Origin of the sequence: Pectobacterium peruviense (assembly GCF_002847345.1) — a bacterium.
GTDB lineage: Bacteria > Pseudomonadota > Gammaproteobacteria > Enterobacterales > Enterobacteriaceae > Pectobacterium > Pectobacterium peruviense.
Genome location: NZ_LXFV01000058.1, coordinates 1 through 86,724, shown reverse-complemented (window position 1 = coordinate 86,724; position 86,724 = coordinate 1). Strand labels below are relative to the sequence as shown.

Annotated in this window: 82 protein-coding genes and 2 tRNA genes; 54 read left to right on the top strand and 30 right to left on the bottom strand. The window is 49.9% G+C overall.

Annotated features, from left to right (window positions below):
• On the bottom strand, positions 1-2,877 hold a 2,877-nt coding region (nifJ, locus tag A0G03_RS21055; protein ID WP_101749551.1), incomplete at its 3' end, for a pyruvate:ferredoxin (flavodoxin) oxidoreductase.
• A 489-nt stretch (positions 2,878-3,366) separates the two neighbouring features.
• Here nifJ and nifH point away from each other — a divergent pair.
• The 5 genes from nifH (at position 3,367) to A0G03_RS21030 (ending at position 8,350) form a co-directional block, all read left to right on the top strand.
• The gene (gene nifH, locus A0G03_RS21050) at positions 3,367-4,248 is read left to right on the top strand and encodes a nitrogenase iron protein (RefSeq protein ID WP_011094487.1); all 882 of its coding nucleotides are present in this window, start codon (positions 3,367-3,369) and stop codon (positions 4,246-4,248) included.
• Positions 4,249-4,307: 59 nt separating this feature from the next.
• Positions 4,308-5,756 (top strand): nitrogenase molybdenum-iron protein alpha chain, encoded by a 1,449-nt coding sequence (gene nifD, locus A0G03_RS21045; protein ID WP_048259545.1) that lies wholly within the window; start codon positions 4,308-4,310, stop codon positions 5,754-5,756.
• Positions 5,757-5,814: 58 nt separating this feature from the next.
• On the top strand, positions 5,815-7,383 hold the full coding sequence (nifK, locus tag A0G03_RS21040; protein WP_048259546.1) for a nitrogenase molybdenum-iron protein subunit beta: 1,569 nt from the start codon (positions 5,815-5,817) through the stop codon (positions 7,381-7,383).
• Between the two features lie 72 nt (positions 7,384-7,455).
• Positions 7,456-7,674 carry a putative nitrogen fixation protein NifT gene (nifT, locus tag A0G03_RS21035; RefSeq protein ID WP_039292650.1) on the top strand — a complete coding sequence of 73 codons (219 nt, stop codon included), beginning with the start codon at positions 7,456-7,458 and terminating at the stop codon, positions 7,672-7,674.
• 13 nt (positions 7,675-7,687) lie between these two features.
• On the top strand, positions 7,688-8,350 hold the full coding sequence (locus tag A0G03_RS21030; protein WP_048259547.1) for a NifB/NifX family molybdenum-iron cluster-binding protein: 663 nt from the start codon (positions 7,688-7,690) through the stop codon (positions 8,348-8,350).
• A gap of 306 nt (positions 8,351-8,656) precedes the next feature.
• Here A0G03_RS21030 and A0G03_RS21025 read toward each other — a convergent pair whose 3' ends face one another.
• Positions 8,657-9,847, bottom strand: a complete 1,191-nt coding sequence (locus A0G03_RS21025) for an MFS transporter (RefSeq protein WP_048259829.1) — start codon at positions 9,845-9,847, stop codon at positions 8,657-8,659.
• A gap of 159 nt (positions 9,848-10,006) precedes the next feature.
• Between A0G03_RS21025 and A0G03_RS21020 the strand changes: the two genes are divergently transcribed.
• The 10 genes from A0G03_RS21020 to nifM all read left to right on the top strand — a co-directional run bounded on the left by A0G03_RS21020 (position 10,007) and on the right by nifM (position 19,084).
• Positions 10,007-10,615 (top strand): TetR/AcrR family transcriptional regulator, encoded by a 609-nt coding sequence (locus A0G03_RS21020; protein WP_080965226.1) that lies wholly within the window; start codon positions 10,007-10,009, stop codon positions 10,613-10,615.
• A gap of 289 nt (positions 10,616-10,904) precedes the next feature.
• The gene (gene nifE, locus A0G03_RS21015) at positions 10,905-12,278 is read left to right on the top strand and encodes a nitrogenase iron-molybdenum cofactor biosynthesis protein NifE (RefSeq protein WP_048259549.1); all 1,374 of its coding nucleotides are present in this window, start codon (positions 10,905-10,907) and stop codon (positions 12,276-12,278) included.
• A gap of 9 nt (positions 12,279-12,287) precedes the next feature.
• Positions 12,288-13,673 (top strand): nitrogenase iron-molybdenum cofactor biosynthesis protein NifN, encoded by a 1,386-nt coding sequence (nifN, locus tag A0G03_RS21010; protein WP_048259550.1) that lies wholly within the window; start codon positions 12,288-12,290, stop codon positions 13,671-13,673.
• A complete protein-coding gene (locus A0G03_RS21005; protein ID WP_048259551.1) occupies positions 13,660-14,127 on the top strand; it encodes a NifB/NifX family molybdenum-iron cluster-binding protein in 468 nt (155 codons plus the stop codon). Before nifN ends, A0G03_RS21005 begins: the two co-directional genes overlap by 14 nt.
• A gap of 226 nt (positions 14,128-14,353) precedes the next feature.
• The gene (nifU, locus tag A0G03_RS21000) at positions 14,354-15,193 is read left to right on the top strand and encodes a Fe-S cluster assembly protein NifU (RefSeq protein ID WP_048259552.1); all 840 of its coding nucleotides are present in this window, start codon (positions 14,354-14,356) and stop codon (positions 15,191-15,193) included.
• Between the two features lie 30 nt (positions 15,194-15,223).
• Positions 15,224-16,432: a cysteine desulfurase NifS gene (gene nifS / locus A0G03_RS20995; protein ID WP_048259553.1), complete on the top strand. Its 1,209-nt coding sequence runs from the start codon at positions 15,224-15,226 to the stop codon at positions 16,430-16,432.
• A gap of 13 nt (positions 16,433-16,445) precedes the next feature.
• Positions 16,446-17,621 carry a homocitrate synthase gene (gene nifV / locus A0G03_RS20990; protein ID WP_048259554.1) on the top strand — a complete coding sequence of 392 codons (1,176 nt, stop codon included), beginning with the start codon at positions 16,446-16,448 and terminating at the stop codon, positions 17,619-17,621.
• Positions 17,590-17,847 carry a nitrogenase-stabilizing/protective protein NifW gene (locus tag A0G03_RS20985; protein WP_048259555.1) on the top strand — a complete coding sequence of 86 codons (258 nt, stop codon included), beginning with the start codon at positions 17,590-17,592 and terminating at the stop codon, positions 17,845-17,847. The genes nifV and A0G03_RS20985 overlap by 32 nt, the downstream gene beginning before the upstream one ends.
• Positions 17,844-18,287 (top strand): nitrogen fixation protein NifZ, encoded by a 444-nt coding sequence (locus tag A0G03_RS20980; RefSeq protein WP_048259556.1) that lies wholly within the window; start codon positions 17,844-17,846, stop codon positions 18,285-18,287. The genes A0G03_RS20985 and A0G03_RS20980 overlap by 4 nt, the downstream gene beginning before the upstream one ends.
• Entirely contained in the window at positions 18,287-19,084 is a 798-nt protein-coding gene (nifM, locus tag A0G03_RS20975; RefSeq protein WP_048259557.1) for a nitrogen fixation protein NifM, read from the top strand. The genes A0G03_RS20980 and nifM overlap by 1 nt, the downstream gene beginning before the upstream one ends.
• A 309-nt stretch (positions 19,085-19,393) precedes the next feature.
• Here nifM and A0G03_RS20970 read toward each other — a convergent pair whose 3' ends face one another.
• A complete protein-coding gene (locus tag A0G03_RS20970; RefSeq protein WP_048259558.1) occupies positions 19,394-19,924 on the bottom strand; it encodes a flavodoxin in 531 nt (176 codons plus the stop codon).
• A 384-nt stretch (positions 19,925-20,308) separates the two neighbouring features.
• On the opposite strand from A0G03_RS20970, the gene nifL reads away from it, so the two are divergent.
• From nifL to A0G03_RS20950, 4 genes are all read left to right on the top strand, one after another.
• Positions 20,309-21,796: a nitrogen fixation negative regulator NifL gene (nifL, locus tag A0G03_RS20965; RefSeq protein WP_048259559.1), complete on the top strand. Its 1,488-nt coding sequence runs from the start codon at positions 20,309-20,311 to the stop codon at positions 21,794-21,796.
• Complete coding sequence (nifA, locus tag A0G03_RS20960; RefSeq protein WP_048259560.1) at positions 21,793-23,367, top strand: nif-specific transcriptional activator NifA; 1,575 nt, start codon at positions 21,793-21,795, stop codon at positions 23,365-23,367. Before nifL ends, nifA begins: the two co-directional genes overlap by 4 nt.
• A gap of 177 nt (positions 23,368-23,544) precedes the next feature.
• Positions 23,545-24,951: a nitrogenase cofactor biosynthesis protein NifB gene (gene nifB / locus A0G03_RS20955; RefSeq protein ID WP_048259561.1), complete on the top strand. Its 1,407-nt coding sequence runs from the start codon at positions 23,545-23,547 to the stop codon at positions 24,949-24,951.
• A complete protein-coding gene (locus A0G03_RS20950) occupies positions 24,951-25,466 on the top strand; it encodes a nitrogen fixation protein NifQ (RefSeq protein WP_048259562.1) in 516 nt (171 codons plus the stop codon). The genes nifB and A0G03_RS20950 overlap by 1 nt, the downstream gene beginning before the upstream one ends.
• Before the next feature lie 18 nt (positions 25,467-25,484).
• Here A0G03_RS20950 and A0G03_RS20945 read toward each other — a convergent pair whose 3' ends face one another.
• Positions 25,485-26,225, bottom strand: coding sequence for an NADPH-dependent F420 reductase (locus A0G03_RS20945; protein WP_048259563.1), 741 nt, complete (start codon positions 26,223-26,225; stop codon positions 25,485-25,487).
• A gap of 111 nt (positions 26,226-26,336) precedes the next feature.
• Here A0G03_RS20945 and A0G03_RS20940 point away from each other — a divergent pair, with 111 nt between their 5' ends.
• A complete protein-coding gene (locus tag A0G03_RS20940) occupies positions 26,337-26,717 on the top strand; it encodes a winged helix-turn-helix transcriptional regulator (RefSeq protein ID WP_048259564.1) in 381 nt (126 codons plus the stop codon).
• Positions 26,718-26,849: 132 nt separating this feature from the next.
• On the opposite strand, the gene A0G03_RS20935 is transcribed toward A0G03_RS20940, so the two are convergent.
• The gene (locus A0G03_RS20935; RefSeq protein WP_048259565.1) at positions 26,850-27,635 is read right to left on the bottom strand and encodes an SDR family NAD(P)-dependent oxidoreductase; all 786 of its coding nucleotides are present in this window, start codon (positions 27,633-27,635) and stop codon (positions 26,850-26,852) included.
• A 77-nt stretch (positions 27,636-27,712) separates the two neighbouring features.
• Positions 27,713-29,215: an efflux transporter outer membrane subunit gene (locus tag A0G03_RS20930; protein WP_048259566.1), complete on the bottom strand. Its 1,503-nt coding sequence runs from the start codon at positions 29,213-29,215 to the stop codon at positions 27,713-27,715.
• Positions 29,216-29,302: 87 nt separating this feature from the next.
• On the opposite strand from A0G03_RS20930, the gene A0G03_RS20925 reads away from it, so the two are divergent.
• From A0G03_RS20925 to A0G03_RS20910, 4 genes are all read left to right on the top strand, one after another.
• Complete coding sequence (locus A0G03_RS20925) at positions 29,303-29,917, top strand: TetR/AcrR family transcriptional regulator (protein WP_048259567.1); 615 nt, start codon at positions 29,303-29,305, stop codon at positions 29,915-29,917.
• A 75-nt stretch (positions 29,918-29,992) separates the two neighbouring features.
• Positions 29,993-31,102, top strand: coding sequence for an efflux RND transporter periplasmic adaptor subunit (locus tag A0G03_RS20920; protein ID WP_048259568.1), 1,110 nt, complete (start codon positions 29,993-29,995; stop codon positions 31,100-31,102).
• Positions 31,099-34,188, top strand: a complete 3,090-nt coding sequence (locus A0G03_RS20915) for an efflux RND transporter permease subunit (RefSeq protein WP_048259569.1) — start codon at positions 31,099-31,101, stop codon at positions 34,186-34,188. The genes A0G03_RS20920 and A0G03_RS20915 overlap by 4 nt, the downstream gene beginning before the upstream one ends.
• A 119-nt stretch (positions 34,189-34,307) precedes the next feature.
• Positions 34,308-35,552 (top strand): multidrug effflux MFS transporter, encoded by a 1,245-nt coding sequence (locus tag A0G03_RS20910; protein ID WP_048259570.1) that lies wholly within the window; start codon positions 34,308-34,310, stop codon positions 35,550-35,552.
• 89 nt (positions 35,553-35,641) lie between these two features.
• Here A0G03_RS20910 and A0G03_RS20905 read toward each other — a convergent pair whose 3' ends face one another.
• The 3 genes from A0G03_RS20905 to mtfA all read right to left on the bottom strand — a co-directional run bounded on the left by A0G03_RS20905 (position 35,642) and on the right by mtfA (position 38,333).
• Positions 35,642-36,814, bottom strand: coding sequence for a dienelactone hydrolase family protein (locus tag A0G03_RS20905; RefSeq protein WP_048259571.1), 1,173 nt, complete (start codon positions 36,812-36,814; stop codon positions 35,642-35,644).
• A 534-nt stretch (positions 36,815-37,348) separates the two neighbouring features.
• A tRNA-Asn gene (locus A0G03_RS20900) sits at positions 37,349-37,424 on the bottom strand.
• Between the two features lie 111 nt (positions 37,425-37,535).
• Entirely contained in the window at positions 37,536-38,333 is a 798-nt protein-coding gene (mtfA, locus tag A0G03_RS20895; RefSeq protein WP_048259572.1) for a DgsA anti-repressor MtfA, read from the bottom strand.
• 94 nt (positions 38,334-38,427) lie between these two features.
• On the opposite strand from mtfA, the gene A0G03_RS20890 reads away from it, so the two are divergent.
• Positions 38,428-38,517: transfer RNA gene (locus tag A0G03_RS20890), tRNA-Ser, on the top strand.
• A 372-nt stretch (positions 38,518-38,889) separates the two neighbouring features.
• Here the strand turns inward: A0G03_RS20890 and A0G03_RS20885 are convergent.
• Positions 38,890-40,302, bottom strand: a complete 1,413-nt coding sequence (locus A0G03_RS20885) for a diguanylate cyclase (RefSeq protein WP_048259573.1) — start codon at positions 40,300-40,302, stop codon at positions 38,890-38,892.
• 209 nt (positions 40,303-40,511) lie between these two features.
• On the opposite strand from A0G03_RS20885, the gene dsrB reads away from it, so the two are divergent.
• On the top strand, positions 40,512-40,715 hold the full coding sequence (gene dsrB, locus A0G03_RS20880) for a protein DsrB (RefSeq protein WP_048259574.1): 204 nt from the start codon (positions 40,512-40,514) through the stop codon (positions 40,713-40,715).
• 68 nt (positions 40,716-40,783) lie between these two features.
• On the opposite strand, the gene A0G03_RS20875 is transcribed toward dsrB, so the two are convergent.
• Entirely contained in the window at positions 40,784-42,505 is a 1,722-nt protein-coding gene (locus A0G03_RS20875; protein ID WP_048259575.1) for a methyl-accepting chemotaxis protein, read from the bottom strand.
• A gap of 280 nt (positions 42,506-42,785) precedes the next feature.
• On the opposite strand from A0G03_RS20875, the gene A0G03_RS20870 reads away from it, so the two are divergent.
• The 15 genes from A0G03_RS20870 (at position 42,786) to A0G03_RS20800 (ending at position 59,395) form a co-directional block, all read left to right on the top strand.
• Entirely contained in the window at positions 42,786-43,742 is a 957-nt protein-coding gene (locus A0G03_RS20870) for a DMT family transporter (protein WP_189339526.1), read from the top strand.
• 841 nt (positions 43,743-44,583) lie between these two features.
• Positions 44,584-44,934 (top strand): flagellar transcriptional regulator FlhD, encoded by a 351-nt coding sequence (gene flhD / locus A0G03_RS20865; RefSeq protein ID WP_048259577.1) that lies wholly within the window; start codon positions 44,584-44,586, stop codon positions 44,932-44,934.
• Positions 44,935-44,937: 3 nt separating this feature from the next.
• A complete protein-coding gene (gene flhC / locus A0G03_RS20860) occupies positions 44,938-45,516 on the top strand; it encodes a flagellar transcriptional regulator FlhC (protein ID WP_048259578.1) in 579 nt (192 codons plus the stop codon).
• A 133-nt stretch (positions 45,517-45,649) separates the two neighbouring features.
• Positions 45,650-46,537 carry a flagellar motor stator protein MotA gene (gene motA, locus A0G03_RS20855; protein WP_048259579.1) on the top strand — a complete coding sequence of 296 codons (888 nt, stop codon included), beginning with the start codon at positions 45,650-45,652 and terminating at the stop codon, positions 46,535-46,537.
• Positions 46,534-47,589, top strand: a complete 1,056-nt coding sequence (motB, locus tag A0G03_RS20850; RefSeq protein ID WP_048259580.1) for a flagellar motor protein MotB — start codon at positions 46,534-46,536, stop codon at positions 47,587-47,589. The genes motA and motB overlap by 4 nt, the downstream gene beginning before the upstream one ends.
• Positions 47,590-47,628: 39 nt before the next feature.
• Positions 47,629-49,614, top strand: coding sequence for a chemotaxis protein CheA (gene cheA / locus A0G03_RS20845; protein WP_189315238.1), 1,986 nt, complete (start codon positions 47,629-47,631; stop codon positions 49,612-49,614).
• 31 nt (positions 49,615-49,645) lie between these two features.
• The gene (gene cheW, locus A0G03_RS20840; RefSeq protein ID WP_048259582.1) at positions 49,646-50,143 is read left to right on the top strand and encodes a chemotaxis protein CheW; all 498 of its coding nucleotides are present in this window, start codon (positions 49,646-49,648) and stop codon (positions 50,141-50,143) included.
• Positions 50,144-50,290: 147 nt separating this feature from the next.
• Positions 50,291-51,976, top strand: coding sequence for a methyl-accepting chemotaxis protein (locus tag A0G03_RS20835; protein WP_048259830.1), 1,686 nt, complete (start codon positions 50,291-50,293; stop codon positions 51,974-51,976).
• Positions 51,977-52,494: 518 nt separating this feature from the next.
• On the top strand, positions 52,495-53,367 hold the full coding sequence (gene cheR, locus A0G03_RS20830) for a protein-glutamate O-methyltransferase CheR (protein WP_048259583.1): 873 nt from the start codon (positions 52,495-52,497) through the stop codon (positions 53,365-53,367).
• Positions 53,367-54,419, top strand: coding sequence for a protein-glutamate methylesterase/protein-glutamine glutaminase (locus A0G03_RS20825; RefSeq protein WP_005970716.1), 1,053 nt, complete (start codon positions 53,367-53,369; stop codon positions 54,417-54,419). The genes cheR and A0G03_RS20825 overlap by 1 nt, the downstream gene beginning before the upstream one ends.
• 38 nt (positions 54,420-54,457) lie before the next feature.
• On the top strand, positions 54,458-54,847 hold the full coding sequence (gene cheY, locus A0G03_RS20820; RefSeq protein ID WP_010301639.1) for a chemotaxis response regulator CheY: 390 nt from the start codon (positions 54,458-54,460) through the stop codon (positions 54,845-54,847).
• A 9-nt stretch (positions 54,848-54,856) separates the two neighbouring features.
• A complete protein-coding gene (gene cheZ, locus A0G03_RS20815) occupies positions 54,857-55,501 on the top strand; it encodes a protein phosphatase CheZ (RefSeq protein WP_048259584.1) in 645 nt (214 codons plus the stop codon).
• A gap of 249 nt (positions 55,502-55,750) precedes the next feature.
• Entirely contained in the window at positions 55,751-56,902 is a 1,152-nt protein-coding gene (flhB, locus tag A0G03_RS20810) for a flagellar biosynthesis protein FlhB (RefSeq protein ID WP_048259585.1), read from the top strand.
• Complete coding sequence (gene flhA, locus A0G03_RS20805; protein WP_048259586.1) at positions 56,895-58,979, top strand: flagellar biosynthesis protein FlhA; 2,085 nt, start codon at positions 56,895-56,897, stop codon at positions 58,977-58,979. Before flhB ends, flhA begins: the two co-directional genes overlap by 8 nt.
• Positions 58,976-59,395 (top strand): flagellar protein FlhE, encoded by a 420-nt coding sequence (locus A0G03_RS20800; RefSeq protein WP_048259587.1) that lies wholly within the window; start codon positions 58,976-58,978, stop codon positions 59,393-59,395. Before flhA ends, A0G03_RS20800 begins: the two co-directional genes overlap by 4 nt.
• 73 nt (positions 59,396-59,468) lie before the next feature.
• Here A0G03_RS20800 and A0G03_RS20795 read toward each other — a convergent pair whose 3' ends face one another.
• The 3 genes from A0G03_RS20795 to flgA all read right to left on the bottom strand — a co-directional run bounded on the left by A0G03_RS20795 (position 59,469) and on the right by flgA (position 61,019).
• A complete protein-coding gene (locus A0G03_RS20795; RefSeq protein ID WP_048259588.1) occupies positions 59,469-59,906 on the bottom strand; it encodes a flagella synthesis protein FlgN in 438 nt (145 codons plus the stop codon).
• A 5-nt stretch (positions 59,907-59,911) separates the two neighbouring features.
• Positions 59,912-60,208: a flagellar biosynthesis anti-sigma factor FlgM gene (gene flgM / locus A0G03_RS20790; protein WP_048259589.1), complete on the bottom strand. Its 297-nt coding sequence runs from the start codon at positions 60,206-60,208 to the stop codon at positions 59,912-59,914.
• Between the two features lie 142 nt (positions 60,209-60,350).
• Positions 60,351-61,019, bottom strand: a complete 669-nt coding sequence (gene flgA / locus A0G03_RS20785; protein ID WP_048259590.1) for a flagellar basal body P-ring formation chaperone FlgA — start codon at positions 61,017-61,019, stop codon at positions 60,351-60,353.
• Between the two features lie 164 nt (positions 61,020-61,183).
• Here flgA and flgB point away from each other — a divergent pair, with 164 nt between their 5' ends.
• The 11 genes from flgB to flgL all read left to right on the top strand — a co-directional run bounded on the left by flgB (position 61,184) and on the right by flgL (position 71,438).
• Positions 61,184-61,600, top strand: coding sequence for a flagellar basal body rod protein FlgB (gene flgB, locus A0G03_RS20780; RefSeq protein WP_015840802.1), 417 nt, complete (start codon positions 61,184-61,186; stop codon positions 61,598-61,600).
• Positions 61,601-61,628: 28 nt separating this feature from the next.
• Positions 61,629-62,033, top strand: coding sequence for a flagellar basal body rod protein FlgC (gene flgC / locus A0G03_RS20775; protein ID WP_011093282.1), 405 nt, complete (start codon positions 61,629-61,631; stop codon positions 62,031-62,033).
• 15 nt (positions 62,034-62,048) lie between these two features.
• Complete coding sequence (gene flgD / locus A0G03_RS20770; RefSeq protein ID WP_048259591.1) at positions 62,049-62,723, top strand: flagellar hook assembly protein FlgD; 675 nt, start codon at positions 62,049-62,051, stop codon at positions 62,721-62,723.
• Between the two features lie 75 nt (positions 62,724-62,798).
• The gene (gene flgE / locus A0G03_RS20765) at positions 62,799-64,052 is read left to right on the top strand and encodes a flagellar hook protein FlgE (RefSeq protein WP_048259592.1); all 1,254 of its coding nucleotides are present in this window, start codon (positions 62,799-62,801) and stop codon (positions 64,050-64,052) included.
• 21 nt (positions 64,053-64,073) lie between these two features.
• Positions 64,074-64,829: a flagellar basal body rod protein FlgF gene (locus A0G03_RS20760; RefSeq protein WP_048259593.1), complete on the top strand. Its 756-nt coding sequence runs from the start codon at positions 64,074-64,076 to the stop codon at positions 64,827-64,829.
• Between the two features lie 27 nt (positions 64,830-64,856).
• Complete coding sequence (flgG, locus tag A0G03_RS20755; protein ID WP_010301659.1) at positions 64,857-65,639, top strand: flagellar basal-body rod protein FlgG; 783 nt, start codon at positions 64,857-64,859, stop codon at positions 65,637-65,639.
• Between the two features lie 179 nt (positions 65,640-65,818).
• Positions 65,819-66,532, top strand: a complete 714-nt coding sequence (locus A0G03_RS20750) for a flagellar basal body L-ring protein FlgH (RefSeq protein WP_048259831.1) — start codon at positions 65,819-65,821, stop codon at positions 66,530-66,532.
• Between the two features lie 16 nt (positions 66,533-66,548).
• On the top strand, positions 66,549-67,658 hold the full coding sequence (locus tag A0G03_RS20745) for a flagellar basal body P-ring protein FlgI (protein WP_048259594.1): 1,110 nt from the start codon (positions 66,549-66,551) through the stop codon (positions 67,656-67,658).
• Positions 67,658-68,620 (top strand): flagellar assembly peptidoglycan hydrolase FlgJ, encoded by a 963-nt coding sequence (gene flgJ, locus A0G03_RS20740; protein ID WP_048259595.1) that lies wholly within the window; start codon positions 67,658-67,660, stop codon positions 68,618-68,620. Before A0G03_RS20745 ends, flgJ begins: the two co-directional genes overlap by 1 nt.
• A 126-nt stretch (positions 68,621-68,746) precedes the next feature.
• Entirely contained in the window at positions 68,747-70,453 is a 1,707-nt protein-coding gene (gene flgK, locus A0G03_RS20735) for a flagellar hook-associated protein FlgK (RefSeq protein ID WP_048259596.1), read from the top strand.
• A gap of 31 nt (positions 70,454-70,484) precedes the next feature.
• Entirely contained in the window at positions 70,485-71,438 is a 954-nt protein-coding gene (gene flgL, locus A0G03_RS20730; RefSeq protein ID WP_048259597.1) for a flagellar hook-associated protein FlgL, read from the top strand.
• Between the two features lie 356 nt (positions 71,439-71,794).
• Here flgL and fliR read toward each other — a convergent pair whose 3' ends face one another.
• The 13 genes from fliR to fliF all read right to left on the bottom strand — a co-directional run bounded on the left by fliR (position 71,795) and on the right by fliF (position 82,668).
• Positions 71,795-72,580, bottom strand: a complete 786-nt coding sequence (gene fliR, locus A0G03_RS20725) for a flagellar biosynthetic protein FliR (protein ID WP_048259598.1) — start codon at positions 72,578-72,580, stop codon at positions 71,795-71,797.
• 2 nt (positions 72,581-72,582) lie between these two features.
• Positions 72,583-72,852: a flagellar biosynthesis protein FliQ gene (fliQ, locus tag A0G03_RS20720; protein ID WP_048259599.1), complete on the bottom strand. Its 270-nt coding sequence runs from the start codon at positions 72,850-72,852 to the stop codon at positions 72,583-72,585.
• A 12-nt stretch (positions 72,853-72,864) separates the two neighbouring features.
• On the bottom strand, positions 72,865-73,641 hold the full coding sequence (fliP, locus tag A0G03_RS20715) for a flagellar type III secretion system pore protein FliP (RefSeq protein WP_048259600.1): 777 nt from the start codon (positions 73,639-73,641) through the stop codon (positions 72,865-72,867).
• Positions 73,638-74,060 carry a flagellar biosynthetic protein FliO gene (fliO, locus tag A0G03_RS20710; RefSeq protein ID WP_048259601.1) on the bottom strand — a complete coding sequence of 141 codons (423 nt, stop codon included), beginning with the start codon at positions 74,058-74,060 and terminating at the stop codon, positions 73,638-73,640. The genes fliP and fliO overlap by 4 nt, the downstream gene beginning before the upstream one ends.
• The gene (gene fliN, locus A0G03_RS20705; protein WP_010279616.1) at positions 74,060-74,473 is read right to left on the bottom strand and encodes a flagellar motor switch protein FliN; all 414 of its coding nucleotides are present in this window, start codon (positions 74,471-74,473) and stop codon (positions 74,060-74,062) included. Before fliN ends, fliO begins: the two co-directional genes overlap by 1 nt.
• On the bottom strand, positions 74,466-75,479 hold the full coding sequence (fliM, locus tag A0G03_RS20700; RefSeq protein ID WP_011093296.1) for a flagellar motor switch protein FliM: 1,014 nt from the start codon (positions 75,477-75,479) through the stop codon (positions 74,466-74,468). The genes fliN and fliM overlap by 8 nt, the downstream gene beginning before the upstream one ends.
• A gap of 5 nt (positions 75,480-75,484) precedes the next feature.
• Positions 75,485-75,964, bottom strand: coding sequence for a flagellar basal body-associated protein FliL (fliL, locus tag A0G03_RS20695; protein ID WP_048259602.1), 480 nt, complete (start codon positions 75,962-75,964; stop codon positions 75,485-75,487).
• 155 nt (positions 75,965-76,119) lie between these two features.
• Positions 76,120-77,418 carry a flagellar hook-length control protein FliK gene (locus A0G03_RS20690; protein WP_048259603.1) on the bottom strand — a complete coding sequence of 433 codons (1,299 nt, stop codon included), beginning with the start codon at positions 77,416-77,418 and terminating at the stop codon, positions 76,120-76,122.
• Entirely contained in the window at positions 77,415-77,861 is a 447-nt protein-coding gene (fliJ, locus tag A0G03_RS20685) for a flagellar export protein FliJ (RefSeq protein WP_048259604.1), read from the bottom strand. The genes A0G03_RS20690 and fliJ overlap by 4 nt, the downstream gene beginning before the upstream one ends.
• A gap of 8 nt (positions 77,862-77,869) precedes the next feature.
• Positions 77,870-79,240 carry a flagellar protein export ATPase FliI gene (fliI, locus tag A0G03_RS20680; RefSeq protein WP_048259605.1) on the bottom strand — a complete coding sequence of 457 codons (1,371 nt, stop codon included), beginning with the start codon at positions 79,238-79,240 and terminating at the stop codon, positions 77,870-77,872.
• Positions 79,240-79,962, bottom strand: a complete 723-nt coding sequence (gene fliH, locus A0G03_RS20675; RefSeq protein WP_048259606.1) for a flagellar assembly protein FliH — start codon at positions 79,960-79,962, stop codon at positions 79,240-79,242. Before fliH ends, fliI begins: the two co-directional genes overlap by 1 nt.
• On the bottom strand, positions 79,955-80,947 hold the full coding sequence (fliG, locus tag A0G03_RS20670; protein ID WP_048259607.1) for a flagellar motor switch protein FliG: 993 nt from the start codon (positions 80,945-80,947) through the stop codon (positions 79,955-79,957). Before fliG ends, fliH begins: the two co-directional genes overlap by 8 nt.
• Entirely contained in the window at positions 80,944-82,668 is a 1,725-nt protein-coding gene (fliF, locus tag A0G03_RS20665) for a flagellar basal-body MS-ring/collar protein FliF (RefSeq protein WP_048259608.1), read from the bottom strand. Before fliF ends, fliG begins: the two co-directional genes overlap by 4 nt.
• A 258-nt stretch (positions 82,669-82,926) precedes the next feature.
• Here fliF and fliE point away from each other — a divergent pair, with 258 nt between their 5' ends.
• A complete protein-coding gene (fliE, locus tag A0G03_RS20660; RefSeq protein ID WP_048259609.1) occupies positions 82,927-83,241 on the top strand; it encodes a flagellar hook-basal body complex protein FliE in 315 nt (104 codons plus the stop codon).
• A gap of 241 nt (positions 83,242-83,482) precedes the next feature.
• Here the strand turns inward: fliE and fliT are convergent, their stop codons facing one another.
• Genes fliT through fliD form a run of 3 tightly spaced genes read right to left on the bottom strand, consistent with a single transcriptional unit; the run spans position 83,483 to position 85,692 of the window.
• On the bottom strand, positions 83,483-83,863 hold the full coding sequence (fliT, locus tag A0G03_RS20655; protein WP_048259610.1) for a flagella biosynthesis regulatory protein FliT: 381 nt from the start codon (positions 83,861-83,863) through the stop codon (positions 83,483-83,485).
• Positions 83,863-84,273: a flagellar export chaperone FliS gene (fliS, locus tag A0G03_RS20650; RefSeq protein ID WP_048259611.1), complete on the bottom strand. Its 411-nt coding sequence runs from the start codon at positions 84,271-84,273 to the stop codon at positions 83,863-83,865. The genes fliT and fliS overlap by 1 nt, the downstream gene beginning before the upstream one ends.
• Positions 84,274-84,303: 30 nt before the next feature.
• Positions 84,304-85,692: a flagellar filament capping protein FliD gene (gene fliD / locus A0G03_RS20645; RefSeq protein WP_048259612.1), complete on the bottom strand. Its 1,389-nt coding sequence runs from the start codon at positions 85,690-85,692 to the stop codon at positions 84,304-84,306.
• Positions 85,693-86,013: 321 nt separating this feature from the next.
• On the opposite strand from fliD, the gene A0G03_RS20640 reads away from it, so the two are divergent.
• A partial coding sequence (locus A0G03_RS20640) for a flagellin N-terminal helical domain-containing protein (protein ID WP_101749550.1) occupies positions 86,014-86,724 on the top strand: 711 nt, incomplete at its 3' end.

Here is an 86,724-nt window from a genome sequence, read left to right as displayed (position 1 = left end):
CCACTGCGAAGGCTTGGTCAGGTAATCACGGTTCTGATAAAGGTGAGTGAGTAGGGGATCCTTACCGCGCTCTTCTGCCAGCATATCGATCACCGCATCGGCACGCTCCCGTGAACCTTCTCCGCGATCCTTCAGTTCCAGCCAGTTGCTGAATGCCGTATTCAGTGCAGGAGTAATGGGTAAGGCCAGTGCAGTTTGCACATCCTTAGCAAGCTGATCGCGGATCGCTCGGCTTCCCAACAACATACCCAGACCAAATTCGGCGTTGTCTTCGAACAGTGAGTTAGCCCAGGCCGGTCCTTGCCCTTTATGGTTGGTGGTGTAGGGAATGGACGGTGCGCTGGCTCCCCAAATGGAGGAGCATCCGGTTGCGTTCGCGACCAACATGCGATCGCCGAATAGCTGGGTCAACAGCTTGGCATAGGGCGTTTCACCGCAGCCCGCGCATGCGCCGGAAAATTCCAACAGGGGCGTTTCAAACTGGCTGCCTTTTACCGAGATTTTGTTAAAGGGATTACTTTTAGGCGCAAGGGAGAGCACATGCTCCCATAGCGGAATCTGATGACGCTGGCTATCGAGCGGCTGCATTGCCAGTGCTTTGCCGCGTGATGGGCAAATATCGACACAGTTACCGCAGCCGGAGCAATCCAGCGGTGATACTGCCAGATGGTATTCGTAGGCCTTCGCCCCTTGAGCCACCTTACTTAACAGCGCCACTGGGGCATTGCTTCGATCTTCCTGACTCAGCAGAGCGGGGCGAATAGCGGCATGAGGACAGATAAAGGCACACTGGTTGCACTGAGTACAGCCCTCGGGTTGCCATGCGGGCACCTGAATTGCGATACCGCGTTTCTCATAGGCGGCAGTACCGAGAGGGAAAGTCCCATCCTCCATGCCAATAAAGGCGCTGACGGGTAAGTTGTCTCCCTCCTGGCGATTCATCGGTTCCAGAATATTGCGGATAAAATCGGGCAGGACGCGAACTTCTTTGACTTCCACCTCCGGCAGCGTCGCCCAGGCTTCGGGGATTATCACTTCGACCAACGCCTGCATCCCCTCGTCTATCGCCGCGCTATTCATGTCCACCACGTTTTGGCCTTTGCTGCCATAGGATTTGACTACTGCCGCTTTCAGATAGTCGGCGGCGGTTTCTGGCGCAATGATCGCGGCCAGCTTGAAGAAAGCCGCCTGCATAATCATATTAAAACGACCACCTAACCCGAGACGCTGCGCAATGTGTACCGCGTTGAGGGTATAGAAACGGATGGCGTGCTGCGCCAGATAGCGTTTCATGGCGTTAGGTAATTTCGCTGCCAGCTCTTCAGCCGTCCAGGAACAGTTAAGTAAAAAAGTGCCGCCCGGTTTTAACCCCACCAGCAGATCGTATTTCTCCACGTAGCTTTGTTGCGAGCAGGCAATGAAATCCGCATGGTGGATCAGATAAGGCGAGGTAATCGGGCTCTGTCCAAAGCGCAAATGGGAGACGGTAATGCCGCCCGACTTTTTCGAATCATAGGAAAAATAGGCCTGAGCGTAGAGTGGGGTGTGATCGCCAATAATCTTGATGGCGCTTTTGTTAGCCCCCACAGTACCGTCGGAACCCAGTCCCCAAAATTTACATGCGGTCGTTCCTGGTTTCGAGGCGTTGATCGGTGTCGTTGAAACCGGCAACGAGGTGTGGGTCACGTCATCAACAATCCCCACGGTAAAGCTATCTCGCGGCAATGGGCGCTTAAGATTCTCGAATACGGCAACGATGTGTGCTGGCAGAATATCTTTTCCTCCCAGCGCGTAGCGTCCACCGACAATCAGCGGCGGTTGTGCATGACGGTAATAGGCATTTCTCACATCGAGGCATAAGGGCTCAGCTTGAGATCCCGGCTCTTTGGTGCGGTCGAGTACCGCGATGCGTTGTACGGTTTCTGGGATGTGGGCAAAGAAATGCGGCAGAGAAAACGGGCGGTAGAGATGTACCGTCAGCAGCCCCACCTTTTCCCCTTGCTGATTCAGATAATCGACGGTTTCCTGAATGGTCTCGCACACCGACCCCATGGCGATGATCAACCGTTCGGCATCCAGCGCGCCGTGGTAGTTAAACAGATGGTATTCGCGCCCGGTGAGGTGGGTGATTTGCGCCATATAGCCTTCCACCATCTCAGGCAGCGCGTCATAAAAGCGGTTAACGGCTTCGCGTTCTTGAAAGTAAATATCCGGGTTTTGTGCCGTCCCTCGAATCACTGGGTGATCGGGATTCAGGGCGCGACGGCGAAAGGCATTCAGCGCGTCACGATCCAATAACGGTTCTAGTTCTTCATAGTCCAGCAGTTCGATTTTTTGGATTTCGTGCGAGGTGCGAAATCCATCGAAGAAATTGATAAAAGGCACACGGCCTTTGATGGCGGTAAGGTGCGCCACGGCGGAGAGATCCATCACCTGCTGCACGCTGCTTTCTGCCAGCATGGCGCAGCCCGTTTGACGTACCGCCATCACATCCTGATGGTCACCAAAGATGTTCAACGAATTGGTAGCCAGCGCGCGAGCACTGACATGAAACACGCCCGGCAGCAGCTCGCCGGCAATTTTGTATAAATTGGGGATCATCAGCAGCAGTCCCTGCGAGGCGGTGTACGTGGTGGTCAAGGCCCCGACTTGCAGAGCACCATGCACCGCGCCAGCAGCTCCGGCTTCGGACTGCATTTCTATCAGGCGTACCGGTTGACCAAACAGGTTCTTTTTACCCTGTGCGCTCCATTCATCTACGTTTTCTGCCATGGGGGTAGAAGGGGTGATGGGATAGATGGCTGCTACGTCGGTGAAGGCGTAAGAGATATACGCCGCAGCGGCATTCCCATCCATCGTTTTCATTTTTCGGGTCATGCGGGATTCCTCTTGGTTGGGAGCAGGTGACACGTTGGGCGCAGGTGAAAATGGGCAATGACAGGCCGCGCCCCTGATTCACCGTCTCAGCGAGTCAGTAGCACAGCCTGTGCCATGTCGAGTTATAGAAAAAATGACACTATTTTTTAATGGGTTAACTTGAGTGGTTGCCGCGAATGTCACAGGGATAGGGTGAGGAATTGCGTGGAATAAGACAGAAACAGCCACATCCTGTCGGGCTGCCAACAAACTGTCGTGGTGATGCGGGCTGAACAGGCACGCCGACACGCTCAGCCCCCTCTCTGGCCACAATTGTTCTCTTTACAACAATTGGTTCGCTGATTGTCTTGTGTTTGTCTCGCCTTTTACGCCTCTTCTTTTATTAATATCATGAAATTCAATGCATTAATGATATTGGCCCGGCTGGTATGTTCCCTGCAACGGTTAGGACGTGCATCACGCATTCAACCCGAAACAGGAGAAGACACCATGGCTATGCGTCAATGTGCCATTTATGGCAAAGGGGGGATTGGCAAATCCACCACGACTCAGAATTTGGTCGCCGCACTGGCGGAAATGGGTAAGAAGATCATGATCGTCGGTTGTGATCCGAAGGCGGATTCAACCCGTTTGATTCTGCACGCCAAAGCGCAGAACACCATTATGGAGATGGCTGCAGAGGTCGGTTCGGTTGAAGATCTCGAATTGGAAGATGTGCTGCAAATCGGTTACGGCAACGTACGTTGTGCAGAATCAGGTGGCCCAGAGCCGGGCGTTGGCTGTGCTGGGCGTGGTGTTATCACCGCCATCAACTTCCTTGAAGAGGAAGGTGCCTATGTCGACGACCTCGACTTCGTGTTCTATGACGTGCTGGGGGACGTGGTATGCGGCGGCTTCGCGATGCCGATCCGTGAAAACAAGGCGCAGGAAATCTACATCGTGTGCTCGGGAGAGATGATGGCGATGTACGCCGCCAACAATATCTGCAAAGGGATCGTGAAATACGCCAAAACCGGCAAGGTGCGTCTGGGTGGCCTGATCTGTAACTCACGTAACACCGATCGTGAAGATGAACTGATCATCGCTCTGGCAGAAAAAATCGGCACCCAAATGATCCATTTTGTCCCGCGCGACAACATCGTACAGCGCGCCGAAATTCGCCGTATGACCGTGATCGAGTATGACCCGAACTGTAGTCAGGCTAATGAATATCGCCAACTGGCACAGAAAATTGTCGCTAACACCATGAAGGTTATACCGGTGCCCTGCACCATGGATGAGCTGGAAGAGCTGCTGATGGAATTCGGCATCATGGAGGAAGAGGACACCACTATCATTGGTAAGACTGCCGCCGAAGAGAATGCTGCCTGATCGCTTAACCCCGTCATAGGCCGCCGTGAGGGGGCAGTTGACGCAGAAGGAACATTGGAATGGCAAATGCAACGAGTGAACGCAATCAGGCGATCATCCAGGAAGTGCTGGAGGTTTTCCCTGACAAAACGCGTAAAGAGCGTAAGAAACACATGATGGTGGCCGATCCGGCGCAGGAGGGCGTCGGAAAATGTCTGGTTTCCAACCGTAAATCCCAGCCGGGGGTGATGACGGTTCGCGGCTGCGCCTACGCCGGTTCCAAAGGTGTGGTATTTGGGCCGATCAAGGACATGGCCCATGTTTCCCACGGGCCGATTGGCTGCGGTCAATATTCCCGTGCGGGGCGTCGTAACTACTACAACGGCGTTAGCGGCGTTGACAGCTTCGGTACTCTCAATTTCTCCTCCGATTTTCAGGAGAAGGACATCGTGTTTGGTGGCGATAAAAAGCTCACCAAATTGATCGAGGAACTGGAACTTCTGTTTCCGTTGACCAAAGGCATCTCCATTCAGTCGGAATGTCCGGTGGGGCTGATTGGGGATGATATCGAAGCGGTCGCGAATGTTAGCCGTGAAGCTATCGGCAAACCTGTGGTTCCGGTGCGTTGTGAAGGCTTTCGCGGTGTGTCGCAGTCGCTAGGTCACCATATCGCCAACGACGTGATCCGCGATTGGGTGCTGGATAACCGTGAGGGTAAACCTTTTGAATCAACGGCCTATGACGTCGCGATTATCGGTGACTACAACATCGGCGGCGATGCCTGGGCTTCACGCATTCTGCTGGAAGACATGGGGCTGAGAGTCGTGGCGCAATGGTCCGGCGACGGCACGTTGGTGGAGATGGAAAACACCCCCTATGTGAAGCTGAATCTGGTTCACTGCTACCGCTCTATGAACTACATCTCACGCCATATGGAAGAAAAGCATGGCATTCCCTGGATGGAATACAACTTCTTCGGGCCGACCAAAATTGCCGAATCACTGCGCAAGATTGCCTTGCAGTTTGACGAGACGATTCAGAAAAACGCCGAAGCGGTAATTGCTCGCTATCAGGCGCAAACGGATGCGGTGATCGCCAAATACCGTCCGCGACTGGAAGGGCGCAAAGTCCTGCTCTATCTCGGCGGGTTGCGTCCACGCCACATTATCGGGGCGTACGAAGATCTCGGTATGGAGATTATCGGAACCGGCTATGAGTTTGGTCATAACGACGATTACGACCGGACGTTGCCTGATTTGAAAGAGGGCACGTTGCTGTTCGATGACGCCAGCAGCTATGAGCTGGAGGCGTTTGTCAAAGCCTTAAAACCGGATCTGGTCGGGTCGGGGATCAAGGAGAAGTATATCTTTCAGAAAATGGGGGTGCCGTTCCGCCAGATGCATTCCTGGGATTACTCCGGCCCTTATCACGGCTATGACGGTTTCGCCATTTTTGCCCGCGATATGGATATGACGCTCAATAACCCGAGTTGGCAAGCGTTGACAGCCCCGTGGCTGAAATCAGCCTGATTCTTATTATCCTGATATCCCGTTAGTTCACAGATGAGTGGCGCGGGAGGAGAGCACCATGAGCCAAACTGCAGAGAAAGCCCAGTCCTGCTACCCCTTGTTCGAGCAGGAGGAATACCAAACGCTGTTTCACAATAAACGCCCATTGGAAGAGGCGCATGATGAGCAGCGGGTACGCGAGGTCTTTGAGTGGACCACCACGCAAGCGTATCAGGAACTGAATTTTAAGCGCGAAGCGCTAACCATTGATCCCGCGAAAGCCTGCCAGCCTTTAGGCTCTGTGCTGTGTTCTCTCGGCTTTGCCAACACCTTGCCTTATGTTCATGGTTCGCAGGGGTGTGTTGCCTATTTTCGTACTTACTTCAACCGTCATTTTAAAGAGCCGATCGCTTGCGTTTCGGACTCAATGACGGAAGATGCCGCCGTATTCGGGGGGAATAACAACCTGAACGCGGGTCTGGAGAACGCCAGCGCGCTTTACAAACCGGAGGTCATTGCGGTTTCTACCACCTGTATGGCGGAAGTCATCGGTGACGATCTTCAGGCGTTTATCGCCAATGCCAAGAAAGATGGCTTTGTCGATGCCGACATGCCGATCCCTTATGCCCATACCCCCAGTTTTATCGGTAGCCACATCACCGGCTGGGACAATATGTTTGAGGGCTTCGCCCGTACCTTTACCGTGGGGGAAGATAAACATTATCAGCTGGGTAGCCTGCCGCGCCTTAATCTGGTGACGGGATTTGAAACCTATCTGGGGAACTATCGGGTATTGAAACGCATGATGGCTGACATGGGCGTCCCCTGTGCCATTCTGTCCGACCCTTCCGAAGTGCTGGATACGCCTGCCGACGGCCACTACCGCATGTATGCCGGGGGGACTACTCAGCAAGAGATGCGTGATGCGCCGAACGCCATTGATACGCTGTTATTGCAGCCGTGGCACCTGATCAAAACCAAGAAAATGGTTCAGGATGTCTGGAATCAGCCTGCCACCGAGGTGTCAGTCCCTATCGGATTAAGCGCAACGGATAAACTCCTGATGACCATCAGTGCGCTGACCGACGTGCCGATCGGTGAAGCATTGACGCTGGAACGTGGACGGCTGGTGGACATGATGCTTGATTCACATACCTGGCTGCACGGTAAACGTTTCGGTTTGTATGGCGACCCGGATTTTGTCATGGGGCTGACACAGTTCTTGTTAGAACTCGGATGCGAGCCAACGGTGATCCTGTGCCACAACGGCAACAAACGCTGGCAGAAAGCGATGAAAAAAATACTGGAAGCATCACCCTATGGGCAGGAAAGCGATGTGTACATCAATTGCGATCTGTGGCATTTCCGCTCGCTGATGTTCACCAAACAGCCCGATTTTATGATCGGCAACTCCTACGGAAAATTCATTCAGCGCGACACGTTGGCGAAGGGTGAGCGGTTTGAAGTACCGCTGATTCGCCTCGGTTTCCCGCTGTTTGATCGCCACCATCTGCACCGCCAAACAACCTGGGGTTATGAAGGCGCAATGTCGATTCTCACCTCTCTGGTCAATGCGGTATTGGAAAAGCTGGATCGCGACACCATGAAGCTGGGAAAAACGGACTACGGCTTTGATCTTGTTCGCTAATCGTGTGGTTATTTTGACCGCCATATCGGCCCGACGTTGTTCGGGCCGTCACATGCAGCAAAGGAGGACGCGATGCCGATGGTGATTTTTCGTGAACGCAATGCACAACTGTATTGCTATATCGCCAAACAAGATCTGGAAGCGAGAGTGACCGGGATTGAATTCGATAGCCACGAACGTTGGGGTGGTGAGGTTGAACTGGAAGGGGGCAAACGTTACTACGTTAATCCGCAAGCAGAGAAACCTGCTTTTCCGATCAGTTTACGTGCCACACGGCCTGATGTGGTATGAACAGGAGGGGAGCATGTCTGATGATGATCGTCTGTTCTGGCGGTTGTTTGCGCTGATTCAATGCTTGCCGGAACTCTCGCCACCGCAGTTATTACACTGGCTCAATCAGGGGGAGGATGTCTCTCTGGATGTGGCGTTTCTCATGTCCCTGAATCAGCCGCAACTGCTGGCCACGTTTCCTGGCGATCCCGCGATCCTGACGCGCAGCCGCTGGCGGGATGTGATGGCTTGCCTGCGGGGCGAACTGCCACCGCATCTGGCTGTGGTCTCGCCGAAGGGACGTCAGCCGCAGTTACTGGCTGCATTTTCGTCACAGGATGGCATGACCATCAACGGACATTTTGGTCAGTGTCGGCTGTTTTTTATCTATGCGTGTGACGAGGCGGGGTACTGGCTACATGGGCTACGCCGTTACCCTAGCGAGTCAGGGGAACAAGAGGGGAATGAAATCCGTGCGCAACTGTTGGAAGGGTGCCATTTGCTCTTTTGCGAAGCGATTGGTGGTCCAGCGGCAGCGCGCATTATTCGCCATAATGTGCACCCGATGAAAGTCCCACCGGGCACCTCTATTCTGTCACAGTGCGATGCCCTGCAAGCGCTGATGGCGGACCGTCTCCCACCCTGGTTGGCGAAACGGTTGGAAAAAGGCAATCCGCTGGAGGAACGGATATTTTAGCCCGCAAGTATTTAGCCCACAAGTAAGGGCTCCGTTTGGGAAACGGAAATTATCGTACGTTAAGGGTAAAATCTAACCTTCAACTGAAAATATCCAGGGATAAAAAACTACGCGAAAGCGTAGTTTTTGTGGAAAACAGAGGGGCTATTATTGGTCGTTAATAAATTTCACAACCAGTGGATTCAACGGTGCCGGACATTCCTCGGGTAGCCAGTGTACACACCCATGCCAACACATGCCCCTCGACCTTTTTTACGACCTCTTATAAGAAAGTAATGGCGCCCTGAAAAAATATAATCAAGCTGTTTACGATGAGCGCTCCCCCGCAGGGAATCCATGGTTCTTGGCACGAAAGGCAATAATCAGAGCAACGATTAATAGAGCAAGTAGGGCCCAGGGTAAAGAACTGGCTCCTTCATGTCTGAGCAGAAGCCCGCCTGTAAGGCCACCAAGAGCGATAGCGCTATTCCAGGTCACCACATTCATTGAAAGCGCAATATCAGCATGCTCACCCGCCGTATCTGCCAGGGCTGTTTGCAGTAATGTTGCAGCGCCTCCGAACGTCAGGCCCCAGACTGCTATTCCGGGATAAATCACGGCGGGGGACGTGGCAGAAATACCAAAAATGATCGAAACAAGGGCGAATACTGAAAGTGAAAGAAGCACGGCAATACGCAGGCCGGAGTCTATCACCCTACCGGTGATGAAAATCCCGACCATCGCAGCCAGGCCAAAAACCAGCAGGACAATATCCACGCTTGATGAAAGCCCTGCCTGGGACAGGAAAGGGGCGATATAGGTATACAAAATATTGTGCGCAAGCATCCAGGTCAAAACCACTCCCAGAATAGGACGGATACCGGGGATCAACAGGACAGAAGTGAGACGCATTTTTTGCCGGGTGGCCTGCCCTGGATAATCAGGCACAGCCAGAATGATCCAGGCCATCAGTGCCACGGATAATCCGGACATAACGGCGAAAGTCAGACGCCACCCCAGGAGATCCCCCAGCCAGGTTCCTGCAGGCACGCCGAGGGAAAGTGCGACAGGGGTACCAATCATTGCCAGCGTAAGAGCCCGTCCCTGAAGTGGAGGAGCAACCATTCTTCTTGCATAGCCCGCAATTAAACTCCATGCCAGCCCAGCAGCCGCACCGGCAAGAAACCGGGCGCACATAATGACAACAACGCTATCAGATAAAGCCGTCAGGCTGTTGAAGAGCAGAAAGCCGCCCACCGTGGTAAGCAAAACCAGGCGTCTGGACCATGCCTGGGTCATGATAGTCAGGGGAATGGCGGCCAGAAGTGAACCCGCTGCATAAGCGGTTACCATCTGCCCGGCAACGGATGGTGATATATTAAGGCCAGAACTTATGCCAGGCAAAAGACCCGCTGGGATTGTTTCGGTCAATATACAGATGAAACCCGTCATGGCCAGTGCCAGTAAAGCAAAAACAGGCAGGCTATCAGCCCCATCATTTTGCGTATGTTTTTTCATATAAAATAACTCTCCAGAAGGTTTCTCACCCTGCGTGGATTTCACAAGGCAGCTATAAATGATCATTAATGTATCGATCGGTATATATGTTGAGTGTCGGGAGGGAGAGTTGTCAATGAGTTTTGTATCGATTAGTATATATTTAAGGAGGGCAGGATCATGAAAACAGGCAGACCAAGGCAGTTTGACAGAGATGAAGCTGTCGTACAGGCAATGCATCTTTTCTGGGAACAGGGTTATGAGGCAACATCACTTGCCCATCTGAAGGCCTCGATAGGCAAAGGGATCAGTGCGCCCAGTTTTTATGCGGCGTTTGGTTCGAAAGCTTCTCTTTTTAACGAGGCGGTTGATTGTTATCTGAAAACACATGCACAGGTAACATCATCGCTTTGGGATCCCAACCTGCCTCCACGACAGGCGCTGGAGATGGCATTAACGAATTCGGCAAAAATGCAGTATGAACCCGGTCATCCCCGGGGATGTATGGTTGCGCTGAGCGTAATGCCCCTATGCTCTGATGAAAACGGGGATCTCCTGAAGCCCCTTGCTGAGTCAAGGCGTCACACCAGGGAGGGAATAAAGAATTGCTTACAGAGAGGCATAAACAGCGGTGAGCTTGTTAATGGTGAGGACACCCTTTCCCTGGCGGTCTGTTTTGACAGTTTTCTGGTGGGAATATCGACGCTCGCCCGGGATAATGTGCCGCTGAAAGAGACACTACGGGGCATCGCGCAAATAATGAAATTATGGGACACCGCACGTTTGTAGCGTGTAATCAAACCCGTATGCGGTTCTGTCTTCGATGTGTCTGACCCTAATCGTGTTGTTCTATCTGCTTGATCAATTGCTGTTAGTCAGTACAAAAAACAACCGTAACGTACAATATTTTCCATTTCCCAAATGGAGTCCAGTAACACCACTCCCCCTCAATATTCCGCTATTGTCGCCTTTGTTACAAAGGCGAAAAACCTATCTGATTGAAATTAATAAATTAATTTATGGCCTGTGAATTGCACAAAAAGAGTTGAGTAAGGTCAACCGACTCGACGAGGGCAAAATGAAGGGAAATGAAATTTTGGCGTTGCTCGATGAGCCCGCCTGCGAACATAACCATAAACAAAAATCGGGATGCAGTGCGCCTAAACCTGGCGCGACGGCAGGCGGCTGTGCGTTTGATGGGGCGCAAATTACGCTGCTGCCGCTGGCGGATGTTGCCCATCTGGTGCATGGCCCTATCGGTTGCGCGGGCAGTTCATGGGATAACCGTGGTAGCCAAAGTTCCGGGCCAGCGATCAATCGTTTGGGGTTTACCACCGACCTCAACGAGCAGGATGTGATCATGGGGCGTGGTGAACGGCGGCTGTTTCATGCCGTGCGCCATATCGTGGAGCGATACGACCCTGCCGCCGTTTTTATCTACAACACCTGTGTCCCGGCGATGGAGGGCGATGATATTGAGGCGGTGTGCCGGGCAGCGTCAGTCGCAGTAGGGGTTCCGGTGATTGCGGTGGATGCCGCCGGATTCTACGGCAGCAAGAATCTGGGTAACCGTCTGGCAGGAGAAGTGATGGTAAAACAGGTGATTGGGACGCGTGAGCCTGCGCCGTGGCGGGATGACACACCGTTTTCCCCTGCACAGCGTCACGATATTGGCTTGATTGGTGAGTTCAACATTGCTGGCGAATTTTGGCATGTGCAGCCGCTGCTGGATGAGCTGGGTATCCGCGTGTTGGGCAATTTATCCGGCGATGGGCGCTTTGCCGAAATCCAGACGATGCATCGCGCTCAGGTCAACATGCTGGTGTGTTCGCGTGCGTTGATCAACGTGGCGCGCACGCTGGAACAACGTTATGGCACGCCGTGGTTTGAAGGCAGCTTCTATGGTGTGCGTGCCATGTCCGATGCGCTGCGCCAGCTCGCGGGCATGTTAGACGATCCCGACCTGATGCAGCGTACGGAAACCGTGATTGCGCGAGAAGAAGCGACGGCGCAACAGGCGTTGGCTCCGTATCGTGAACGCCTGCAAGGGCGCAAGGTACTGCTCTATACCGGAGGCGTAAAATCCTGGTCGGTGGTCTCGGCTTTGCAGGATCTCGGTATGATCGTGGTGGCGACTGGGACACGTAAATCTACCGAGGAAGACAAACAGCGTATCCGCGAACTGATGGGGGATGATGCCATCATGCTGGATGAGGGGAATGCGCGCACCTTGCTGGATGTGGCGTATCGCTATGGCGCTGACCTGATGATCGCCGGGGGACGCAACATGTACACCGCCTATAAGGCTCGGTTGCCATTTCTCGATATCAATCAGGAGCGCGAGCACGCCTACGCAGGGTATCGCGGTATTGTGACGCTGGCGGAACAGCTATGCCTGACGCTGGAAAGCCCGATTTGGGCGCAGACTCATCAACGTGCCCCCTGGCATTAGGAGCAAACTATGGCTCAGGTTATTCGTAACAAAAAGCCGCTGGCGACCAGTCCAATTAAAAGCGGGCAGCCTCTGGGGGCGATTCTGGCCAGTCAGGGCATCGAACACTGCATTCCTCTGGTTCATGGCGCTCAGGGTTGCAGCGCCTTTGCCAAGGTGTTTTTTATTCAGCATTTTCACGATCCCATTCCGCTACAGTCCACCGCCATGGATCCAACCACGACGGTGATGGGGTCAGACAGCAATATTTTGACGGCCTTGACCACGTTGTGTCAGCGCAATGCACCTAAGGCGATTGTGATCATCAGTACTGGCTTGTCGGAAGCACAAGGCAGCGATATGACGCGAGCGGTAAGCGAATTCCGCGCTGATAATCCGCGTTTTAAATCGATAGCGTTGCTCACGGTCAATACGCCAGATTTCTATGGGTCGCTAGAAAATGGCTACAGCGCAGTGCTGGAAGGGGTGATTGCACAATGGATCCCAGAAAAACCGCCCGCAGGTATGCGCAACCGCCGCGTTAACTTGCTACTCAGCCATGTGTTTACGCCGGGGGATGTGGAGCTTATCCGCAGCTATGTCGAGGCGTTTGGCCTGCAACCGATACTGCTACCGGATCTGTCACAGTCGTTGGATGGTCATCTCGCGAGTGGCGATTACCAATCTGTTACCCAAGGCGGGGCGGTGTTACGCAATATTGAACAGATGGGGCAAAGCCTGAGCACCATCACGCTGGGTGTGTCGCTCCAGCGTGCGGCGGGTTTACTGGCGCAACGCAGTCGTGGCGTGGCATTAAATTTACCGCACCTGATGACGCTTGCGACTATGGATGCTTTTATCCATCACCTGCAACAGCTTTCTGGGCGTGACGTACCGGCCTGGATTGACCGTCAGCGAGGTCAGTTGCAGGATGCGATGATCGATTGTCATATGGCATTACAGGATAAAGCCATCGCGTTGGCCGCAGAGGGGGATGTGCTGGCGGCCTGGAGCGACTTCGCCCTTAGCCAAGGCATGGTGCCGGGACCTGTGGTCGCGCCCGTGAGCCAACCTGGGTTACTGAATCTGCCGGTTGAGCAGGTTCTGATCGGCGATCTGGAGGATATGCAGGATCTGCTGATTAAAACCCCCGCGCATCTGCTGGTCGCCAATTCTCATGCTGCAGGGTTGGCTGAGCAATCTGGTATTCCGCTGATTCGTGCTGGGTTTCCCATATATGACCGTCTTGGCGAATTTCGTCGTGTGCGCCAAGGATATGCAGGCATGCGCGATACGCTGTTCGAATTGGCGAATCGGTTGCTGAATGAACATCATCCGGTGCCTGCTTATCACTCGCCACTGCGTCAGCAATTTCCGGCAGTGAGGCGTCAGGGGGTGGAACATGCAGCATGTTAACCGCAATCTCAGCACCATCAGTTCAGCGGTGTGGTCGATGCAAGTCGCTTTCGCCAGCTCAGATTACCACCATGTGGACCAGCATTTTGGCGCGACGCCACGTCTGGTGGTTTATGGCGTCAAACAACATGAGGTCAAGCTGCTGAAGGTGGTGGATTTTAACGTGGAATACGGGCATGGCGAAGACAAACTCGCCAGCCGTATCAGTGCATTGGAAGAGTGTGTCACCCTTTATTGTGTGGCGATTGGCGAGACGGTATTCCGTCAATTGTTGCAGGTCGGCGTTCGCGCCATCCGCGTGCCAGAAGCGACCTCCATTGCACAGCTATTGCAGCAAATCCAACAATGCTGGGTGGATAGTGAACAAGCTACCCGACGTCGCCAACGGGATCCGGATCGCTTCCAACAACTGATGGTGGAAACCGAATGGCGTGAGGAAGATGACGCCTCCTGAATCATTACGGCATAACCCGCAACAATGTCGTCTGTACGACAAAACCGACATAAACCGCGACATTCATCGCGGTTTTTTTTATAGCGAATTCCCCCATCACATTGATTGTAATGTGTTTTTGTGAATGGCATCACATTTGCTTGTTTTGAGCTAACCCGTCCATAACGCCTATGCGGGGGCCGGAGCCTTAGGGTTCTGCTTATCTGCATCGTAGGGAGCTGAGAGCATGTGGAACTATTCCGAGAAAGTGAAAGACCATTTTTTTAACCCGCGTAACGCCCGCGTGGTGGAGCAGGCGAATGCCGTGGGTGATGTCGGCTCGCTCAGTTGCGGCGATGCCTTACGGTTGATGCTGCGTGTGGATCCGGGCACGGAAACCATTCAGGAGGCCGGTTTTCAAACCTTCGGCTGCGGGAGCGCGATTGCTTCCTCCTCGGCGCTGACTGAGTTGATTATTGGCCGCACTCTGCATGAGGCGGAGCAGGTCACCAATCAGCAAATCGCAGATTATCTCGATGGGCTGCCGCCAGAAAAAATGCACTGTTCTGTGATGGGGCAGGAAGCGCTACGTGCGGCTATCGCCAATTACCGGGGTGAGACGCTGGAGGATGACCATGAGGAAGGGGCGCTGATTTGCAAATGCTTCGCCGTGGATGAAGGCCAGATTCGTCGTGCGGTGGTGACGAATGGCTTGACCACCTTGGAAGAGGTAATCAACTACACCAAAGCGGGCGGCGGTTGCACGGCGTGCCATGAAAAGATCGAGCTGGCATTGGCGGCAATTATCGAAGAACAGGCGGCGCTGCCTGAAAAATTCAAGGTGCCGGAGGCAGAGACTTCCGCGTGGCGGCTGGTCGCTGACGTGGTGGCGGAACTGCGTCCGTATATTCAGGCTGATGGCGGTGACATGGCGCTACTCAACGTCAGCGACCATCAGGTGACGGTCAGCCTGTCTGGCAGTTGCCAGGGATGCATGATGACCGACATGACGCTGGCCTGGCTGCAACAAAAGCTGGTGGAGCGCACGGGGCGCTATATGGAAGTGGTTGCGGCACAGGCCGCGTGAGCTTATTGACTGTTCAGCGAGGCAGCGCACATGAAAAACATTTATCTCGATAACAATGCCACCACTCGTCTCGATCCGATGGTGCTGGAAGCCATGATGCCATTCCTGACTGATTATTACGGTAATCCGTCGTCGATTCATGATTTCGGCACGCCCTGTCGCGGGGCGCTGGAGAAAGCGCGGCAGCAGGTTGCCAGCCTGCTAGGCGCACGTTATGACAGCGAAATCATCTTCACATCGTGTGCCACTGAAGCAACGTCCACCGCCATCCATTCCGCCGTGGCGTTGGCACCGGAACGGCGTGAGATCATCACTAGCGCGGTGGAACATCCCGCCACTCTGGAAGTCTGTGAACACCTTGCCAGACAAGGCTATACCATTCATCAGGTTGGTGTTTCTGCGCAGGGCGAACTGGATATGGCGCAATACCGCGCCCTGCTGAGTGACCGTGTCGCGCTGGTGACGATGATGTGGGCGAATAACGAAACCGGCGTATTGTTTCCTGTGCGTGAAATGGCATCGCTGGCACATGCACAGGGGGCGTTATTTCACTGTGACGCGGTACAGGCGGTCGGGAAAATCCCTATCGTGTTGTCGAGCTGTGACATCGACATGTTGTCTTGTTCGGCGCACAAAATTCATGGCCCGAAAGGGGTTGGATGCCTCTACCTACGCCGCTCTACTCGGTTTCGCCCGCTGCTGCGCGGTGGGCATCAAGAGCGTGGACGCCGTGCCGGCACTGAGAATATTGCGGGTATTGTCGGCATGGGCAGTGCCTGTGAATTGGCGGACGTGCATTTACCGATGATGAGTGCGGCGGTGGAACCCCTGCGTGACCGTTTACAAAAGGGGCTGGCGCAGGTGATTCCCAGCGTAATCGTGATGGGCGAGGGGCAACCACGCACGCCCAATACGCTCAATATTGCCTTCGAGTTTATTGAGGGAGAAGCCATTCTGCTGCTGCTCAATCATGTCGGTATTGCCGCCTCCAGCGGCAGCGCCTGCACGTCCGGCTCACTCGAACCCTCCCATGTGATGCGCGCTATGAATATTCCTTATACGGCCGCTCACGGCAGCATTCGTTTTTCGCTGTCGCGCTACACACGCGAGAAAGAGATCGATCAGGTGATTACGGCACTACCGCCGATTATTGAACGGCTGCGCACCCTGTCACCTTATTGGCAGCAAGGTAAGCCTCAGACGGTATCCGGCGGCGAGTTTATGCCGACCTATGGCTGATAAGGGGAACGGCATGGCGGATATCATTATCAATGACACTACGCTGCGTGATGGTGAGCAGAGCCCCGGCGTAGCGTTTCGCGCCAGCGAAAAACTGGCGATTGCCGAGGCATTAGTTGATGCCGGGTTGACCGCGTTGGAAGTCGGCACCCCCGCGATGGGAGGCGATGAACGCGCGCGTATTGCAGTTATTCGCCGCCGCCTGCCGGACACCGTGCTGATGACTTGGTGCCGGATGAATGCGCTGGAAATTCGGCAAAGTGCCGATCTGGGCATGAATTGGGTGGATATCTCTGTTCCCGCATCGGACCGGTTGCGCGAACAGAAGCTGCGTCAACCGCTCAACCCATTGTTGGTACAGCTTTCCTCGCTGATTGCTCAGGCTCGTCAGCAAGGGCTACATGTTTGCGTCGGCTGTGAAGATGCATCGCGCGCTAGCGATGACACTCTGCGTCAGATAGCGATCGCTGCTAGCGCGGCAGGGGCTGAACGGCTGCGCTTTGCGGATACGCTGGGCGTGCTTGATCCGTTCTCTACCTTTGCTCGTATCAGTACCTTGCGGCAAAACTGGGGAGGTGAGATTGAAATGCATGCGCATAACGATCTTGGGCTGGCCACGGCCAATACGCTGGCGGCGGTAGAGGCTGGCGTTTCCCATGTTAATACCACGGTGTTGGGTTTGGGGGAACGGGCAGGCAATGCTGCGCTGGAAACCGTGGCGTTAGCGCTGGAACGCTGTCTCGATCGTGACAGTGGCATCCGCTTCGCCCGCTTGCCCGCGCTGTGCCAACTGGTGGCAAGCGCGGCACAGCGCACCATCGACAAACAGCAGCCGCTGGTAGGGGAGCAGGTATTTACCCACGAATCAGGTGTGCATGTTGCAGCCTTGCTAAACGACAGTAGCAGTTATCAGGGCATCGATCCGGCGCTCATGGGGCGTGAGTTCCGTTTGGTTCTGGGTAAACATTCGGGACGGCAAGCGGTAGAGGGGATTTTTGCCCGTTTAGGTTTTCAACCGCAGGCGAGTGAGACGGAAGCGTTGCTGCGCAGCGTCCGCGCTTTTGCGGAAAACTGGAAGCGCAATCCTCTGGATTATGAATTGCTGGAGATGTATCGCGAACTGTGTGGCAGTGATGCGGTGATGGGGAGGGCAAACGATGGAATGGTTCTACCAGTTACCCGGCGTTAATGAGCTGGAGAGTGCCGAGGCCTTTTTTGATTTTTTTTCCGTGCCGTACGATCCCCATGCCCTGCAAATTTGTAGTTTATCGGTGCTGAGTGATTTCCACCGTCGTTTGCGTGCGGCGGTGCCACTGCGTAACACACTGGAGGCGGTGCAAGATGCTGACTGGCAGTTGGCACGTCGGCTATTGGCAGAAAGTTATCACTGCTACCAACCGGAGGTCACACCATGATACCGCGCTTTGCATTTGGCGATGCGGTGCGCGTCGTGCGTTCGTTGCGTAACGACGGCACCATGGCAGGCATGAAACGAGGTGAACTGCTGGTACGGCGCGGCACAGTAGGATATGTGCGTGAATGGGGCGTTTTTCTTCAGGACCAACTGATCTATCAGGTGCATTTCCTTGATAGCGATCGCGTTGTGGGGTGCCGCGAACAGGAGCTGATCGTGGCGGAAATACCGTGGAACGCCGGCATCTTTCAGTACGGTGATGGCGTTCACTGCAGGCAAACGCTTTCCATCAACGGCGAACAGGTGGTGGACGTTGGTCAGCGTGGGCAAATTTTCGCTACTGGTCAAGGAGAGCTGGGGGATTGCTACACGGTGATGTTTGGGGAACGCTGGTTTCAGGTCCCTGCCAGTGTTTTGGAACTGGCGGAGGAGGATCGCTGATGTTGGCCTGGCAGCGTTTTAGTGAATGGCGCCTGGCGCAAAAAATGTGGAACACCACACCGACGCAATTGCCGGTAGATCGCCAGCGGCTTCTCCAGCAGCAATTGGCTCGCCAGTTGCTGCTGGAACAAGCTGTGGTGGACGCGGCACAAAATAGCGTATCGACAGTGACGCCAGACCTCGTGCAGGCAGTAACACAGGAGCTGGAACCTGATTTACGGCAGTCTGGATTCTCTGCCGCCGAACGTACGGCGGTGATCCAGCACCATGTGCTGATGGCGGGACAGTTAGCGAGTATTTCCGAACAGGTGCCGTTGCCGACCTCCGCGGAGGTTGAGCAGTGGTATCGGCGTCATGCTGCTCGCTTTTGTCGTCCAGAACAGCGTTTGACTCGGCATCTTCTGCTGACCACGGGGGAAGACGATTCTGAGGCTATCAACAGGCAGCTTCTTGCGCTGCATCGCCAGCTACAATCGGACACCGCCGCGTTTGCGACGTTGGCCGAACGTCATTCCCAGTGTCCGACGGCGTTGGAAGGCGGATTGCTGGGGTGGGTCAGCCGCGGGTTGTTGTTTACGTCACTGGATCAGGCGCTATTTGCGCTACACGAAGGGGAATTAAGTGCCCCCATCGCGACCGATATAGGATGGCACCTGCTGTTATGTGAAGCGATCCGCCCAGAAACGCCGATGGCGCAGGAAGACGCGTTGGCAAAAGCCTACGATCACCTGTTGCTGCAACGTCAGAAAGAACAACAGCGCCAATGGTTAGCCCAGTTGGTGCCGAGTCGTGAGTAGAAATAAAAAGATAGAGAGCCTTAGGCTTCTACCTCAGACCGTTGACAAAACTGTTTACGGAACGAGAACGGGGGTAATGGGATAGAAGAGTAAAGCGTTTGCGCCATGGACAAAAGCGTCAGGAACGCTTTTGAACGTCGCTTGCGACGGCCCTGAAAGGGTGAATCTCAGGGATGAGATTCATATCTGCGCAATCCGAGCGTACAGGGATGTATTCACAGCGTCTTTACGATCTACCCATTATCACCGCTCAGCGTACTTTGTCAGCAAACCCAGGTGGAGTGCCTGAGGCCTCCACCTTTTAGCGGATCAGCCGATAGCGGGCTTGAGTGTTTCCAACCAGCTATCGAGCCGCTCATCCGTGAGATCGTACTGATTATCCTGATCTAGTACCAATCCGACAAACTGGTCGTCCACCAAGGCGGCTGAAGTGTTGAAATCATAACCAGCATTCGGCCAGGCACCGATTACCTTGGCACCGCAGGCGGTAACCACGTCATATAAGGTTTTCATCCCGCTGACAAAATTATCAGGATAGCCTTGCTGATCGCCTAATCCGAACAAGGCGACCGTCTTGTCAGCCAGCGCTTCATCAGGCAATTCAGCGATAAACTCTTGCCATGACTCGTTCTCACATCCCGCATTCATCCCCGGTAACTGGCCTTCACCCAGCGTCGGCGTGCCGAGCAGCAGAACCGAATAAGAGAGAAAACTGTCCAGAGAAGTGCGGTTGATATTGACCGGCGAATCCGCCGTGCCGCCCAATTTTTGATGAATCATTTTGGCGATCTTGCGGGTTTTCCCCGTATCGGTGCCAAAGAAAATACCAATGTTCGCCATAGTTCACTCCTGACTGATATTGAGAAGGATCGCCGCCGGAGGCGGCAGGTATCTGTACAGTGAAGTGCGAATATCATGCCAAATTTGGCATTGAGCGTTCTGGCGATATTTTGCACTTTTTTAGCGCGACGCTGCACTATTTCTGTACTGATTGAGGAGGCTAGTCAGGCCAGAAGATAGGGTTTTTACCTGATGCAGTAAGGATTCTACGTGGTTTAACGTTAAAACAGGGGGGGGCGATCAATCTTTAGGTTAGTTAATGAATAAAGGGCGCAGTGTTTGCATGGTTATTGGTGCCGGTAGTCGACCGGAGAAGGGTGTCGGTTCGTAGCACAAATTGTTGCGAACCTGACATGACGGCATCTGATGTTGTAAGGGTAGGCCATGACCATAAACCTGATAATGGAGTCTCTTCCGCAGGGGGAGATTGTCAGTCATTTATCGCGCCAGCATCCGGCGCTGTTCTCTACTGTTGTGGAGCAATCGTCAGTGGCGATCTCTGTGACCGATCCACAGGCGCGTATTGTGTACACCAATCCGGCATTTTGCCGTCTGACGGGTTTTCCTCTGTCTCAATTACTCGGGCAAAACCACCGTATTCTCGCCAGTCAGCAAACGCCCGGAGAAGTCTACAGCGATATGTGGCAGACCTTATTACAGGGTGCGGCCTGGCGAGGACAGTTGATTAATCGCCGACGGGATGGCTCCCTCTATCTGGCTGATATTGATATCACGCCGATCGTTAATGCACAGGGGGAGCTGGAACATTATCTGGCGATGCATAAAGACATTAGCGCCAGTTATGCCCTTGAACAGCGGTTGCGTAACCATATGACGCTTATGACTGCTGTGCTGAATAACATTCCTGCGGCGGTGGTGGTGGTTGATGATAACGACCGCGTCATTATGGATAACCTGGCCTATAAAACGCTGTGCGCCGATTGCGGTGGCAAAGAACTCTTGTCAGTACTGGAATATGGCAAAAATAAGAACGTGCTGCGTGAGGGAAAACCGTTGCCCGTGATGGTTCGCGGCTCGGTTCGTTGGCTGATGCTGGGAATGTGGGCATTACCTGGCGTCAATGAAGAAGCCAGCCGTTACTTCACGGACAGTGCGTTGCCGCGCACCTTGGTTGTGATTACCGATTGTACGGAGCAACAACAGCAGCAACAGCAAGGGCGACTCGATCGCCTGAAGCAGCAAATTGCTAATGGCATATTGCTGGCAGCAATCCGTGAATCACTGGGTGCTGCGATGGTGCAACTGAACTGTCCGCTCAACATGCTGGCTGCTGCACGGCGTTTAAACGGTGAAGATCATAGTAATGTCGCATTGGAGTCTGCATGGCGTGAGGGGGAAGAAGCCATGGCGCGGTTACAGGCGTGCCGACCTTCTCTGGCATTCGAACCCGAGGATGAGTGGTCGATAAAATCCCTGCTGGACGATCTGACGTCGTTATACCAGTCGCGCCTGAATCGTGACGATCGCTTGCAATATGAATTGCAGTCGCCGCAGTTGACTGTTTTCGGCCAACGAACGCAGGTGCTGGCGTGCCTTAGCCTATGGCTGGACCGCACGCTGGCGCTGGCGGCAGAAATTGCACCTTTTCAACTATCAATCCAGATTTATGCTCGCGAAGAGCGCGGTTGGCTGTCGATCTATCTGGAAGACAACGTACCGATGACGCAGGTCCGTTTTGCTCCCGCGCCAGCAACGCTGAGTTCACCGGGCAAGGGAATGGAACTTCGCCTGATTCAGACGCTGGTGGCCGATCATCAGGGTGCCATCGATCTGTCGGCGCACGCACAAGGCGGTACCTGCCTTATCCTGCGCTTTCCTCTCTCACCCTCTCTGGCTGGAGGTGCAAAATGACGCAGGCTCCTGAAACAAGCAACCTGACTTGGCGGTTCGATCTTTCTCAGCAGTTTACCGCCATACAGCGTATTAGCGCGGCATTGAGCCGGGCGACAGAGGTTCGCGAAGCACTACAGGCGGTGTTACGCGTGCTGCACGATGATGCATTCATGCAGCACGGCATGGTTTGTCTGTATGACAAACAGAATGGGGGGCTGTCGGTGGAGGCGCTGCATGAAGCCGATGAAAAACTGATCGCCAGCGGGACTCATGTTCGCTACCGCCCCGGTGAAGGACTAGTAGGGACGGTATTAGCACAGCATCAACCGCTGGTTTTGCCTCGGGTGGCTGACGATCAACGCTTTCTTGATAAACTGGGCCTGTACGATTACAACCTGCCGTTTATCGCAGTGCCGCTGTTTGGCATTGAATCTCAGCCGATTGGCGTGCTGGCTGCACAACCGATGGCACGCTACGAAGAGCGCTTGCCAGCGTGTACGCGCTTTCTGGAAACCGTGGCCAATCTGGTGGCGCAAACGGTGCGCCTGATGCAACCCGCCCGCCCGAGGTCGGTGCCAGAACCGGCGGTGACCACCGTACGGGCGAGAACCTGCGTCACGCCGCCGCGTTCCTACAGTTTCGACAACATGGTGGGAAAGAGTCAGGCAATGCGGCAAACCATGGAGGTTATTCGTCAGGTTTCACGCTGGGATACCACGGTGCTGGTTCAGGGTGAAAGCGGCACGGGTAAGGAGCTGGTGGCCAATGCTATCCATTACCATTCACCGCGTGCTGCCGCCCCATTCGTCAAATTCAACTGCGCTGCGCTGCCGGATAATCTGCTAGAAAGCGAATTGTTCGGTCATGAAAAAGGGGCCTTTACCGGTGCCGTGCGGCAGCGTAAAGGACGCTTCGAGTTAGCCGATGGCGGCACGCTGTTTCTTGATGAGATCGGTGAAAGTAGCGCCTCGTTTCAGGCCAAGTTACTGAGAATTTTGCAAGAAGGGGAGATGGAACGCGTTGGCGGCGATGAAACCATTCGGGTGGATGTCCGTATTATTGCGGCGACTAACCGTAATCTGGAAGAAGAGGTGAGGGCTGGCCATTTTCGTGAGGATCTCTATTACCGGCTGAATGTTATGCCGCTTGCGCTGCCTCCGCTGCGTGAACGGCAAGAGGACATTGCTGAACTCGCCGATTTTCTGGTGCAGAAAATCGGCCAACATCAGGGACGCCCTTTGCGGATAAGCGATGGAGCCATCCGCTTACTCATGGGCTATAGCTGGCCGGGCAACGTGCGTGAGCTGGAGAATTGTCTGGAACGTTCCGCCGTGATGTCAGAAAGCGGATTGATTGATCGTGATGTGATTATGTTTAACCATCGTGAGGTCGCGCCAAAAGCGACCAACATTTTACCTGCGCCGGATGAAGGCTGGTGCGATCCGTCTCTTGATGAACGGCAGCGGGTGATTGCCGCACTGGAGAAAACCGGTTGGGTACAGGCCAAGGCAGCGCGCTTGTTAGGTATGACACCGCGCCAGGTGGCTTATCGCATTCAGACGATGGATATCAATATGCATCGCCTGTGATTCCGATGAGACAGGATTGTGGCATATGCCACATTGTCGGCCTACTGCTGCAATCCTGACAAATTCGATGACGTGGAAATTTCGTATCTTCATGTTTTACATTGATTTTAATAGTCACGCTAAACGGTACGGCCTTTGCACCTCTCTGCCTATGACTTCGCAACCGTAGGCACTATTATGGCATCTTGTTCCTCCGCATCCGGCACGGTAGGCTGCCGATCAACGCTGGTTGATGGAATTACCCCGTTGCAGGCCAGCAAAGCTGCACACCATCCCTGCTATTCGGTGAGCGGTCATCACCGTTTTGCCCGTATGCATCTCGCAGTCGCGCCTGCATGTAATGTGCAATGTAATTACTGCAACCGTAAATACGATTGCAGTAATGAATCTCGTCCCGGCGTGGTATCGACGTTGTTAACGCCAGAGCAGGCGGTGGCGCAAGCACGGCAGGTTGCCGCCGCTATTCCTCAGCTTTCCGTCGTGGGGATCGCTGGGCCGGGCGATCCGCTGGCAAATATGAAACGGACTTTTAGCACATTACGGTTGCTGCGTGAGCAAATGCCGGATGTGAAGCTATGCCTTTCCACCAATGGACTGATGTTGCCTGAGGCCGTGGTGCCATTGCTGGATATCGGTGTGGATCACGTTACCGTGACGCTTAATACGTTAGACCCTACGGTAGCTGCTCGTATTTATGCCTGGCTGTGGCTGGAGGGAGAACGTTATACCGGGTTGGAGGCGGGCAGAATCCTGCTTGCGAAGCAAGAAGAGGGCATTCGCCGCCTGACGGAACATGGCGTGCTGGTCAAGATCAATTCCGTGTTGATCCCGGACATTAACGAGGCATCGATGCGGGCAGTGAGTGAAAAAGCACACAGCTGGGGCGCTTTTTTGCACAATATTATGCCGCTGATCGCCCGACCAGAACACGGCACGGTATTTGGCCTTGAAGGGCAAAGGGAACCGGATGCCGAATGCATGACGCGCGTACGGGCAGAGTGCGGTCAGGTGATGCCGCAAATGTCGCATTGTCAACAATGTCGCGCGGATGCTATCGGCATGCTAGGCGATGATCGCAGCCAGCAATTTCCTCTATCTGCACTACCAGAAAAACCACAGCCGTATTTACCCCTGCTCCATCAGCGTGCTCAATTGCACGCCAGCATTGCATCACAAGGAGAATCTGAAGAGCCGGAAGCCTGTCTGGTCGCCGTAGCGTCCTCGCATGGCGAGGTGATCGACCTGCACTTTGGCCACGCCGAACGTTTCCAGATCTACAGCCTGTCACCCGCTGGTGTGGTACTGGTGAACGAGCGTTTTACCCCTAAATACTGCCACGGAGAAGGGGCGTGCCCGCCGGAGGAAAATACGGAGCGCTTGAGCGCACTGCTGGCACTTTTGGCGGATGTTGATGCGGTGTTTTGTGCCCGTATTGGCTTTGAACCATGGAATAAGTTGGAACAACAGGGAATCCAACCCTGCATTGAGGGCGCCTGGCAAAATGTTACTGAAGTGCTGACAGCCTGGTGGCAACAGCGACAGGGAGAACGGCTGAATGAGCAAAAGGATAAGGGAGCGGCGTGATGCCACAGGCTCAATGCTGGCTACGGCGCTTATGGGCGCAATATGAGAGAGGTTCTGGCTGTTTTGCGCAACACATGGGATTGTCACTGTCGGAGTGGCAGCGTCTCCTTGAATGTATGGACGCCGTACCGTCGGTAAATTGCCCTGAACGTGAGCAGCGCTATGCGCTGCTGAACGAATTGCAGTCGCCTCGCACCGAGGAACGTGAACAACTGGCGGACTGGCTGTACGAGCATATGTCCCGTGATGCGGCACCGATGCACCGCATTATTGCCAGCGCCTCGTTGGGATTTAATCATCTGTGGCAGGATTTAGGGTTAGATTCACGCAATGAACTGCGCGAATTGATGACAGACTGTTTTCCCTCTTTAGTGGTGATGAACGCCACTAACATGCGTTGGAAGAAATTCTTTTACCGCCAACGTTGTCTGCACAGTAAGGGGGAGCTGATCTGCCGTTCCCCAAGCTGCGATGACTGCTGCGAGTGGGCACACTGCTTTGCGCCCGAGGTGTGAACGTGTCGGCAGCAGCCGTTAGGGGTTGAGCGAACGATTCATCGCCACGATATCTTCATGAGTAGGATTTGCACCCAATTTGCCAAACAACTCTGGTAGGCGATCTCGCTTCGATGCCGCCTCCCCCCTAACGGCTGCTGCCAGGCCTTTCTTCATCGTTTCCGCATCGTAATCGCAGCAGTACGCTGGTGTTGACGGCTGTTGCCTCCATGATTCTTCCAGGGAGCCTGCATCGATAGCATCGAAGCCCGTGTTATCCACCAAATTCATGACAATCTGTTTTAACGTGGCGTTATCGCCCGCTACGGCAATAGCCAAACGTGATGCCGAACCTTTTGGCGTCCCAAGCTCTGCAAGCGACCAGGCGAGAATGTTGTTGAAAGCTTTGATTACGGGATGTGAGAGTTGTTGCGACACCCATACGCTCTCAGTCATACCGTCATCAATTTCAGGAATAAGCGGGTCGCGTAAGCCAGGGTAATAGTTGCTGGTATCGATTAGCGGTACCGCTTCGGGAAGGTCATCAAAAAAACCGTTTGGCAGCGATGCCAGTGCCGGTAGTGGGATTGACAAAATGATAGCGTCGGCTCCCTTAACTGCACCATAGACGTCCACTGCCGTAGCCCCGATTTCATCGGCAAAGCTCTGAACGCCATGAATGCCTTTGGAATTCGCAACGCGTACCTGATGGCCCGCGGCTATAAGCTTGCGAGCAAGGGTTCCGCCAATATTGCCTGTCCCGATAATGCCTATTTCCATGTTTTTTGCCTCGTGTTATTAAGGTAAGCTGATTGTTCTGGTTATATTAGGGTGTACGGATTAATGTAACAAGAACACACCAATAAGCGAGTAACACCCAAAAAGGTAAGTATGAAGAAAGAACGTGTCTGGAACTGTGAGGATCCCCAGCAGCGGCTGGTATGGGCGGCGGCGACCACCGAGGCGCTTCGGGTACTGGAGGGAAAGTGGAAAATCATCATCATCTGTCAACTCTTTGCGGCCAAGGGCCCGATACGCTTTTCTGACCTGGAGCGCTTGGTTGAAGGGGTTAACCAGAAGATGCTGATTCAGCAGCTTCGGCAACTGGAGAGCGATGGCATAGTCATACGTACAATTTATCCTCAAGTGCCACCCAGAGTTGAATATACGCTGAGCGACATGGGCATTGCCTTGGGGCCAGCGATGGAAGCATTGATCGACTGGGCTGAAGAGAGGCGCCGTATTATGGATATAAAATCTGAGGCAAGATAATCCATGAGGATATGTTGCCTTACGATGACTTTACATGCGGGTTTCCATACCCGATCTTGACCTTTTGATTTCATACTAAGCGCGTCATTGCTTTCATTCTTCTTAGACCCACACGAGCATTAAGACCGCGTTTTATACGCCCATCACACGAGCCATGATGGCCTGATGTAACCAGCGTGGCGTGGCCCAGGTCAGCAATGTAATTGCTTTATTTCCCATACCCGGAACAACGCTCATTCGCCCAGCCTGAAGCGCACGGATGCCAGCCTGAACAACCGGTTTAGGCTGCATCATTACCCCTTTTAATAGAGGCGTTATTTTCTGGTTGGCGACGGTAGCAAAGCCGGTATCAGACATACCTGGGCAAAGCGCGGTGACAATGATGCCATCGTTTTTAAGCTCACGATGCAGAGCATCGGAGAACCTGAGCACATACGCTTTCGCTGCTGAGTAAACGGCAAAATTCTTTACGCCCTGATACGACAGCAGGCTGGCGACCATCAAAATATGTCCTTTCCGCCTGACGCGCATATCTTCCGCAAAGAGCCGAGTCATTGCTGTCAAACTTGCGATATCCAGATTGATCATATCCAGTGCGTCATCCAGCGGTTGATCCAAAAAGCTGCCCTGCAAACCATGGCCAGCATTGTTAATTAATATATCAACCACAATATTTTGTTCCCGCAGTCGACTGTGCAAATCGCTGATTGCGGTAATTACGGAAAGATCGGCCTGTTCAACCATCACATTAATCTTAAAACGCTCCCGCAATTCCGCTGCCAGCAATTCAAGCTTATTGAGCCGTCGTGCCACCAGGATGAGTGATTTTCCCTGTGCGGCATATTGACGGGCGAACTCTTCACCAAATCCGCTTGAAGCCCCAGTGATGAGCACCCATGCATTGCTTTTTGCTGTCATGTTAATCACTCCGGTTGTTTATTGTGAACGGTGCAGGTACTCGTCGATGGCTGTCTATGCACCGGTACATGGGGATCTTAGGGTGTCTGCGCCATGGCTTCTGGAGGCTGCCAGCCGCCGCCGAGCGCTTTGAATGCGGCGACCGCTGCGCGTGCAGATTCTGCCTGAGCCTGCGCTCTGGCGTCGGAAGTCTGCAACAGGGTTTCATCGTTGTGCAGGACGTCAATCAGGCTTGCTGTCCCTTTCTGGTAAGCGATGAAAGATGACTGGCGTGCGCTAGCCAACGCGGTTTCGCCTGCGGTTAATGTTGCTGTCTGTGTCTCGCGATTGAGCAGTGCCGATAGCGCGTTCTCAACGTCTTCGGTCGCGCTTAAGACTGACAGACGGTAAGCTGCCAATGCTTCGGCTTCTTGTCCCTTAGCCTGATCGATCTGAGCGTTAATGCGGCCGAAATCGAAGAGTCGCCAGCGCAGCCCCAATACACCCGTCGATTGGCTGGCACCGTTGGAGAACAGATTGCCGCTCGACACCGATGTTGCGCTGCCGATCAAGGCATTGAGTGAGAATTTAGGATAATACTCGCTGATGGCGACCCCGATGCGCGCGTTGGATGCCGCGAGATGGCGTTCGGCTACGATAATATCGGGTCTGCGACGCAGCAGGTCGGCAGGTGTCCCTGTTGATATGCGCTGTGGGGGCTGTGGAATGGCGCTCGAAGAAGCCAACTGAGTGCGATGGGTTCCAGGAGGCGTGCCGAGCATGACGTCCAGCGCGTTCATCGCGGTATCTATCCCGGTTTGGAGAACGGGCACGGTTGCCTGAACCTGTGAAAGCGTGCCTTCGGTCTGGCGGACTTGATACTCTGCGGCGAGCCCTTTGCTGTGGAGTAGCTGTACCTTGTCTAGCAATTCTTGCTGCGTATTAACCTGCCGATTGGCGATCTCCAGGCGAGTTTGTAATCCGCGCAGGGTGATATAAATATCGGCAGTCTGCGCGGCGACGGCCAACCGTGTGGCTGCGACGCCAGCCTCTGAAGCTTGATAGTCAGCCAGTGCTGCCTGACGATCGCGCCTCAGACCACCGAATATATCAAGCTCCCAGCTTGCGTTAAGATCGGTTTCATAAGCATTCCCATAACGATTATAGCCAGGCGTAGCGCTGAGTAACCGACCTTGTGGCGTTTCAATCGACTGATAAGCGCGAGCCGCTTGTCCGCTGATATTGCCCGATGGCAGTAGAGCGGCTGTTGCCGTACTAAGCCCGGCGCGTGTCTGAATCATTCGCGCGGACGCCTGAGCTAAATCAAGATTCTGTGCAAGTGCGCTTGAAACTAACGTATTCAGTAAGGGATCATTGAAGCTTTCCCACCAGACCGAAAAGGTAGCAGCCTGAGTCGCGTTCCCTAGTTTTGGTATGGATTGATTGGATATGGATTGATTTGCGACAGATTGCTGGACGGCGGATTGAGTCTGATAACGATCCGGTAGCGGAGCATCTGGGCGATGATAATCCGGTCCAACCGCGCAGCCCGCCATTACGCTAGCGGCCACAACCAAGGCAAGGGGATGGAGGGATGACATAGTAATTCCTTGAGCCAAAAATAATGTGACCATATTACGTATTGGTCACTCGTTGTCAATCAAGACCCGATGAGCTAAGCTTGAAACATGACTACACATATGAATACACATCCCCCACGTGGCCCGTCGGACCATAGCGTCCGCGATCAGATTGTGGACGCTGCCACTGAGCACTTCGGGCATTTTGGATATGAAAAGACTGCCGTGTCCGATCTGGCCAAAGCGATTGGCTTTTCTAAGGCATACATCTACAAATTTTTTGATTCCAAACAGGCTATCGGCGAGGTGATCTGCGCTAACCGGCTGGCGATGATTATGGATATTGTCAATTCAGCGATCGTAGATGCGCCAACGGCTTCAGAAAAACTGAGACGCTTGTTCAGAGCCTTGACAGAAGCGTGTAGCGACTTATTTTTTCATGACCGCAAGATTTATGACATTGCCGCTGTGTCCTCTCGCGACCGGTGGCCTTCAGCTGCGATATATGAAGAAAATCTACGCCAGCTTATTCAGCAAATTCTTCTTGAGGGACGACAATCCGGCGAATTTGAACGCAAGACGCCGTTGGATGAGGCGGCGAATGCGATCTATCTGGTTATGCACCCTTATATCAGTCCTGTTCAATTGCAATACAATCTGGATACGGCAGCGTCAGCGGCGGTGTTACTGTCGTCGTTGATATTACGTAGCCTGGCACCTTAAAAATGTGACCATTGACAATATTGGTCACTAGTTGGAGAATGCGGTTTCTGTCCTGTTCATGTAATAAGGGAACCCATGCTTCGTCTCAAATCTGCCACTATCGCTGTTTGCCTGTTGCCTCTCGCCCTGGTGGCGTGCGGCGACGCTTCCAACGTTGACGATCCACGCAATCAGCCTCCTTTAGTAAGAACGGCTACCGTGGTGAGCGCAGCTGAGATTTCCCGCTCGTTTACTGGCGTTGTCGTCGCCCGAATTCAAAGTGACCTTGGTTTTCGGGTGCAAGGAAAAATCCTTGAACGTCTGGTCGATACCGGTGAAAGCGTCAAACGTGGTCAACCGTTGATGCGTTTGGACCCTATCGATCTCAGTTTGCAGGCACAGGCCCAGCAGCAGGCTGTGACCGCTGCCCGGGCTCGTGCCAGACAGGCTACCGATGACGAAGCACGCTATCGAGGTTTGGTTGCCGCAGGTGCCATATCTGCTTCAGCTTACGATCAGATAAAGGCGGCTGCTGAGACCGCGAAAGCGGAGCTGAGTGCGGCGCAGGCTCAGGCAGATGTGGCGCGTAATGCGACGGGGTATGCCGTTTTGATGGCCGACGCCGATGGCGTGGTGGTAGACACGCTGGCTGAGCCAGGGCAGGTGGTCAGCGCGGGGCAGCCTGTCGTCCGACTGGCGCGTGCAGGGCAACGCGAGGCTGTCGTTCATTTGCCTGAGACGCTGCGCCCTGTGGTCGGTAGCGAGGCGATGGCAATATTATACGGTTCCGCTAAGCCATTAATTCCCGCGAAACTGCGGCTGCTGTCCGATGCGGCCGACCCTCAGACGCGCACGTTTGAAGCAAGATATGTGCTTGAAGGCACGCTGGCGAATGCACCGCTTGGCTCCACCGTCACGCTCAATATTGCTGAAGGTAAGTTACCTGAGCAGGTTCTTCAGGTGCCTATCGCCGCGATTTATGATGCGGGGAAAGGGCCGGGTGTGTGGGGGATTTCAGGCAAAACCGCCAAAGTGTCCTGGCATCCTGTTCAGGTGATTGGGTTGGGGGATGACACGGCGAGAGTGACTAGCGGCCTACAGCCCGGTGAACAGATTGTGGCTTTAGGTGCCCATCTGTTGCATGACGGTGAGGCCATCCGAACGGTTGCACAAGGTGATGTCAGCGTCGCTGGGAGTCAACCATGAGTGAGGGGCGATTCAATCTTTCGGCACTCGCCGTCCGCGAGCGCTCAATCACCTTATTTCTTATCATCCTGATTACGGTAGCCGGTATTCTTTCGTTCTTCGAACTGGGTCGAGCGGAAGATCCACCGTTTACGGTCAAGCAGATGACGATTATTTCTGCCTGGCCGGGTGCCACCGCGCAGGAAATGCAGGATCAGGTCGCCGAACCGCTTGAGAAACGTATGCAGGAGCTCAAGTGGTATGACCGCAGTGAGACGTACACGCGCCCTGGACTGGCTTTTACCATGCTGTCATTGCAGGACGGTACACCGCCTTCACAGGTGCAGGAAGAATTTTATCAGGCGCGTAAGAAGCTCGGCGATGAGGCGAAGAATCTGCCAGCAGGCGTGATCGGACCAATGGTTAACGATGAATTCTCCGATGTTACTTTTGCGCTCTTTGCGCTGAAGGCGAAAGGGGAGCCGCAGCGTCTGCTCGTTCGCGATGCGGAGTCGTTGCGGCAGCGTCTGCTTCATGTCCCTGGTGTGAAAAAGGTCAATATCATTGGAGAGCAGGCTGAACGCATCTTCGTCTCGTTTTCGCATGACCGACTGGCAACGCTGGGCATTTCCCCTCAGGATATTTTCTCCGCGCTGAATAGCCAGAACGTACTGACGCCTGCCGGTTCGATTAATACCAGCGGGCCGCAGGTCTTTATCCGTCTGGATGGCGCTTTTGACACACTGGAGAAGATCCGCGAAACGCCGATTGTCGCGCAGGGAAGGGCACTGAAACTCTCGGATGTCGCGACGGTTGAACGTGGCTACGAAAACCCTGCAACCTTTTTGGTTCGTAATCAGGGTGAGCCAGCGCTGTTAATGGGCGTCGTGATGCGTGATGGCTGGAATGGCCTGGATTTGGGTCAGGCATTGGATACCGAGACGACCAAAATCAATGAAGGCATGCCACTTGGCATGACGTTTACGAAAGTCACCGATCAGTCCGTGAATATCAGTTCGTCCGTCGACGAGTTCATGATCAAATTTTTCGTCGCGCTGCTTGTGGTGATGGTGGTCTGTTTCATCAGTATGGGATGGCGAGTCGGCGTTGTTGTTGCGGCAGCGGTGCCGTTGACGCTGGCTATTGTATTTGTGGTGATGGAGGCTTCAGGCAAAAACTTCGACCGTATTACACTGGGTTCCTTGATCCTGGCGCTGGGATTGCTGGTGGATGATGCCATCATCGCCATCGAAATGATGGTCGTGAAAATGGAAGAGGGATACGACCGCGTTAAAGCCTCGGCCTATGCCTGGAGTCATACGGCGGCACCGATGCTGGCTGGTACGCTGGTGACGGCTGTCGGTTTTATGCCCAACGGTTTCGCGCAATCCACCGCCGGTGAGTACACCAGCAATATGTTCTGGATTGTGGGTATCGCTCTGATTGCTTCATGGGTTGTGGCGGTGGTGTTTACGCCTTATCTGGGCGTGAAGATGTTGCCGAACATCAAAATGGTTGAGGGGGGGCACGCCGCCATCTACAACACGCGTCATTACAACCGCTTTCGCCAGTTGCTGGCGCACGTCATTGCCCGTAAATGGGTAGTGGCGGGCGCAGTGATCGCCGTCTTTACTGTCGCGATCTTAGGCATGGGACTGGTGAAAAAACAATTTTTCCCGACCTCCGATCGCCCTGAGGTCTTGGTAGAAGTGCAGATGCCTTATGGCACCTCCATTGAACAGACTAGTGCGGCGGCGGCGAAGATAGAAGATTGGCTGAGCAAGCAGGAAGAGGCAAAAATCGTTACGTCTTACATTGGGCAAGGTTCACCACGTTTCTTCCTTGCTATGGCGCCAGAACTGCCCGATCCGTCGTTTGCGAAGATTGTTGTGCGGACGGATAACCCAGAAGCACGCGAGGCGCTGAAGTTTCGACTTCGTGAAGTTGCTGCTGAGGGGCTGGTACCTGAAGCGCGTGTCCGCGTGACGCAACTGGTGTTTGGTCCGTATTCTCCCTATCCGGTGGCCTACCGTGTCATGGGGCCGGATCCAGCTCAGCTACGCGAGATTGCAGGCAAGGTAGAAAAGGTGATGCTGGAAAGCCCGATGATGAGAACCGTCAACACCGACTGGGGCACGAAGGTACCGACGCTGCATTTTACGCTCAATCAGGATCGCCTACAGGCGGTGGGATTGACATCGAATGCCGTTGCTCAGCAGCTTCAGTTCCTGCTCTCGGGCGTTCCAATCACGTCTGTGCGTGAAGATATCCGTTCGGTGCAAGTGATGGCACGCGCGGCGGGGAATATCCGACTCGATCCTGAAAAGATAGCAGGCTTTACTTTGGTGGGTTCTGCCGGTCAGCGTATTCCTTTGTCACAGATAGGGGATGTCGGTGTGCAGATGGAAGACCCTATTCTGCGCCGTCGCGATCGTACCCCGACGCTCACCGTGCGCGGTGATATCGCTGAAAACCTGCAACCACCGGATGTCTCGACGGCGATCCTGAAACAGTTACAGCCGGTCATCAATACACTACCGGCCGGATACCGTATTGAGCAGGCTGGGCCAATTGAGGAGTCGGCAAAAGCCACTGGGGCGATGGCACCGCTGTTCCCTATCATGATTGCCATGACGCTGTTGATAATCATTCTACAGGTGCGCTCGATGTCGGCGATGGTGATGGTTTTCCTCACCGCGCCACTGGGGCTGATTGGGGTGGTGCCAACGCTGCTGATCTTCAACCAGCCGTTTGGCATCAATACGCTTGTGGGACTGATTGCGCTGTCGGGCATCCTGATGCGTAACACCTTGATCCTGATAGGGCAGATCCATCACAACGAGCAGGAAGGATTGGCGCCGTTCCACGCGGTGGTGGAAGCGACAGTGCAGCGAGCTCGGCCAGTGTTGCTCACGGCGATGGCCGCCATACTGGCGTTTATCCCGCTGACGCATTCTGTCTTCTGGGGAACGCTGGCTTATACCCTGATTGGTGGGACGTTTGGTGGGACTATCATCACACTGGTATTCCTGCCTGCGATGTATGCCATCTGGTTCAAAATACGTCCTGATCATCAAGCGTATACCGATAAACCAGTCTCGGTATAAACGGTGCTGATACAGAAAATGATCGGTAATAACAATACATTGTAGCGATCCCTCTCTACATTTTTGTGCCTGCTGGCGTGGAACCTATTTTCACGCCAGTCATTGCTGTTGAGGTAACCATGAGCACTGAAAGTAAACCCACTAAAATGATGGCAAAGCCTCACACCCCAGAAGGCCCACGATTAACCGGAAAAATTGTCGCATTATTGGCAGGTCTTTCGGCTATTAGCATCTTGTCCACAAACATCATCCTTCCAGCATTTCCAGAGATTGGGGAGCAGCTCGGGGCGTCCGCACGCGAACTTGGCCTGACGCTTTCCAGTTTTTTCATTACCTTCGCGCTAGCTCAGCTGGTGGTTGGTCCGCTGTCGGATCGCTACGGACGCAAGACGCTCGTCTTGGGGGGACTATCACTATTCATCGTTGGCACGGTAGTTGGCGGCCTTGCCGGTTCACTTGACACGCTGATCGTAGGAAGAGTCATCCAGGCGCTGGGTATATGCGCTGCTGCGGTGTTAGCGCGCGCGATTGCACGTGATTTGTTTGAAGGTGAAACACTGGCGCGTGCGCTGTCTCTGACGATGATCGCGACGGCTGCTGCCCCCGGATTCTCACCGTTGATGGGGAGTGTACTGACCACCACATTAGGGTGGCGAGCGATCTTTATACTGGTGGGGCTTGCCGCCTTTATCATCGCGGTGTTTTATGCTCACGGGCTGGGGGAAACACACCCCGCTGAACGCCGTGCCCCGCATTCCATTTCAGGCGTACTACTTGCCTATGGACGGTTGGGATTGGACGGGAAATTTATCCTTCCGGCACTGTCGATGAGTCTGTTGATGAGCGGATTATTTGCTTCTTTCGGTGCGGCACCAGCGATTCTGATGAGTGGGATTGGCCTATCATCGCTCCAGGCTGGACTGTACTTTGCTTCCACCGTATTTGTTGTCTTTGGGGCAGGCATGGCTGCACCGCGACTGGCTCGCCGTTATGGTCCACGAAGGATTGCTTCGGTGGGGCTCACTACCGCGTTAGTCGGTGGAAGCTTGCTACTGGTTGGGCCGGAAGCACCGAGTTTGAGCTGGTACACCTTGTCCATGGTCGTGTTCCTCTGGGGAATGGGCTTAGCCAACCCACTGGGAACGGCGATTACAATGGGCCCCTTTGGGAAAGAAGCTGGCTTGGCATCTGCTCTGCTTGGTTTTTTGACGATGGGAATGGCTGCGATGACAACCTGGCTCGGCTCGGTACTGACGTTTCCCGCTGTCACCACGCTGGGCGGTATACAGGCAACGGCGTGTCTGGTTGCACTGGTATTGTTTCGCTGTCGCTCACAGGCAAGTGTGAATAAAGTGGGCGTTTAACTATCCGGCCTAAGTATAAGTTTCTCAGGCTTTAAGCCCGTATTCACCGCATCGGAAACCCCGAAGGGGTTCCCGATTTCATGGCCGATTTACTCTGCTACAACCTCATCATTGATGGCATATGCCGTGCAACTGGTGGCATCTTTAGGCTGGAATTTTTCGCAGTTCTTAACCGCTATGTTAGCCGCCTCACTACCGGTTCGCGCCCAGTATGCTGTTCCCCATGCCCCATCTTTACCCGTCGCAAACGCTTTCTCATAAAGCCGTGCTGTTTCATAGTTTCTGAACGCCTTTTTGCCTGCGAGGTTATTAAGGGTTGCGGGGGAAACGAGATGTGTTAACGGCAACGTTACGACTTCCTCGAATGGCAAGTGTTGCTCTGCAAGGAAGTCAGCTACGCGTTTCCACCAGAAATTCTCTGGAGCCGTATCCATAAAAACGTGCCCATTTTTTCCAAAAGCTGGCATTTCAATAAATTCAGCGTTACCTCCACCACTCCGGTAGGCTTCATAAAATGCTCTGCCCATTTTGGGCGTGAAAGATTGATCATTGCTGGAATAGAGCCACAGGGAAGGGATGCGCGCGGTTACGCCATAAGTGGTGAAGGCATTAATCAGACCGGCTCTATCACAAAGTGATTTGCCGTCGATGGAACCTCTGCCGCCGTCAAAATTGATTATAGCCTGAACGCCAGGAGGGTTTGCCGCGCTGGTTGCCAGAACGGCAAAACCGCCTGCTGACATCCCTGCTAGGATCGCTTGATCCGCAGAGGCCCAAGGCTGGCGTCTTATTGCCTCAAGCGCAGCCAGCATATCTCTGGTGTCTTTTTCACCTGCCAGTTTATGCAGCGGCTGCTTGCAGGAACCGCCTAAATATTCAGCCCCACCACTTGAATAGCCGTATCCTTCGCGCAATACGCTAACGGCAGCATAACCGTGGCGTGCAAAGGCAAGCGTAGTTGACGATTCGCGGTTTGGATTCAGTTCCCAGCGATCAAACTCGGCAGTGCCAACGGTACCGTTAGTGATCACCACCACAGGGAGTTTTGTTTGGCCAACTGGCCGGGTAACAAATGCATCCAATATCGCTGGAGTACCATTATCCAGTGTTACCTGCAACGTAAGCGGTTCTCTGATCAGACCCTCGAATTGCTGATTTTTTAGGGAAACATTCTGTGGTGCGGCGATGGAAGAAAAGGCGGTACAAAACAATGCAGTGGTGACGATTACTCTGGTAAGGCTGGCCATAGAGTGGTGTCGCATTTTTGTTAACCTTGGTTGGTGTTTGATGATGTATTTTCATGCAAAGCCGCTCGATAAATATCAGGTATTCATTCCGGCTTCAACGGTAACTGAAGGCCCGTTTAGCTGCGGTTTAAAGGCGTGTCGATCTCTTTGATCTCTCCTTTTGTTCAGTAACGCTGTTCAGTAAGTTTGCCCTCAATTCTGTCTTCTAAAATCGGTGCTGATTGGATACCTAAAGAGCAGCAAAAACCTCAGTATAGGCACCAGAGGTGTTAACCGCCTAGATTAACCAGCAGGTACAGACCGTGAGAATCGGAAATGTTGAAGGGTTTTGCGGGTGGTTTTACGTTGTGGATTTTTGAGTCGTTAAGAGACATGTGGGGGTCACTCCGTCATCGAACCAACCTGACCCCAAATCTGACCACCTCATTCTTCTAATGTGGGGACGAAAACGGAATGCGCGTTTAGGACGCTTTGCACATGAATTTATTAAACAAAGTGCTGAAAAGCAAAAATCCCGCTTAAGTTTCCTTAAGCGGGATTTCCTAAATTTGGCTCCTCTGACTGGACTCGAACCAGTGACATACGGATTAACAGTCCGCCGTTCTACCGACTGAACTACAGAGGAATCGTGTGAACGGGGCGGATGATATCCGGCACCCGCGGTACTGTCAACGGCAAAATCAGCTTTCTCGTCTGACTGTTTAGGCTATGTACAATTTATTGTTTTTTTTATGAGTTAGTAAATGGATGGTGCACGGTAGTCGATGCTACTTTGCCAGCTTTTTAGTCGGGCGAGCGGATCTTGTCGATAGAATTTTTGGAAGCAGCGATACAGATCGGGGAAGCGCTCTTCGAGAAGCTCAGGGGCGCTGAAGAAATATTCCGACAGCACCGCAAAGCATTCTGCTGGATCGTGGACGGCGTAAGGATCCATGCTAGCGGCATCTTCTCCTACCAAATCGATTTCTTCCTGTAAGGCATCCATTGCGGCGTGCAGGTGCTGTTCCCAGACAGTAATATCGCGTAGTGGAATCAAGGGAACGCCGGTTGCTTCACCGCTACTGCGAATATCCAGCTTGTGTGCGACTTCATGAATGACGAGGTTGAAACCGGAGAGGTCGAAAGAGTCCTGCACTTCCTGCCAGTTGAGGACAATTGGTCCCTGATCCCAGCTTTGCCCTGATTGCACCATCTTCCCCTTATGCACGAGTCCGATGTCGTCTTGCCACTCTTCCTCGACAATGAACGGGCCGGGATAAATCAGAACCTCATGGAAGCCATCCAGCGCATCCATTCCCAGCGACAACACTGGCAGAGAAAACAGCAGAGCGATGCGCTGCTGCATGATGTCTGTCAATAGCAGTTCCTGTAACGGAATCAAGCGCTTTTGTTTCAGAAACTGATCGGCAAGGGCGACGAGTTTCTGGTGTTCCTCGTCGCTTAAGGGCGCGAGAAGCGGGATCGAAATTGCAGCTTGCCAATGTTCAAGCGTCTGCACCTGAGGTTGAGTGTTATTCCACGGCCATTTAATCATTGCTATTGCTCGTTAAGTCGTCACTTGAATTTAAAGGCGAGGGCGGGTGCTGTTAACATGCCGCAAAAACGGGCATCATGGCAACAGCTTAAACGGAGAGATGCCGGAGCGGCTGAACGGACCAGTCTCGAAAACTGGAGTGGGGGTAACTCCACCGGGGGTTCAAATCCCCCTCTCTCCGCCAATTATGTAATAAAATAAGTAAGTTAATGGTTGTTTCGATTTTTTCCTGCATAAAGCTATATATGAAAGCCACGTGTTAAAAATGGCTTTTTTCTAACTCACTATTTTTATCATGTTGTATTTTTCCGAGCATTCACTTTTACCTTCTCTAGCTCACACTCTCAAAACAAACTCGCTTTATGTCCTTGCTGGCGTGTGCAAATCTCTCTGGCCGACGGATTGAGATCGGTGTGCGAGAAAAAAAGAATTTGTCTAATAATGAGGAAGATTCATCCGTTGGGTTAGGGACACGATGCAAACCTGCGATGATGAATAGGGCGCTATTCTTTTTCTGATGTGGGCTGAATGCAGGTTTGCCATTAAGACGGGATAGCTATTCCGGCGCGTATTCGATCCTGTTTCTGCCGTTGGCTTTGGCCTGATAGAGTGCATCGTCCGCAGCCTTTATTAGGCACTCATAATCTGGATGACCGCTATACACGGCGATGCCTGCGCTGATGGTCATCTTGACGCTTTCACCGTTTTGAAGATGGATAGAGTGATTCTCGATTTTCTTTCTCAGCCGTTCGATGATGGTGTGAGCGGCAACTTTAGGTGTCTCAATGAGTACGATCAGGAATTCTTCCCCGCCATAACGGAACACATAGTCGCTGTTTCGCGTGCTCTCATACAGAATCTCTGCAATCCTTTTCAGGATGTTGTCGCCAGCGGCATGACCATAGGTGTCATTGACGGATTTAAAGTGGTCAATATCAATCATAGCGATGCTGAGCGGCGTATTTGAATGCATTGTCAGCGATATTTCGTGTCGAAGAATCGTTGGCAGGAAGCGGCGGTTTAGCAGAAGGGTCAATGTATCCTTGCCACTCTCCAGTTTTTGAACTTCGTCAAATAGCGATCCCAACAGCATATTTATTTTATAGATTTTACTTCTGACCGCTTTAAGTAGCGGTGCGTAATCCTGCTGCGTCAATAGTGCTGTATGACTATAGTTGCGGATGTACTCATCGGTTTCAGTCATGATTGTCGCGATGGTACGTATCCCCTGAATGTTACTGAAGCTGGATTTCCCCTTATGGTTAAACCACAGGCCAAAATCAGAATCGCTTAAATCCTGGATGCTGGAAAGTGGCGTACCGGTAGCAACGCTAAAAATAAAGGCATTTTCCCAATTTAGCAGCGATGCATTCTGCCGTTCTCTCTCCATACTGGCATTTTCCAGAATAGAAAATAGCCGATAGGATTCTTCATTCTTGGCTGCCAGATCGTGCGATTGAGAATACGTTTTACTCATTATCTCTATGGCGATGTCCATCGAAATGGAAGCGAAACGCATGGCATCGAAGCATAGCGCTTTATCATCTGCCACCTGTGCGATGTCTTCATAAAGGTGCCATTTGAGACGCCGAGCGCCGCGTTCAACCAGATCGACAGGAATACCAATACGTGCATGAATCTGACCAATTTTCTTTTGATGGCTAATCAGATCTGCCAGATGGTCCCCTGTATTCGTTAAAATGGCGGCTATCCATTTGCTCATCGAACCATGGAGTCGATCATGGACTTGCTGGCTGGAAAGAAAAAGCGACGCTTCTTGGTCTTTGAGCATGTAAGTGTAGAACTCATCGGCAAAATCGGATGCTTTCTGATCGGCGAGGGTGCGTAGTAGATTAAAAGATTGCTGTGAGGTTGTAGCTATCAATTGCGTCCATTCTGATGTTATGACTTGATTGTAGCCCGACTCACCGTGATCTCTCTGTTCATTAACGTTCAGTAGTTCGTTCAACTTTTAATCTCTTTTGCGAATATATCGGATGTACTAGGATAGAAACGATCAATTTTTGCCTGAATAATCGATATTTAATGACAGAGAGGGTCAACATGGCGTTGTTAAAAATAAATAAAATTAATCATTTCATACAGGTACTATTATTACCGTAGTTGTCAATGATAATGCTGTTTTTTTGATGTTAGAAGCTATTTTGAGATAAATTTATGAAAGTTAATGATCTGGTTACTGTTAAAACCGATGGGAAGACGCGCCGGGAAGGGACGATTCTGGCTGTGGATACATTTCAAGAAGGGGTTATGTATTTAGTGGCATTAAAGGATTACCCAGCGGGCATCTGGTTTTTCAATGAAGTTGATAGTAAGGATGGCACGTTTGTTGAGCCAAAGACGTTGCCGATAAAAGAGTAAAAGCGAATATATCAATATGCGAGCATTGTTCGAGTGAACAATGCTCGCAGTGTTTTTAATATCCAGTATTAGAACGTTTCCCAGTTACCATTTTCCGTATTGGCTTGACGGGGAAGGGCGAGCGATGAACGGCCCTTAGCGGCCAGCGCGTTCGGTCTGGCAGGTGCTGAATGACCGCTTGATAAATGGCTGGATAATTTAAATGTCGCAACTGCACGGGTAAGCAATGCTGCTTGCTCTTCCAGCGATGCTGCTGCAGCGCTAGCTTCCTGAACGAGCGACGCATTCTGCTGTGTCACGCTGTCCATTTCCGATATTGCCTGACCGACCTGAGTAATTCCTCGGCTTTGTTCGTCAGACGCAGAGGCAATCTCGCCCATGATGTCGGTGACGTTAGTGACGGCATCGACAATCTCTTTCATGGTTTGGCCGGCGTTATCAACCAGAACAGAACCACTGTTGACCAGGTTGACTGATTCGGAAATTAGCGTTTCGATCTCTTTTGCCGCTTGCGCACTACGCTGTGCGAGACTACGAACTTCGCTCGCGACAACGGCAAAACCACGACCTTGTTCTCCCGCTCTGGCTGCCTCAACTGCGGCATTAAGTGCGAGAATATTAGTTTGGAAAGCAATGCTGTTAATGACGCTGGTAATTTCAGAGATTTTCTTTGAACTACCCGAAATGCTGTTCATCGTGTTGACCACGTTTGCCACGATGTCTCCACCCTGCTTGGCTTTCCCAGAAGCATTCGCCGCGAGTTGGCTTGCGTGGTGCGCATTTTCTGAGTTCTGCTTCACGGTTGCGGTTAATTGCTCCATGCTTGCCGCGGTTTGTTCAAGCGCTGCGGCTTGTTGTTCGGTGCGAGAGGAGAGGTCGGTGTTACCGGATGAGATCTCGGTTGAACCTTGATAAATAGAGTCCGCGCTTTCCCGAACGGTAGTGACGGTAGTAACCAGTGAAGACTGCATTTGTTGAACATTGCTAGCGAGTGTACCAATTTCATTCTTGCCATAACGGTCTGACATTTGAGTCAGATCGCCCTGCGCAATACGCTGAATTCTCATGACCAACTGATTTATTGGTTTGATGAGGATCCCTCTCAGAAGGAAAAATGTCATAAGCGTTAAAATGGTGGCAAGAGCAAAGCTACCTCCCATCAACGAATAGCCGAGCAGCGCGTTTTTATGCGCCGTTTCGTTTAATTCTTTCGCTCTTTGCGTACGGTAAGAGACGGCCTCTAGCAAAAATTTGTTATAGGCCAAATCTAAAACACGGGTTTCTTCAGATTCGAGCGTGATGACCTCCTCAAACAGTCCTTGCTTCGCTGCAGTAAGCATCAGCATAAGACCTTGATTGACATAAGCATCATAGGATTTGCGTAAATCGCCGTCCAACGCCATATCTTGAGGTGTTTTAACTGAACGTTCTTCATACACAAGGAAGGCTTTCTTGGACTGTTCCAGACGTTGTTCAGCTTGCTTCAGGTTGTCATTGAAGACCTGAGAGTCACCAATACGTGCCGCTGCCGCTGCCTGAATTAGCAATAAACGTGCAGTGCGAAGGTGGTTGGAACTGTTTGAAATCCCCATTCGGGTATCGATTTCTTGTGTAACGTCATCTAATGACTGATTGCTGCTTTGTAAAAAGTAGCTGGATGTGCCGATAGATGCTGCAAATAACAGCATGATACCACCCAGAATAATGATGAATAAGGGAACTAGCCGTAAATTGCTCAGCATGCCAGCCTCGACGTGCTGCTCAGACCTTGAAGTTATTTTCATATCCATTCGCTCATTCTCAGGAAATTATGATTTACCATGCCACTAGCGGCGGCATTGGCGTTTAGGCTTTACTGTCTACATTAATGACAATCCATTAGCTAAACAACCAATGTAAAAGATAATCGGCATATATTGAGAAACCTTAATCAAATTCGATGCGATCCCGATCACGTTTTTAACTCTTTAAAAAGAAAAGAAAATTACGTGGTGTGAAATCATACAGATTGATAATGAAAAATAAAGTGTCTGATGCCCTAACTTTATTTGTCTGGGGTTCAACGCTATTATGTGGGCTCTATCTTTGGAGGGATTTTTCTTGGAAAAACGCACGCATTTTTTTTCTGATAAAAAAGTTGTTTTTTTTATCGCCACATTATGCTGTTTACTGTGGGGGAGTGCCTATCCGGCAATTAAAAATGGCTATGAGCTGTTTCACATTGCGGATAATGATATTCCTGGAAAACTCGTTTTCGCGGGTTATCGCTTCACGTTCGCAGGACTGTTGTTGCTGGCGCTTGCCGTGCTAAGCGGGCGATCTATCGGGCGTTTCCAGCGTGGGCAGTTAGCCCAACTGACAATATTGGGAACATTTCAGACATCATTACAGTATGTTTTTTTCTATATCGGTCTGGCTTATACTACTGGTGTTAAAGGCTCGATCATGAATGCAACCAGCACGTTTTTCAGTGTTCTGCTTGCTCACTATTTATACCAAAATGATAAATTAAATATCAATAAGATAATGGGGTGTATATTAGGTTTCGCTGGTGTGATGGCAGTTAATATCAATAGTAATGGAATGAATAGTAGTTTTACACTATTAGGTGATGGATTTGTCGTTATTGCCGCATTTATTTTATCTGCATCGACTATATATGGTAAGCGGATATCACAAACGATGGATCCAACCGTCATGACCGGCTATCAACTCGCTATTGGTGGGATCATTTTAACAATATCAGGATATTGTACAGGCGGGTCACTTATCCTACCTGATTGGAAGGCTGTATTGATGTTAGGCTACCTTATTTTGCTCTCTTCCGTCGCTTTTTCATTATGGAGTCAATTGCTGAAATATAATCGAGTCGGTATGGTTGCACCATTTAATTTCCTCATCCCAGTGTCTGGCACACTGCTGTCAGCACTGTTTCTTAATGAGAGCATTCTTGAGTGGAAATATTTCTTTGCGCTTATTCTGGTATGTTCAGGTATTTGGCTGGTTAACCGGATCGTGAAGACGTGATCGGACAAATGCTTCTATATACAGTGCACCTATCGTTTTGCTGACGCATCCTGCCGCGTGACTCTTGAGCGCGTTAAAACCATACGGTTGTTTCGTATGACTTCATACTGTCAGCGACTGCAATTCATTGCCACGGCTAGATCATCCCTTTTTATATCAATAAATTAATTACTTATCTGATTTTTCACTGCTATGCCTATATACTTTGTTATTGCTGCAACAGCATGTTGGCAGGAGATAGATAAATTTTGCTTCAGAACATGCTGTTAAGTGTTTTTGGGGTAAAAAGTGTAAGTTTTTAGTGAAAGGTATAAACTTACATAATGGTGTATGTTTTTGGTGCAGTGGGTTTTTTGTATAGGTATCATTTACATAGCAAGCAAATTGTTTCTTTTTTATTATTTCGAATGCTTTTTTTTGTAACGTTTGATGTGCGATTTTGACGTAAAAATAAGCATAAAAGTGATCTGACCAGACAGGGTTAGGCTCATAATGCTTTCATTTGTGTGATCTGTGTCACATAATGGCTAAAATCATTCTTCAGCCGCGTTGTATGTGCTATGGATTAGGCGGTACAGTTGCGCTGTTTTAGGATTAATCCTATGCTTTAGCTGGAGAGGGTCTTCAGAGTAGGACTAGAAAGCAACGGATGAACGGATTCGTAGCGTGATGCGTAAAGTTGGCAGGTAACGATTGCCCGAATAATAAATGATAAAGTAGTAGCTCGCAGTATCTGGCACCGATAGTTTTTTATGCCATCAATGGAGAGTGATTTTCGAACTGGGCGATATGGTCTATCACCTAACTTATGTTTTAAACATAGCCTGTCGGGATGGGAAATATGGGTACCTCTGAATTACTCAAACACATTTATGACATTAATCTGTCTTATTTGTTACTAGCGCAACGCTTAATTAATGATGAAAAAGCCTCTGCAATGTTTCGTCTGGGAATCAATGACGAGATGGCAAATATCTTGATGCAACTGACTTTACCGCAAATGGTGAAATTGGCAGAAACTAACCAACTGATATGTCATTTCCGCTTTAACGATCACAATACAATCAAAGTCTTGACTCAGGAATCACGCGTGGATGATTTACAGCAAATCCATACGGGGATTTTGTTGTCGAGTAGCTTATTACAACAGTTAACTTCGAAAGAAGAGAACCAGCCTAAGAAAAGGGCATAAGTAATGGCGGAGAAAAGTATTGTTCAGGAAGCGAAAGACATCCAATTAGCGATGGAGCTCATTTCGCTCGGTGCTCGTTTACAGATGTTGGAAAGTGAAACTCAGTTAAGTCGCGGACGATTGATTAAACTGTACAAAGAACTTAGAGGAAGTCCGCCGCCAAAGGGAATGTTACCATTTTCAACGGATTGGTTTATGACCTGGGAACAGAATATTCATTCATCAATGTTCTACAACGCCTACAACTTTTTAATCAAGAATGGGCAGTGCAGCGGTGTTGAAGCAGTTATTAAATCTTATCGACTCTACCTGGAACAGTGTGCGCCGCAGAGCGATTCCCCACTGTTAGCATTGACGCGAGCCTGGACATTAGTCCGGTTTGTTGACAGCGGTATGCTGCAACTGTCGTCATGTAATTGCTGTAAAGGGATGTTCATTACTCATGCTCATCAACCTAAAAACAGTTTTGTTTGTAGTTTGTGCCAACCCCCTTCCAGAGCGGTAAAAAGGCGTAAACTTTCGCAAAATCTTGCCGATATAATACCTCAACTGCTGGATGAACAGGTAAAACACGCAGTCTGAGCCTGTAGCATTTGTGAATCTATCACTGTTGGTTATGAAGACGGTGGTAGATTTCTTCCTCAAGAACGTCCTGGCTACGGCTCCGCAGTTTTATCTCACGTTCCGCCCACCTTTTTTATTATAAGGATTTCTTGTGCTGGTTATATTGGGTTATATCGTAATTGTGGCCTCGATACTCGGCGGTTATCTCATGGTCGGTGGGGCCTTGGGTGCGCTTTATCAACCTTCGGAGCTGCTGATTATCGGCGGTGCTGCGGTAGGTGCTTTCATTGTTGGTAACAACGGAAAGGCGATAAAAGCAACAATACGTGCGTTACCTCTTTTGGTCAAAGGCTCCAAGTACAATAAAGCATTGTATATGGACCTCATGGCTTTGCTCTTTCGTGTGATGGCCAAATCCCGCCAACAAGGCATGCTTTCCCTGGAATTTGATATTGATAATCCTCGTGAAAGTGAAATCTTCTCAAGCTATCCTAATATCCTTTCCGACAACAATATTGTTGAGTTTATCACCGATTATTTGCGTTTGATGGTCAGCGGTAACATGAATGCGTTTGAGATTGAAACGCTGATGGATGAAGAGATCGAAACGGTTGAACACGAAAGTGAAGTGCCTGCGTCTAGTTTGACGATGATGGGGGACGGTCTCCCTGCGTTTGGTATCGTCGCTGCAGTTATGGGTGTTGTTCACTCACTAGCCTATGTTGACCGGCCTGCCGCTGAATTAGGGATGATGATCGCCCACGCGATGGTGGGAACCTTCCTTGGTATTCTACTGGCTTACGGCTTTGTCTCTCCATTGGCTGCTTTACTGCGCCAGAAAAATGCAGAAAAAATCAAAGTATTGCAGTGCATTAAAGTCACGCTACTGTCGAGCCTTAATGGCTATGCTCCGCAAATTGCCGTTGAGTTTGGGCGCAAAACGTTGTACTCGACGGAGCGTCCTTCCTTTACCGAATTGGAAGAGCACATTCGTCGAGTGAAATCACCGACTCAGCAAGCGTCGGACAGTAACGCATGAAACATCAGCATCCCATTATTCGCAAAAAGCGTAAGTCTGGACATGGGGGCCACCATGGTGGCTCCTGGAAGATTGCCTACGCTGACTTTATGACAGCAATGATGGCATTGTTTCTGGTAATGTGGCTTATCGCAATTTCTACGCCAATGCAGTTGGCGCAAATCGCAGAGTATTTTCGTACTCCGCTAAAGGTTGCGTTAACGTCAGGCTCTAAATCAAGCGACAGTTCCAGCCCGATTCCCGGTGGAGGGAATGATCCGACTCAGCAAGATGGTGAAGTGAAAAAGTCCATCAAAACGGATAACGTAGAAAAGAAGTTGGATGAAGTCCGGCTCAATAGGCTGCGTGAACGCTTGGATCAGTTAATTGAGGCCGATCCACGATTACGTGCACTCCGTCCGCATCTATTAATTGAAATGATTGAGGAAGGATTACGCATCCAAATCATCGATAGCCAAAACCGTCCAATGTTTAAAACCGGTAGTGCGCAGGTTGAGCCTTATATGCGAGATATCCTGCGCGCGATAGCCCCTATTCTGAATGACTTCCCTAATAAGCTGAGTATTTCCGGTCATACCGATGATGTTCAGTATACGACAGGGGAGCGTGGTTATAGTAACTGGGAATTGTCTGCAGATCGTGCCAATGCATCACGCCGAGAGCTTATTTGGGGTGGTTTGTCTGATGGAAAGGTTTTGCGAGTTGTTGGTATGGCTGCGACAATGAGCCTCAAACAGGCGGCAAGTGGAAATGATGCGATTAACCGACGCATTAGTTTGTTGGTATTGAGCAGACAAGCGCAAAAAGACATTGAAGAAGAAAATGCAGAAAGCTCTGCTGTAAATATAGACAAGGTGGAAAATTTACAAAATATGGGGTTGGATAAGCCTAAACCTACCACTCCGGCTGCCGAAAATAGTGATAACAACAATACGAGTGGAAGTGGTGGAGCATCGCCACAACCAACTAATGGAGTTCCTGCTCCAGAGCGTCAACAGCCAACCACCGCGTTGCCTGCTGCGCCCGATAGCCAGGCGACGCCTTCTCAATAAGCCGCGATTCACAGCAGAGGTGACCACGTGAGCATGGACATGAGTGCTTTCTATCAAACATTCTTTGATGAAGCAGATGAATTACTGGCAGATATGGAACAACACTTATTATTGTTGGATCCATCAGAGCCCGATACCGAGCAATTGAATGCGATTTTCCGTGCGGCTCACTCTATAAAAGGAGGTGCTGGTACATTCGGTTTTAAAGCATTGCAGGAAACTACGCACCTTTTAGAAAACCTACTCGATGGGGCAAGACGTGGCGAAATGCGTCTTAGCACTGATATCATCAACCTGTTTCTGGAAACAAAAGACATTATGCAGGATCAGTTGGACGCTTATAAAACCGCACAGGAACCCAACGCTGAAAGCTTTGAGTACATCTGTCAGGCTCTGCGCCAGCTTGCTCTGGAGTCTAAAGCTGATGATGATGCAGCCCAGCATGACACCTCGACTGCAACGCACTCTACCAGTCCGTCATCTAATGGCGCGGGTAAGGGCGAAATGCGTATCGCACTAAGCGGCCTGAAATCTCAGGAAATACCTCAGATGCTGGAAGAACTCGGCAATTTGGGAACCGTTAAAGATCCTCACCAGACTGACACTAGCGTAGAAGTGACATTGGTCACGTCTGAAAGTGAAGACGATATTAGTGCAGTGCTGTGTTTTGTTCTCGAACCTGAGCAAATCAGTTTTAAACCTGCCGTAACCAGCCAACCTGCCGTCGCTGAAGTCGTGGAGACATTAGCGGTGGTTGAAGCAGCGCCGGTAACGCCTGCACCAGTTGCTGCAAAACCGCAATCTGCACCGGAAAATGGAAGAAATAAAGCAAAGACCGGTGATACCAGTATTCGTGTAGCGGTAGAGAAGGTCGATCAACTGATCAACCTCGTTGGTGAGTTAGTCATTACGCAATCGATGTTGGCACAGCGCTCAAGTGAACTCGATCCTGTGGCGCATGGCGACCTACTCAACAGTATGGGTCAGTTGGAACGTAACGCTCGCGATCTGCAAGAGTCCGTTATGTCGATCCGTATGATGCCGATGGAATATGTATTCAGCCGTTTCCCTCGTTTGGTCCGTGACTTGGCTGCCAAATTGGATAAGCAGGTCGAGCTAACGCTGATGGGGAGTTCGACTGAGTTGGATAAGAGTTTGATCGAACGTATTATCGATCCTCTAACACACTTGGTGCGTAACAGCCTCGATCACGGTATCGAATCTCCAGATAAGCGCGTTGCTGCCGGTAAGGCTGCAGTGGGTAATCTGACGCTTTCTGCGGAACATCAGGGCGGTAACATCTGTATTGAAGTTATCGACGATGGGGCAGGGCTCAACCGTGAGAGAATTCTGGCTAAAGCTTTGTCCCAAGGGTTGGCAGTAAACGACTCGATGTCTGATGAAGAAGTGGGCATGTTGATCTTTGCTCCAGGTTTCTCCACCGCTGAGAAGGTCACGGATGTTTCTGGCCGTGGTGTGGGCATGGACGTGGTGAAGCGAAATATTCAGGAAATGGGTGGCCATGTCGAAATCCACTTCCAGGCTGGAAAAGGCACGACTATCAGAATTTTGTTGCCATTAACGCTAGCCATTCTCGATGGCATGTCCGTTAAAGTTAACAAAGAAGTCTTTATTCTGCCGCTTAATGCCGTGATGGAATCCTTGCAGCCGCAGTCGGAAGATTTGTATCCGTTAGCTGGCGGAGAGCGCGTATTGCAGGTCCGTGGTGAATATTTGCCTCTCGTTGAACTGTTCCATATCTTTGATGTGGATGGCGCTAAAACGGATGCTACTCAGGGTATTGTTGTTATTCTGCAAAGTGCAGGTCGACGCTATGCCTTGTTGGTCGATCAGTTGATTGGGCAACATCAGGTCGTCGTGAAAAACCTGGAAAGTAATTATCGCAAGGTACCAGGCGTTTCAGCCGCTACCATTCTCGGTGATGGTAGCGTTGCGCTGATTGTGGATGTTTCAGCGTTACAAGCGCTTAATCGTGAAAAGCGTGTGGTTGAAACCGCTGCTTAATAAAACAGATCGTTAATAAAGGGTGGAAAACATGACTGGACTTGCAAGCGTCACCAAATTAACCGGCGAAACAGTAGGACAGGAATTCCTGATTTTTACGCTGGGTGACGAAGAGTACGGCGTTGATATTTTAAAAGTACAAGAGATTCGCGGTTATGACCAGGTAACGCGTATCGCCAACACACCTTCCTTCATTAAAGGTGTCACTAACCTACGCGGTGTCATTGTACCGATTGTTGACTTGCGCGTTAAATTCGCCAAGCAAGATGTTGAATATGACGACAACACAGTTGTTATTGTTTTGAATCTTGGTCAGCGTGTTGTTGGTATCGTCGTGGATGGCGTGTCTGATGTGCTGTCATTGACTGCGGACCAAATTCGACCGGCACCTGAATTTGCTGTAACGCTGTCTACAGAGTACCTGACTGGTTTGGGTTCTCTGGGCGAGAGAATGCTGATTCTGGTTGATATCGAGAAACTGTTGAGTAGCGAAGAAATGGCGCTGGTCGATGGCGTATTGAAAGTCTGATCCATCGGCTTTCAGGGGCTACGAAAGTGGCCCCGAAAACCTCCCTTATTCATATCCTTATCCATATCCTTGTCAGTTCAAAAATTCGTAAAGATATCCAGAATAATGCCGATATTATCGGTGGTTGGTTTACTCAAAAGGCGTTATATGTTTAACCGTATAAAAGTTGTTACCGGTTTGATGCTTGTACTGGTGTTGTTTGGGGCACTTCAGCTTATTTCTGGTGGTTTATTCTTTAGTGCATTAAAAAATGATAAGGATATCTTCAGCTCAACGCAGGTTATTAACCAGAAGCGTTCCGAGTTGGATTCAGCATGGTCATATTTATTACAGACTCGTAATACACTTAACCGTGCGGGCACGCGCTTTGCCCTTGACGTAAGCGGGACGGGTGCGGGAGCTGGCGGTAAAGAACTTCTCACCTCTGCTGAAAAGCAACTTGCGGTGGCAAATGATTATTTCATTCGATATGAGAAAATGCCTCAGGATGCACGGCAGGACGACAGTATTTCTCGTGGCGTAAAAGAAAATTATGTCGCTCTGAATGCTGCATTGACCGAACTCATTCAGTTTTTGAACGCAGGGGAGTTTAAGAAATTTATTGAGCAACCGACCCAGCGCTTTCAGGATAACTTTGAAAAAGCGTATTACGCCTATAAAGCAGAAAACGATAAACTTTATCAGGCTGGTATAGCTAAAAATGATGCAGCGTATGACTCAGCGCTTTGGATTCTTGGTTCTATTATTATTCTGGTTTTTGCCCTAGCCTTGTTTTCCTGGTTCGGAATTCAGCAATTATTAATTAGGCCGCTAAATAGTATTGTTGAACATATTCGCCATATTGCGAAAGGTGATCTGACAAAAACGACAGACTTTCACAGTAGTAATGAAATGGGGATTCTGGCTGACAGTATTCGCCATATGCAAAGTGAATTTGTTTCGACGGTGAGCGCGGTTCGACAAGGCGCTGATGCCATTTATACTGGCGCTACAGAGATTAGTGCAGGTAATAACGATCTTTCCTCACGTACCGAACAGCAGGCTGCCTCGTTGGAAGAAACGGCGGCAAGCATGGAACAGCTGACGGCAACAGTTAAACAGAATGCGGAAAATGCTCGACAGGCTAGCCAGTTGGCACTGAGTGCCTCAGAGACGGCGCAGAAGGGAGGCAAGGTCGTCGATAATGTCGTCAGAACCATGCACAATATTGCTGGAAGTTCCCAAAAAATTGCCGATATTACTAGTGTGATTGATGGTATTGCTTTCCAAACTAACATTCTTGCTCTGAATGCGGCGGTTGAAGCAGCAAGAGCGGGAGAGCAGGGCCGTGGATTCGCGGTTGTTGCAGGGGAAGTTCGTAATTTGGCGCAACGTAGTGCTCAGGCTGCGAAAGAAATTAAAAGTCTGATTGAAGATTCTGTCAGCCGGGTCGATGAAGGTTCTGTCTTGGTTGAAAGTGCTGGTGAGACGATGGGAGAGATCGTCAGTGCCGTCACTCGTGTAACGGATATTATGGGCGAAATTGCCTCTGCTTCTGATGAGCAAAGTAAAGGTATTGATCAGGTTGGTCAGGCCGTAACTGAGATGGATCGGGTTACGCAACAAAACGCCTCCTTGGTTGAAGAGTCTGCAGCCGCAGCGGTTGCATTGGAAGAACAAGTGAAAGTGCTAAATCAGGCTGTTGCTGTATTCCGCCTGTCTGAAGATACGGGATCGTTCAGAAGGACGACGCAAGCAACAATGGGTCAGAAACCTGTATTGTTGTCTCCATCGGTGAATGGCGGCAAAAAAGCGAAACAAGGTTCATCAACTGACAATTGGGAAACCTTCTGATAGAAACCGTGGTATAGGCTATAAATAAGCCAAGATGCATTAACGCTGTGACTGAATACATCCCCAGCCGCTTACATGTAGGTGGCTGGGTGATTGTTTACTCGCCATAATTTAAAAAATGAATATGCGAGTCATTTATCGGTGTGCACTTGGATTATCGTAAGGTGGTGCTTGGTACTTTGCGGTATGGTAATTCATGGTATTGTTCAATCTGTAACTTGTGTTATGGATGTGATGGGGTGAGGTCGGCTTTGGTATTAAGGCCAAAAAGCAAAGCAAGCAGGTAGCACAGCTGTGATGAGAGGGACAACGCCACCCGACAGCATGTGGCTTTGGTAGAACAAGCACGCTGAGCGGTTCAGCTTTCAGAACTTGCGGGGTGTATTACCAATACAGTGTCAGTTTTAATCGCAATGCGATAAATAATTGACGAATGACAATAAAAACCTGCGTTAGCTGTAAAGGAAAGTTCAGATTGAAAAACACCATAGCAAAAAACAAGATTAGAGCGGTTTGATATGAAAACTACACCATCGCAAAATCGCCCTGAATCTGCTTCTATTCTGACGCAGATGGTTGACAGGTTGCCGTTGTCGGACACACATTTTCGCCGAATCAGCCAATTAATATATCAGCGTGCTGGCATTGTGCTCGCCGATCACAAACGAGAAATGGTTTATAACCGTTTGGTCAGACGTCTTCGTTTATTGGGTATCAATGACTTTGGCCAGTATTTAGCCTTACTGGAGTCAGATCCTAACAGCGCGGAATGGCAAGCCTTTGTTAATGCATTAACGACTAACCTGACAGCATTTTTCCGCGAAGCCCACCATTTCCCTATATTAGCTGAGCATGCCAAAAAACGTCCCAATGGCTACACCATCTGGAGTACGGCAGCATCTACAGGGGAAGAACCTTATTCATTGGCGATGACACTTGCCGAGGTCTTAGGTAATAAAGCGAGTGGATGTCAGGTATGGGCCAGTGACATTGATACCCAAGTGTTAGAAAAAGCAACGGCGGGAATCTATCGTCAGGAAGAGCTGCGCTCTCTTTCTCCACAGCAACTACAGCGGTTTTTTTTACGTGGTACTGGGCCGCATAGCGGTTTGGTTCGCGTTCGCCCTGAGCTTGCGTCCATGGTGCATTTCCAACAACTAAATCTGCTCGCACCCGATTGGTCAGTCCCCGCGCCATTCGATGCTATTTTTTGTCGCAATGTGATGATTTATTTCGATAAAGAGACTCAAGAGCGTATTCTCCGTCGATTCGTCCCGATGCTTAAACCGGGTGGGTTGTTATTTGCTGGGCATTCAGAGAATTTCAGCCAGATCAGTCGCGAATTCTATTTGCGTGGGCAAACTGTATATGGGCTGGCTAAGGAAAGATAATGAGCAAGATAAGAGTATTATGCGTTGATGATTCTGCCCTAATGCGTCAGATCATGACTGAAATAATTAATAGCCATCCTGATATGGAAGTTGTAGCGACTGCGCCAGATCCATTAGTTGCTCGTGATTTGATTAAAAAATTCAATCCTCAGGTATTAACGCTAGACGTTGAAATGCCGCGCATGGACGGGCTGGATTTTCTTGAAAAGCTTATGCGTTTGCGCCCGATGCCTGTTGTAATGGTGTCATCCTTAACGGGGAAAGGTTCTGAAATTACGCTTCGCGCTCTAGAACTTGGTGCTATTGATTTTGTCACCAAACCGCAGCTAGGTATCCGCGAGGGGATGCTTGCGTACAGCGAATTGATTGCGGAAAAGATTCGCATGGCAGCGAAGGCGCGCCTGCCTCAACGGAGTACAGCGGCAGAGCCGACAAAAATTATTCAGCATATGCCATTGCTCAGTAGTGAAAAACTTATCGCGATTGGTGCATCGACGGGGGGAACGGAAGCGATACGGCATGTATTACAACCTCTGCCGCCGACAAGCCCCGCATTATTGATTACACAGCATATGCCACCTGGCTTTACGAAGTCTTTCGCCGAGCGTTTGAACAAGTTATGCCAGATTACGGTGAAAGAGGCAGAAGATGGAGAACGTGTCCTTCCTGGACATGCGTATATTGCGCCGGGCGCGCGCCATCTTGAGTTGGCGCGTAGTGGAGCAAACTACCAAGTACGTTTAAATGATGGACCGCCAGTCAATCGGCATCGTCCATCAGTTGATGTGTTATTCCGTTCGGTTGCACAATACGCTGGGCGAAATGCCGTAGGGGTAATCCTTACGGGAATGGGGAATGATGGGGCAGCTGGCATGTTGGAACTCCACCAAGCTGGTGCTTATACCCTAGCCCAAAACGAAGCAAGTTGTGTGGTTTTCGGGATGCCACGTGAAGCGATTGCGATGGGTGGCGTCGATGAAGTGGTGGATTTGCACCAGGTGAGCCAGCGAATGTTGGCACAAATCTCTGCCGGACAGGCATTACGTATATAAGCAGCTCTCGGTGAGCAATAAATATTTTAGGAGTAGGTATGGCCGATAAAGAACTCAGATTTCTGGTAGTGGATGATTTTTCGACAATGCGCCGAATTGTCCGTAACCTGCTGAAGGAACTGGGCTTTAACAACGTAGAAGAGGCAGAAGATGGCGCAGATGCGCTGAATAAACTTCGCTCCGGTGCTTTTGATTTCGTCATTTCCGACTGGAATATGCCCAACATGGATGGATTGGAGCTATTGCAGACTATTCGTGCAGACGGCGCGCTTTCTAGCCTTCCCGTACTGATGGTAACGGCAGAAGCGAAGAAAGAGAATATTATTGCTGCGGCACAAGCGGGTGCTAGCGGCTATGTAGTTAAACCATTTACTGCAGCTACCCTTGAAGAAAAACTAAGTAAGATTTTCGAAAAACTGGGTATGTAAGGGGATCTTATGACGCCACATATGCCGTCCGTGAACGACACAGCTTCAGCAACCGAGATCATTTCGCGCATCGGCCAATTGACTCGTATGCTACGCGACAGTTTGAAAGAGCTGGGTCTGGATAATGCGATTGCAGAAGCTGCAGAGGCTATTCCTGATGCACGCGATCGTCTTGACTACGTTGTCCAGATGACTGCGCAAGCGGCAGAACGTGCTCTGAATTGCGTAGAGGCTGCTCAACCACGTCAGAACCAGCTAGAAGCTGATGCTAAATCTCTGAAGGTTCGTTGGGATGAATGGTTTGAAAATCCTATCGAGCTGGCTGATGCGCGCGAATTAGTGACGGATACGCGTAGCTATCTTGAAGATGTACCACAGCATACCTCGTTTACCAACGCCCAGTTGTTGGAAATTATGATGGCGCAGGATTTCCAGGACCTTACCGGTCAGGTAATCAAGCGCATGATGGATGTTGTTCAGGAGATTGAAAAACAACTGCTGATGGTGCTGCTGGAAAATATTCCAGAAAAACCAGATGCGCCTAAGCGTGCAAATGATGGTCTTTTGAACGGGCCTCAGATGGATAAAGGTGCTGCTGGTATCGTAGCCAATCAGGATCAGGTTGATGACCTTCTGGATAGCCTCGGGTTCTGATGAATCTTGCTTCAAGAAAAGCAGTTATCTTCTTTTTTGAAAAAGCGACGAGCACCATCGCCTTAGCTATTTATGGCCAGTATTTATGGCCATAAATAGCTAAACTTTATTTTCCTTTCCCTCCCTTTCTTTTTTACTATTCGTTAAAGAAGCGTCGGTTTTTCTCGTTGTTCCAGCCATAAAACTTTCTCGTATTTGTCATGCTAGGCAGCAAATTCCTATCCCAAAAGTCGTAACAGGAACGCCAACGTGGCTGAAGATAGCGATCTAGAGAAAACAGAAGCCCCCACTCCCCAAAAGGAGGAAAAGGCGCGAGAAGAAGGCCAGATCCCGCGATCTCGAGAGCTGACTTCTGTTCTGATGATGGTCGCAGGATTGGCTATTTTGTGGATGGGGGGCGATGCCATGGCTGGAAAATTGGCCAGAATTGTCTCACAGTCGTTAAATTTTGATTACGCGACGATTGGTGATGATACCCAGATGCTCCGTCATGCAGGATCATTACTGCGACAAGCTGTGTCTGCGTTGACACCGATTATTATAGGATCCGTGTTAGTGGCTCTGTCCGCGCCGATGCTACTGGGTGGAGTATTATTTAGTGGCAAGTCATTAAAAGTTGACTTCAAAAAATTAGATCCTATTTCCGGACTGAAACGATTATTTTCTTCCCAAGCACTGGCGGAGCTTTTCAAGGCGATATTGAAGTCAGTTATGGTCGGGGTCGTCAGTACCTTGTTCTTGATACATAACTGGCCGAAAATATTACATTTAGTCACCGAACCGCTGGTTTCCGCGTTAGGTGATGCGCTGGTGCTGGCTGTCATGTGTGGCTTTCTCATTATTATGGGCCTCGTTCCGATGGTCGCTTTTGATGTGTTTTGGCAAATCTGGAGCAATATTAAGAAGTTGCGGATGAGTAAGCAGGAAATCCGTGATGAACATAAGCAGAGCGAAGGCGATCCTCATGTTAAAAGTCGTATTCGTCAACAGCAAAGAGCAATGGCACAACGTAGAATGATGGCCGATGTTCCTACAGCTGATGTGATAGTCACTAACCCGACGCATTATGCGGTAGCATTACGCTATGATGAGAAAAAAATGAATGCGCCGAAAGTGTTGGCTAAAGGGGCTGGCGACATCGCTTTGCGTATTCGTGAACTGGGGACAGAACACCGCGTTCCTATTTTAGAAGCACCACCGTTGGCGCGAGCACTATTTCGTCATTCAGAGGTCGGGCAGCACATTCCGGCCGCGCTGTATGCTGCCGTTGCAGAAGTCTTAGCCTGGGTTTATCAACTGAAACGCTGGAAGCGGGAAGGTGGATTAATTCCTAGAAAACCGAAACATCTACCAGTGCCGGATGCACTGGATTTTGCTAAAGAGAATACTACTGATGGCTAATTTGGCCTCTTTGCTTCGTTTACCGAGTAATATGAAAGGTGGCCAATGGCAAATATTAGCCGGACCAATACTGATCCTGCTGATACTTTCCATGATGGTATTGCCGTTACCGCCATTCATTCTGGATCTGCTATTTACCTTTAATATCGCACTATCAATCATGGTATTGCTGGTTGCGATGTTTACGCAACGGACGCTGGAATTCGCTGCATTTCCTACGATCCTGCTGTTTTCTACGCTATTGCGTTTGTCACTCAACGTTGCATCTACCCGTATTATTTTGTTGGACGGGCATACGGGTACCGCTGCAGCTGGGAAGGTCGTTGAAGCATTCGGGCACTTTCTCGTCGGTGGGAATTTTGCCATCGGTATTGTGGTCTTTATCATTCTCGTTTTAATCAACTTTATGGTTATCACCAAAGGTGCCGGGCGTATCGCTGAAGTTGGCGCCCGCTTTGTGTTGGATGGTATGCCAGGCAAACAGATGGCGATCGATGCCGATCTTAATGCAGGGATAATCGGTGAGGAAGAGGCGAAAAAGCGCCGCTCTGAGGTAACTCAGGAGTCAGATTTCTATGGCTCAATGGATGGTGCCAGTAAGTTCGTGCGTGGTGACGCTGTCGCTGGATTGATTATCATGGTCATCAACATTGTTGGTGGATTGATCGTCGGTGTTGTGCAGCACGGAATGCCGGTAGGTCAGGCGGCGGAAAGCTATACGCTGCTTACTATCGGTGATGGCCTGGTTGCTCAGATCCCTGCACTGATTATTTCTACCGCTGCGGGTGTCATTGTTACTCGTGTGAGTACCGATCAAGACGTTGGCCAGCAGATGGTCACCCAGCTATTCAATAATCCGCGAGTTATGGTACTGAGTGCGGCGGTGATTGGGCTCATTGGGTTGGTCCCCGGAATGCCTAATTTGGTCTTTTTGTTATTCACCGCAGCTTTGTTAGGGCTTGCCTGGTGGATACGTGGGGATCAGACAAAAGAACCTGCGATGCAACCTATTCCAGCATCGATGGAGAAGCATCAGATTATTGAAGCAAGCTGGTCCGATGTACAGCTTGAAGATCCGCTGGGTATGGAGGTTGGCTATCGGTTGATCCCAATGGTTGACGCGCAGCAAGATGGCGAACTGCTGGGCAGGATTCGTAGTATCAGGAAGAAGTTTGCTCAGGAAATGGGATATTTACCGCCCGTGGTTCATATCCGGGATAATCTAGAACTTCAGCCTGCCAGTTATCGCATATTGATGAAAGGTGTTGAGGTGGGCAGCGGTGAAGCTCACCCTGGCCGTTGGATGGCGATCAATCCGGGTAACGCGGTTGGCTCTTTGTCTGGAGACATCACACAGGATCCTGCGTTTGGGCTGCCGGCAGTCTGGATTGATAATGCTCTGAAAGATCAGGCTCAAGCTCAAGGATTCACGGTAGTAGAAGCAAGTACAGTGGTTGCAACACACTTGAACCACTTAATTGCATTACACGCCAGTGAACTGTTTGGACGGCAAGAAGCTCAGCAATTGATGGATCGCGTTGCGCAGGAAATGCCTAAACTGACAGAAGATTTCATTCCTGGTGTGGTAACGCTAACTACGTTGCACAAGGTCTTGCAAAATCTGCTCAGCGAGAGGGTTTCGATTAGGGATATGCGTACCATCATGGAAACATTGGCCGAACATGCGCCAGTGCAGCCAGACCCTTATGAGCTCACGACGATGGTTAGGGTTGCTCTGGGACGGGCTATCACTCAGCAGTGGTTTCCGGGAGATAGTGAACTTCAGGTTATTGGTCTGGAAGGGTCGTTGGAACGTCTTCTGCTACAGGCGCTTCAAGGTGGTGGTGGCCTTGAACCGGGTCTTGCCGATCGTCTGCTTGAACAGGCGAAACAAGCGCTACAGCGGCAGGAAATGTTGGGTGCTCCGCCAGTTTTGCTTGTGAACCATGCTTTACGCGCTTTGCTTGCTCGGTTCTTACATCGTAGTCTGCCAAACATGGCCGTACTTTCTAATTTGGAAATCAGCGATCATCGACAGATTCGCATGACATCAGTTATCGGGGAAGCGCATAAATGAGGAGGGTGATTCGTTCTCTTGTAGCAATAGCGTTCGCACTCCCACTTTGTGCTATCGCGACGCCAGGTAGCTGGAACGGAAGCATGCCTGGAATAAAACTTGATCATCGTGGCGAAATGATTACGACGTCAGCTTTTGTTCCTAATATGGCTGTTAAACCAGATGAAACTATTACGACAATATATTGGCGGCATGTAATTGATTCAGCGATACCCGTAGGACTTGTTGTGAAACTGTGTTCACAATCGCCGCAGCGTTGTGTTGACTTAGATGGTAGTGGAGACGGACAAACTCAGGCATTTGATGGGTTAGCGGCAAATAATGAGTTTCGTTTTGTATACTACATTGAAGGAAACGGACGTATTAATCATACGTTCAGCGTTCGTACGATCGATATTGCGGTAAACTACAAGTGATTTTTGGAAAGGGTTATTTTAAATAACTGACTGTCTTAAATGATGAAAAGTCTCTGCTAAAATGCAGAGACTTTTAGAATGTGATTTTTCTACCGCCAACGGTCACACCTTTCGACTGACCATCAGGACCATACAATCCCTGACCATGACGAGGCTTCAATATATTGATGGCTTCATTCGTGTACGCGATATGTCGACTAAGCAGAAGGCCATTATGCTTATTCTGATTATTTAGACGTCGGGTTAACTCTTGGACTTGCTGCCAGTATGCCGACAACAGTTCAATGCCGTCATAAGGCGCTTGTAACTTAAGAGCGGATTCGACTTCGTGGCGTCGCGTTTCCAAATGCTGCATCGTTGCCAGCAAGGACGTTTTCCTCTCAGTAACCAGTTGCAGAGCAATGTTATTAATATGCCCAGCACAAAGTAACGTTTGCTCTTCAGACAGAACAGCATCAAGCTCACGCAGATTACTCAGTAGTTGATCCAGAGTCGATTGCAGATTTTCCATAAATATTAATTACCTGCTAAAAAATCCTGTGTTTCTTTAAGCAACGCATCCGCAATTTTTCCAGCATCAATTTTAAGTGAGCCATCACGAATCGCTTGCTTTAAGGTTTCCACGCGGTTCATATCAATGTCCTGCGTACCTGGCTGCATCAATTTTGCCTGCGCATCGCTCAGTTTTACCTGTGTTGCGCTGACTTCAGACTGAGCTTCAGTCGGTTTACGCTTGGCTTTAGCGACATCGCCAGATTCACGTTGCTGAACCTGACTGACCGGCTTCAGTGACTGTGTGCGATCAATACTCATAATACATCCCTCTGTTTTGAGGATAAATAGTTAATCATCAATGTGTTACTGAATATTCATCACATTGGTGTTCAATTTTAAAACGTCGTCAGTAAATGACTATGTAACTATCATCGGCAAACATGAGTAAATCTTTAATTAATTACTGTGAGATCAGAATAATCCCATCTTCATTTGTGATTCCGCTGATTATTTGTCCATTTGCCGTTCTGACCCTGACTGCTTGTCCGGCTGCTGCATTGTTCATGGCTTTCCCTCCGCCATTGATCGTAAAGCCTTCACCTTGGGCGATAATCTGCACCGACTGACCCGCTTTTACTACCCAAGCGCGCCTGATCATGGACGCAGTAATAACCTGTCCGGGTGTTAGATCGCGTAAAAGAACCGCACCTTGTGCAGCTTGTAACGTCAGTATAGGGCGCAGTGGTAATAAATCGAGTCTGCCTTTTGTCAAACTAATATCTTTTTCCGTCAGTGTTGTCCCGCGATTTATAGGCCGTGAACTGATGACATAGTTCCCTGTTACCTGCACTTCGGTTTGAATGAAGCGACGCTGTTGCCCACAACGTACAGACAGACTCACATTGCCCCACATTTTCGTATTCCCAGGCAACGTGATTTGGGGCGCTTCACACTGTGGCCATTGCGACTCTGGTGATTTTACCACAACGTTAACGGCATTCGTGCTTCCCTGAAAGCGTAAGGCAAAAAATTGATTGATCTGTGCCGGAAGGTCGTTCGCATTAACGGGGGCACATAGGACGAAAAAACAGGACGCCGTCAGGTAGAGATAATAATGTATTGTTTTCATTCTAGTTCGGCTCTCCTGCTTCTGATTATATCGGGCATAAGTGTAACGGTGTCAGCGTAAGGTTAAGGCAATAAATAGCGCTGCATTTGGTGCCTATTCGTTCGATGGCATAGCCATCATGAGAATTATCCTACTCACTCCAAATTCTAACTTGCGGAGGGAGCATGCTTGATAAATTAGACGCCTCGTTGCGGTTTCAGCAGGAAGCGTTGAACTTGCGTGCCCAGCGGCAGGAAATTCTGGCCGCGAATATTGCCAATGCTGATACGCCAGGCTATCAGGCCAGGGATATCGATTTTGCCAGCCAGCTCAGTAAAACCATGGAGCAGGGGCGGGTGAACGGTACAGGCATCGCGCTGAAAACCACATCTGTGCGACATATACCGGCGCAGAATTTTCAGCCGCCGGAACTTGATTTGTTATACCGCGTACCCGATCAACCTGCGTTGGATGGCAATACGGTCGATATGGACCGTGAACGCACTAATTTTGCCGATAATAGCCTGAAATATCAAACCAGCCTGACCGTTTTGGGCGGACAAATTAAAGGCATGATGTCGGTCCTGCAGTCAGGTTCGTGATCGTAGCGCGATGGGAAGGTAAATATTCATGTCGTTATTAAATATATTCGAAATTTCAGGCTCAGCGCTTTCTGCGCAGTCTCAGCGTTTGAATGTGAGCGCCAGTAACCTGGCTAACGCAGACAGCGTGACGGGCCCTGATGGCCAACCTTATCGTGCCAAGCAGGTTGTATTCGAAGTGAATGCAGCCCCAGGGCAATCAACTGGCGGCGTGCGAGTTGCTAATGTTATCGAAGACCCATCGCCTGCTCGCCTGGTTTACGAACCGGGTAACCCGCTGGCTGATGGACAGGGATACGTTCGCATGCCGAATGTTGACCCAGTAGCTGAGATGGTGAACACCATTTCAGCATCACGCAGTTATCAGGCAAACGTCGAAGTCTTGAATACGACAAAATCGATGATGCTGAAGACGTTAACGATTGGGCAATAATCGGGAGACGAAATAATGTCTGTAACAATTAATGATACTTCCTCGGCGACTCAAACACAGAGTACCTCGTCGACAACGGCGATAGAGAAGAACAGCGCCGCCGACCTACAGAATCAGTTTCTGACGCTTTTGGTTGCGCAGTTGAAGAATCAGGATCCGACGAATCCGATGAGTAATGATCAGTTGGTAAGCCAACTTGCTCAGCTTAATACGGTTAGCGGTATTGAGAAGTTGAATACCACATTGGGATCTATCTCCGGCCAGATCAATAACAACCAGTCTATGCAAGCATCAACGCTGATTGGTCACAGTGTCATGATCCCTGGAAAAGACATTCTGGTTGGTAAAGAGACTAGTACTCCGTTTGGTGTTGAACTGGAAAAAGCAGCAGAAGTTGTCACTGTCACCGTTAACGATTCGACAGGTAAAGCCGTTCGTACGATCGAACTAGGGACGCTTTCTGCTGGGGTTCACTCGTTTAACTGGGATAGTAAGCTTGCTGATGGCACGGTTGCACCAGATGGCGCTTATACCTTTACGGTTGCTGCTAGCACGGGCGGCGCGCAACAAGTTGTGCAGCCATTGAGTTATGCGGTTGTAAATAGTGTTGTTCGTGGTGATAGCGGCGCATTGCTGGATTTAGGACTGCGCGGTAAAGCCACTCTGGACGATGTTAGGCAGATTCTGTAACGATATAAATTTCATATTATTCCAGCAAAACTCACTATCTGGAATATGACTTAATCAATTCATCTGGAGAACAACATGGGTTTTTCTCAGGCGGTCAGTGGTTTAAACGCGGCATCTAATAACCTGGATGTTATCGGTAATAACATCGCTAACTCAGCGACAGTGGGTTTTAAATCCGGGACCGTCACATTTGCTGATATGTTTGCGGGTTCTAAAGTCGGTATGGGTGTGAAGGTCGCATCGGTATTGCAGGATTTCGGTAACGGTACTGTGACGTCGTCCTCACGAGACTTGGATATCGCGATTAGCGGCGGCGGTTTTTATCGTCTGCAAGATACCAATGGTTCTACTTATTACAGCCGTAATGGTCAGTTTATGCTGAACGGCCGTAATATCGTCAACGCACAAGGTATGCAATTGACGGGTTACCCAGTTGCGGGTACGCCGCCAACGGTTCAGACAGGTGCCGACCCAGTACCGTTGACTGTTCCTGATGGGGACATGCTGGCGAGCCCAACGACAGTTGCGTCAATTAAGGCTAACCTGAAATCTTCAGACTCGGTTCCAACAAGCTCTTGGGCTACAACGCCTGGTGCAGAAGGTACCTATAACAGTAAGACTGCACTCACAACCTATGATAGCCAAGGTAACGTGCATAACTTCACGCTGTATTTTGTTAAAACAGCGAATAATACGTGGCAGACATATGCTAAGGATGATTCAATCACTCCGGCCACATATCAAAATGCAGGGACGATGGGCTTTGGTGCGAACGGCGCTTTGACTTCTCAGACTGCTACGCCTATTCCTGCTACTCCTCCAGCTACTGGTACTGTTACGCCTGCGAATTTTACGATCAATCTTGTCGGTACCAATGGTGCGGCGACAGGTACGTTTACTCTCGATTTTACTGGTAGCGTGCAGCAAAACTCGGAATATAGCTATAAGAGCCCAACTCAGAACGGTTTTGGTCCTGGAACCTTGACGGGTTTTGCTATTAACGATGACGGTACGATCGAAGGTAGCTACAGCAATGGTCAGAAGCAAGCGCTGGGCCAAATTCTGTTGGCTAGTTTTGCCAACCCGGAAGGTTTGTCACCTGAAGGTGATAACGCGTGGTCTGAAACCGCAAGTTCTGGTCAGGCTGTTGTTGGTCTGGCGGGTACAGGAAGTTTGGGTAAGCTGATTGGCAAATCTACCGAAAGTTCGAACGTTGATCTGAGTAAAGAGCTGGTCAACATGATCGTTGCGCAGCGTAACTACCAGTCAAACGCGCAAACTATCAAAACGCAGGATTCCATTCTGCAAACGCTGGTTAGCCTGCGTTAATTATCCTAACGGGGACGTTGCATGGATCACGCGATTTATACAGCAATGGGTGGCGCAAGTCAGTCATTGGAAAAGCAGGCGATTACTGCGAACAACTTGGCTAATGCCTCAACGCCGGGTTTTCGGGCACAACTGTCTGCATTACGCGCTGTGCCGGTGAATGGGTTGACACTGCCCACCCGAACGCTGGTTGTCGCTTCAACGCCTGGCGCTGATATGACCGAAGGCGTGATGAATTATACTGGCCGTGCAATGGATGTCGCTTTACCGAAAGAGAGTTGGTTGGCAGTGCAAACTGCTAATGGCGGTGAAGCGTACACCCGTAATGGTAATATGGAGATCAACGCTGATGGGCAGTTGACTATCCAAGGGCGTGTAGTCATGGGCGACGGTGGACCGATTGATATTCCTCCACAGGCTCAGATCAGCATCTCTGCGGATGGTACGATTTCTGCTCTTAATGCTGGAGATCCGCCGAATACGATTGCCCAGTTGGGACGTTTGAAACTCGTCAAGGCTACTGGACAAGAAGTTGAGCGGTCTGATGACGGGCTATTCCGTTTGACGCAACAGGCTCAGCAACAACGTGGTAATGTGCTGCAAAACGATCCTACCGTGCGTATTATGCCGGGTGTGATCGAGGGTAGTAATGTGAACACGGTCGATACTATGGTCGATATGATTGCCAATGCTCGTCGCTTTGAAATGCAGATGAAAATCATTAGCAGCGTCGACGATAATGCACAACGCGCTAATCAGATATTAGCAATGGGTTAAGCGCCGAGTGCGCACAGGAGTGAATAAATGATCCGTTCTTTGTGGATTGCAAAAACCGGCTTAAATGCTCAGCAAACCAATATGGACGTTATTTCCAATAACTTGGCAAACGTCAGTACTAATGGTTTCAAGCGTCAACGTGCGGTATTTGAAGACTTGATGTATCAAACAGTTCGTCAACCCGGTGCTCAGTCTTCAGAGCAAACCATGCTACCGTCTGGTTTGCAGTTAGGTACCGGTGTTCGTCCGGTATCAACAGAGCGTATCCACACTCAAGGAACGTTTTCTGAAACGGGTAATTCGAAGGACGTTGCCATTAAAGGTCAGGGGTTCTTTCAGGTTCAGTTACCTGATGGGACAACGGCTTACACGCGCGATGGTGCCTTTCAGCTTGATGGTAATGGGCAGTTAGTGACGTCCAGCGGTTATCAGGTTCAGCCTGCTATTACTGTTCCTGCGAATGCGACTGAATTGAATATCGGTCGTGATGGTATTGTCAGCGTTAAAGTGCAGGGACAGGCAGCAACAAACCAGATTGGTCAGCTGACGCTGACGACCTTTATTAATGACAGCGGCCTTGAGAGCATGGGTGAAAACCTGTATCTGGAAACCGCAAGCTCAGGCGCGCCGAATGAAACAAACCCAGGTTTGAATGGCGCGGGGCTGCTGTATCAGAAGTATGTCGAGACCTCCAACGTCAATGTGGCTGAGGAATTGGTATCGATGATTCAGACTCAACGTGCCTATGAAATCAACAGTAAAGCAATTTCTTCTTCTGACCAAATGTTGCAGAAATTGACCCAGCTGTAATGGGTAACCGCTAATGTCAGGGTGAGAGCTGGTGCTCTGGTGGCTTGATGTTGGCAAAATAGACAGTGTTTAACGGGGTAATGATGGCCATAACCACCAAATGAGTGGAGTAAATATGGTTTTGATTTACCCCGTGAATATGTGAAATAGATTAATTTAAGGCGATATCCGCAGTGATGATGAATGCAAAGTCGGTTATCAAACCACTCCTCCGACCCCGTCTGTTGGCATTGATCGCGATGTTAGCACTTAACGGTTGCGCCTATATCCCGCATGATAAAGTTGTCACTGGGCCTACAACCGCCCAGCCGGGATCGCCGGTATTAGCGGGTCCTAATGGTTCTATTTTCCAAACCGTGCAGCCAATGAATTATGGCTATCAACCGATGTTTGAAGATCGTCGCCCACGTAATATTGGCGATACATTGACGATCGTATTACAGGAAAATGTTAGCGCCAGTAAAAGCTCATCAGCTAATGCTGCTCGTAATGGGTCGTCAACGTTTGGCGTAGCGACAACACCGCGCTATCTCGAAGGACCACTGGGTAATAACCGTGCTGCATTGGATGCCACAGGCACGAATGATTTTTCAGGGAAAGGTGGTGCCAACGCCAATAACACGTTCAGTGGCACGATTACTGTCACGGTCGGTCAAGTGTTGGCTAATGGCAACTTGAACGTCGTTGGCGAAAAACAAATTGCAATTAATCAGGGAACAGAGTTTATCCGTTTCTCTGGCGTGGTAAATCCGAGAACCATTAGTGGTAATAACTCGGTGCCATCAACCCAGGTAGCGGATGCGCGCATTGAATATGTCGGTAATGGCTATATTAATGAAGCGCAAAACATGGGCTGGTTACAGCGGTTCTTCCTCAATGTTTCTCCGTTCTAAGCTTAAGAGGCCTGCCATGCGGATTGCATCATTTTTCACTGTACTGCTGACGTTACTGACGCTGAATATTACGCCTGCGTCGGCAGAGAGAATTCGCGATCTGGTTAATATCCAGGGCGTACGTGGTAATGCGTTGATTGGTTACGGTTTAGTGGTCGGCCTAGATGGTTCCGGTGACCAGACCATGCAGACACCGTTTACCACGCAAAGCTTAACTAACATGCTTTCGCAATTAGGTATTACTGTCCCTGCCGGAACTAACATGCAGTTGAAGAATGTGGCGGCAGTGATGGTAACGGCAGAGCTTCCACCGTTTGGCAGAACAGGCCAAAATATTGATATTGTTGTGTCTTCACTTGGTAACGCGAAGAGCTTGCGAGGCGGGACTTTGCTAATGACCCCATTAAAAGGGGTGGATAACCAAGTATACGCTTTGGCTCAAGGGAACGTTTTGGTCGGTGGTGCCGGTGCCTCTGCTGGCGGAAGCAGTGTTCAGGTTAACCAACTAGCCGGTGGACGAATTAGCAACGGTGCAGTTATTGAACGTGAGTTACCTAGCACGTTTGGCACGTCAAATACGATTATGCTGCAACTGAAGAATGACGACTTCTCGATGGCGCAGAAAGTCAGTGATGCGATCAATCGCTCGGGATACGGCGGCACAGCGTCTCCACTGGATTCCCGCACTATTCAGGTTCTTGCCCCACATGGCAACAGTTCTCAGGTCCGTTTTTTGGCCGATGTCCAGAATATTGAAGTCAACGTCGGTATTCAGGATGCTAAAGTGGTGATCAATTCCCGCACTGGTTCTGTCGTGATGAATCGTGATGTCACTCTGGATAGTTGTGCTATCGCTCAGGGCAACCTTTCTGTGACGATTAATCAGCAGGCCAATGTCAGTCAGCCGAATACCCCATTTGGCGGCGGTCAGACGGTTGTGACTCCGCAAACAGAGATTTCAGTTCAGCAAGCAGGTGGCGCTTTACAGCGAATCAATTCCAGCGCCAACCTCAACAACGTCGTGCGTGCACTGAATTCCCTGGGTGCGACACCGATGGAGCTGATGTCTATTCTGCAGGCGATGCAAAGCGCTGGCTGCTTGCGCGCCAAACTGGAAATTATCTGATGAGTGATATGCAGACGCTGAATAACGCGGCCTATGATGCGCAGTCCCTGAATACGCTGAAGCGTGAAGTTTCAGGTAATCCTCAAAGTAAAGAGGGCATCAGAGCGGTTGCGCAACAGATGGAAGGTGTGTTTGTACAATTGATGATGAAAAGCATGCGTTCTGCGATTCCGCAGGATGGGCTCTTCAGCAGCGATCAGACGCGTCTGTATACCTCAATGTATGACCAGCAAATTGCTCAAGAGATTTCAACTAAAGGAAAGGGGCTTGGACTCGCAGATGTCATGGTTGAGCAATTGACCCGACAATCTCCAGATGCCGCAGCGGCTAAAGTTGCCGTTCCCTCGGTTCCATTAACATTCGATGGTGATGTGCTTAAAAGCATGCCAACTGCGGCAGTGGAGCAGATGGTACGCAAAGCGTTGCCTAAATTGCCAACGACCGGTTCAGCTCTGCCATTATCCAATAGTAATTTTGTGTCCCAGATTTCCTTGCCTGCGCAGATTGCCAGCCAGCATAGCGGCATACCTCATCACCTCATCATCGCCCAGGCGGCACTTGAATCTGGCTGGGGGCAGCGTGAGATTACTACTGAAGATGGACGCCCAAGCCACAATTTGTTCGGTATCAAAGCTGGCGGTAGCTGGAATGGGCCAACAACAGAGATAACCACGACAGAGTATGAGCAAGGCGTGGCCAAAAAAGTAAAAGCCAGCTTCAGAGTTTACGATTCCTACATTGAAGCTATTGGCGATTATGTGAAATTGTTGACCAATAACCCACGTTATTCTGCTGTAATGAGTGCCGGAACGGCCGAACAAGCGGCTCATGCGTTGCAAAAAGCAGGGTATGCAACGGACCCGCAATATGCTCAGAAGCTGGTTAGTATGATCCAACAAATGAAGAATTCAGGTGAGAAAGTAGCGAAAGCCTACACTCACGATTTGAGTCGGCTATTTTGATTTTTTTATTCAAGGTTTGCGCGTCCTGACCGATAAAGTAATTAACTTATGTAGCGTATTTGCTGCTTTCAGCATTTTGTTAATCGCGCAGGGCGAAGAGAGCCTGTGTAAAAGGAACAACACCCTATGTCCAATTTAATTAACACCGCGATGAGTGGCTTAAAAGGTGCACAGGTTGCGCTGAGTACAGTGAGTAACAACATTAGTAATCAAGCTGTTACTGGCTATAGTCGGCAAAATGCGATTCTTGAGCAAGCAACGAGCAGCAGCACATCTGCTGGGTATATTGGTAATGGTGTGAATGTAGTTAGTATCAATCGCCAATATAATGAATTTATTACCAATCAGCTACGTTCTGCACAAACGACAAGCAGCTCGGTTTCTGCTTACTACGAGCAAATTTCCAAAATTGATAACCTGCTCGCTAGTAGTTCCACCAGTCTTTCATCGACGATTCAAAGCTTCTTTTCCAACTTGCAGAACCTCACCAGTAATGCTGGTGATTCATCTACTCGTCAAACTGTACTGGGTAAAGCGGAAGGGCTGGTAAACCAATTTAAAGTTACAGATAAATATTTGCGTGACATGGACAGTGGTCTAAATACACAAATTCAAAGCACTGTTGGTCAAATTAATACTTATAGCAATCAGATTGCATCTTTAAATAACGAAATCACGAAGCTGATGGGAGCAAACAGCGGCACGATGCCTAATGATTTGCTCGATCAGCGCGATCTCTTGGTCGATCAGCTTAATAAATTGGTGGGCGTTGATGTTACCGTTCAGGATGGCATCGTTTACAACGTCGCCTTGAAGAATGGCACCAACCTGGTTCAGGCTGGCACCAGCAACCAGTTGGTTGCAACGAGTTCCAGCAGCGATCCTGCTCGTCTTACCATCGGATATAAAGATCAGACAAACGATGTCGTGGCGCTTACTGAAAGCTCGTTAACCGGTGGTTCATTAGGTGGTTTGCTTTCTTTCCGTTCAGAGACTCTTGATGAGGCGCGTAATCAACTAGGGCAGTTAGCACTGGCATTCGCTGATGCATTTAATACTCAACATCAGCAAGGTTATGACCGTGATGGTGTTAAAGGCGGCGACTTCTTCTCTTTTGGTAAAGCGGTTGTCCTGAATGATAGCAAAAATGGCGGCACTGCTGCGCTAACGCCATCTTACACTGATACCAAAGACGTACAGGCAACCAACTATGCGATTAAATATGATGGCGCTAATTGGCAAGTAACCCGCCTGTCTGACAATTCAAAATTTACGGCGGCAGTGACGACCGCAGGCACTCCTCCTGAGAACAGCCTGAATTTTGATGGCATCAAGATGACAATCACTGGAACGCCGGCGACAAACGACAGTTTCGTGCTCAAGCCAGTTAATGACGTGATTATCGATATGTCAGTGGCTGTTTCCGATCCTAATAAAATTGCTGCAGCATCCGTTAAGCTTGATGATAGTGGAGCTCCCGTTTTAGATGGAAGCGGCAATCCTGTATTTGGCGGTGTTAGTGATAATACGAATGCTAAGGCATTGCTTGCTTTACAAAATGAAAAAATCGTAGGCGGAAAGGCCAGCGTTTCTGGAGCATACGCCAGTTTGGTTGGTACGATTGGTAACCAGACCAGTACTTTGAAGATAAATAATACATCGCAGCAAAACGTTGTTAAGCAACTGACAGCAGAACAGCAGTCTGTATCTGGTGTTAACCTGGATGAAGAATACGGCGATCTGATGCGTTATCAGCAATATTATATGGCGAATGCTCAGGTCATCAAAACAGCACAATCAATATTTGACGCTTTGTTAGCAGCCCGTAGCTAGTTTGACCATTTAATAGAGAGGAATTGATACCATGCGTTTAAGTACGAGCATGATATACCAGCAAAACATGCAGGGCATTATTAATGGTCAGGCAGCGTGGCAAAAGACGGGTGAGCAACTTTCAACTGGAAAGCGAGTTGTCAATCCATCAGATGATCCTATCGCGGCTGCAGGTGCCATTATGCTTGGCCAGGCACAATCGGAGAACGGTCAGTACACGCTAGCACGTACATTTGCCAAACAAAGCATGTCTCTGGAAGAGTCTATCTTAGATAAGAGCGTGACTACGGTTACCAGCGCATTGACTGAAGTAATCAAAGGCGGCGGTGTTCTGAGTGATGACGATCGCAAATCGGTTGCAGCTTCTCTGCGTGGCATGAAAGCTGAGTTGCTGAATATGGCTAACAGCACTGACGGTAACGGCAATTACATTTTTGCTGGTTACGAAACGGACGATGCTCCTTTTGTTGAAGGGGCAGCAGGTGTTGAGTATTTGGGCGGAAACAAAGCTATCTCACAGCGGGTAGATTCGGCTCGAGATATGGCGGTCAGCCATGTAGGCTCTGCGGTGTTCAATGGGATAACCGGTGATGCCCAAAAAGAGCCTGATGGTAGCATTCAATCGGATTTATTTGAGACGCTGGATATTGCAATTAAAGCACTTGAAACGCCTATCGCAGATGCTGATGATGCAACAAAAGCTGGTGTGGCGGCAGCGTTAGAGACTGCAAACCGTGGTTTAAAAAATTCATTGAATAATATTTCTGCCGTCCGAGCAGAGTTAGGTATTCAGCTCAATGAAATTGATAACCTTGATGCAATTGGTAAAGATCGCGATGTGGCAAATAAAACAACGTTATCACAATTGCAGGATACCGACTGGTATGAGGCGATCTCGTCTTATATTATGCAGCAGTCTTCCTTGCAAGCTTCTTATACTTCTTTCCAGAACATGCAGGGAATGTCATTGTTCCAAATGAAATAGTAGTAATGGACGATATTCATCTATTCTACTCTACGATTTGAATACGCTTAAACCGGGCGTGTTTTTTAGGCGTGTCACTCATTATATTGAATGGATGACATGCCATTTTTTATTCCCGGCCATTCTGAATTCCTCTCCGTCTGTTTTATACAATACCTACTGTTATATACGCAGCCGCTTCATTGCATCGATATCTGATGCAGCATTTATAAATGCTATTTACCACCGTCATTTATTTTATAAATATATGCCGAATCTGACAGAGAGTCCGTAGTAGTATGCTGAAATGATAGGCAAGTTTACGGATGCGAAATTAGCATTGCTTTATCTTTTTTGCCTAATAGGTTTATAGGTAACTAGGATGCTGATAATTGGCTAAGAATATCCGCGAGTAAATCGAAAACCTCGCTGAATAAATGTTCCGCGAATGATGGGAGCAGCGGGAGTAATAAGCCTAGCGTCATGATTCCGACGGTGAGTGTAATCGGAAAGCCAATAACAAATATTGAGAGTTGAGGTGCCATACGGTTAAGTATGCCTAACGCTAGGTTGATTGTTAGCAAGAGGGTTATGATAGGGAGTGCCAACATTAATCCGTTAATAAAAATCAATCCAGCAGCGCGCGCAAGCGAGAGGAAGGCATGGCTATTAATTGGATTGGTACTGATTGGCAAGATATAGAAACTATCTGCCAACAAAGAAATAAGCCAGAGATGCCCATCAAAGGTTAAGAACAGCAGGATTGCGAGAATGTTCATGAAACGGGCTATTACCTGCATGTTCGGGCCGCCCGTTGGATCGAAGAAGGTCGCAAAAGCGAGTCCCATCTGTAAGCCAATAAGCTCTCCCGCGTAGCGAATAGCGGCAAATGCCAACTGCATTGACAAGCCTAGTGCCACGCCGATAAGTATTTGTTGTATTAGCAGCCAGACGCCTGCAACAGAAAAGATAGGCGTGGTGTTTAATGGCAAATAAGGCGCAACGAGCAGGGTAATTAGTACACCTAGGCCAATTTTTACCCGATTGCCGATCGCTCTTTCATTAAAGACTGGTGCGGTACTGAGCAATGCAAGAATTCTGACAAACGGCCAGAAAAACTGGCTAACCCAATTCACCATATCCCAACTGTTAAACGTCAGCATGCTTACCCAATAATATTAGGTAACTGGCCGAATAGCGTACGCATATAGTCCAGCATGAGGTTTAACATCCAGGGCCCTGCGATCACTAACGTGAAGAATACTGTTAGGATTTTAGGGATAAATGACAATGTCATTTCGTTTATTTGGGTGGCTGCTTGCAAAAGGCTAATAACCAGCCCGCTGACCAGAGCAGCCATTAGGGGAGGGGCTGCCAGCGCCAACGCGACTTTCATTGCTTCATAGCCCAGTGCCATCACCGATTCTGGTGTCATAGTCGCATTCCTCTAACTATAAAAACTTTGGGCTAATGAACCGAGTAGCAGTTGCCAGCCATCGACTAGTACGAAAAGCATGAGTTTAAAAGGCAAGGAAATTGTCGCCGGAGGAACCATCATCATCCCCAGAGCCATCAATACGCTTGCAACAACGAGGTCGATGATGAGGAAAGGGATAAATACGGTAAAACCAATCTGGAAAGCGGTTTTTAGTTCACTTGTCACAAACGCAGGAAGAAGTACACGCATGGGTACCGCTTCAGGTCCCTGAATTTCTGGGATTTCTGCCAGCCTGGTAAACAATGCCAAATCGGTTTCCCGGGTTTGCCGCAACATGAATTCGCGTACAGGTTCCGCGCCACGTTCGATGGCGACTTCCATGCTGATTTGATCCTGACTAAATGGAAGATAGGCTTCGTCATAAACGCGGTTTAATACCGGTGACATGACAAAGAATGTCAAGAACAGTGTCAATCCGAGCAATACCTGATTCGGTGGCGCGGTTGGCGTGCCCATCGCATTACGTAACAAGCTAAGCACAATGATGATGCGGGTGAAGCTGGTCATCATTAGCAATGCAGCAGGAAGAAACGTTAATGACGTGAGGAAAACCAGCGTTTGTACTGATAGCGTCCAGCTCTGTCCACCGTTAGGTAGTGGTTGCGTCACAATTCCGGGAAGCTGTGCCCATACTGATGGTGCAATGAACAGTAAGCAGATGGCGAAACCATAGCGAAGCGTGTGAAACAAGGCGGTGATACGAAAATAGTTAGGCAAGGCACTCATTCCGATTTTTCCGGACGCTTTAAAACTTTCTTTAACAGTTGATTGAAATCTACTGGCTTGGTGTCGCCAGTGGAGGAACTGTCGTTGATTGGTTGTGCTGGAAGCGTATGCAGCGGTGTAATTTGCTGAGCTGTAACACCTAGTACCAACCAGGTATTATCAACTTCTACAATAACTACTCGCTCACGCTGCCCTACAGGGCAACTGGATACGACTTTTAGCAACTTATTTTGCTTGGCTTGCGGTGCAAAACCGAGTTTACGGGCAAACCAGGCAATTAGTAGAATAAACAATAAAATACCAGCAAGCACGCTACCAACTTGTGTCAGTAACATGCTGCCGGTAAGTGGGGGTTCAGTAACAAGAGTCGACTGCTGGCTTGCTACTGAAGTAGGGGATGATATCGAGGCTGTTGCCATTAACGACTCAGGCGGCGCATACGTTCAGATGGTGTAATGATGTCTGTAATACGAACACCATACTTGTCAGAGACGACGACGACCTCACCTTGGGCGATCAGATAGCCATTGATCAGGATATCCAACGGTTCACCCGCTAAGCCATCAAGTGCAACAACAGAACCTTGGGTTAGGCGCAGAAGCTCTTTTATCGTCATTTTTGTCCGACCGAGCTCAACGGTGAGTTTGACCGGAATATCCAATATCAGATCGATATCCTGTAGGGCACCCAATGGGTCATGGCCGTCTAGTGACTTAAAAATGCCTTCTGTTGTCGCTGCCGGTTTTTCTGCAGCCTGCTGCTCGTTAAATGCATCAGCCCACAGATCGTCCACTGATTCCTTGTCGTCGGACGGTTTCTTGGTGTCACTCATGGGGCTGTTCCTCGTTATCCAGAGAATTCAATATAGGGTTAATCAAATGTTCAACACGTAGGGCGTATTGCCCGTTCAATGTGCCATATTGGCTGGTCAGCACAGGCACACCGTCAACATGAGCAACGATTTTGTCTGGTTTGTCGATCGGTAACACATCGCCGGGCTGTAACTTCAGAATTTTGGACAGTCGCAGCGGAATATCAACAAAGCTTGCAACTAATTCCAATTCAGAATGTTGTACCTGTTTGGCTAAGGTGTCCCGCCAGCTCTGATCTTCCTGACGCGAGTTTTCCAATGGTGGGTTCGCAAGCAGTTCGCGCAGCGGCTCTATCATTGAAAAAGGAATACAGATGTTAAATTCGCCAGTTAGTGAACCGATTTCAACATGAAACGGTGTAGTCACGACGATATCATTAGGCGACGTTGTAATATTGGTAAACTTGACCTGCATTTCTGAACGTACGTATTCGATATCAAGTTTATAAATCGCATTCCACGCTTCGCCATACGCTTCCAGAGCCAGACGTAACATGCGTTTAACCACGCGCTGCTCTGTGTGGGTAAATTCGCGACCTTCGACCTTCGTCGGGAAACGTCCATCACCGCCGAAGAGGTTATCTACAGCGATAAATACCAAACTTGGCGAAAATACGAATAGCGCAGTACCACGTAGCGGTTTTAAGTGAATAAGATTCAGGTTTGTCGGTACCGGAAGGTTCCTGGCAAACTCGTGATAAGGCTGGATCTTGATTCCACCCACGGTAATGTCGGGGCTACGACGCAACAGGTTAAACAACGACATTCTGAATTGGCGAGCGAAACGTTCATTAATAATTTCTAATGCTTGTAAACGCTCACGGATAACGCGTCGCTGAGTATTCGGATCATAGGGTTTTACGCCCCCATCCGTTTTTGATGCCGCATTGGCATCAGCGTCACTATCGCCGCTGTCGCCATTCAATAGTGCATCAATTTCTGCTTGTGAAAGAATACTATCGCCCATAATGGTTACCGCAGTATAAAGGCCGTGAACAGAACATCAGTAACGACCTGGTTAGGTTGACCAGGAACTAATGGTGGGCTTAGCACTTGCTTAATTTGCTCGATTAGCTTCTGTTTACCTTGCTCATTGGCAAGCGTAATTGCGTCCTGACGAGAAAGCAACAATAACAGACGGCTGCGAACTTCTGGCAGATAATTCGTAAAACGAGTGCGCGTTGCCTCATCTGGCAAACGCAGTGTGAATCCAACATATAACACGCGGTCAGGGTCATTATCTGCATTGACTAGATTAACGGTAAAAGTATCCAGTGGCATGAAAACAGGCTCTGGCGGTGGCGGTGCTTCCTGCTCAGCCGTTGCCGCGTTCTTCTGATTTAATAGCCACCAGGCGGCGCCCGCGGCACCAGTTGCAGCGAGAGCAACGATAATCAGTAGTATTAGCCAAATAGACCGTTTACGTCCTGGTCGAACTTGCATATCAGACATAGCCAAAGATAGTTCCCGTTACTTATCGATATTTACTGCTGGATGAAACCAGCAATAAATAAATGCGTAATGTCGATGATTATCCTGCCTATTGCAATGTTCAATACAGAGAATAGGCAGGGAAAATCGTGCTAACTTATTCGTTTACTTCACTTTCAGGCAAAGATATCAACGCCGTTGACCGATGACGCCATCGATTTCAACTGTTCTGGTACGTCTAATAATTCATTCGTGCTTTCTGATGAATGGCCAAATTGCTGTTGGTAAGACGAGCCACGGCTGTTGCCATCGTTGTTATTGCTAGCCATTTGCTGCTGCCAGGCAGAGGAATCACTACCTACACTGCTCTGACCAAGGTTAATTCCACTTTCTGCCATCGCATTACGCAAATGAGGCAGCGCCGCTTCCAGCGCTGAACGAACCTGACTGCTTGCTGAAGCCAGATGAATTTGTGCCTGGTTATCATCAAGTTTTAGACTGATGTGCAGTGCGCCCAATTCTTGTGGATTTAAACGTAACTCTACAGTTTGCTGGCCGTTACGGCTGAACATAATGATTTGCTGACCCAATGCGTCTTGCCATTGTGGCGAGCCAAACGGTGCATTTAACTGAGCACTTGTTGCCTGAGGGGCTGGAGCAGTGCTTCCAACTGATGCAGGTTGAACGTGCATAGCCTGCACCACTGGTGGTGTTGTTTGAGACGCGCCGTTGCCCAAGGTAGAAGCCGATTCAGACGCATTGCGATCGCCAGCAAGAGAGTGCGGTGTCGTCAGCGCAAATTTTGCAGCATCGTCCGTAGACTCAGTCGTTGTCGATGAGGTCTGTTTGGTTGCATGATGCAGATCGCGCGAGATATCCGCATTTTTATCTGGCATGACTGATGTGTCGAGCAGCTTTGCTAGCGTGCCTTTGGCACTTTCACCCGTATTGTTTAGTACAGATGCGGGAGCCTCGTTCTGGCGTTTAGCGTCAATGAGCCCCGGAATATTTAAACCCGTCGTATTAACGACAGTCGCAGCAATACTATCGACGGCAGTTGGCGCAGGTAGTGGCGCAGTTTGCAACATGGCAAGCAGTGCCTGCATTGCAATCGCATCGTCTGCAGTATTGTCGTTATCTTTCTTATCCAGACCTTTTAACTTTGCCTGTTCTGCAATTTCTGGATTTTGCTTACCTGCTGTAATGGTTGCTCCAGTCAGAGAACTGAATGAAGAAAGCAGGGCATTTAAATCGTCACGACTAAGCGAAGCGTTATCTTTCCCTAAAGCGTTTAGCAGGGCTTCTTCATCTACTTTGTCGAGTGTCTTTTTACCCGAAGTATCGGCTACTTGTGATATGCGTTTGCTCAACAGATCAACAAAATCTTTTGGTAGCTCACCCTGTGTCAGCAAAGAAGCAGAAGAACTGCTTGTATCACTGGCAGTGGTAGCTATAGGTAACGCGGACAGATTCATGATTCTGTTTTCCTCTGTGAGGCCCGTTGGGCAAATTCATCCATTTGTTTTTGTTCTATTTTATTTTCTTTGGCAAGTTGTCTTGTCACTTCGCGATCCTGCAATTTCTCAAATGCATTCAATCGCTGCTGTTTTTCTTGCCAAGTCTTCATTGCTAAATCTAAACGTGATGTCCATTGTGAGAGCTGTTGTCTGTGTTGCTCAATTGCGCTGTCCAGCGTTCGGATGAATTGCTGATAATTTTGCCAGCTATTATTCGCCATACCAGAGGACATCGTCGAGTTCAATTTTTGACGATAGTCATCCTGATAGTTTAACAGCATATCGAGTTGCTGCTCAGCCTGTTGGTGCGCCTGTCGTACCTGGCCCAACTGCCCAGCAGCTTTCTCAACATCCTTCTGCGCCAGTTCGCGTAGTGTAACCAGCGGTGACTGGGTTTTCATCTGCTCTCCTACTCATTACGAGGGAAAATAGTGTGCAACGCCTGGCAGGCTTCTTCATAGTTGCTTTGTTCAAACATCCCTTGCTGCAAGAAGGCTTCCAAGTGCGGATAGAGCCGAATTGCTTTGTCAAGCATAGGGTCACTGCCTGCGGCGTAAGCACCAACACTGACTAAATCACGGTTACGTTGGTAACTGGATAGTAACTGTTTAAACTGTCTTACAGAAGCATAGTGGCCTTCATCGATCAGCGCTGTCATCGCACGACTAATCGATGCTTCAATATCAATTGCCGGATAGTGACCAGACTCCGCGAGTTGACGGGACAACACGATATGTCCGTCAAGGATGGCACGAGCAGAGTCGGCTATAGGGTCCTGCTGGTCATCACCTTCTGTCAGAACAGTATAGAAGGCGGTGACTGAACCACCTCCATGAATACCATTTCCTGCGCGTTCTACCAGCGCGGGTAATTTGGCAAAGACAGAAGGGGGATAACCCTTGGTTGCCGGCGGTTCGCCAATTGCTAAAGCAATTTCACGCTGTGCCATGGCATAACGCGTGAGCGAATCCATGATGAGCAGAACGTGATGACCGCGATCGCGAAAATCTTCAGCAATACGCGTGGCATACGCTGCCCCTTGCATCCTTAGTAATGGAGAAACATCAGCCGGGGCGGCAATAACAACAGAGCGTGCTCGTCCTTCCGTGCCCAGGATATTCTCGATAAAATCTTTTACTTCTCGGCCACGTTCACCGATAAGGCCAACCACAATGACGTCAGCCTGAGTATAGCGCGCCATCATGCCTAACAGCACACTTTTACCAACTCCTGAACCAGCAAACAAGCCCATTCGCTGCCCTCGACCTACGGTGAGCAAGGCATTGATGGCTCGAACACCTACATCCAGAACACTTTCGATTGGCGTTCTTTGCAATGGGTTGAAAGGTGGCGTGATCAGCGGCGCGCGATAGCCTGTATCGGGTGCAGGTAAACCATCCAGCGGTTTTGCACTGCCATCTAGCACACGACCAAGTAACTCTGGGCCTAATGGTAATTGCTTTCCCTGACTGCTGCTGTCTTGGCCGACGCGGGCGTAAACACGAGCACCAGGGGTAATACCTTCAACTTCTTCCAACGCCATGAGAAAGAGTTTTTGCCCGTTGAAACCGACAACTTCACATTCGATCTCTTCAACTTTAGCGCCATTTTGCCGTTCGATGAGGCAGGTTGCGCCCAGCGGCATGTGCAACCCTGTTGCTTCCAATACCAAACCTGTCGCCCGGGTTAAGCGGCCGTAACGACGCACTGAAGGTGTGTCGTCAATTCGCTTCTCAAATGAATCGAGAGAAGAGAGCCAGCGTCCGAGGCGTGAAGTCATTATAATTCTCCCGGGGCGGCTAAACGGCAAAGCTCATGCCAGCGTGTTGCCAGGCTGGCATCCAGATCGCCTTCTTCTGCACTCACCTTGCAACCACCAGGATGGAGCTGGCTATCAGCAAGCAATCTCCAACCATGTAAGCTGAGTGTTGGGCCCAAATATTGTTCAACGCGTTCCAGATCTGAAGGATGAACGCGCAATTGAGTCTTACCTGAAAACATCGGTTCCTGCTGGATCAATTGCTGTATTTGACCAAGCAGGGCATTACCGTCGCACACCGGAGGCTGCCCCAGAATCTGCTTGGCTGCAGTCAAAGCCAACTGCATCAGGCGAGCAGGGATCACGCTGTCGAGCGTATCCAACGTCTGTTGGAATTCGGTGACCATTTGCTGCATCTGTTCGATGATCGGCTGCTGCTGCTGTAAGGAATTTTGCAACCCCTGCTGTTGCCCCTTCGCTAAACCTTCCTGATAACCTGCGTCATAGCCTTGTTGGTGGCCTTGAGCAAAACCTGTTTCTCGCGCCTGTTGCATCGTACTTTCACGCAGAGACGTGAGTTCATCCTCTAAAGTAGGGACGGCGTTCTCTTCGTTGAAACGCTCCAGCGCAGGCACTTCAGGTTCATCATTTACCTGATATGCGGATACGGACTTTGAAACTGGTTCAGCCAGGTCATTGAGCTTCCAGGGCTGCCAAGCCAGATTTTTGGGGGCATTAGACATATGCATCCTCGCCGCCACCGATAATCATCTCGCCACTGTCTGCCAGTCGACGAACGATAAGCAGAATCGCTTTCTGTTCGTTTTCGACCTGGGACATACGTACCGGACCACGAGTTGATAGGTCGTCGCGAAGAATTTCTGCCGCACGCTGAGACATGTTGCGCAGGAATTTCTCGCGTAACGGTTCTTCGGCGCCTTTCAATGCCAACAGCAGAGATTCGGACTCGACTTCCTGCAGAAGACGCTGGATGCTGCGGTCGTCCACGTCCACCAGATTTTCGAACAGGAACATTTCGTCGATGATTTTCTGTGCCAATTCGCCATCGAATTCGCGTACAGCATCGATAACGGCCTCTTCCTGCTGGGTTTTCATCAGGTTGATAATCTCAGCCGCAGTACGAACACCACCCATTTTGCTGCGTTTGAGGTTCTGACCATCCAACAAGCCATTCAGAACATCTGTCAACTCTGCTAATGCAGAAGGCTGAACGCCACCGAAGGTCGCAATACGCAGCATGACGTCATGACGAAGACGTTCATCAAACAGGGCTAAGATATCGGCAGCTTGGGCACGCTTCAGGTGCACCAAGATTGTGGCGATAATCTGCGGATGTTCGTCGCGAATAAGGTCTGCGGCAATCTGCGGTTCCATAAAGTTGAGTGTTTCCATTCCACTTGTGGAGTCGCGGCTCTCAAGAATATCTTCCAGCAGGCTAGACGCTCGCTCTTCACCAAGGGCTTTGACAAGCACTGAACGAAGGTAATCGCCAGCATTCACGCTGAGAGCAGCATATTGCTCAGAGTCAGATTCAAACTCTCTCAGGATTTCGAGTAGTTGCTGTTGCGATACCTGTCTCATGTTTGCCATTGCAGAACTGAGATGCTGTACTTCTTTGGTCGAAAGGTGAGTAAACACTTCCGCAGCACGGTCTTCACCAATGGTCATCAATAAGATGGCGCTTTTTTCTGTTCCTGTCAGGCTCATAGTTCAGTACTCATCCATTGGCGAATGACCAGAGCGACGACGCGTGGATCGTTCTCTGCCATTTCACGTATACGGTTACTTTGCATTTCTGCATTGACACGTTGTTGCGATTTCCGCTGCTGCTCAACTTCCGAGCTACTCAGATTGACCATAACATCGTTATCTGCACCTTGAGAAAGGGTGGCAGCTGCCAGTGCCGCTTCTTGTTGCTGCGCTTTTCTCTGCAATTGTGGACGGACCAATTTACGCCACAAGATCCAGGCAACGATCAGGACCAACAGCCAACGACCGGCTTCCATCAGGAGATCGAGAAATGCCTGTTTTTGCCAGAAGGGGAGTTCGCCAGAACTGTCAGTGGTATCCATAAATGGCGTGTTAACGACATTTAATGTATCGCCACGTTCAGCAGAGAAGCCCATTGCTTCACGCGCTACTGTTTCAATTTGTTTGATCTGATCTTCTGTCAGCGCAACTGGTTTACCATCCTCACCAGGAGCCTGATAGTTAACGATAATGGCTGCAGACAAGCGCTTCACACCACCCGTGCTGTGCTTGGTGTGTAAAATAGTCTTGTCGACTTCATAGTTTGTCGTTGCATCATTGCGGACGTTCGAGGTCTGAACGACGGTATTGGCATTCGCTGCATTCGCTTGCGTGCCAGCCGCATTGTTTTGGTTCTGCTGGCCTGCCTGATTATTCGCATTAGCGTTGGCATTATTTGGCGGAGTCGCGATAGGTGCTGTCGGTGCGGGTGCGGGTTGGTTGGTCAATGCACCAGGGACGCCACCTACGTTCGGGCCCCCTTTCTGCTCACTCTGGCTGGTTTGTTGAGAGCGAACGGCCGCTTTATCCGGCGGCTGGTTAGGTTGATACTGTTCGTCAGTTTGTTCGCGAGCTGAGAAATCGATTTGTGCGGTAACCTGAGCATGTACGTTGCCCATACCAACCATTGGGGCAATGATTGATTCTATACGGCGTTGGTACATTGCCTCGACTTCGTTGCTGTACTTAAGCTGCGCAGCATTCAGGTCGCGGCTGCTGCTACCCGCTTGAGTTAACAGGCGCCCAGTTTGATCGACGACAGTAATATTATCCGGTGGCAGGCCAGCAACGCTGCTGGAAACCATGTATACGATAGAGTTGATTTGACCTTCATCTAATGCACGGCCCGGCTGTAATGTCAGAGTGACAGAAGATGAGGGGGACTTTTGCTCACGTACGAACAATGAAGGCTTCGGTATGGCAAGGTGAACTCGCGCATTCTGGACCGGACCTAGTGTTTCTATCGTTCTGGATAGCTCGCCTTCCAGCGCACGCTGGTAATTAATTTGCTCGCTGAATTGGCTGATGCCAAATTTTTCCTTGTCGAGCAATTCAAAGCCAACGGCACCGCCTTTGGGTAGTCCCAATTGGGCAAGTCGTAGCCGAGTTTCATAGACATTCTCGGCGGGAATCATTATAGCGCCGCCGTTTTCCGCAAAGCGGTAAGGGATATTCAGCTTTGTTAACTCGCTGACAATCGCACCGCCATCACGATCATTTATATTGCTATAAAGAACCCGATAATCTGGGCCTTTGGCCCATAGCGTTAATGCGACAACAATCGCAATCGTCGCGGCTGCAGCGATCAGGAGCGGAATCTTCGGATTGGCGCGTAACCGGTTGAGTATTTCGCCAAAGCTGTTTTTACCGGTAGCGGAACCGGTTAATGAGGCGTTCATACTCTATCTCTGCTTGGTTGTTGAACGATATACTTAGCATTGTTACGTGACAAAACAGAACTCCCTGATTGCGCAATCAATAAAACATTTCGCCTAGGTTTATCGGCATGTCATTATTTTCCGTAAAAGAAAAATCGATGGGTCGATAAGGTAGCATTTTTCACGCTAATTACCCCATTTAGACTAAATGGGGTGTGATAGGTTATCGCTGTCATAAATGTATGTAAAAACCTAAGCAGTATGGTTTAGTGAGGTATTATGTCGATTCAAGGTATTGATGGCGTTCTACAGCAAATGCAGGTCAAGGCTCTGCAGGCTGCCGACACGCCTATAGCCAGACCATCCGTAGAGCCTGGTTTTGCCAGTGAGTTGAAAGCCGCGATCGATAAGATCAGCGACACGCAGCAGGCTGCTCGTACGCAGGGCGAAAAATTTACCATGGGTGTACCGGGTGTTGCATTGAATGATGTGATGGTGGATTTACAGAAATCATCAATTTCAATGCAGATGGGCATTCAGGTGCGTAATAAACTGGTATCTGCGTATCAGGAAGTGATGAATATGTCCGTTTGATGTCGCCTGATGGCATCAAACTGTAATTAGTAAAGTATTGTGCCTAGCCTCATTGTTAACTCAATGAGGCTAGGCACAATCTTTATCTCTATAGCCTGCCTTGCAATTCCTTTCCTTCGTTTCGTACTGACTTCTCGTTGTACTCATCGTTGAATAAGTGTACTAAAAATTTCAACGATGGATAAAAAACGCGCTTCGTATAAACAAGAAGCGCGTCGAGATCGATGTAATTTATAGAACGCTATGAACGTGTTTCGTCAGGCAACGGTTCTCCAGGCAGCAGTCGCTGTCCTGCAAATTCGCTATAAGTCGTATTAATTGACTTTTGCTTGAGTGATTGCCCCATTAACGAACTTAACTCATCCATCCGCTTCTGCAGTAGTTGTTTTACTTTCGCTTCATTATCCATCACTTCCTGCAAAATCTGTCGTAGGTGCAGTCGCATCATACTGTCGATTTCGTCAGGAATTGGCGTATTGACCAAGCCTTCGACGGACTGAACATAAACAATCTCTTGCTCAACCAACGTATCCCATTGACCACCTACGGCCAAGTGAAGAATTTTTTGACTCAGAGACAAAAGCTGTTGGTAATTTTTTAGAAGCCGATGGGGGGAGACCATTAACGTACTTCCTGCTCTGGTTTGTAATTAGGGCCGATTTGCCGCCAGGCATCAGCGATATTTTCTAGCAACGCTTCAACGTCTTCTATCGCTTTTGCATCGTTATGTAAATTGGCAATCAACAAACGCTGAGACATGTAGTCGTAGAGAGCGGACAGGTTTTCAACCAACTCACCCCCTCTTTCCATATCCAATCCGGCTTTTAGTCCGTTATTGATAATGTCGATTGCTTTAGATAACGCCATACCTTTACCTGGGATGTCGCCTTGCTCCATGAGGATGCGCGCGCGCACCATCGCACTGCGTGCGCCATCAAACAGCATGACAATAAGCTGGTGAGGGCTTGCGCTCATCACGCTGCTTTCAAGGCCTACCTGAGCATAGGCCTGACTACCTTTCATATTGTACATCACGCTACCTATCTACTTAATCAGCAAATTTTAGAGCTTGGAGAACATACTGGTTAAACTAGCAGCCGTTGAACTCATCTGAGACATCGCTTTATCTAGATCTGTAAATTGTTTCTGGTAGCGAGCAATTGTTTCTTCAATACCGTCTTTGATTCGCTGAGATTGGGTATCCAGACTTTTAATCGTTTGATTAATACTATCTTCTTTCGTTTTGATAGTACCATCGACGGTATCAAGGAGTTCTTTCAGATAACCACGAGTTTGTGTCGCAAAACCAGTTTTGTCATTATCACCCACGAAAAAGGCTTGAACTTTTCCTGGTTCTTCTTTAAGCGCTTTATCCAAGACAGTGTTGTCTATTTCAAGTTTGCCTGTCTTAAAATTTTGCTTGATGCCTAAATCGGCGAGAATATTAAATTGACCATTGTCGCTTTGTACTGTGGTGAGTTGGCCTTTAAGTTTGTTCTGTATACCACGGACAGTTGAGTCACCGATTAATGCACCATTTGTGCTGGATTGATCTTCCCCTTTTTTAACTGCGGTGTATTTGGTTTGTGACGCGATAGTATCTTGAAGGCCGTTATAAGCATCAACCCATGCTTTTATAGCATCTTTCATGCCCGTGATGTCTTGATCAACGGTTAGTGTTTCTGGTTTACTCGCTTCTGTTTTAGCTTGTAGTGTTAAGCTGACACCTTCAAATGCATCATCAATCGTATTGCTTTGGCGCTCAATGGTGATGCCGTTTGCAATGATTACAGCATTCTGCGCTGCCACTTTCTCGGTTGTTGAGCCCAGAACATTACCGCCGTCAGTTAGCGTAATTTCACCTTTTTCGCCACTGTTTCTGGCTGTTAGCATCAGGTAATATTCGTTATCTTTGGCTTTGACTACGCTGGCGCTTACACCACCGTTTGCTTTATTGATAGCGTCACGGACGTCGTTCAGCGAGGTTTCTCCGCCTTTGATATCAACCGTCAATGACTTACCATCTGCCTGAGCGATAGTGAGAGAGCTATCTGCTGAACTTAGCGCTGTTGTGGCACTCGTTTTAGCGCTGGAAGTAATGGAGTGAGCTTGAGCTAACTGCTGTACCTCAATACTGTAGCTGCCTGCGACGGCCTTGCTGCTGGTTGTTGCAGTAAATGCCTTATTAGTGCTGGATACTTTTGTGTTGGTGATTCCATCAATAGAGCCAGTGACAACACCGAATGATTGAGATTTGGCTAAGGTATTGGTTGCGGTATTGAGTCTGTCGAGTGAGCTCTTCAGTGCGCTGACACCGGTAAGTTGAGCTTTATAACTGGATTGTTGTGTTGTAATGGGCGTCAAACGTTGGTTTTCAGCCGTTCTCAATTGTGTTAACAAACCGGCCAAATCTAAACCTGAACCTACACCTAATGAAGAAATGCTTGCCATGATCGAATCCTTTATTTGTCCAGAGCCAATGGTCTATATGACGATTATCGGCAGTACGAATAATAAGTTTAGCATTTTAAGTCTGTGTTATTGCCGAGCACTGCAATTGAGATTGTTTTAGTTCTATCTACTAAAGGTAGACGTTGTTGACCTGTGTGGAGAACTTCGCCCGAAATGGCGTATCAGAACGTTTTGATGGCCATAAAACTTACTTCAGTAAAAATTAAAGCTTTTGAAAAGCCTTCCGATAAAGAAGTACAACGGGGATGACCCCGTGGGTCTAACCCGAATTTACGTCTCATTGATTAAGGAACGCTTATCATGGCATCGATTAATACTAACATCATGTCTCTGGTTACCCAGAACAACCTGAACAAGTCACAATCTTCTCTGGGCACCGCTATTGAGCGTTTGTCTTCTGGTCTGCGTATCAATAGTGCAAAAGACGATGCTGCTGGTCAGGCGATTGCCAACCGTATGACTGCACAGGTTAAAGGCCTGACTCAGGCTGCGCGTAATGCGAACGACGGTATCTCTCTGACGCAGACTGCAGAAGGTAACCTGAACGAAATCAACAACAACTTACAGCGTGTTCGTGAGCTGGCGGTGCAGGCAGCAAGTGATACCAACGGCAGTACTGACCGTACTTCAATCTACACTGAAATGAAGCAACGTCTGGACGAAATCGACCGTGTTGCTGGCGCCGCTTCTTTCAACGGCACGAGCCTGCTGGACGGTACTGCAAGCGGCGGTATCAACATTCAGGTTGGTGCAAACACCGGTGCTAATGAAGTTATCACTATCGATTCTGGCGCGCTGGTTAATGCAACGACGACTTCTGGTGCCGGTCTGGCTTCAGGCGTCTCTACTGCCGTTGCTGCAATCAGTGGTGGTACTGGTACTATTGGTGGGTCAGGTGGTCTGGCTGCAACAATCATTAGCAGCGTTGATACTGCACTGAAAGCGGTAGATACCGCACGTAGTAACCTGGGTGCGATCCAGAACCGTTTCGAATCCACGATCACCAACGTA

What these genes read in the sequence shown, in the direction of transcription:
- flhA (WP_048259586.1), top strand. Translation starts at nt 56,895, where the DNA reads ATGGCTAATTTGGCCTCTTTGCTTCGTTTACCGAGTAATATGAAAGGT.
- A0G03_RS20970 (WP_048259558.1), bottom strand. Translation starts at nt 19,924, where the DNA reads ATGGCGAACATTGGTATTTTCTTTGGCACCGATACGGGGAAAACCCGC.
- fliG (WP_048259607.1), bottom strand. Translation starts at nt 80,947, where the DNA reads ATGAGCCTGACAGGAACAGAAAAAAGCGCCATCTTATTGATGACCATT.
- A0G03_RS20940 (WP_048259564.1), top strand. Translation starts at nt 26,337, where the DNA reads ATGAAGAAAGAACGTGTCTGGAACTGTGAGGATCCCCAGCAGCGGCTG.
- nifA (WP_048259560.1), top strand. Translation starts at nt 21,793, where the DNA reads ATGACGCAGGCTCCTGAAACAAGCAACCTGACTTGGCGGTTCGATCTT.
- fliD (WP_048259612.1), bottom strand. Translation starts at nt 85,692, where the DNA reads ATGGCAAGCATTTCTTCATTAGGTGTAGGTTCAGGTTTAGATTTGGCC.
- flgL (WP_048259597.1), top strand. Translation starts at nt 70,485, where the DNA reads ATGCGTTTAAGTACGAGCATGATATACCAGCAAAACATGCAGGGCATT.
- nifV (WP_048259554.1), top strand. Translation starts at nt 16,446, where the DNA reads ATGGCGGATATCATTATCAATGACACTACGCTGCGTGATGGTGAGCAG.
- nifK (WP_048259546.1), top strand. Translation starts at nt 5,815, where the DNA reads ATGAGCCAAACTGCAGAGAAAGCCCAGTCCTGCTACCCCTTGTTCGAG.
- fliQ (WP_048259599.1), bottom strand. Translation starts at nt 72,852, where the DNA reads ATGACACCAGAATCGGTGATGGCACTGGGCTATGAAGCAATGAAAGTC.
- A0G03_RS20835 (WP_048259830.1), top strand. Translation starts at nt 50,291, where the DNA reads ATGTTTAACCGTATAAAAGTTGTTACCGGTTTGATGCTTGTACTGGTG.
- motB (WP_048259580.1), top strand. Translation starts at nt 46,534, where the DNA reads ATGAAACATCAGCATCCCATTATTCGCAAAAAGCGTAAGTCTGGACAT.
- A0G03_RS20925 (WP_048259567.1), top strand. Translation starts at nt 29,303, where the DNA reads ATGACTACACATATGAATACACATCCCCCACGTGGCCCGTCGGACCAT.
- nifB (WP_048259561.1), top strand. Translation starts at nt 23,545, where the DNA reads ATGGCATCTTGTTCCTCCGCATCCGGCACGGTAGGCTGCCGATCAACG.
- flhC (WP_048259578.1), top strand. Translation starts at nt 44,938, where the DNA reads ATGGCGGAGAAAAGTATTGTTCAGGAAGCGAAAGACATCCAATTAGCG.
- A0G03_RS21030 (WP_048259547.1), top strand. Translation starts at nt 7,688, where the DNA reads ATGTCTGATGATGATCGTCTGTTCTGGCGGTTGTTTGCGCTGATTCAA.
- flgC (WP_011093282.1), top strand. Translation starts at nt 61,629, where the DNA reads ATGTCGTTATTAAATATATTCGAAATTTCAGGCTCAGCGCTTTCTGCG.
- A0G03_RS20945 (WP_048259563.1), bottom strand. Translation starts at nt 26,225, where the DNA reads ATGGAAATAGGCATTATCGGGACAGGCAATATTGGCGGAACCCTTGCT.
- fliR (WP_048259598.1), bottom strand. Translation starts at nt 72,580, where the DNA reads ATGCTGACGTTTAACAGTTGGGATATGGTGAATTGGGTTAGCCAGTTT.
- fliN (WP_010279616.1), bottom strand. Translation starts at nt 74,473, where the DNA reads ATGAGTGACACCAAGAAACCGTCCGACGACAAGGAATCAGTGGACGAT.
- flgA (WP_048259590.1), bottom strand. Translation starts at nt 61,019, where the DNA reads ATGAAAACAATACATTATTATCTCTACCTGACGGCGTCCTGTTTTTTC.
- cheA (WP_189315238.1), top strand. Translation starts at nt 47,629, where the DNA reads ATGAGTGCTTTCTATCAAACATTCTTTGATGAAGCAGATGAATTACTG.
- A0G03_RS20980 (WP_048259556.1), top strand. Translation starts at nt 17,844, where the DNA reads ATGATACCGCGCTTTGCATTTGGCGATGCGGTGCGCGTCGTGCGTTCG.
- fliI (WP_048259605.1), bottom strand. Translation starts at nt 79,240, where the DNA reads ATGACTTCACGCCTCGGACGCTGGCTCTCTTCTCTCGATTCATTTGAG.
- nifM (WP_048259557.1), top strand. Translation starts at nt 18,287, where the DNA reads ATGTTGGCCTGGCAGCGTTTTAGTGAATGGCGCCTGGCGCAAAAAATG.
- flgG (WP_010301659.1), top strand. Translation starts at nt 64,857, where the DNA reads ATGATCCGTTCTTTGTGGATTGCAAAAACCGGCTTAAATGCTCAGCAA.
- A0G03_RS20745 (WP_048259594.1), top strand. Translation starts at nt 66,549, where the DNA reads ATGCGGATTGCATCATTTTTCACTGTACTGCTGACGTTACTGACGCTG.
- A0G03_RS21005 (WP_048259551.1), top strand. Translation starts at nt 13,660, where the DNA reads ATGCAGCATGTTAACCGCAATCTCAGCACCATCAGTTCAGCGGTGTGG.
- mtfA (WP_048259572.1), bottom strand. Translation starts at nt 38,333, where the DNA reads ATGATTAAATGGCCGTGGAATAACACTCAACCTCAGGTGCAGACGCTT.
- flgJ (WP_048259595.1), top strand. Translation starts at nt 67,658, where the DNA reads ATGAGTGATATGCAGACGCTGAATAACGCGGCCTATGATGCGCAGTCC.
- flgM (WP_048259589.1), bottom strand. Translation starts at nt 60,208, where the DNA reads ATGAGTATTGATCGCACACAGTCACTGAAGCCGGTCAGTCAGGTTCAG.
- A0G03_RS20920 (WP_048259568.1), top strand. Translation starts at nt 29,993, where the DNA reads ATGCTTCGTCTCAAATCTGCCACTATCGCTGTTTGCCTGTTGCCTCTC.
- A0G03_RS20905 (WP_048259571.1), bottom strand. Translation starts at nt 36,814, where the DNA reads ATGCGACACCACTCTATGGCCAGCCTTACCAGAGTAATCGTCACCACT.
- A0G03_RS21025 (WP_048259829.1), bottom strand. Translation starts at nt 9,847, where the DNA reads ATGAAAAAACATACGCAAAATGATGGGGCTGATAGCCTGCCTGTTTTT.
- dsrB (WP_048259574.1), top strand. Translation starts at nt 40,512, where the DNA reads ATGAAAGTTAATGATCTGGTTACTGTTAAAACCGATGGGAAGACGCGC.
- fliP (WP_048259600.1), bottom strand. Translation starts at nt 73,641, where the DNA reads ATGAGTGCCTTGCCTAACTATTTTCGTATCACCGCCTTGTTTCACACG.
- A0G03_RS21020 (WP_080965226.1), top strand. Translation starts at nt 10,007, where the DNA reads ATGAAAACAGGCAGACCAAGGCAGTTTGACAGAGATGAAGCTGTCGTA.
- A0G03_RS20795 (WP_048259588.1), bottom strand. Translation starts at nt 59,906, where the DNA reads ATGGAAAATCTGCAATCGACTCTGGATCAACTACTGAGTAATCTGCGT.
- cheY (WP_010301639.1), top strand. Translation starts at nt 54,458, where the DNA reads ATGGCCGATAAAGAACTCAGATTTCTGGTAGTGGATGATTTTTCGACA.
- nifT (WP_039292650.1), top strand. Translation starts at nt 7,456, where the DNA reads ATGCCGATGGTGATTTTTCGTGAACGCAATGCACAACTGTATTGCTAT.
- A0G03_RS20825 (WP_005970716.1), top strand. Translation starts at nt 53,367, where the DNA reads ATGAGCAAGATAAGAGTATTATGCGTTGATGATTCTGCCCTAATGCGT.
- fliJ (WP_048259604.1), bottom strand. Translation starts at nt 77,861, where the DNA reads ATGAAAACCCAGTCACCGCTGGTTACACTACGCGAACTGGCGCAGAAG.
- cheZ (WP_048259584.1), top strand. Translation starts at nt 54,857, where the DNA reads ATGACGCCACATATGCCGTCCGTGAACGACACAGCTTCAGCAACCGAG.
- fliF (WP_048259608.1), bottom strand. Translation starts at nt 82,668, where the DNA reads ATGAACGCCTCATTAACCGGTTCCGCTACCGGTAAAAACAGCTTTGGC.
- fliS (WP_048259611.1), bottom strand. Translation starts at nt 84,273, where the DNA reads ATGTACAATATGAAAGGTAGTCAGGCCTATGCTCAGGTAGGCCTTGAA.
- cheW (WP_048259582.1), top strand. Translation starts at nt 49,646, where the DNA reads ATGACTGGACTTGCAAGCGTCACCAAATTAACCGGCGAAACAGTAGGA.
- fliE (WP_048259609.1), top strand. Translation starts at nt 82,927, where the DNA reads ATGTCGATTCAAGGTATTGATGGCGTTCTACAGCAAATGCAGGTCAAG.
- A0G03_RS20690 (WP_048259603.1), bottom strand. Translation starts at nt 77,418, where the DNA reads ATGAATCTGTCCGCGTTACCTATAGCTACCACTGCCAGTGATACAAGC.
- A0G03_RS20935 (WP_048259565.1), bottom strand. Translation starts at nt 27,635, where the DNA reads ATGACAGCAAAAAGCAATGCATGGGTGCTCATCACTGGGGCTTCAAGC.
- nifN (WP_048259550.1), top strand. Translation starts at nt 12,288, where the DNA reads ATGGCTCAGGTTATTCGTAACAAAAAGCCGCTGGCGACCAGTCCAATT.
- A0G03_RS20875 (WP_048259575.1), bottom strand. Translation starts at nt 42,505, where the DNA reads ATGGATATGAAAATAACTTCAAGGTCTGAGCAGCACGTCGAGGCTGGC.
- nifD (WP_048259545.1), top strand. Translation starts at nt 4,308, where the DNA reads ATGGCAAATGCAACGAGTGAACGCAATCAGGCGATCATCCAGGAAGTG.
- nifS (WP_048259553.1), top strand. Translation starts at nt 15,224, where the DNA reads ATGAAAAACATTTATCTCGATAACAATGCCACCACTCGTCTCGATCCG.
- flgD (WP_048259591.1), top strand. Translation starts at nt 62,049, where the DNA reads ATGTCTGTAACAATTAATGATACTTCCTCGGCGACTCAAACACAGAGT.
- fliM (WP_011093296.1), bottom strand. Translation starts at nt 75,479, where the DNA reads ATGGGCGATAGTATTCTTTCACAAGCAGAAATTGATGCACTATTGAAT.
- A0G03_RS20915 (WP_048259569.1), top strand. Translation starts at nt 31,099, where the DNA reads ATGAGTGAGGGGCGATTCAATCTTTCGGCACTCGCCGTCCGCGAGCGC.
- A0G03_RS20760 (WP_048259593.1), top strand. Translation starts at nt 64,074, where the DNA reads ATGGATCACGCGATTTATACAGCAATGGGTGGCGCAAGTCAGTCATTG.
- A0G03_RS20930 (WP_048259566.1), bottom strand. Translation starts at nt 29,215, where the DNA reads ATGTCATCCCTCCATCCCCTTGCCTTGGTTGTGGCCGCTAGCGTAATG.
- A0G03_RS20910 (WP_048259570.1), top strand. Translation starts at nt 34,308, where the DNA reads ATGAGCACTGAAAGTAAACCCACTAAAATGATGGCAAAGCCTCACACC.
- flgB (WP_015840802.1), top strand. Translation starts at nt 61,184, where the DNA reads ATGCTTGATAAATTAGACGCCTCGTTGCGGTTTCAGCAGGAAGCGTTG.
- nifE (WP_048259549.1), top strand. Translation starts at nt 10,905, where the DNA reads ATGAAGGGAAATGAAATTTTGGCGTTGCTCGATGAGCCCGCCTGCGAA.
- flgE (WP_048259592.1), top strand. Translation starts at nt 62,799, where the DNA reads ATGGGTTTTTCTCAGGCGGTCAGTGGTTTAAACGCGGCATCTAATAAC.
- fliO (WP_048259601.1), bottom strand. Translation starts at nt 74,060, where the DNA reads ATGGCAACAGCCTCGATATCATCCCCTACTTCAGTAGCAAGCCAGCAG.
- cheR (WP_048259583.1), top strand. Translation starts at nt 52,495, where the DNA reads ATGAAAACTACACCATCGCAAAATCGCCCTGAATCTGCTTCTATTCTG.
- flhD (WP_048259577.1), top strand. Translation starts at nt 44,584, where the DNA reads ATGGGTACCTCTGAATTACTCAAACACATTTATGACATTAATCTGTCT.
- A0G03_RS20985 (WP_048259555.1), top strand. Translation starts at nt 17,590, where the DNA reads ATGGAATGGTTCTACCAGTTACCCGGCGTTAATGAGCTGGAGAGTGCC.
- fliL (WP_048259602.1), bottom strand. Translation starts at nt 75,964, where the DNA reads ATGTCTGATATGCAAGTTCGACCAGGACGTAAACGGTCTATTTGGCTA.
- A0G03_RS20750 (WP_048259831.1), top strand. Translation starts at nt 65,819, where the DNA reads ATGAATGCAAAGTCGGTTATCAAACCACTCCTCCGACCCCGTCTGTTG.
- nifH (WP_011094487.1), top strand. Translation starts at nt 3,367, where the DNA reads ATGGCTATGCGTCAATGTGCCATTTATGGCAAAGGGGGGATTGGCAAA.
- fliH (WP_048259606.1), bottom strand. Translation starts at nt 79,962, where the DNA reads ATGTCTAATGCCCCCAAAAATCTGGCTTGGCAGCCCTGGAAGCTCAAT.
- A0G03_RS20870 (WP_189339526.1), top strand. Translation starts at nt 42,786, where the DNA reads ATGTGGGCTCTATCTTTGGAGGGATTTTTCTTGGAAAAACGCACGCAT.
- A0G03_RS20800 (WP_048259587.1), top strand. Translation starts at nt 58,976, where the DNA reads ATGAGGAGGGTGATTCGTTCTCTTGTAGCAATAGCGTTCGCACTCCCA.
- nifU (WP_048259552.1), top strand. Translation starts at nt 14,354, where the DNA reads ATGTGGAACTATTCCGAGAAAGTGAAAGACCATTTTTTTAACCCGCGT.
- flgK (WP_048259596.1), top strand. Translation starts at nt 68,747, where the DNA reads ATGTCCAATTTAATTAACACCGCGATGAGTGGCTTAAAAGGTGCACAG.
- nifL (WP_048259559.1), top strand. Translation starts at nt 20,309, where the DNA reads ATGACCATAAACCTGATAATGGAGTCTCTTCCGCAGGGGGAGATTGTC.
- A0G03_RS20950 (WP_048259562.1), top strand. Translation starts at nt 24,951, where the DNA reads ATGCCACAGGCTCAATGCTGGCTACGGCGCTTATGGGCGCAATATGAG.
- fliT (WP_048259610.1), bottom strand. Translation starts at nt 83,863, where the DNA reads ATGGTCTCCCCCCATCGGCTTCTAAAAAATTACCAACAGCTTTTGTCT.